The sequence below is a fragment of the Barnesiella sp. An22 genome, from assembly GCF_002159975.1.
GTDB lineage: Bacteria > Bacteroidota > Bacteroidia > Bacteroidales > Barnesiellaceae > Barnesiella > Barnesiella merdigallinarum.
Window position 1 is genome coordinate 171,954 of record NZ_NFJR01000004.1, and the last position, 83,881, is coordinate 255,834.

At 55.6% G+C, this 83,881-nt stretch carries 75 protein-coding genes and 2 tRNA genes (1 of these 77 running past the window's edge); 38 read left to right on the forward strand and 39 right to left on the reverse strand.

Features of this window, described 5'->3' with window-relative positions:
• The 9 genes from B5F38_RS06100 to B5F38_RS06140 all read right to left on the reverse strand — a co-directional run.
• Positions 1-689 carry the 5' portion of an endonuclease/exonuclease/phosphatase family protein gene (locus B5F38_RS06100; protein ID WP_087408414.1) on the reverse strand. Its footprint begins 160 nt before the window's first position, so 689 of the gene's 849 nt are visible here — the first part of the coding sequence; it begins with the start codon at positions 687-689; the stop codon falls past the left edge of the window.
• Positions 690-707: 18 nt separating this feature from the next.
• Complete coding sequence (locus B5F38_RS06105; RefSeq protein WP_087408415.1) at positions 708-1,550, reverse strand: DUF4886 domain-containing protein; 843 nt, start codon at positions 1,548-1,550, stop codon at positions 708-710.
• Between the two features lie 155 nt (positions 1,551-1,705).
• Complete coding sequence (locus tag B5F38_RS06110; protein ID WP_087408416.1) at positions 1,706-2,230, reverse strand: hydrogenase maturation protease; 525 nt, start codon at positions 2,228-2,230, stop codon at positions 1,706-1,708.
• The gene (gene cybH, locus B5F38_RS06115; protein ID WP_087408417.1) at positions 2,211-2,972 is read right to left on the reverse strand and encodes a Ni/Fe-hydrogenase, b-type cytochrome subunit; all 762 of its coding nucleotides are present in this window, start codon (positions 2,970-2,972) and stop codon (positions 2,211-2,213) included. The genes B5F38_RS06110 and cybH overlap by 20 nt, the downstream gene beginning before the upstream one ends.
• Before the next feature lie 27 nt (positions 2,973-2,999).
• Positions 3,000-4,718, reverse strand: coding sequence for a nickel-dependent hydrogenase large subunit (locus B5F38_RS06120; RefSeq protein ID WP_087408418.1), 1,719 nt, complete (start codon positions 4,716-4,718; stop codon positions 3,000-3,002).
• Between the two features lie 19 nt (positions 4,719-4,737).
• Positions 4,738-5,919, reverse strand: coding sequence for a hydrogenase small subunit (locus B5F38_RS06125; RefSeq protein ID WP_087408419.1), 1,182 nt, complete (start codon positions 5,917-5,919; stop codon positions 4,738-4,740).
• Between the two features lie 22 nt (positions 5,920-5,941).
• Positions 5,942-6,982: a hydrogenase expression/formation protein HypE gene (hypE, locus tag B5F38_RS06130; protein ID WP_087408420.1), complete on the reverse strand. Its 1,041-nt coding sequence runs from the start codon at positions 6,980-6,982 to the stop codon at positions 5,942-5,944.
• A 13-nt stretch (positions 6,983-6,995) separates the two neighbouring features.
• Complete coding sequence (gene hypD / locus B5F38_RS06135; RefSeq protein WP_087408421.1) at positions 6,996-8,084, reverse strand: hydrogenase formation protein HypD; 1,089 nt, start codon at positions 8,082-8,084, stop codon at positions 6,996-6,998.
• Positions 8,074-8,322, reverse strand: a complete 249-nt coding sequence (locus tag B5F38_RS06140) for a HypC/HybG/HupF family hydrogenase formation chaperone (RefSeq protein WP_087408422.1) — start codon at positions 8,320-8,322, stop codon at positions 8,074-8,076. The genes hypD and B5F38_RS06140 overlap by 11 nt, the downstream gene beginning before the upstream one ends.
• 84 nt (positions 8,323-8,406) lie before the next feature.
• Here B5F38_RS06140 and hypF point away from each other — a divergent pair, with 84 nt between their 5' ends.
• From hypF to B5F38_RS06160, 4 genes are read left to right on the forward strand one after another with little or no spacing between them, the layout of a single operon-like run.
• Entirely contained in the window at positions 8,407-10,692 is a 2,286-nt protein-coding gene (gene hypF / locus B5F38_RS06145) for a carbamoyltransferase HypF (RefSeq protein ID WP_087408423.1), read from the forward strand.
• Positions 10,693-10,705: 13 nt separating this feature from the next.
• The gene (locus B5F38_RS06150; protein WP_087408424.1) at positions 10,706-11,065 is read left to right on the forward strand and encodes a hydrogenase maturation nickel metallochaperone HypA; all 360 of its coding nucleotides are present in this window, start codon (positions 10,706-10,708) and stop codon (positions 11,063-11,065) included.
• Positions 11,066-11,083: 18 nt separating this feature from the next.
• Complete coding sequence (gene hypB, locus B5F38_RS06155) at positions 11,084-11,833, forward strand: hydrogenase nickel incorporation protein HypB (protein WP_087408425.1); 750 nt, start codon at positions 11,084-11,086, stop codon at positions 11,831-11,833.
• Entirely contained in the window at positions 11,830-12,459 is a 630-nt protein-coding gene (locus B5F38_RS06160; protein ID WP_087408426.1) for a class I SAM-dependent methyltransferase, read from the forward strand. The genes hypB and B5F38_RS06160 overlap by 4 nt, the downstream gene beginning before the upstream one ends.
• Here the strand turns inward: B5F38_RS06160 and mnmD are convergent.
• Positions 12,446-13,132 carry a tRNA (5-methylaminomethyl-2-thiouridine)(34)-methyltransferase MnmD gene (mnmD, locus tag B5F38_RS06165; protein ID WP_241147818.1) on the reverse strand — a complete coding sequence of 229 codons (687 nt, stop codon included), beginning with the start codon at positions 13,130-13,132 and terminating at the stop codon, positions 12,446-12,448. The genes B5F38_RS06160 and mnmD overlap by 14 nt on opposite strands.
• 240 nt (positions 13,133-13,372) lie before the next feature.
• Between mnmD and B5F38_RS06170 the strand changes: the two genes are divergently transcribed.
• The 7 genes from B5F38_RS06170 to B5F38_RS06200 all read left to right on the forward strand — a co-directional run bounded on the left by B5F38_RS06170 (position 13,373) and on the right by B5F38_RS06200 (position 20,302).
• Complete coding sequence (locus B5F38_RS06170; RefSeq protein WP_087408427.1) at positions 13,373-14,020, forward strand: DUF47 family protein; 648 nt, start codon at positions 13,373-13,375, stop codon at positions 14,018-14,020.
• A gap of 12 nt (positions 14,021-14,032) precedes the next feature.
• Positions 14,033-15,049 (forward strand): inorganic phosphate transporter, encoded by a 1,017-nt coding sequence (locus tag B5F38_RS06175; RefSeq protein WP_087408428.1) that lies wholly within the window; start codon positions 14,033-14,035, stop codon positions 15,047-15,049.
• A 266-nt stretch (positions 15,050-15,315) separates the two neighbouring features.
• Entirely contained in the window at positions 15,316-16,167 is an 852-nt protein-coding gene (hisG, locus tag B5F38_RS06180) for an ATP phosphoribosyltransferase (protein WP_087408429.1), read from the forward strand.
• Position 16,168: 1 nt separating this feature from the next.
• Complete coding sequence (gene hisD, locus B5F38_RS06185) at positions 16,169-17,485, forward strand: histidinol dehydrogenase (protein ID WP_087408430.1); 1,317 nt, start codon at positions 16,169-16,171, stop codon at positions 17,483-17,485.
• On the forward strand, positions 17,469-18,530 hold the full coding sequence (gene hisC, locus B5F38_RS06190) for a histidinol-phosphate transaminase (RefSeq protein WP_087408492.1): 1,062 nt from the start codon (positions 17,469-17,471) through the stop codon (positions 18,528-18,530). The genes hisD and hisC overlap by 17 nt, the downstream gene beginning before the upstream one ends.
• Entirely contained in the window at positions 18,527-19,654 is a 1,128-nt protein-coding gene (gene hisB / locus B5F38_RS06195; protein ID WP_087408431.1) for a bifunctional histidinol-phosphatase/imidazoleglycerol-phosphate dehydratase HisB, read from the forward strand. The genes hisC and hisB overlap by 4 nt, the downstream gene beginning before the upstream one ends.
• Before the next feature lie 162 nt (positions 19,655-19,816).
• Entirely contained in the window at positions 19,817-20,302 is a 486-nt protein-coding gene (locus B5F38_RS06200; protein ID WP_087408432.1) for an SPOR domain-containing protein, read from the forward strand.
• A gap of 570 nt (positions 20,303-20,872) precedes the next feature.
• Here B5F38_RS06200 and B5F38_RS06205 read toward each other — a convergent pair.
• Genes B5F38_RS06205 through B5F38_RS06215 form a run of 3 tightly spaced genes read right to left on the reverse strand, consistent with a single transcriptional unit; the run spans position 20,873 to position 24,435 of the window.
• Positions 20,873-21,298, reverse strand: a complete 426-nt coding sequence (locus B5F38_RS06205) for a GtrA family protein (RefSeq protein ID WP_087408433.1) — start codon at positions 21,296-21,298, stop codon at positions 20,873-20,875.
• Positions 21,295-22,872: an NAD(P)/FAD-dependent oxidoreductase gene (locus B5F38_RS06210; RefSeq protein ID WP_087408434.1), complete on the reverse strand. Its 1,578-nt coding sequence runs from the start codon at positions 22,870-22,872 to the stop codon at positions 21,295-21,297. Before B5F38_RS06210 ends, B5F38_RS06205 begins: the two co-directional genes overlap by 4 nt.
• A gap of 3 nt (positions 22,873-22,875) precedes the next feature.
• The gene (locus tag B5F38_RS06215; RefSeq protein ID WP_143240924.1) at positions 22,876-24,435 is read right to left on the reverse strand and encodes a phospholipid carrier-dependent glycosyltransferase; all 1,560 of its coding nucleotides are present in this window, start codon (positions 24,433-24,435) and stop codon (positions 22,876-22,878) included.
• On the opposite strand from B5F38_RS06215, the gene B5F38_RS06220 reads away from it, so the two are divergent.
• From B5F38_RS06220 to B5F38_RS06240, 5 genes are all read left to right on the forward strand, one after another.
• Positions 24,410-25,315: a hypothetical protein gene (locus B5F38_RS06220; protein ID WP_241147819.1), complete on the forward strand. Its 906-nt coding sequence runs from the start codon at positions 24,410-24,412 to the stop codon at positions 25,313-25,315. The genes B5F38_RS06215 and B5F38_RS06220 overlap by 26 nt on opposite strands.
• 350 nt (positions 25,316-25,665) lie before the next feature.
• Positions 25,666-26,346 carry a zinc ribbon domain-containing protein gene (locus tag B5F38_RS06225; protein WP_025278023.1) on the forward strand — a complete coding sequence of 227 codons (681 nt, stop codon included), beginning with the start codon at positions 25,666-25,668 and terminating at the stop codon, positions 26,344-26,346.
• Between the two features lie 2 nt (positions 26,347-26,348).
• Positions 26,349-26,897, forward strand: coding sequence for a GNAT family N-acetyltransferase (locus B5F38_RS06230; protein WP_087408436.1), 549 nt, complete (start codon positions 26,349-26,351; stop codon positions 26,895-26,897).
• Positions 26,898-26,905: 8 nt separating this feature from the next.
• The gene (locus tag B5F38_RS06235) at positions 26,906-27,508 is read left to right on the forward strand and encodes a GNAT family N-acetyltransferase (protein WP_022340752.1); all 603 of its coding nucleotides are present in this window, start codon (positions 26,906-26,908) and stop codon (positions 27,506-27,508) included.
• Positions 27,505-27,888, forward strand: coding sequence for a hypothetical protein (locus tag B5F38_RS06240; protein ID WP_087408437.1), 384 nt, complete (start codon positions 27,505-27,507; stop codon positions 27,886-27,888). The genes B5F38_RS06235 and B5F38_RS06240 overlap by 4 nt, the downstream gene beginning before the upstream one ends.
• A gap of 292 nt (positions 27,889-28,180) precedes the next feature.
• Here B5F38_RS06240 and B5F38_RS06245 read toward each other — a convergent pair.
• A tRNA-Met gene (locus tag B5F38_RS06245) sits at positions 28,181-28,255 on the reverse strand.
• 242 nt (positions 28,256-28,497) lie between these two features.
• Between B5F38_RS06245 and B5F38_RS06250 the strand changes: the two genes are divergently transcribed.
• Positions 28,498-29,076: a TetR family transcriptional regulator gene (locus tag B5F38_RS06250; RefSeq protein WP_087408438.1), complete on the forward strand. Its 579-nt coding sequence runs from the start codon at positions 28,498-28,500 to the stop codon at positions 29,074-29,076.
• A 57-nt stretch (positions 29,077-29,133) separates the two neighbouring features.
• Positions 29,134-29,880, forward strand: a complete 747-nt coding sequence (gene fabG, locus B5F38_RS06255) for a 3-oxoacyl-[acyl-carrier-protein] reductase (protein ID WP_087408439.1) — start codon at positions 29,134-29,136, stop codon at positions 29,878-29,880.
• 128 nt (positions 29,881-30,008) lie between these two features.
• Here fabG and B5F38_RS06260 read toward each other — a convergent pair whose 3' ends face one another.
• On the reverse strand, positions 30,009-32,198 hold the full coding sequence (locus tag B5F38_RS06260; RefSeq protein WP_087408440.1) for a TonB-dependent receptor: 2,190 nt from the start codon (positions 32,196-32,198) through the stop codon (positions 30,009-30,011).
• A 221-nt stretch (positions 32,199-32,419) separates the two neighbouring features.
• Here B5F38_RS06260 and B5F38_RS06265 point away from each other — a divergent pair, with 221 nt between their 5' ends.
• A complete protein-coding gene (locus B5F38_RS06265) occupies positions 32,420-33,106 on the forward strand; it encodes an RNA pseudouridine synthase (protein ID WP_087408441.1) in 687 nt (228 codons plus the stop codon).
• A gap of 306 nt (positions 33,107-33,412) precedes the next feature.
• Here the strand turns inward: B5F38_RS06265 and B5F38_RS06270 are convergent, their stop codons facing one another.
• Both B5F38_RS06270 and B5F38_RS06275 read right to left on the reverse strand, forming a co-directional pair.
• On the reverse strand, positions 33,413-34,747 hold the full coding sequence (locus B5F38_RS06270; protein WP_087408493.1) for a DEAD/DEAH box helicase: 1,335 nt from the start codon (positions 34,745-34,747) through the stop codon (positions 33,413-33,415).
• A gap of 503 nt (positions 34,748-35,250) precedes the next feature.
• A complete protein-coding gene (locus tag B5F38_RS06275) occupies positions 35,251-36,435 on the reverse strand; it encodes a hypothetical protein (RefSeq protein WP_087408442.1) in 1,185 nt (394 codons plus the stop codon).
• A gap of 375 nt (positions 36,436-36,810) precedes the next feature.
• On the opposite strand from B5F38_RS06275, the gene B5F38_RS06280 reads away from it, so the two are divergent.
• The 5 genes from B5F38_RS06280 to B5F38_RS06295 all read left to right on the forward strand — a co-directional run bounded on the left by B5F38_RS06280 (position 36,811) and on the right by B5F38_RS06295 (position 42,335).
• Positions 36,811-39,159 carry a PKD domain-containing protein gene (locus B5F38_RS06280; RefSeq protein ID WP_087408443.1) on the forward strand — a complete coding sequence of 783 codons (2,349 nt, stop codon included), beginning with the start codon at positions 36,811-36,813 and terminating at the stop codon, positions 39,157-39,159.
• A gap of 56 nt (positions 39,160-39,215) precedes the next feature.
• Complete coding sequence (locus B5F38_RS14555; RefSeq protein ID WP_255376495.1) at positions 39,216-39,338, forward strand: hypothetical protein; 123 nt, start codon at positions 39,216-39,218, stop codon at positions 39,336-39,338.
• A 168-nt stretch (positions 39,339-39,506) separates the two neighbouring features.
• Complete coding sequence (locus B5F38_RS06285; RefSeq protein ID WP_087408444.1) at positions 39,507-39,956, forward strand: hypothetical protein; 450 nt, start codon at positions 39,507-39,509, stop codon at positions 39,954-39,956.
• Between the two features lie 5 nt (positions 39,957-39,961).
• Positions 39,962-41,062: a competence protein CoiA family protein gene (locus B5F38_RS06290; RefSeq protein ID WP_087408445.1), complete on the forward strand. Its 1,101-nt coding sequence runs from the start codon at positions 39,962-39,964 to the stop codon at positions 41,060-41,062.
• Between the two features lie 76 nt (positions 41,063-41,138).
• Positions 41,139-42,335, forward strand: a complete 1,197-nt coding sequence (locus B5F38_RS06295) for a transglutaminase domain-containing protein (RefSeq protein ID WP_087408446.1) — start codon at positions 41,139-41,141, stop codon at positions 42,333-42,335.
• A gap of 445 nt (positions 42,336-42,780) precedes the next feature.
• On the opposite strand, the gene B5F38_RS06300 is transcribed toward B5F38_RS06295, so the two are convergent.
• The 4 genes from B5F38_RS06300 to B5F38_RS06315 are packed head-to-tail and all read right to left on the reverse strand — an operon-like array spanning position 42,781 to position 45,233.
• A complete protein-coding gene (locus tag B5F38_RS06300) occupies positions 42,781-43,362 on the reverse strand; it encodes a Maf-like protein (protein ID WP_087408447.1) in 582 nt (193 codons plus the stop codon).
• A gap of 22 nt (positions 43,363-43,384) precedes the next feature.
• Positions 43,385-43,909 carry an HAD-IIIA family hydrolase gene (locus B5F38_RS06305; RefSeq protein ID WP_087408448.1) on the reverse strand — a complete coding sequence of 175 codons (525 nt, stop codon included), beginning with the start codon at positions 43,907-43,909 and terminating at the stop codon, positions 43,385-43,387.
• Positions 43,906-44,691 carry a Rossmann-like and DUF2520 domain-containing protein gene (locus B5F38_RS06310; protein WP_087408494.1) on the reverse strand — a complete coding sequence of 262 codons (786 nt, stop codon included), beginning with the start codon at positions 44,689-44,691 and terminating at the stop codon, positions 43,906-43,908. The genes B5F38_RS06305 and B5F38_RS06310 overlap by 4 nt, the downstream gene beginning before the upstream one ends.
• 11 nt (positions 44,692-44,702) lie before the next feature.
• Positions 44,703-45,233: a nitroreductase family protein gene (locus tag B5F38_RS06315; RefSeq protein WP_087408449.1), complete on the reverse strand. Its 531-nt coding sequence runs from the start codon at positions 45,231-45,233 to the stop codon at positions 44,703-44,705.
• Between the two features lie 256 nt (positions 45,234-45,489).
• Between B5F38_RS06315 and B5F38_RS06320 the strand changes: the two genes are divergently transcribed.
• The gene (locus tag B5F38_RS06320; protein WP_087408450.1) at positions 45,490-47,904 is read left to right on the forward strand and encodes a TonB-dependent receptor; all 2,415 of its coding nucleotides are present in this window, start codon (positions 45,490-45,492) and stop codon (positions 47,902-47,904) included.
• A 13-nt stretch (positions 47,905-47,917) separates the two neighbouring features.
• On the opposite strand, the gene B5F38_RS06325 is transcribed toward B5F38_RS06320, so the two are convergent.
• Complete coding sequence (locus B5F38_RS06325) at positions 47,918-48,433, reverse strand: DUF308 domain-containing protein (protein ID WP_087408451.1); 516 nt, start codon at positions 48,431-48,433, stop codon at positions 47,918-47,920.
• 273 nt (positions 48,434-48,706) lie between these two features.
• On the opposite strand from B5F38_RS06325, the gene B5F38_RS06330 reads away from it, so the two are divergent.
• Positions 48,707-49,675, forward strand: coding sequence for a diacylglycerol kinase family protein (locus B5F38_RS06330; RefSeq protein ID WP_087408452.1), 969 nt, complete (start codon positions 48,707-48,709; stop codon positions 49,673-49,675).
• 52 nt (positions 49,676-49,727) lie between these two features.
• Here B5F38_RS06330 and B5F38_RS06335 read toward each other — a convergent pair whose 3' ends face one another.
• Positions 49,728-50,234: a metallophosphoesterase family protein gene (locus tag B5F38_RS06335; protein ID WP_087408453.1), complete on the reverse strand. Its 507-nt coding sequence runs from the start codon at positions 50,232-50,234 to the stop codon at positions 49,728-49,730.
• A gap of 89 nt (positions 50,235-50,323) precedes the next feature.
• Here B5F38_RS06335 and B5F38_RS06340 point away from each other — a divergent pair.
• A tRNA-Gly gene (locus tag B5F38_RS06340) sits at positions 50,324-50,396 on the forward strand.
• A gap of 364 nt (positions 50,397-50,760) precedes the next feature.
• On the opposite strand, the gene B5F38_RS06345 is transcribed toward B5F38_RS06340, so the two are convergent.
• Complete coding sequence (locus B5F38_RS06345; protein ID WP_087408495.1) at positions 50,761-52,305, reverse strand: bifunctional GNAT family N-acetyltransferase/carbon-nitrogen hydrolase family protein; 1,545 nt, start codon at positions 52,303-52,305, stop codon at positions 50,761-50,763.
• A gap of 254 nt (positions 52,306-52,559) precedes the next feature.
• On the opposite strand from B5F38_RS06345, the gene B5F38_RS06350 reads away from it, so the two are divergent.
• From B5F38_RS06350 to B5F38_RS06360, 3 genes are read left to right on the forward strand one after another with little or no spacing between them, the layout of a single operon-like run.
• The gene (locus tag B5F38_RS06350) at positions 52,560-53,228 is read left to right on the forward strand and encodes a DUF6249 domain-containing protein (RefSeq protein WP_143240925.1); all 669 of its coding nucleotides are present in this window, start codon (positions 52,560-52,562) and stop codon (positions 53,226-53,228) included.
• A 14-nt stretch (positions 53,229-53,242) separates the two neighbouring features.
• Entirely contained in the window at positions 53,243-53,788 is a 546-nt protein-coding gene (locus B5F38_RS06355) for a sigma-70 family RNA polymerase sigma factor (protein ID WP_087408455.1), read from the forward strand.
• A complete protein-coding gene (locus B5F38_RS06360) occupies positions 53,772-54,098 on the forward strand; it encodes a hypothetical protein (RefSeq protein WP_087408456.1) in 327 nt (108 codons plus the stop codon). Before B5F38_RS06355 ends, B5F38_RS06360 begins: the two co-directional genes overlap by 17 nt.
• Before the next feature lie 89 nt (positions 54,099-54,187).
• Here the strand turns inward: B5F38_RS06360 and B5F38_RS06365 are convergent, their stop codons facing one another.
• The 8 genes from B5F38_RS06365 to B5F38_RS06400 all read right to left on the reverse strand — a co-directional run bounded on the left by B5F38_RS06365 (position 54,188) and on the right by B5F38_RS06400 (position 63,554).
• On the reverse strand, positions 54,188-54,940 hold the full coding sequence (locus B5F38_RS06365; protein WP_087408457.1) for a LytTR family DNA-binding domain-containing protein: 753 nt from the start codon (positions 54,938-54,940) through the stop codon (positions 54,188-54,190).
• An 18-nt stretch (positions 54,941-54,958) separates the two neighbouring features.
• Complete coding sequence (locus B5F38_RS06370; protein ID WP_087408458.1) at positions 54,959-56,026, reverse strand: histidine kinase; 1,068 nt, start codon at positions 56,024-56,026, stop codon at positions 54,959-54,961.
• A 37-nt stretch (positions 56,027-56,063) separates the two neighbouring features.
• Positions 56,064-57,284: an ABC transporter permease gene (locus tag B5F38_RS06375; protein ID WP_087408459.1), complete on the reverse strand. Its 1,221-nt coding sequence runs from the start codon at positions 57,282-57,284 to the stop codon at positions 56,064-56,066.
• A gap of 13 nt (positions 57,285-57,297) precedes the next feature.
• Positions 57,298-58,044 (reverse strand): ABC transporter ATP-binding protein, encoded by a 747-nt coding sequence (locus B5F38_RS06380; protein ID WP_087408460.1) that lies wholly within the window; start codon positions 58,042-58,044, stop codon positions 57,298-57,300.
• An 18-nt stretch (positions 58,045-58,062) separates the two neighbouring features.
• A complete protein-coding gene (locus B5F38_RS06385) occupies positions 58,063-59,262 on the reverse strand; it encodes an efflux RND transporter periplasmic adaptor subunit (RefSeq protein WP_087408461.1) in 1,200 nt (399 codons plus the stop codon).
• A gap of 36 nt (positions 59,263-59,298) precedes the next feature.
• Entirely contained in the window at positions 59,299-60,642 is a 1,344-nt protein-coding gene (locus B5F38_RS06390) for a TolC family protein (protein WP_087408462.1), read from the reverse strand.
• A 221-nt stretch (positions 60,643-60,863) separates the two neighbouring features.
• Positions 60,864-62,540 carry a putative transporter gene (locus B5F38_RS06395; protein ID WP_087408463.1) on the reverse strand — a complete coding sequence of 559 codons (1,677 nt, stop codon included), beginning with the start codon at positions 62,538-62,540 and terminating at the stop codon, positions 60,864-60,866.
• 285 nt (positions 62,541-62,825) lie between these two features.
• Positions 62,826-63,554, reverse strand: a complete 729-nt coding sequence (locus B5F38_RS06400; protein ID WP_087408464.1) for an HAD family hydrolase — start codon at positions 63,552-63,554, stop codon at positions 62,826-62,828.
• A gap of 270 nt (positions 63,555-63,824) precedes the next feature.
• Between B5F38_RS06400 and B5F38_RS06405 the strand changes: the two genes are divergently transcribed.
• A complete protein-coding gene (locus tag B5F38_RS06405; protein ID WP_087408465.1) occupies positions 63,825-64,484 on the forward strand; it encodes an HAD family hydrolase in 660 nt (219 codons plus the stop codon).
• Positions 64,485-64,726: 242 nt separating this feature from the next.
• Here the strand turns inward: B5F38_RS06405 and B5F38_RS06410 are convergent, their stop codons facing one another.
• The 7 genes from B5F38_RS06410 to B5F38_RS06440 form a co-directional block, all read right to left on the reverse strand.
• Positions 64,727-65,485: a nitroreductase family protein gene (locus B5F38_RS06410; protein ID WP_087408466.1), complete on the reverse strand. Its 759-nt coding sequence runs from the start codon at positions 65,483-65,485 to the stop codon at positions 64,727-64,729.
• A gap of 12 nt (positions 65,486-65,497) precedes the next feature.
• Positions 65,498-65,908: a 2-amino-4-hydroxy-6-hydroxymethyldihydropteridine diphosphokinase gene (folK, locus tag B5F38_RS06415; protein WP_087408467.1), complete on the reverse strand. Its 411-nt coding sequence runs from the start codon at positions 65,906-65,908 to the stop codon at positions 65,498-65,500.
• Positions 65,905-68,034, reverse strand: a complete 2,130-nt coding sequence (locus B5F38_RS06420) for a Tex family protein (RefSeq protein ID WP_087408468.1) — start codon at positions 68,032-68,034, stop codon at positions 65,905-65,907. Before B5F38_RS06420 ends, folK begins: the two co-directional genes overlap by 4 nt.
• Positions 68,031-69,221 carry a metallophosphoesterase gene (locus B5F38_RS06425; protein WP_158096848.1) on the reverse strand — a complete coding sequence of 397 codons (1,191 nt, stop codon included), beginning with the start codon at positions 69,219-69,221 and terminating at the stop codon, positions 68,031-68,033. The genes B5F38_RS06420 and B5F38_RS06425 overlap by 4 nt, the downstream gene beginning before the upstream one ends.
• A gap of 83 nt (positions 69,222-69,304) precedes the next feature.
• Positions 69,305-70,471, reverse strand: a complete 1,167-nt coding sequence (locus B5F38_RS06430) for an acyltransferase (protein ID WP_087408470.1) — start codon at positions 70,469-70,471, stop codon at positions 69,305-69,307.
• A gap of 73 nt (positions 70,472-70,544) precedes the next feature.
• Positions 70,545-71,606 carry an RluA family pseudouridine synthase gene (locus B5F38_RS06435; protein WP_087408471.1) on the reverse strand — a complete coding sequence of 354 codons (1,062 nt, stop codon included), beginning with the start codon at positions 71,604-71,606 and terminating at the stop codon, positions 70,545-70,547.
• 18 nt (positions 71,607-71,624) lie between these two features.
• Entirely contained in the window at positions 71,625-72,203 is a 579-nt protein-coding gene (locus tag B5F38_RS06440; RefSeq protein WP_158096849.1) for a PASTA domain-containing protein, read from the reverse strand.
• Positions 72,204-72,531: 328 nt separating this feature from the next.
• On the opposite strand from B5F38_RS06440, the gene B5F38_RS06445 reads away from it, so the two are divergent.
• The 7 genes from B5F38_RS06445 to B5F38_RS06475 all read left to right on the forward strand — a co-directional run bounded on the left by B5F38_RS06445 (position 72,532) and on the right by B5F38_RS06475 (position 83,725).
• A complete protein-coding gene (locus B5F38_RS06445; RefSeq protein ID WP_087408473.1) occupies positions 72,532-73,425 on the forward strand; it encodes a hypothetical protein in 894 nt (297 codons plus the stop codon).
• A 218-nt stretch (positions 73,426-73,643) separates the two neighbouring features.
• On the forward strand, positions 73,644-75,098 hold the full coding sequence (locus tag B5F38_RS06450) for a TolC family protein (RefSeq protein WP_087408474.1): 1,455 nt from the start codon (positions 73,644-73,646) through the stop codon (positions 75,096-75,098).
• A 36-nt stretch (positions 75,099-75,134) separates the two neighbouring features.
• Positions 75,135-76,136, forward strand: a complete 1,002-nt coding sequence (locus B5F38_RS06455) for an efflux RND transporter periplasmic adaptor subunit (RefSeq protein WP_087408475.1) — start codon at positions 75,135-75,137, stop codon at positions 76,134-76,136.
• Between the two features lie 40 nt (positions 76,137-76,176).
• Positions 76,177-77,358, forward strand: a complete 1,182-nt coding sequence (locus B5F38_RS06460; protein WP_087408476.1) for an ABC transporter permease — start codon at positions 76,177-76,179, stop codon at positions 77,356-77,358.
• Between the two features lie 18 nt (positions 77,359-77,376).
• On the forward strand, positions 77,377-78,597 hold the full coding sequence (locus B5F38_RS06465; RefSeq protein ID WP_087408477.1) for an ABC transporter permease: 1,221 nt from the start codon (positions 77,377-77,379) through the stop codon (positions 78,595-78,597).
• 164 nt (positions 78,598-78,761) lie between these two features.
• Positions 78,762-80,813: an endonuclease gene (locus B5F38_RS06470; RefSeq protein WP_087408478.1), complete on the forward strand. Its 2,052-nt coding sequence runs from the start codon at positions 78,762-78,764 to the stop codon at positions 80,811-80,813.
• Between the two features lie 65 nt (positions 80,814-80,878).
• The gene (locus tag B5F38_RS06475; RefSeq protein WP_087408479.1) at positions 80,879-83,725 is read left to right on the forward strand and encodes an endonuclease; all 2,847 of its coding nucleotides are present in this window, start codon (positions 80,879-80,881) and stop codon (positions 83,723-83,725) included.
• Positions 83,726-83,881 lie beyond the last annotated feature (156 nt).

Below are 83,881 nucleotides of genomic sequence, written 5' to 3' on the forward strand. Positions count from 1 at the left end.
TCGCGCGACGAGTAAGTATTGCCTTCGACCGAGAGCACAGTCCAGTGCTGCTTGAGGGTCTGCAGGGTCGGTGAGTCGGGCTGTGCGTTCAGGTCGCCCAGCAGGAATACCGGCTTGTTGCTCTCGCCGTATCGTTCGGTAAAGATTCGGTTGATGTATTCGGCTTCACGCACCTGGGTCTCGGCCTGCAGGTCGAGGTGGGTAGAGGCTACAATGCAGTCGTCGAGTTCGACTACCGCCACGGTGCGAGGTTCGCCGCCCGGCGGCAAGGCGATGGTGTAGTGGTGGCCGATGCGGTTGCGGCACACCACCCCGATGCCGTACGATCCACCCCGGTAGGGCATGGCGGGGGCATAGGCATAGTGCCACTTCATGAGGCGGGCCAGACGGTCTATCTGGAAGATGCCGCCCGTGCGGGAGGTGCAGCTGTCGAGCTCTTGCAAGGCCACGGCGTCGGCATCGAGCTCCAGCATCATCCGGGCTATCGAGGCGTAGCTGCCCGAGGTGTATTTGGTGAATGCCCCCACGTTGTAGCTGACGAGCCGGATTGTGTTCGGGGCTTTGGGGTAGAGTGCGGTGGCATGAGGTTTACCGGGGTTCGCTTTGTGCACTTCTTGGGCCTGGCCCTGCAGCGGGAGAACGAGCAGCAGAGCCAGCAGGAAGGCCATCCGTATATCGGTTGTTTTCATGGTTGTACGGGTAGGGGGTTAATAGTTCGACATGTCGGTGACGGCTGTGGGGCAGAGTATGGCGGCGTGGGCGGCGTGCTGGGCAATGGCGGCCTGTTGCTCGGTAACTCCGTCGGGGCGATAGGCGATGCCAATCGACGATTCGCCGAAGAAGGTCTCGAACCAGGCACAGGCAGCCGTGTAGCGGCCATACTTCAGATTCAGGTGGTAGCCGTCGCGGCAGAGGGTGTCGCCCAGGCTGCTGCTGCGGGCATTCTGTATGGCGGTGCCGGTGGGGATAACGATGGTTATGTGCTGACGCTTGGCCACCTGGTCGTAGGAGAATACCACGTCGTCGTACATGGCCTGCTGGTTCTTACCATAGCGGAAGAATCCCGGGTGTGTCGAGTTCTTGGCGTAGGCCCAGGTCTGCTGCAGGGCATATTGTACGTGGGGGTTGGTCGCATGGGCACGAACGTAGTCCATGAGTTCGGCCAGGTCGGGGAAGTAGGTGCTGTACTGCCCGGCCAGGGAGCTCACCTGCTGGAATACGATGTAGTCCCACTCCTCGTCTTTTAGGGCTTCGAGTAGGGTTGTGCCACGTTCTTCGGAGTATTGACCGTCGACATTTTTGCGGTAGCGATAGGCGGGGCGGTCGTGGCGGGCGTTGTCGAGGTGGCGCTCGATGGAGCATCCGCCTATGTAGGTGTTGGCCACGATGATATGTTTCCCGGCCGAGCGGGCTACCTCGTCGAGGTACTCGATGCCGTCATCGGCAAAGCTGTTGCCGATGGCCAGTATCTTTACGGTGTCGTTTTGAGCCTGAAGTGCTGCCGACAGGAGCAGGCACAAGGCGAGCAGAAGGGTGTGTTTGGTTTTCATAAGTGATGAATGTGTTTTATTGGATTTCGGGGAGCCAAATTACACAATTTTTTTGTCACGACGATACAAATGGACCCAATTTTTGAACCGAAAAAAGCGCGGCGTACCGGAGTGAGAGTCGTTGTCTTGCGGGTGCGGGCGAGTGCGATTACGCATTATCCTAGCGTAATCGAATAGCGGCCGTGACGCAGGTCTTTGATAATCTCGAGGACCAGTTGCAGAATCTGGGGAATGGCTCTCCTGATTTCGGGCGAGAGGTGCATGCCCAGACTATGGCAGTTGCGCACGCTCACGGCCAGCAGTTCGATTTGCGGAGCCTCACCCAGGAGCAGCATGGCGTCGATCATCTCTTTCAGTCCTATTTCGTGGGCGCTCAGCAGGGGCGGGTAGTCGCGGGAATATCGGGGAGAGAGTCTTCGTATGGTCCCGACCGGACGGTTGTCGAGGGCTGCATCTACGAGAATGATGCGAGGATAGCTTTGCAACGTCTCCAGCAGGGCCAGTCCCCCGGTCCCCCCGTCGAGGACATCGACGCCGCGAGGCATCTCCATTTGGCTGAGGGTATGTACGATGTGTATGCCTATCCCCTCGTCGTTGAGCACGAGGTTTCCTATCCCCAGCACGAGGATAGGTTCGCTGTCGGGGGCCGTTTGGCGGGGCCTATTTTCGTTTCGTTTCATGGCTTATCTCTTCTTTTTGTCGGTGTATCTGTTGTTGCTGGTTTTGCTCGGTTTCATACTCCTCGGCCAAATCTTCCCGGATGAACTTCCACCCGCCGATAATCGACGAGGCGATGCCGTTGCGCTCGATGTAGTCGTGGTAGAAGACCAGATAGATGTGTGCTATGGAGAAGAGGATAAAGGCCCACATGGCCAGGTGGTGAATCTGCCGCACGACGAAGAATCCGCCGCATAGTTGGAGTATCCACGAGAAGAAGGGCTCCATCACGTTGTTGGTCGATACGCAGAACATGGCCAGACCGGTGACAGTCTGGATGATAAACAGCACGAATACCCCGAAGTAGGTAAAGGCGGCCAGGCTGTTGTGTCCGATGTCGTAGAGGGGTTTGGGCGAGAGTAGCAGCACGTCGACCTTGGTCGTGTCGCGTATGCCCCGCCACTGCTTTCGGGTGAGGGGCAGGTAGTTGTTCCAGCGTGCAAACGAGTTGCCGGCAAAGGCCCAGTAGAGGCGTACGAGAAAGTTGAGGATAAAGACAAAGGCGGCTACGAAATGGATAAACCGTACCCAGCCAAACCAGTAGTTGGCCTCGGGGGGCGTGGCGTGCTGGATGGCCGGTGGATTGCCTATGAGGTAACCGGTCACACACAGTACGACAATGGCGACTGCATTGGCCCAGTGGAAGATACGCACGGGTAACTCCCAGACGTATATCTCGCGTAAGGATTTTCGACGGCTTATCATAACAGTTTCTTTTTTTTGAGGTTATCGTTATATCAGTTCACAGCGGTGTATGTGTTCGCCCCGCTCGTCGTAGAGATGTACGGCGCAGGCCATACAAGGGTCGAACGAGTGTATGGTGCGTATGATTTCGAGCGGAGTTTGCGGGTCGGCGACCGGGGTGCCGATGAGCGAAGCCTCGAAGGCCGACCGTTGGCCGCGAGTATCGCGGGGCGAAGCGTTCCAGGTGGTGGGCACAATCATCTGGTAGTTCGACACTTTGCCATCCTTGATGTTTACATAGTGGGCCAGCGAGCCGCGGGGAGCCTCGGTGAGGCCTACGCCCTGTGCCGTCTCGGGCCAGGTGCGGGGTTCCCACTTGACCCCGTTGAACATGCGGTAGTCGCCGTTCTTGATATTTTGCAGCAGGGCAGTGTAGAAGTCGGTTTGCCAGTCGGCCAGCAGACTGGCTTCGATGGCTCGGGCCAGGGTGCGACCTGCGGTGGAGTACATGGCTTCGTAGCCGACTCCCAGCTGGTCGAGACATCGGGTGGTGATGGCTCGGTAGGTTTCGTCGCCGCAGGCGTGTGCCACGATGTTGCGGGCCAGGGGACCTGTCTCCATGGGCATGCCTTTGTAGCGGGGGGTTTTTATCCAGCTGTAAGGCTGGTCGCGATCGAGGTACTGGTAGGGGGGGGTGGCTCCGGTGTAGTCGAGATGCGTTTCGCCTACCGAGGGGTGCAGGCCCACCTCCTTGCCCTGCGAATAGGAGTACCACGAGTTGTTCACAAACTCGAGCAGACCGTCCATGGCCCAAGGGTCGAACTCGACAACCCGCGACAGGTCACGGTCGACGACGATACCTCGGGGGCTCTTGTAGGTCGACAATTCGCCGTAGTGCCCCATGGGGTAGTCGCCGTAGGCGATGTAGTTGTGCAGGCCTCCACCGATGCGGGTCCACTCGGGATAGTAGGAGAGGATGGCCAGCACGTCGGGCAGGTATACCTGTTGCACGAAGGTCTGAGTGCGTTCGATAATCTGGGCTACGTAGTTGAGCCGCTCCATGTTGAGGGCGTTGGGGTCGTTGATGTTGATGGCACAGGCCATACCTCCCACCAGGAAGTTGGGGTGCGGGTTCTTTCCGCCGAAGATAGTCTGTATCTTCACCATCTCCTTTTGCACGTCGAGAGCCTCGAGATAGTGAGCCAGAGCCACGAGGTTGACCTCGGGCGGCAGTTTGTAGGCGGGGTGTCCCCAGTAGCCGTTGGAGAAGATGCTGAAGCGGCTTGTCTCGATGAACCGCTCGATGCGTTCCTGTATCTCGACAAAGTAACCTATCGAGTTCTTGGGCCAGGGCGAGAGGCTTTGGGCCACCTCGGCCGCTTTGCGGGGATCGGCTTTCAAGGCCGACATCACATCGACCCAGTCGAGAGCCTGTAACTGGTAGAAGTGGGTCACATGGTCCTGTATGGTTACGGCCGACTGCATGAGGTTGCGCACCTGCTCGGCATTGGGGGGCACGACGATGCCGAGGGCATTCTCGACCGCTCGTACCGAACAGAGCGAGTGTATCGAGGTGCATACGCCGCACACGCGCCCTACATAGGCCCACACGTCGCGGGGGTCGCGGTCTTTGACAATAATCTCGATGCCGCGTATCATGGTGCCCGAGCTGAAGGCGTCGGTGATGACGCCCCCTTCGATGTCGGCCTCGATGCGCAGGTGGCCTTCGATTCGGGTGATGGGATCTACAACAATTCGTTTGGTCATGGTTCGGTGTTTTTAGCGGTTAGTCTTTCTCCTGTTCCAGGTGGTGCGCCTTCCGTTCGAGAGTTCTCTCCTGTTGCTCGATTTGCCGTTCGTCGGCGGCGAAAGCCTCGCGGTTGGGTTCGTCGTTGTCCATCTGGTTTTTAATGAGTTTACGTTTCTGTATATTGGTTACAACGGCATGAGCCGCCACACCGGCCGCAGCTACGGCGGTGAGCCCCAGTCCTATCTGGTCGGCTGTGGCTTCGATGCCGAATCCGTTGACATCGGGCAGGTGGTGATACAGGGGTTCGGCATCCCAGAATCCGGGTTCGGCACAACCGATGCAGCCGTGTCCCGACTGGATGGGATAGCTTACCCCCTCGTTCCATTTGATGACGGCACACGAGTTGAAGGTGTTGGGGCCCTTGCACCCCATCTTGTAGAGGCAATACCCCTTCTTGGCATTCTCGTCGTCGAAGGCTTCGACAAAGAGTCCGGCATCGAAGGCCGGCCGGCGGTAACAGGTGTCGTGTATGCGGCGTCCGTAGAAGGTGACGGGTCGCCCCATGGCATCGAGTTCGGGCAGTCGGTCGAAGGTGAGGATGTAGGTGATGACCCCGGCCATGACATCGGCGATGGGCGGACAGCCCTGCACGTTGATGACCGGTTTGCCCGATATGATTTTATGCACGGGTTTCGTATCGGTGGGATTGGGATAGGCACCCTGCACGCAGCCCGACGAGGCACAGTTGCCCCAGGCGATGATGGCGCTCGCTCCTTGGGCGGCCTCGTCGAAAATCTCTTTGGCCGAACGGCCGGCAATGGTGCAGTAGCCGGGATTGCCCAAGGGTATGGAACCTTCGACAATCATAATGTATTTGCCCCAGTTGGCTTTCATGGAGCGGTCGCGCACGGCTTCGGCCTGGAAGCCGCTGGCCGCCATGAGGGTGTCGGAGTAGTCGAGCGAAATCATCTCGAGCAGAATTTGCCCCACGAGCGGATGCGACGAGCGCAGAAACGACTCGCTGCAGCAGGTGCACTCCTGAAAGTGAAACCAGAGTACCGGTTTGCGGGGCTTGGACTGCAGGGCATCGACCACCTGGGCCAGACCGCTTTGCTGCAGTCCCAGCATGGCTCCCATGATGCCGCAGAATTTGAGAAACTGGCGGCGGGTATAACCCTTCGCCTTCAGCTCTTGGTAGAATGTTTTTTCTTTTCCCATGACAGATAGGTGTTTGGTCGTTTCAGCAAATGCGCGGCAGTTGCTCACCGCTCAGCATATCGAGAACCCGGGTTTGCCCCAGGGCAAGTTGCAGTAGTACTTCGGGCCGACGGTCGTCGGTCACGTGGCCGATGAGGCGGGCCTCCTTCCCGTGCGGGTCGTTGTGGATGAGGCGCAGGGCCTGTTCGCTATACTCGTCGGGCAGGAATACGAGCAGAATGCCTTCGTTGGCCACATAAAGGGGATCGAGCCCCAGCAGGTCGCAGGCCGCCCGTACCGACGGGGCAATGGGCAGAGCCTCTTCGTCGAGGGTGATGGTTACGCCGGCCCCCTCGGCTATCTCGTTGAGGGTGCTCGACAGGCCTCCCCGGGTGGGGTCGCGCAGCATGTGCACGTCGGGGACTCCGGCCAGCAGGTTCGACACGATGTGGGTGAGGGCGGCCGTGTCGCTCTCGATGGTCGTCTCGAATCCCAGATTTTCGCGCGTGGAGAGAATCGACACCCCGTGATTGCCTATCGGGCCGGTCACGATTATGGCATCGTCTTTCTTCACTCGGTGAAGGCCTATTTCGATATTGCCGGGTACGACGCCTATGCCCGAGGTGTTGATGTAGAGTCCGTCGCATTTGCCATGCTCCACCACTTTGGTGTCGCCGGTGACAATCGACACTCCGGCTCGTAAGGCAGCCTGGTGCATGGCTTCCACGACTTTCCGCAGAGTGTCGAGGGGCAATCCCTCTTCCAGGATGAAGGCGGCCGAGAGGTAGAGCGGCGTCGCTCCACAGCAGAGCAGGTCGTTTACCGTGCCGTTTACGGCCAGGTCGCCAATGTTACCTCCGGGGAAAAAGAGGGGCGACACCACAAACGAGTCGGTGGTGAACGCTATGCGAGGTGAGGCGATGGTGAGGGTGGCTCCGTCGTGAGCCTGCTCGAGCCAGCGGTTGGCAAAGGCCGGATAGAAGAGGGTCTCGATGAGCCGGCCGGTCATGCGTCCGCCCCCGCCGTGAGCCAGGGTAATGCAGTCGTTGGGCTGCGTGGGTAGAGGGCAATCGGGTATATTCATATTCTTCTTTTTTTTAAGCGGTTCGGTAGCGGTAAAATGCGGCGCAGGCACCTTCGCTCGATACCATCGAGGGGCCCAGCGGGGAGTCGGGGGTGCAGCCTCGACCGAAGAGCGGACATTCGCAGGGCGAAATCTGTCCCTTCATGATTTCTCCGGCCCGGCAGGGCGAGGTGTCGGCAGAGTTTTGTATCGCACAGTGAAAACGGTTTCGTGCCTCATATTGTTCATAGGCTGGGCGCAGTTTCAACCCGCTGCCGGCAATGGTTCCCAACCCTCGCCAACGGGCATCGCAAGGGGTAAAATAGCGGGTTGTCTCGCGGCGGGCACGCACGTTGCCCTGAGGGGCGACAGCCCGAGGGTAGGCGTTGACGACCCGGGTCTCTCTCCGGGCCCGGAGTTGTACGGCCCGGTAGATGCCGTAGAGCAGATCGGCCGGTTCGAAGCCGGTAACGACGATGGGACGTCCCGTCTGCCGGGCCAGTTGCCGGTACTCTTCGAGGCCGGTAATCGAGCAGACGTGTCCGGCCGCGAGCAGGGCGTCGATACGGCATTCGGGATCGCGGGCCAGCTGTTCGATTGCAGCGGGCAGGGTGAAGAGCGAAGTGAGCAGCGAGAGGTTATCACGTCTGTCGGCGATGGTTTCACTCAGCAGCAGGGTGTAGAGCGGGGTAGTGGTCTCGAAGCCGACAGCCAGAAATACCACTTGTCGGTGCCGGTTCTCGCGGGCAATCTTCAGAGCGTCGAGCGGTGAGTAGACGATGCGGATGTCGTGCCCTTCGGTACGCAGATGTTGCAGGCTGATGCCCTCGGTATCGGGCACACGCATCATGTCGCCGAAGGTGCAGAGTATCGTGTCGGGCATGCGGGCTATGGCCAGCGCCTGAGCTACAGTCTCGGCCGGGGTGACACATACGGGGCAGCCCGGGCCGTGAATCATCCGTACGGTATCGGGCAACAGCTCTTCGATGCGGTAGCGCGACAGGGCATAGGTCTGTCCGCCGCACACCTCCATGATGCGGATCGGCTGTACGGCCTCCTGCCGGATGGCCCGAAGCAGGGCAGTGAGGTTGCGGGGATCCCGGAAGGGGCTGTCATACCACATGGCTCTCGGGGTTCAGGTGACGGGCCAGTGTTTCGAAGTCGGCCAAGGTGGCTTCGGCCTCCTCCCGGTCGAGCCGGGCAATGGCCATACCGGCGTGGGCCAGGATGTAGTCGCCTGTCGAGACGTCGGTATATTGAATGCAAATCTCTTTGTACACGCCGCCGAAATCGACGGTTGCCATACGCAGGGTGGGTGAGTTGTCGATGGCGACAATCTTCCCGGGAATAGCCAGACACATGTTCGTTCGTTTTTTCGAGTATGCCCCATGAACAACTTACCGGCCTCGATTGTTTAAGGAGGAGTCTGAAAAAAACATTTGCAGATGAATCAGTATCACATACATGTCAGGGGGCTTGTACAGGGTGTGGGATTCCGCCCCTGCGTCTATCGCCTGGCTACCGAAATGGGTTTACACGGCTATGTAGATAACAGCAACGACGGTGTACTCGTTGTATTGCAGGCGACCGAGGAGCAGAAAGATTGTTTCGTGAGGGCGTTGCCCGAAGCGGCTCCGGCAGTCGCTACCATCGAGCGAATCGATGTCGAGACTCTTCCGGCTACTACGACGTACGATTGCTTCGAGATTGCTCCCAGTCGCAGCGACGGCAACGAGATTACCCGCATTAGCCCCGATATAGCCATCTGTCCCGAGTGTTTGCAAGACCGTCGTCGACAGCCCCACCGTATCGATTACCCCTTTATCAACTGTACTCACTGCGGACCCCGCTTTACTATCATCAAGGCTCTGCCCTACGACCGTGGGGTGACCACCATGAGCGACTTCGAACTGTGCGACACCTGTCGCCGCGAATATGCCGATGTGAGCGACCGCCGGTTTCACGCCCAGCCTATTGCCTGCAATCGTTGTGGCCCCGTGTATACGCTGCGCGACTCGAGCGGAGAGCTGGAGCGCGACTACCGTCGTCTGGTAGAGCGTGTGGCATCGACCCTGTCGGGCGGTGGACTGGTTGCCCTGAAGAGCATGGGCGGGTACAACTTGTTGTGCGATGCCGACAATGCGCAGGCGGTGGCCCGCCTGCGCAAGTTGAAGGGGAGGTACGCCAAACCGTTGGCCGTGATGTATCGCGACGAGGCTACCGCCACCGACGACCTGGCCCTCACCGACGAGGAGCGTCGGGCCCTGACTTCGTGGCGCCGTCCCATCGTCGTGTCGCACGAACGGGCTCACCATGCCTCCTGGCTCAACGAGGGGTATCGCTCATTGGGAGCACTTTTGCCCTATATGGCCATTCATTACGACCTGTTCGAGGCGGCCCCCCGGTTGCGGCGTATGGTTGTTACCAGTGCCAACCTGAGCGGAAATCCTATTGTCATTGCCGATGGTGAGGCTCATGACCAGTTCGACTCGCAAGTAGAACTGGTGGTGTCGTACAATCGCGAGATTTACAACCGGATAGACGATTCGGTGGTGTGCGAGTATGACGGCTTGTGCCGTCCCGTGCGTCGGGCCCGGGGGTATACGCCCGAACCGTTGCACAACCTGCAACCCACCGAAGGCATTCTGGCCGTGGGGGCCGAGCAGGTTTCGAGTTTTGCCGTGGGCAAACACGACGATATTCTGCTGGGGCAGTACATTGGCGAGTTGTCTTGTCGCGAGAATCTTGCCTTTTTCGAAGAGTCGTTTTCGCATTTTGCCACGCTGTTTCGTTTCACACCCCACTGTGTGGTGTGCGACCTGCACCCCGACTATGCGGCTACGATGTGGGGCGAACGGTATGCCGCCGAGCAGCATATACCCCTCTATCGGGTACAACACCACCACGCTCATGCCGTGGCCGTGATGGTCGAGTATGACCTCGAGGGCGAGGTGTTGGCCTTGTGTCTCGACGGCACGGGTTATGGCGACGACTGTACGATTTGGGGCGGGGAGCTGTTGCGCTGCTCGCGTACCCGATACCGCCGTCTTTCGCATCAGCCCTATTTGCCTATGCCGGGAGGCGATGTGGCTGCCCGTGAACCGTGGCGCATGGCCGTGTCGCTGCTCTATTCGCTCTACGGCGAGGCGATGCCTTTGCCTCCCGATTTCGTGGAACGGGTAGGAGCCGACCGTATCAAACTGATAAGTCGCCTGATAGCCCGCCGTATCAACACCCCGCTGAGTTCGGGTGCGGGCCGGCTCTTCGATGCCGTGGCTTCGCTTCTGGGGGTAGCCGATTACAACCGCTATCAGGCCGAGGCTCCGCAGAAGCTGGAGCAGTTGGCCGACGAGTCGGTGACGAAGGTCTATCCCTTCGACCATAATAATCCTCTCGATATCTCGTGGCTGGTGGTGGCTATGGTGAACGACCTGCGTAACGGCGTATCCCGGGGTGAGATAGCCATGGCCTTTCACAACACCTACGCCGCCATGTGGTGTGCCGAGGTGGCCCGGCAGGCTGCCCGGCAGAAACTGTCGCGGGTGGTTCTCTCGGGAGGTGTTTTACAAAACAGGCTCTTGACCAATCGGCTGATGGCCCTGTTGCGTCAAGTAGGGTTGCAGCCCTATTTGCCGGCTCTCGTGCCATGCAACGATGCCGGTATTGCCGTGGGGCAGATGGCTGTCGCTGCGGCGTGGCTGGAGCGGAGTGCGATTTTGAAAACCGATTGAAGAGGGTGACGTTATGCACGAATTGTCGTTGGCTTGCAGTGTGGTCGAGTTGGTCGGTAGCGAGTTGTGCCGGCATGGCGGCGGTACGCTACGAACCGTCGAGGTGACGGTGGGCGAGCTGTCGGGGGTCGATAGTGAGGCTTTTGCCTATGCCCTGCAGATGGTACTCGATCGCAGTGACTATGCCGGTGCCCGGGTGGCACTCACCCGGGTGTCGCCCCGTTCGCGATGCCGGGCTTGCGGTGCTGTTTTCGCTCCCGCATCGCTCTATGCGCCTTGTCCGCAATGCGGTGGCTACGATACCCGGTTGGAGGCCGGGCAAGAGTTTCGCCTCACGTCGTTGACGGTCGAGTCTGATGAAGATAAACCTTAAAAACAAAACAATAAAACTATGTGTACCACTTGTGGTTGTGGCCATCGGGAGATGAGCCACGAAGAGATGCACCGTCGGGGGTTGCCTCATGGGCACGACACGGCGGTCGATATTGCCGTAGAGCAGGATATATTGAGTGACAACAATCGGGTGGCCCGGCAAAATCGGGCTCGCTGGAGTTCGATGGGGTGTGTGGCCATCAATCTGGTCAGTTCGCCGGGATCGGGCAAGACCGCATTGCTGGAACAGACCCTCGTCCGTCTGGACGAGCGGGGATTCCGGCGAGTGGCTGTTATCGAGGGCGACCAACATACCGACAACGATGCCGGCCGTATCCGTCGATTGGGTGTTCCCGCCGTCCAAATCAATACCCACAACGGTTGTCACCTCGATGCCCGCATGGTGGCCGAGGCGTTCGACGAGCTGCAAGTCTCCGACTCGCTGCTCTTTATCGAGAATGTAGGTAATCTGGTCTGCCCCGCCATGTTCGATTTGGGTGAGCATCTGCGGGTTGTCTTGCTGAGTGTAACCGAGGGCGACGACAAGCCGCTGAAGTATCCCTATATGTTTGCTGGGGCCGACATCTGTGTAATCAACAAGATCGATTTGTTGCCCTATGTCGATAGTCGTATAGACCGGCTGAAAGAGAATGCCTTGAAAATCAACGCAGATATTCGGTTTTTTGAAACATCGGCCACTCGAGGAACGGGGCTCGACGCGTGGTGCGACTACCTTGGCTCGTGTCTCGAGAGAAAGGAGGCAATATGAATTTCTTCGACGAGATGGCCGGCGTGTGGGACCGCACCAGTCGCCCCGATGCCGCAAAAATAGCGTCGTTGCTGTCGCTCTTGAGGCTTTCGCAGGGCGAGACGGTGCTCGATGTAGGTACGGGTACAGGTGTGATGATACCCTATATTCGTGAACGGGTAGGCTCCTATGTGCCGATTGTGGCCGTAGACAGTTCGGCCAAGATGTTGCATGAGGCTTCGTTGCGCTATGCCGGCGAAGGTGTACATTTTATTCAGGCCGATGTGGAGCGTGACCGGTTGGCCGGTCGCTTCGATGCCATTCTGCTCTATTCGGTTTTTCCACATTTTCGTTATCCGGTCGACACGATAGCCCGGTTGGTAACCGACAATCTGCGTTGCGGCGGGCGTCTGCTCATTGCTCATGCGCAAGGGCGTCGACATCTCAACCAGATACACGAGCGACTCGTCTCGCAGGTCTTTTCGCGCAAGCTACTCCCCGTAGCCGAGCAGGTCGAGCAGTTTACCCGGGTGGGACTCACGGTCACCTCGTTCGATGAGACCGACGAGAGCTATCATATCCTGTTGCAACGGGTGGGAGTAGGAGATGAGTTGAGTGTCTCGGTGGCCGAGGCTATTTATGAGTAGGTCCGTTAGGTTTGCTGGCTCGCAATATCTCCCGCTTGCCGTGGGGTGGGCCCGGCAGTCGCTCGACGGTGAAGCCGATGGACTGCAACCGTCGCCTGATTTCGCCCTTGGCGCAGTAGGTGGTGAGTATGCCGCCGGGAGCCAGATGGTCGTAGAGGGTGCGGAATATCGACTCGCTCCACATCTCGGGCTGTTTCTCGGGGGCGAAGGCGTCGAAGTAGACCACGTCGTAGAGCCCATCGACCGGGGTGCGGGTGAGGTCGGCGTGACGTTTGAGCAGGGTGAAGTTCGGAGCAATTTCGACCGGGCGGTCCCACTCGCAGCGGTGCAGCCGGGCAAAGGCCGGGCTCTGTTGCGGGGCGATGCGGGCGGGATAGTCGAGTCGGTCGGCAACCTCGGGGTCGAGCGGATAGAGCTCAAATGCGGTGTAGCGGATGTGCAATCCTCGCTCCTGGGCCTCGAGCAGGGTGAGCCAGGCATTCAGGCCGGTGCCGAATCCCACCTCGAGCAGGTCGATATTGCGTTTGTCCCGGGCCCGCAGAGCCATGTCGATGTAGACGTGGCGCGCCTCGGTCAGGGCCCCTTTGGTCGAGTGGTAGTGCTCGTCCAGCCCGGGCAGGTAGAGGGTAGGCACCCCGTCGTCGGTCGTTTGTATGACTATCGTGTCGCTCATCGGTCGGTTGTGTACAGATGTGGAACAAAAGTAAGACAATCTTTCCGATAAAGCGAGCCGGAGAAAAAAAAATTAGGTAGTGTAAAAATTTAAAACAAATGTAATATCCTGTCTATCTTCGACCAGCTATCTTTGTAGCTGACAATCATACAGCGAGTTTTCGCCCTCGCTTTGTCTCGAAGGGTATCGACCGATGCTCTCTTGAACATAGACAGTGTTAAATATCTATACAATACGACGATGAAAAATTCCTTTTTTAGCCGATTCACCCCCAAAGAACCCAAGTTTTTCCCTTTGTTGAAACAGTTGTCCGAGGTGCTGGTTGCCTCGTCGGCCGTACTGGTGGAGAGTATGGACCACGACAAATCCGACGAGCGCGATGCCTACTACAAACGTATCAAAGACCTGGAGCGTGAGGGCGACCGCCTGGCGCATCGTATCTTCGACGAACTGGGTACCACCTTCATTACCCCCTTCGACCGGGAGGACATACAGGCGTTGGCTTCGCACATGGACGATGTAATCGACGGCATAAACAGTTGCGCCAAACGTATCTCGATTTACAATCCGCATGCCATTGGGGCAACCGGCAAGGAGTTGAGCCTGCTGGTACAGCAGGAGGCCGATTGCATCTGCAAGGCGATGGACGAGCTCGAGCGTTTCCGCAAGAACCCCACCCGGTTGCGCGAGTACTGCTCCCGGTTGCACGACATCGAGAACCAGGCCGACGATGTGTATGAACTCTTCATCAAACGGTTGTTCGAGGAGGAGAAAGATTGCATCGAACTGATCAAGGTGAAAGAGATCATGCAGATACTCGAGAAGACTACCGACTCGGCCGAGCATGTGGGCAAGGTGTTGCGGACGTTGATTGTGAAATATGCCTAACGACCGGGTGCCATGGAGTTGCTGATTATTATCATAGTTCTGGCGCTGTTGTTCGACTTTATCAACGGCTTTCACGATGCCGCCAACTCGATAGCGACCATCGTATCGACCAAGGTGCTCACCCCCTTTCAGGCGGTGTTGTGGGCGGCCTTCTTCAACTTTGTTGCCTTCTTCATAGCCAAGTACATCATCGGCGGATTCGGTATTGCCAACACCGTGTCCAAGACGGTAGTCGAGGAGTTTATCACCCTGCCTATCATTCTGTCGGGTGTCATTGCCGCCATCATCTGGAACCTCTTCACCTGGTGGAAAGGCATCCCCTCCTCGTCGTCGCATACCCTTATCGGCGGCTTTGCCGGGGCGGCCATCATGGCCAGCGGCTTCGGGGCCATACAGCTCAACATCATTCTCAAGATAGCTGCCTTCATCTTTCTGGCTCCCTTTATCGGTATGGTGGTAGCTTTCGGCTTCACGATACTGGTGTTGCATATTTGCCGCCGGGCCAATCCGCACAAGGCCGAGGTGTGGTTCAAGCGGTTGCAGCTGGTCTCGTCGGCCATGTTCAGCATAGGCCACGGCCTGAACGACTCGCAGAAGGTGATGGGTATTATCGCCGCCGCCCTCATTGCGGCTCACTCGCTGGGGCTGGGTGCGGGTATCGACAGCATAGCCGACCTGCCCAACTGGGTAGCCTTCTCGTGCTTCACGGCCATCTCGCTGGGTACCATGTCGGGCGGTTGGAAGATTGTCAAGACCATGGGTACCAAGATTACCAAGGTGACCCCGCTCGAAGGGGTGGTAGCCGAAACGGCCGGAGCCTTTACCCTCTACCTGACCGAGTTCCTGAAGATTCCGGTGAGCACGACCCATACCATCACGGGTGCCATCATCGGCGTGGGTGCCACCAAGCGGCTCTCGGCCGTGCGTTGGGGTGTGACCAAGGACCTGTGGGTGGCCTGGATTCTCACCATCCCGGTGAGCGCCCTGCTGGCCGCCGGCATCTATTGGGTGGTCTCTCTCTTTGTGTAGTGGCAAATATTGCAGATATTCGAATATAAATTTACAATTTGAATAAAAAGTTGGAAAATAATTTGCATTTTGTTTTTAAAGCGCTATATTTGTCGTGAATTATAATTGAGCATTATGTTGTTTCTATCGTTGCATCATCACCATCATTTGCATATTCCTCGCAGAGGGGTACGGTGAGTCGTGCATGTAGAAATGGCATGGAGAATATTTATATAGGCTTACCGTAGTTGCGGTAAGCCTTTTTTCTTTTAAAAAAGAGTTGAAGCATGTTGCGAATTGCCATTCAGTCGAAGGGGCGCCTCTATGAAGAGTCGATGGCCCTGTTGGAAGAGGCCGGCATCAAGTTGCCGGGCGGAAAGCGAACCCTGTTGGTCTCGGCGCGGAACTTCCCGGTCGAGGTGTTGTTTTTGCGAGACGACGATATACCCGAGTCGGTCGCCTCGGGGGTAGCCGATGTAGGTATCGTGGGTTTGAACGAGGTGTTGGAGAAACGCTGTCCCGTAGGGGTGCTCAAGAAGTTGGGCTTTGGACGATGCCGCCTTTCGCTGGCTATCCCGCAGGACGTGGACTACCCGGGCCTCGGTTGGTTTTCGGGGCGCAAGATAGCCACCTCGTATCCCGGTATCCTCTCCGATTTTCTGCACCGCAACGGCATCGAGGCCGATATTCACGTGATAGCCGGGTCGGTCGAGATTGCCCCCGGCATTCGCCTGGCCGATGCTATTTTCGATATAGTGAGCTCGGGCAGTACGCTGGTGAGCAACCGGCTGAAGGAGGTAGAGCAGGTGGTCGAGTCGGAGGCGGTGCTTATCGGTACCGATTCGCTGTCGGACGAAAAACAGGAGATTCTCGACGAGCTCCTCTTCCGTTTCGAGTCGGTGCAGGCGGCCGATGGCAAGAAGTATATCCTGATGAATGTGCCGCAAACGCGGCTGGCCGACGTGCTTGCCGTGTTGCCGGGCATCAAGAGCCCCACGGTCATGCCTTTGGCCGATCCGGCTTGGTGCTCGGTGCATACGGTACTCGACGAGAAGCGCTTTTGGGAGATAATCAACCGTTTGAAGGGCGCCGGTGCCGAAGGTATCGTGGTGCTCGATATTGAAAAGATGATTTTGTAGTATGGCAGTAAAGATATATGACAACCCGCCCCGCGAGCAGTGGGCGGAGATTGTGGCCCGGCCGAAGATTGACCTGGCCGACTTGTCGCGTACCGTGGCCGAGGTGTTGGAGGCGGTGCGGGTCGAAGGCGACGAAGCGTTGCGGCGTTACGAGCGCCGGTTCGACGGGGTGGAGTTAGCCGGTTTTCAGGTAACTCCCGATGAAATCGAGGCGGCGTCGGCCGCCGTGTCGCCCGAGTTGAAAGCGGCCATCGGGCAGGCTATCGACAACATTACGAAGTTTCACGCCTCGCAGGCCGTGGCCGTGCACAAGGTCGAGACTACACCCGGGGTATGGTGCTGGCAGAAGGCCGAAGGCATCGAACGGGTGGGCATCTATGTGCCGGGGGGTACGGCGCCCCTCTTCTCGACGGTGCTGATGCTGGCCATTCCCGCCCGGTTGGCCGGTTGCCGCGAGGTGGTGATGTGTACGCCGCCGGGACGCGATGGACGCGTTGCCCCGGCTATCCTCTATGCCGCTCGTGCTACGGGGGTAGACCGCATTTTCAAACTGGGGGGTGTGCAGGCCATCGGGGCCCTGGCTTTCGGTACGGCCAGCGTGCCTGCGGTGAGCAAGATTTTCGGGCCGGGCAACCGCTATGTGATGGCGGCCAAGCAACAGGTGCAGATGCAAGGCGTGGCTATCGACATGCCGGCCGGACCGTCGGAGGTGATGGTGGTGGCCGATGCCGGGGCCGACCTCCGTTTCGTGGCGGCCGATTTTCTGTCGCAGGCCGAGCACGGGGCCGACAGCCAGTCGGTACTGGTGACGTCGTGTCGCGACCTGGCCGACCGTTTGCCGGACGAAATCGAGCGCCAGGCTTCCCGGCTTCCCCGGTACGAATGGATAGCCAAGTCGCTTGCCCACAGCTCGATTGTGTTGCTCGACGACGACCGGGAGCAGCTCGACCTGGTCAATGCCTATGCCCCCGAGCACCTGATTGTGCACCGGGCCGATGCCGAGGCGTGGGCCGCGGGTGTGGTCAATACCGGCTCGGTATTTCTGGGCTATTACTCTCCCGAGAGTGCGGGCGATTACGCCTCGGGTACCAACCACACGCTGCCCACGAGCGGATATGCCCGGGCTTACAGCGGGGTCAATCTCGACAGCTTCACCCGCAAGATAACCTTTCAACACATCTCGCCCGAGGGGCTGAAGAATCTCGGCCCCGTCATCGAGACCATGGCTGCCGCCGAAGAGCTGGAGGCTCACCGTCGGGCGGTGACCATACGTTTGCAAAACCTGAATAAAGCGAATGACCATGACAACCTCGAGTAAATCCATAGAGCAGTGGGTGCGCCCCAACATCCGTCGGTTGCAGCCCTACTCGTCGGCCCGAAACGAATTTTCGGGCGAGGCTTCGGTGTGGCTCGATGCCAACGAAAGCCCTTTCAACACTCCCTACAACCGCTATCCCGACCCCTTGCAGTGGGCCGTGAAGCAGCGCCTGGCCCGGCAACGCGGCGTAACGCCTCAGCAGATTTTCCTCGGGGTGGGGAGCGACGAGGCCATCGACCTGCTCTACCGCATCTTCTGCACGCCGGGCAGGCACAATGCCTTGTCGATAGCTCCCACCTACGGCATGTATCGGGTGTGTGCCGACATTAACGACGTGGCCTATCGCGAAGTGCCCTTGAATGCCGATTTTTCGCTCCCGGTCGAGGCCCTTCTGGCTGCGGCCGATGCCGACAGCCGGCTGCTCTTCGTCTGTTCGCCCAACAACCCCACGGGCAATGCCTTCCCCGAAGAGGAGATTGAAAGGCTCCTGACCGGTTTCGAGGGTATCGTGGTGGTCGACGAGGCGTATATCGACTTCTCGTCGCGCCCTTCGTGGCTCGGCCGGTTGGCCGAGTTTCCCAATCTGGTGGTGCTGCAAACCCTCTCGAAGGCGTGGGGCAGTGCCGGGGTGCGGTTGGGCATGGCCTTTGCCGCGCCGGCGATTATCGACTATTTCAACCGGGTGAAGTATCCCTACAACATCAGCGCGCCGGTGCAGCGCTATGCCCTCGACATGCTCGACCGGGCCGACGAGGTGAGCCGCTGGGTGGCCGATACGCTGGCGGTGCGCGACCGCTTTGTCGGGCGGTTGGCCGAGTTGCCTCTGGTGCAGCGGGTCTATCCCAGCGATGCCAACTTTGTGCTGGTGCGGGTCGACGAGGCCACGGCCGTGTACCGTTGGCTGCTCGACGAGGGCATCGTGGTGCGCAACCGCTCGTCGGTGCGATTGTGCGACGATTGTCTGCGCATCACCATCGGCACGGCCGACGAGATGAATTTGTTGTTTCAGGCACTAAGCCGTTATCCTAAAAGAATGAGTCTATGAAACGAGTGCTTTTTATCGATCGCGACGGCACGCTGGTAGTCGAGCCGCCTGTCGACTTTCAAATCGATTCGCTGGAGAAGCTGGAGTTCTGTCCCCGGGTGTTCCAGAGCCTGGCCTATGTGGCGGCCCGTCTTGATTTCGAGTGGGTGATGGTGACCAATCAGGACGGTATGGGTACCCCTTCGTTCCCGGCCGAGACCTTCTGGCCGGCGCAGCAGAAAATCGTGCAGGCCCTGGCCAACGAGGGTATCCGTTTCGACCGGATCTGTATCGACACCTCGCTGCCCGAGGAGAACCGCCCCACCCGCAAACCGGGCACGGCCATGCTCACCCGCTATACCACGGGCGAATATGACCTGGCCCACTCCTACGTCATTGGCGACCGTCTGACCGATGTGCAACTGGCGGCCAACCTGGGTTGCCGGGCCATCTATTACGCTCCGTCCGAACGGGGCGTGGCCGAGGTCGAGGCAGCCGGTCTGGCCGGGGTGTGCGAGGCGGTGACCGACGACTGGTGGCAGGTGGCTCAAGTGGTGTGTGCCGCTACCCGACGGGTGTCGCTCGAACGCCGTACGGCCGAGACCGAGGTGCGGGTCGAGCTCAACCTCGACGGGACGGGCCGCACCGATATTCACACCGGCCTCGGATTCTTCGACCACATGCTCGACCAGTTGGGTCGCCATGCCGGGGTCGACCTCACGGTACACACCCGGGGCGATTTGCAGGTCGACGAGCACCACACCATCGAAGATACGGCCATCGTGCTGGGCGACGCCTTTGCCCGGGCGTTGGGCGACAAGCGGGGGATTGCCCGCTATGGTTTTTCGCTGCCCATGGACGACGCCTTGTGCCGCGTGGCCCTCGACCTGGGCGGGCGTCCGTGGCTGGTGTGGAAGGCCGATTTCCATCGCGAGAAGATAGGCGACATGCCCACCGAGATGTTCCTCCACTTTTTCAAATCGTTCAGCGATGCCGCCCGCATGAATCTGCACATCGAGGCCGAGGGGGTGAACGAGCATCACAAGATCGAAGGCATCTTCAAGGCCTTTGCCCGGGCATTGAAGATGGCCATCCGGCGAGACCCCACCGACGACCGGCTGCCCTCGACCAAGGGCATGCTGTGATGGAGCCTTTGCGTTGCCGGGCGGAAGTGAGGGAAAATATCTTTTTTAACAGGTAAGATTGAGACAGTCAATGTGGTTTATTTGTTACTTTTGCATTATCTTCGCAGCGTGAAGTAAAATCGAAAAAATAGAACAAATCTTTAAAACAACTTATAAAGTCCTATGAGAAAGAATTGGATTTGGGCTTTGTCCCTTTTGTTGATTGGCGGTATGGCTTCGTGTAAGTCGAGCCAAAGCGCCTATCGGGCTGCCTATGAAAAGGCCCAGGAGAAGAAAATCGAAGAGGCTGCACCCGCACCGGCCGAGACCGTGGTAACGACTCCCTCGACAACCACTACGACTACTCCCTCTTATTCCGCACCCGTGCGCGAGCAGAGCGAGCGCATCAGCGCCGTCGACGGCAACGATGCTCTGCTCAAAGAGTACAATGTAATCGTGGGCAGTTTCCGTCAACGTCTCAATGCACAGAGCCTTTGCGAGCGTCTGCGCGCAGATGGTTATCCCGCTGTGTTGGCACAGAATGCCGCCGGTTGGTATCGTGTGGTAGCTTGCTCGTTCGACAATCGTCCGGCAGCCGTTCAGGCTCGTGAGGCTTTGCAGGCTCGCTATCCGCAGTTTACCGATGCCTGGTTCCTGATTAACAAGTAAAAAACGTATTGAATCGACTGTTGCAGGGGTGCTGCCCGTTGGGGCGGCTCCCCTGTTTTGTTTTCGGGTCACTCTGCCGTTCTGTCACCCCACACAACGATGCGGGGTCCAGTGAGGGGAAGGCGTTGTAAACTGTTGCGGGTGCTCCTGCCCGGGTATTCCTGGATACCGCGTCGTAGCGCGGTATGACGTACGTGTCACCCCGCACAACGATGCGGGGTCCAGTGAAGGGGAAGGCGTTGTAAACTGTTGCGGGTACTCCTGCCCGGGTATTTCTGGATACCGCGTCGTGGCGCGGTATGACGTGAGCGTGTCACCCCGCACACCGATGCGGGGTCCAGTGAGGGGGAAAAAGCGTTGTAAACTGTTGCGGGTACTCCTGCCCGGGTCTTTCTGGATACCGCGTCGTAGCGCGGTATGACGTACATGTCACCCCGCACAACGATGCGGGGTCCAGTGAGGGGAAGGCGTTGTAAACTGTTGCGGGTACTCCTGCTCGGGTATTTTCTGGATACCGCGTCGTAGCGCGGTATGATTGCCTCTTCGTGTCGTGGCGCGGAATGACGTGTGTTACCGAAATACCAGATATTTGCGGGCGAAGAAGTTCCACAGGTAGACCATGGCGGCGGCTACGATTTTGGAGAACATGTAGTGGGTGCCGATGCAGTCGGTAAAGAGCCAGATGAGGGTGTCGTTGAGAGCCAGCCCCACCACGCCGATGGCGGCGAAGAAGAGAAACTCGACCAGCCGGTTCTTGAATTTCGAGCCGTTGAATACCCACAGGCAACTGATGATGTAGTTGACCAGCAGACCCGCAATGAACGAGAGGGTGGCCGAGAGCAGGTAGTGCAGCCCGGCATACTCGGTGAGGATATAGAGCAGCCCGAAGTCGACGACAAAGGCAAACCCGCCGACAAAGAAGTAGCGCACGAACTGAACGAGCAGCTTGTCGGTAGAGCCGTAGAAGAGCTTGTGGAACAGGTCGGTTACTTTCATTTGCTTTCGTGATATTCTTCTTCGGTGTTGACCGACCACACGGCACTCTTGTCGGGGTTACCGGCGGCAATGTGGTCGACGGCTACCATGGCGGTCATCATCGAGTGGTCCATGTTGTTGTAGCGGTGCTGTCCGTTACGGCCGATGCACCACAGGTTTTCGATGCCGTCGAGGAACGCCTTCACCCGGTCCAGTTCGTAGTAGCTGCCGAAGTAGGAGGGGTAGGCCTTTTTCACCTTGATACGTACCGAGTCGAGCACGTCGGCCGGGTCGATGATGCCAATTTTGGCCAGTTCGCCCACCGCCATGTCGATAAACTCCTTGTCGCTCATCTGCCAGAAGGCATCGCCTTCGGTACAGAAGTATTCGAGCCCTATCCACACGGTGTTCTCGTAGTCCTTGACCAGGTAGGGCGACCAGTTGTTGAAGACCTGCAGGCGGCCAATGCGCACGTCGCGCTCCTGTATGTAGATCCAGGTATCGGGTATGCGGTTGGCAAAGGTCTTGATTTTGGTCTGGTTGTCGATGGCGAGTTTTTTCATCAGCAGCCCCACGGTGATGAAGTCGCGGTAGGGCAGCCCCTCGGCGATACGTTTCACCTCGTCGGGCACCTCGATGCCGCGAATCGACCGGACGAGGTCTTTGAGGGGAAGCGATGAGAGCAGGTAGTCGCAGGGCACGTCGCGACGGCCCCGGGCATCCTCGACGGTCACGTGGGTCACGCGGTTGTCGGCGATATGAATCTCTTTCACCGGGGTTTCGGTAATCACCTCACCCCCGTGCCGGCGCACCTCGTCGGCCACCGTCTCCCACAGTTGGCCCGGTCCCAGTTTGGGGTAGACAAACTGCTCGATGAGCGAGGTCTCCACCTCTTTGATATTCTCTTTCTTGGAGAAACTCTTCTTGAGCATGTCCTTGAGAATGGCAAATACCGACAGCCCCTTTACCCGCTGGGCACCCCAGTCGGCCCCAAGTTTCGAGGGGTGAACGCCCCACACCTTTTCGGTGTAGTCTTCGAAAAACATGCGGTAGAGCGGTTTGCCGAAACGGTTGATATAGAAATTCTCGAGCGAGGTCTCGGGCTTTTTGAAGAATACCGACCACAGGTATCCGCAGCCCGCTTCGATGGTACGCACCAGCCCCATGTTGGTGAAGGTTTGCAGCTTGAGCGAGATGGGATAGTCGAAAAACTTGTGCAGGTAGAAGATGCGCGAGATGCGGTTGCGCACCAGCATCACGCGGTCGGTCGTCTCGGGGTCGGGACCGCCGGGGGCGAAAGGTTTGTCGGTGGTGTGCAGCAGCCGGTCGTCGAGCGAGGGCGAGCCCTGCAGGGGCATAATCTCGTTCCACCAGTCGGTCACCCGCTGGCTCTTGGAGAAGAAGCGATGCCCCCCGATGTCCATGCGGTTGCCGTGGTAGCGCACGGTGCGCGAGATACCCCCGATTTCGTTCGACTCCTCGAATACGACGGGGTGAATATCGGTATGTTTCAGCAGTTCGTATGCGCCGGTAAGTCCCGCAGGACCGGCTCCGGCAATGACTGCCTGTTTGGATTTCTTGTCGGTTGCACTCATGATTTAGGGGTTGGTTTGTGACAGTTTCTTACGGGCCGCCTCTCGGTCGAACTTCAACAGATAGGTGTCGGGGTTGGGTATGTGAGAGGCGACGAAAAAGAGGTCGTCGTTCTTCTGAATAGCCGGGTAGAGGTAACGGTAGGTCGAGCTGTATCCCAGTTGGTCGAGGATGACATACTCCACCCCGTCGTCGAGCATCTTTTGTATCACGGCCCGGTCGTCCTGCGAGAAGGCGTAGCCGGTAACCCGTGTTCCCGAGAACATGTAGAGCAGTTCGCCCTTGCGCGAGGCTACCACCGTCTCGGGCGATACATGCTCCTTCAGTACGGCTCCCATTCTGAAAAAGTTCTGATAGGCCGGCGGGAAAGGCATCCGGTTCATGGCATGTAGCTCCTTGATGTTGCCCACGCTCGTGAGCAGCAGCAGGGCGAGAATCCACGGCGAGAAGGCCAGTTTCGAGCCCATGCGGCGCAGAGCCCAGACGACAACCTCGTAGAGCCCCACGAGCAGACCCATGTTCAGGAAGGGGATAATGGAGGTGAGGTAACGGTTTTCGCTGGGGGTGCTGAAGATGGAGATGAGGCCGAAGGTGAAGACCGTATAGCCGATGAGCACCCAGCGGTATTTACCGAACGACCAGAAGCCGCGCACGATGAGGGCCACGAGCACGATGGCGGCAACCCACAGCAGGAATCCGGCCGAGACCTCGGGCGTGTAGTCGACCTTGAAGTAGGGAATCACCGAGTTGGGCAATGCCTTGGATACCAGCATGGCCAGCGTGTCGAAGAAGCGGCCGACGATACCTCCCAGGTCGAGCGAACCGTCTTCGGGTCGCCACGGGTTCACCTGAGCAATGGACTCGAAATAGCGGCTCTGTCCCAGGCCCAGCGCCTTGTTGCGCAACACCCACGGCAGGCAGCCCACAACGAATCCCGCCACCGTACCCGCTGCCTCCTTCCACTTTTTGGAGCAGAGGAAGAAGAGCACCACGGCGGCAAACAGGGCAACTCCCTGGGTACGTATGTGGTAGCAGAGCAGCACCATCACCAGCATGCCGTAGAAGGCCCAATCTTTATAAAAAGGTTTCTCCTCCTTCATCAGCGTCAGCAGATAGATGGCCGCCGCCGAGACAAAGAAGCACGACATCTCGCTCATCATCATGGTCGAGAAGTGGAGCACCCGGTCGCTCAGGATAGCGGCACAGGCCCCCACCAGGGCCAGACTGTCGGGCAACTTGCGTTTGATCATCAGGAAGAAGAGCAGCAGCGCACCCCCCAGCAGGAACAACCCGTTGAGCACCTTTTGGGCCACTACACTGTCGGTGAAGAAGCGCAGCGGCATCATCAGCAGCGGGTATCCCGGCGGAAATGCGTTGGTGGGGTGGGGCGTAGGAGCCGAGATGTCGGTATACCCTTGACCCGTGGCCAGAGCCGTCGCATAGGTGTAGTAGCGGCAGTTGTCGCCGTTGACGTCGATTTTGGCATTGAAGATGTAGAAGTAGGCAAAGGCCCACACCAAAGCCACCACTCCTATATATATGGCGCGATTTTTAGGCATTTTCATAATTGTCGTAAATAATATTAAAAACAAAAATAAGCTATTTTTCTTACTGTATGAAATTTTTCGATGGAATTATGGGAATGCCTGTTGTAATAGATTGATAAATAGGAGTTTAAATTGTTTTAAATCAATTGTTGTCGTCGTTGTCATTCGGGATAACCGAATCCTTCGGGTCGTTTGTATTCTCTTTGTTCATCCAGATACGGATGGCCGACATGCGCGGCAACAGACGTTTTCCCGGCAGACGGTAGTGCTTGAAGCCAACGTGCGGCAGTTGCAGACCGAGCGGCAACAGGCGGAACGGCAGCTTGACGAAGTACGGAAGGAAATCAAGTCAGAGAAGCTGGAAGCCGCCAAGACCGAGGCAAAAGCGGCACTTGTGGCAAAGGTCGGTTCTCTTTTGGGCAGCAATAAGTTGAAAGCGGAAAGGGAAGAATTGCAGCAACGCATATCCGCACTTGAAAGGCAGAACGAAATGTTGGTACAGCATATTGAAACAATGGAACAGGAACATAAGGAAGAACGCACCAAGTTCAACGAGTATATAGACAAGATACAGCGGTATTTCCCTTATGTGGAAAAGCTGTTACCACTGATTGACTTCTGCCGAAATACCTTGAAGTTCTCTGAAAGAGTAGTACAAGAGTTGTGCAAGTTGAAGAAAGTTAGGCTGAAAGGTGATTTCTATTCTCCCGAGTTCAACCGAAAGTTCCATGACGAGAGTGCGGCTTTCTCATTTGAGGAGGACAAGAACAGGAAAGGACATTATCACATATGCGTAAATGACATTCCGCTTGTGCAATGGTTCAGACAGAAAGCGAATGAATGGAGAGATGGGTTAGGGATTGCTTCTGCAAGGCAGGACAAAGGGCTGAAAATATAGAACGTACTCTAAAATCCACTCCAAAAGCAAATAAAAACATTAGAAGATAGGGGATTATCACAAAAAAAAAACTATCTTTGTAATCGGATTGAGGCAACTCTTTCCACGGCATACGAGAAAAAAAGAAGAAGCGGTATGCTTATCTTGTAAGTTGGAAACGTAGGAAATTTCGGACTTAGTACAAGAGATGGCATAGTGGTTCTCACGCCATAGCGTGGGCTGCTATTATCATATCTGTACTAAAGGTTTCCTACGACCTCCAACTTAGACGTGGTAGCATTGCAGTTCCACGCTTTCGCATTTTATAACCGCCTGTAAAGGGACTGACAGGCATTGAATAGAAAACATATATGGAACAACAGTTTTGCCAAAGTTGCGGTATGCCCTTGACAGATGAGAACAGAGGGACAAATGCCGATGGAAGCCGTCGTGAAGATTATTGCGTCTATTGCTACAAAAATGGTGAGTTTACTCAAGAGTTTACAATGACTCAAATGATAGAGTTCTGCCTGCAATTCTTTGACCAATGGAATGTGCAGGCTGAATGTAAGCTGACTCCCATACAAGCAAAAGAACAAATGCTCCAATACTTTCCACACCTGAAACGGTGGAAGGAAAAGGATGAACGGACACTGGCGGAAAAAGCAACGCATTTGCTTTCCCAATGCGAGAACGTTACCGTAGTTTCCATTGACGCCAACGGTTATCCTCGTCCTGTGCAGATGTCTAAGATAGGAGCAAGAGGGTTCCATGAGGTTTGGATGGCAACCTGTGCAGATTCCGTGAAAGTGAATGATTTTAAGGCGAACAACAAGGCAGGGCTTTGCTACGATTACTATGGGGATGGCGTTGCCATGCGTGGCACGGTAGAAGTGGTTACTGATGATGCTATCCGCAAGGAAATGTGGAAAGACTGGTTCATTCATCATTTCCCCGGTGGAGCGAGCGACCCCAATTATGTGCTTTTGCATTTCACCGGTACAGAAGCTACCTTTTGGATTAACGGCGAATATTCTCACTCTAACATCTAACAATGATTAAAGAAATAAATACAGAACGGCTTATACTGCGACCTTGGCAAGAATCCGATGCCGAGGCTTTATATAAATACGCTCAAGACCCTGCAATCGGGCCTATTGCTGGATGGCCACCGCATACTTCCGTGGAAGACAGTTTGAACATCATCCGTACCGTTTTTGCTGCTCCGGAAATCTACGCTGTTGAGTTAAAACAAACCGGTGAACCGGTCGGGAGCATAGGTATTATGTTCGGGGATGGTCTGCATAGTGCCGAAATGCAAGAGAATGAGGCGGAGATAGGTTATTGGATAGGCAAGCCGTATTGGGGACAAGGATTGATACCGGAAGCCGTGCGCCGTCTGATGCAACGATGTTTCGAGGATTTGGGAATAAATGCCATTTGGTGTGGCTACTATGACGGTAACACGAAATCCCGCCGGGTGATGGAGAAGTGTGGTTTCCGTTTCCATCATACGGAAGAGGGCAAGACTTCTCCGCTTGGGGATATTCGCACAGAACATTTTATGAAGATGACAAAAGAAGAATGGGAAGAGCTTAAATAAGGAAAAACATGAATATCACTGTCCGATTAGCACGAGAAGATGAACGAAGTGAAATAGCCTTGTGTATCGCAGAAGGCTTTGAACGTGATTTTTCTTTTTTCCGTAAGGATATGAATATTGTAGCAAAGGCGCTTGAATCAGGTATCCGTTCGGAAAGATTTTATGTTGCATTATATAACGACAATATAGTCGGTGTTGCAGGTATTTCGGATTGCACAGGCAGAGCTGTTTATACAGATTGGTTATCATATAGGAAATGTTTTGGTTTGATTATGGGAACTATTGCCAAACTTGTCCTGAAGAAAGAATTTGAGATGCCTCTGCCCTATCCTATGACGACCGGATTTATTGAATTTGTTGCAACACGCAAATCTATCAGACGGAGTGGAGTTGCATCTAATTTACTGAAAGAAAGTATGCGGCAAGCAGGATATAAAGAATATATTCTGGATGTAATAGAAGAAAATCGTCCCGCCGTAAACTGTTATACAAAATTAGGCTTCACCGGTTTTAAGAAGACAAAGAAAAAGAATGGATATACGAAATTATTTATGAAACTCACTATGCAAGCACCTTCTGTCAATAGAACATATAGTGGAAAGATAGTATGAACATTCTGAAATCGCTCATAGTTTGGCTATGCTTTATTCCTGTAGCAATTCTCAATGGAGGATTGAGGGAATATGTATTGACGAAGATTCTCGGAGAGAAATGGGCATTACCTGTTAGCGGGATTATATTAAGCGTATGTATTTTTCTGATAACATGGTTGCTGTTGCCTCGGATTATAAAAGCCCTTACTTTCAAAGATTGCTGGCTGATAGGAATATGCTGGGGCGTTCTAACTATCGCTTTTGAATTTGGAGTAGGACTGGCGGGAGGCAATACTGCTTCGGAACTTTTAGCAGCATATAATCCATTGACCGGCAATCTGTGGCTGCTGATTTTGGCAACAACATTATTGTCTCCAGTTTTGATAAAAACAATGTAAGCAGGCAAAAAGGAAATGGCTTTATTTTTTTGCCTGCTATATTTCACTATATTTGCATCCGTAAGAGTTACCCGAACAAGCAAAGCGATGCAGACCACAGTAAATTGAACGGTTGCCAACCCATTACCCAAAAACGAAGTAAATTCTCTAACCATCTTAATTTCAAGCAGGTATATTCCTTTTGCAGAATTACGGAATAATTTTGTATCCTCTGAATATTTTCGGGAGGCCGACATAAGAGAAGGGGGAGGGGTAGATACGAAAAAAGGGTCGCTGTTGCGACCCTTTGTCTTGGTTGCGGGAGCCGGACTCGAACCGACGACCTTTGGGTTATGAGCCCAACGAGCTACCACTGCTCCACCCCGCGGTGTTTGTGAGTGCAAAGGTACGGAGAATAATTGAAAAAGCAAATGTTTGGATATATTTTTTTTGTCTGATTCGATGATTTTGAATTAAAATATTGTGTGTCAGATTGTTATTGTTATGTTAAAGTTTTTAGCACTTCGTGCGGTTTGAAAAACGAAGTGCATACTTTGGTTTTTAATAATAAAAATATGTAATTTCGCACACGTTTTGCACGATTGTGCAACTGAAAAAAGAGACAGGTTTATGGTTCGTACGCGTGAATTGCTTATCGATGTGGCTCGCCAGTTGTTTGCCCGCAAAGGGGTGGCAGCTACGACGATGAACGATATAGCCGAAGCGTCGGGGAAAGGGCGTCGCACGATCTATACCTATTTCAAAAACAAGAACGAAATCTATTGGGCCGTGGTCGAGGCCGAGTCGGAGCACCTGTATGCTCGGCTCGAGGGGCTTGCCAACCGCGACTTGCCGCCCGAGGAGAAGTTGCTCCACTACATCAACACCCGGCTGGAGGCGGTCAAGGAGGCGGTGGTGCGCAACGGTACGCTGCGGGCCGAGTTCTTCCGCGACATCTGGAAGGTGGAGAAGGCCCGGCGCAGCATCGACATCCGCGAGGAGGCGCTCTTGCGGAGCATCCTCACCGAAGGGGTAGAGCAGGGGGTGTTTCATATCCCCAATGTGACGGCTACCGCCTCGGTGCTGCACTATGCGTTGCGGGGGCTCGATGTGCCCTACATTCGCGACAACTTTGCCGAGTCGGGCATCGAGCGGTCGCGGCTGAAGGATTACATCCTGGATTTCATCTTGTACGGGATAAAACGATAATTTTATTAACCGAGGGCGGCGAGGCGACTTGCGGCCCTGCATATAAACAAGAAAATTATGAAATTACTGGAAGGAAAAGTTGCTGTCATTACTGGTGCAGCACGGGGTATAGGAAAAGCTATCGCCCTGAAATTCGCTTCGGAAGGAGCTGATATTGCATTTACCGACCTCGCCATCGACGAGAACGGAAAAGCTACCGAGCAAGAGATTGCCGCTCTGGGTGTACGTGCCAAAGGGTATGCTTCGAATGCCGCCAACTTCGAGGAGGCTCACAGCGTGGTTGCCGAAATCGTGAAGGACTTCGGCCGTATCGACATCCTGGTAAACAATGCCGGTATCACTCGCGACGGTCTGATGATGCGTATGACCGAGCAACAATGGGATATGGTTATCAACGTAAACCTCAAGTCGGCTTTCAACTTCATCCACGCCGTTACGCCCATCATGATGAAACAGAAGGGCGGAAGCATCATCAACATGGCTTCGGTGGTAGGTGTATCGGGTAACGCCGGACAGTGCAACTACTCGGCATCGAAGGCCGGTATGATTGGTTTGGCCAAGTCGATTGCCAAAGAGCTGGGCTCGCGTGGTGTACGTGCCAACGCTATCGCTCCGGGCTTCATCATCACCGACATGACGGCCGCTCTCTCCGACGAGGTGAAAGCCGAATGGGCCAAACAGATTCCTCTGCGTCGTGGCGGAACGCCCGAAGATGTGGCCAACGTGGCTACGTTCCTCGCATCTGACCTGTCGTCGTATGTAACGGGTCAGGTTATCCACTGCTGCGGTGGTATGAACATGTAATTCAGAAACCTGCATAAAGAACGGGGCTGTATCGCGCAAACGATACGGCCCCGTTTTGTTTCTGTTGGATGCCAGGCCGGGAACCTGTTGGCCGCGGGGGGGGGAGGGGCCGGCCCGACGGACAGGGGTTATTTGCCGGCGGCATTGACACCACCGCCGCCTATCGCGTTGTTGATGCGCTGCTCGCCAGCCTCGTATCGGCGGCCCCAGTTGAGGTTCCAGCTCACGCTGACGACAACCATCTGTTTGACCATGTTCGAGGTCATTGTCTGTTGGTATCCGGCATATCGGTTCCAGTTTTCGTTTTTCACTTTGTAGTCGTTGACGAAGGGGTCGAATACCATCACCCCGAAATTCCAGTCCTTGTAGTTGTAGGTGAGCTTGAGGGTGTGCACGTTCTCTCCGCCATTGAGCGTCTCTCCCCAGAACCGGTTGAAGTTGGTCTGGAGCATACCCTCGAGCGAAAATCCCCAGTGCGACAGTTCGAAGGTGGCGTAGCAATAGAAGTTGTTGTAGACGTGGGTGTAGTTGTTGCCCCGCATCCAGTAGCGGTGCCAGGCGGGCCCGACACTGAGGGTGAGCCAGTTGGGGATGGCCGTTACCCGGGTATCGAGGTAGAAACGCAGCTCTTTGGCATTTCGCTGGTTGTTGTAGCGGGTGAGAATTTTGTCGCCCACCCACACTTTTTCGGGCATGATGGCTCCCGGGGCATGGGTATAGAAGGCTCCCAGTTTGCCATAGAAGATGCTGCGGTTGTACTGGTATTGCAGGTCGTACTTGTAGGTGGCGTAGGGCTTGACGTCGGGGTTGCCGGTCGATTGCTGTATGCCGTCGACATCCTGCACCACGGGGCTGAGCATATCGAGGCTGATGACGCTGCCCATACGCACAAAGTTGAACCGCAGCGACGAGTGGTCGTCGATGGTGTATCGGGCCGAGATGCGGGGCCGCCAGATGGAGTAGAGGTGCGACTCCCGGTCGCGTGGTACATAGGAGTAGAGGCTGTAACCGACGCCGGCCGAGAAGTCGAAATGTTTTCCCAGCCGCATCCAGTATTCACCGAAGATGTAGCTGTTGCCCTGGTTCATGTGGTCGTCGACGCCCTGCGCCACGTAGTCGTTGGTAATCCACGACTGCGTGTGGCGGATACCGGCCGTCACGCGGCTGTTTTTCCACCTCTTTTCATAGTCGACTTCGCCCAGTATCGAGTAGGTGCGGCTCTTGATGAGGTTGTCGATGTCGACCAGCGACGAGCCGGTGGTAAAGCCGTTGTCGGTATAGATGAGTTCATCCTCGGTATAGATGCGGTGGCTGTTGGGTCGCTCGTAGCTGGCCACGACGTTGGCCATGAGCAGCTGGTCTTTGTCGAAGTTGTATTGATAGTAGAGGTTAAGCGAGGGCCTGATACGATGCGTTTTCGAGTCGTCGAGCATGAGGCTGGTCGTGCCGCCGGGCGAATGGTCGGTGAGGATCCCTCGGTAAAGGTTCTCTTGGTGACCATAATAGAAGTTGAGCGAGGCGTTGAACATCTGCTTTTGAGGGTCGAGGTAGTTGTAGTTGAGCGAATGGCCGTTGGTCCACTGTTCGAATTTGTTCCCGTCGAGACTCTCCTCGGTGCGGGTATAGCGGGTGCCGTCGGGCAGTTCGTAGTGTTCGGTATTGTCGCGCAGCATCTCTATATTCCAACGGGGCGAGCACCAACCCGAGTAGGAGAACTCAGACTTGCCGCTGTTCACCTTGGCTGCGAGCCAGTATTCGCCGAATCCCCGGTTGACGCTTTGGCTGATGTCGCCCATGAAGCTGCCGCCCGAGGTGGGGTTCTTGACGATGAAATCGATTACGGCACCCACCTCGCCGTAGCGCACGCCGGGATTGTCGATGTACTCGACGCGTACAATCTGCTCGGGCGAGAGGGCCTGAATCTCCTTGTTGTCGGCGGGGCGGCCGTTGATGCGCAGGCTCACCTCACTCTTGTCGGCCAGGGCAATGCTTTGGTCCGAAGGGTTTATGATGACGCCGGGAATCTGCAACTTCTGGAGCAACTGCAAGCCGTTGCGCGATTGCTTTATCTGCTGGGCGTTGGGAAATAACAGGTTGCGGTCGGCCTTCTGCACCCACGACGAAGCCTCGACAGTCACCTCGTCGAGGTCGACCTGCTTGAGCGAACTTTCGATAGAGTCGACATTCAGGCCGGTGGTATCGGCATAGACTACGGCGATGGAATCGTCTGCATGGGTCGAAGTTTCGGGGGTGGCACCATGTGCGCACAAGGTAGAGAGAGCCACCGCAAGCAGGGTGGCCGGGATCGTCTGTTTCATTCGGTATCGTCTTTTCTCATATAGACGTAAAAACTTCGAGTTTCGTTACAAAAAACGGCTTGGAAACGAAACTTTTTTTAGGAGGAATATGGCAACGTGTTGTAAATCTTTATGTTGTAATAGCTTTGTTTCGTTCTCTCCGGGCGGGCTTCTCGGAAGCAATTTCTTGCCGGTCCGCCCGGTTTGCACTATCTTTGTGCCGAAAACAAATCGGGATAACTATGGAGGTACTCTACGAAGACAATCATGTGATTATCGTCAACAAGACCTGCTCCGAAATCGTGCAGGGCGACAAGACGGGTGACACGCCGTTGAGCGAGATGCTGAAGGCTTGGCTCAAGGAGAAGTACAACAAGCCGGGTAATGTCTTCGTGGGGGTAACCCATCGCCTCGACCGCCCCGTGAGCGGTGTGGTGGTTTTTGCTAAAACGAGCAAGGCACTGGCCCGGTTGAACGAGATGTTCCGCAACGGCGAGGTGAAAAAGCAGTATTGGGCCATCGTGAAGCAGGCCCCCGAGCAGGAGAGCGGCGAACTGGTGCACTACCTGGTGCGCAACGAGAAGAGCAACAAGTCGGTGGCCTATGACCGGGAGCGGCCGGGGGCCAAACGGGCGGTGCTCGACTATCGTGTGTTGGCTCACAGCGACCGCTATACGTTGCTCGAGGTGAATTTAAAAACGGGGCGTCACCACCAGATACGCTGCCAGCTGGCCAAGATGGGGTCGCCTATCAAGGGCGATTTGAAGTATGGGGCCGAACGCTCCAATCCCGACGGCGGCATCTCGCTCCATGCCCGCCATGTCGAGTTTGTCCATCCCGTGTCGAAACAGCTCATCAGCGTGACGGCTCCCGTACCCGACGACAAGTTGTGGAAGGCTTTCGAGCAGATGGTCGAGGCCGGTAAATAAAGGGGAAATACCTGCAAGACTTATTGCTGAAGATTGTCTCTGGACCCCGCATCGGGGTGCGGGGTGACACGCACGTCATACCGCGCTGCGACGCGGTATTCAGGAATACGTGCAAAGGAGAATACCCTCAAGAGGCACTTTGCCGGACCCCGCATCGGAGTGCGGGGTGACACGCACGTCATACCGCGCTGCGACGCGGAATCCAAGAATACTGGCTGGGGTAAATATCTGCAAAATACATTCCCTTTTGCTTGTACTCGACTGGACTCCTTATCGGGGAGTGGGGGCAGAGAGGCTCGGAGCCAATCAGTAGCTGAACGAAATCTTTACCTTTTTGCCTTTTATCTTTTCGTCGCGAAGGCGGCGCAGCGTTTCGTGTGCCTTGTTGCGCGCCACGGCGGCGTAGCTGTAATGGTCTTTTACCTCGATGAGTCCTATCTCGTCGGCCGTCAGTCCGCCCTTCTGGGTAAGGAATCCCACGATGTCGCCCTTGCTAATCTTCTCCTTTTTACCGGCGGCAAAGTGCAGGGTGGCCATCGGCGGCGTTTGCAGCCAGTTGGCCTTGGGGTCCAGCCTGAAGTCGGTCGCTTGATTGGCATACTCGGGCAGTTGCTCGGTGGGGCCCACAATCAGGAAGGCCTCGCCCTCGGCGTGCATGCGGGCGGTGCGGCCGTTGCGGTGGGTGAAGCTCTCGAGGTCGACAGGCAGGTGATAATGGATGATATATTTCACCTCGGGGATGTCGAGGCCGCGGGCGGCCAGGTCGGTCGAGATGCAGATGTAGCTGCTGTGGTTGCGGAATTTACAGAGGGCCCGTTCGCGGTCGGCCTGCTCCATGCCGCCGTGAAACGATTCGGCAATGATACCCCGGTCGGTGAGGAATTGCTGCACCCGCTCCACGCTCTCGCGCTGGTTGCAGAAGACGAGCGTAAGCCCCGGCTTCAGGTTGCGTAGCAGGAGCAGCAGGGTGTCGAGTTTGTCCTTCACGGGCGAGTCGATGCGGTAGAGTGTCAGCCGCTCGTTCGTGCTCTCCTCGCTCCGTTTCGAGCCCAGAAAGTCGAGCTTCACCGGGCGGCGCAGGGCGGTGAATGCCGGTAGCGATTCGCTGTCGGTAGCCGAGGTGAGAATCTTTTTCTTCACTCCCTCGAGCGGAGCGATAATCTCTTTCATCTCGTCGTGGAAACCCAGGGCGAGGCATTTGTCAAACTCGTCGAGTACCAGCGTATCGAGGGTGTCGAGCGACAGGCGTCCGCGGCGCAGGTGGTCGGCAATGCGGCCCGGAGTCCCCACCACGAGGGCCGGAGCCACCTCGAGCGACTTGCTCTCCTCGCGCACCGAGTGACCGCCGTAGCAACATACGATTTTGATACCTGCGGCAATTTTGCGCAGCACGCTCTCGATTTGTAGCGCCAGTTCGCGCGACGGTACCAGCACCAGCGCCTGCACACCGGCAGCCCGTGGGTCGATGCGCAGCAGCACCGGCAGCAGGAAGGCCAGCGTCTTTCCCGACCCGGTGGGCGATAGCAGGATGATGTCGTTGGGGCGTTGCGCCGTCTCGAGCATTTGTTTCTGCATGCCGTTCAGCGAATCGATGTTCAGGTTGCGGCACGCCTTTTCGATGAGTGACTGTGATTCTTTCATGGCTGCAAAGATACGACATATCGTCACACCGTGCAAACCGCCTGACGTTTGCCTCTTACTGCAAGGAGTAAAAATGGTTTGCCGCATCGTTGGTTGGTTTGTCGATACTTAAATAATATTAAATCGGTATGAAATATGCTTGAAAATTATGTTGTATAACAGAAAGTGCCTATATTTGCACTGTGTTTTTCATAGTATTAGATTAAGATTAAGGTTAACAAAGATTGGTTGTCGTGAGACAATCAATTTTTTTTTTGTACCTGTTCGAACCCTTTCCTCGATATGTAATCAGTTTATATACAATTATTTACTCCTCTGACTTGCGTAGCTGGGTCTCGTGATGTGTAGCCCGGTAGATTGTCTATCGTCGGTAGTTTTGTGGGTATTCCTGGATACCGCGTCGTGGCGCGGTATGACGAGGGTGTCACCCCGCACTGTGATGCGGGGTCCAGAGATGTGTAGCTGGGTAAAATCCTTTTTGCCGGTAGTTTTGCGGGTATTATTCATCGGGCATCAAATTCGATGCAGGCGCGGTATTGGCTGTCGGGTAGAACCGGGGTAAGGGCAAAGTATCCGCCGGCGAAGCGGCCGTCGACAATCCGGGCGGGGTGTTGGTGGAGGCGCTCCAGGTGGTCGCGATAGAGGGTGCCGGGCCGGGGGAAATAGTCGATGCGGTAGTGCCCCTCGCAGCCCGGAGCCACGAAGCGGTCGGCGATGCGGCGGGCCACCACGCCCATGTTCATGCGCAGGTTTATTTCGACGAAGGGGTGCAGTCGGGTTGTGCCGTCGGGGGCGAGGTAGGTCATCATGTCGACCCCGAGGTAGCCGGTATAGACCGGGGCAATGCGTTCGGTGAAGAAGCTGGCAAGGGCCTCGCGCACGGCCGTGACGACGTGGGTGCCGACGGCCGCACTGAGCTCCTTGTGCAGGCGGTGATCGGTGGTGAGCCGGTTCTCCTTATAAGCTCCGTGGTTGTCGGTAAGGAACGACGAGTATCCGGCAAAGGTCACGCGGGTGCCGTCGCTGTAAAACTCCATGGCCCAGTCACGCTCTTTCTCGTAAAAGGGTTCGCCCATCAGTACTCCCTGCTTTTGCAACACGCCGTTGCTCCATTGTGCCAGCGAGGTATCGTAGCCGTAGAGGTTCCAGTAGAGGCCGCGTCCGCTGCCCGACCAGGGCGCCTTGAGTACCTTGCGGTCGCTCTGCTCGGTAAAGGCCTGCACCTCGTCGGGTGTATGCAGCTCGACCGGCAGCGGGGGCATGGGGTAGTCGATGTGCGAGGCGAGGTATCGGCCCGCCTCGGTAGCCAGGCGGCGATGGGCCAGGCGGCGCAAGTGGTTGCACTGTTCGGGCGAGGGGAGCAGCCGATTGTCCACGCCGGCCTGATGCAGGCGGTGAGCCAGGGCGAGGTTCCACCCCCACACCTCGATGCGGTCGAAGGGCAGTTCGCCGATTTGCTTGAACGCGACGGTCGAGACCGCGAGCCCCAGCGGCTCGAGGCTGCGGCGGAAGTCGTCGGGCGCCGGCTCGGCAGAGCATATCGTCGTCTCCTCCCCCTCGCGGGCATACCACAGCGGCAGCAGGGCCAGCTCGCGCGCGATGCGTTGGGCGGCAGGGGGCGGCGTGTAGTTGATGCCGCCGAAGGCCAGGGCCAGGTCGTTCTCGGGGTTGAAGATATAGAGGTTCACAGTGGGCGATATTTTCGAGCGACAAAGGTAGTAAATGTATGCACCCGGTGCAAGCGGGTAGAGTATGGAGTGCAGGAGCTTATGGAGCGAGTTGCAGGGCAGAGAACAAATTGCCAGAATAAGATGTAAAATCTATTATATTTTTTAGAGTGTAATCCTATTTTATTTTCTAATTAAAAAATTATTGTCAATAATATTTTCAAATTGTAAATTTTTACTACCTTTGAGTTTTGTAGTCCTGCCGATATTAGAAATATATAGAATAGCTATGAAAAAACTTCATCTACATATTATGCCATACGGCCTGCTGGATAGCGGGTGGGAGATTTTGCAACGAATCAAATTCATCCAATAATTTTTTAATCGTGTAAGTGTATGAAAAGCGTTATTGTAAACCTGATCTTGACTACTGCGCTCTGGGCCGTTTGCCCGGTGGGAGCGCAGCAATGGGCCAACGAACGGGTGCACGATCGGGTAGCCCCGACCGAAGAGGCACCGCACATTTCGTTTGCCGGGAAACAATCGATGAAGAAACAGCTGTTCCGTTCGACCTCGGCCAGTGTGACGGCCGACTTCAGTTGCCAGAGTACAGGTAGCGCCGTGACCGTGTGGGAAGAAGACTTTGACGACGGAGCAGAGGGCTGGACTCTGACCGATGCCGAAGACATTGTCTGGGAGTTGAAAAGCACGACCGGCGACAAGGCCTTCTCGGCCATCGACCCCGACGACACGCAGTCGCTCTTTATCAAGGGCCCGGATCAAATATTTAAACGAGGCATTGCCACGGCTACCAGTCCGCAACTCGATGTGCCGGCCAACGCCATGCTGAAGGGTTATGTGGGCTTCAGCCAGAATATGGATAACTATTGCCGCTTGCATATCTCGGTATCGACCGATGCCTTTGCCACCTCGGAACTGCTGTGGAACAGTGGCGACGAGAACGGCGAGAAACCCTGGCGCTGGCACGAGTTTGCCGTATCGCTCGAGAAGTATGCCGGCCAACAGGTGCAGATACGCTTCACCTACACCGCAGGCTCTGACGACGATATGAACGTGGGCGGCTATGTGGGCGATTTCACCATCGACGGGTTGCAGATAACGGGTGTAGAAGCCGTTGACCAGGTAGAGGTGGCTACCGGCGAGGAGATTGCCTTTGCCGACATGTCGACCGGCGACCCCACGGCCTGGCAGTGGTCGTTCCCCGGTGGCACGCCGGAGACCTCGACCGAGCAGAATCCCCGGGTATACTATACCCGCGACGGCGTGTATGACGTGACCTTGACGGTGAGCAATGCCGACGGCAGCGATACCAAGACCCGCACCGCCTTTGTCAAGGTGACTGGTGTGGCTCCTGTAGCTCACATTCTGCCGCCTGCCACCTTCCGGTACAGCGAGACGCGTCTGCCCATGGTGGCCCCGCTGGTGGGTGTGCAGTATCACGACAACTCGACGGGGTATCCCACTTCGTGGCAGTGGACCTTCGGCGGTGTGAGCCCCGAGTCGTATGCCCAGGTAACCTCGAACGAAGAGAATCCCGTGGTGGCCTATAACTTCCTGCACCAGCAATCGGTGAATCTGCAGGTGGCCAACGAGCACGGTGAGTCGGAAGATGCCACCGATGTATCGGTCGAGTACAGCGGACTCATTACCAACTTCGAGCCGGGCGACCAGCCGACCACCTTCGACATGGAAGACTGGGGTACCTTCCCCGGTACCAACACCATAGGCATTACGGCCTACGCCGAGAAGTTCTCCAAACCCTCGCGTCCCATTTTGGTATTTGGGGCCTATGTCTATTTTGTTACCGCTTCGGCTACGAGCCTCACCGACCAGATTGCCGACGTGGGCGTGCACCTCTATACCAGCGAAAACGGTCTGCCGGGCAAGAAACTCGACTCCACCTGGTGGCGTGTGTTCGAGCTCGATACCCCTTCGGGCAGTACGATGGTAGGCACTGCCTTTGAGTTCAACCCCAAGGTCATCGACGACGAGTTCTTTATCGTGGTCGATGGTATCCCCGAGAAGAACGACAGTGTAGACGTGTCGTTTGCCATGGCCGATTTCCGCGACCACGGCAACACGGCCTATATGTATAAAGATGACCAGTGGGTCGATGTGAGCACCTATTTCCCCGCCGGGGCCAACCACACCTCTTATCTGATTATGCCCTCGATCGTGCACTCGGTGATGTCGCCCATCCCGACCGACCGCGGTCCGCTGGTGGTAGGCAAAGAGGCCGGTACGAGTAAGTACCCCTTCTTCTCGATTTACGGCTATGAGACCCCTATCGAGAGCAGTGCCGACTGGTGCCGCGTGGTAGGTCAGCCCAACGGGCTTACCCTCGACACGCTGCTTGTCTCGTACGACCGTCTGCCCGACGGCATCGACGAGCGGGTGGCTACCCTTACCATCAACGACAGCATATCGACCTACGACATCAAGGTGACGCAAAGCGTGAATGGCGTGAGCGCCGTCGAGGCTGTAGCTCAAGCTCCGGCCACGCTCTGTCCCTCGGTTTTCGACCAGGAGGTAACGGTGCAGTTGCCCGAAGATTCCCGCCGGTTGATGGTAGTCGACGAGAAGGGTCGCGAATGGTATAGCCGCGAGTTGAGCGACGTAGAGCGGCAAGTGACAGTCGACGCTTCGGGCTGGGCCCCGGGAACTTACTTCTTCCGGGTGTTGGGCAATCGCGAGGTGATTGTCGTCAAAGGTGTGAAACGATAACGACCGGGCAGTTGTTTGAGAACAGGAACAAGGTGTATCATCTAATCTATTAAGCTATGTCTTGGGAATTTATCATATTGTATATCGTCATTCCGGCTCTGCTGGGAGGCATCTTTGCCCCCAAGTTGGCCGAGGTGTGCCGAAATCTCTACGCCAGGTGGCGTAACCGGAATAGATAGATTGTGTACATAAGTGGATATCTGCATCGTTCGGGGTAGCGGAGGCTGTCCCGAGCGATGCTTTTTTTGAGAGAGGCAAATATAAATTGAGAATTATAGTTGTATTTTTATAAAGTATTTGTATTTTTGGAAAAAGTAAGAGGTGGAATCTGCATAAAGCTCTTGTATATGAAGACTCTCAAATTTTTAGTGTTGCTTGCTATTGCGATTGTAATGCAAGCTTGTTCGACAAGTAAAGCTGTAATCTCTCATGGTGTTGATATGTCGAAATATACATATGTTGTATTTGGAACAGAATCGACAGGTGATAGAGAACTTGATGATATCATCATGGCCGTTGAAAATGAAATAGCAACAACCAACCTAACGGTTATTTCTAACCATGAAGCTTGGTTAAAAATCTCCCAAGGAATGTCTGTGCTTACCCCCAATATTCATGTTTTAACAGAAAAATGGGACGGTGGACATACATATATAACGATTACTTTTTACGATTTTGAGACAAATCAGAGTATAGCTGTTTTGAAAAGTAGTGGTATAGGATTATCTATATCTCAAGATCAAGATATTGCTATTGAGGCTATTGGAGAAAAATTGAAAGATGTGTTCGGGGAGTAGGAGATATGGATAATAAAAGTTTATTCCAAAATTCACCGGACAATCGTCTTACGTATGCTATTGATAGTGAGGGGAAAATCGTTAGTGTTGATGATGTGCTTCCTGGAAATGAATGTGGATGCTTTTGTCCTGCCTGTAAAGCTCCTTTAATAGCAAAAAATCAAGGATTAAAGCGGGTACATCATTTTGCTCATTACAAAGGAACGGAATGTAAGCATGCATTTGAGTCTATGCTTCATATTCTTGCCAAGGAAAAAGTGCGAGAAGCCTTTCTTTCTAAGTCTGAATTTTGGATAAAATTCAAATATAGGTCATTTTGCCCAGATAGTGATACATGTAAATTCCTTAAAGACAGAAATTGTTATAGTGATCAAGAACGTGAGTTTGATATAAAGCAGTATTATGACTCTTGTGAGCAAGAAATAGCATATGATGGTATAAATAGGCGTTCAGATTTGAAAATTTTTTCTTCGAAAAATCCTCAAACGCCTCCGATTTATTTGGAATTTTGTGTAACCCATGAAAGCGATTCTGAAAAATTGCATAGTGGTAATAAGATTATTGAGATAAAACTAACATCAGAACGTGATGTTTTGCAGTTGGCTGATTATGGAATTATAGAGTCGGGTTGTTACAATAGTGGCAAAAATATACTGGATATATCTTTTTATGGATTTAAAAATCAAGATTATAGCAATAACCTCATAAGTAATAACATAGAGTTTGTTAGATTTATTTTGTATGAGTCTGGAAAAATGAGATGTTTTCAAGATTCTTGTGATTGTAGGTGTTTAGTGAAATCTGCAAACTCATTATTTGAGGTATGTATTCATACCAGTGTGTCATTTGGAATATATGACAAAGCTAAGTATATAGCCTTTCAAAAGTTTGGGATACCCAATTGTACCTTATGTAAGAATTTGGTAAATCTATATAATAGAGAAAATAAGATATGTCGATTATATAAAATCTTACAAATACCTAAAAATGAAAGTCTTGATACATCGAGGGCAAAGAAGTGCTCTTATTTTAAGATAGACAAAGAGGAACAGAATTTAATATTGGGAGAGGGATTGAATGTAGAATATACGACATTGACACCATAGGAACCTTTTTTATTTTTAATTGTAACAAATTCGATATATTTGCGTCTCATTATATACGAACAAAACATACGAGACTATGAAACGATTTTTGTGGCTGTTGCTTTTGCCCCTCTGTTTCGGGAGTTGGGCTGCCGAGAGAGAATGGAATGCCGATAGCGTGCAGGTGTATTACGAGAGCCAGGTGCAGCCGGTGATACAGAAAAGTTGGAAGAACTACAATCTGATCGAGAAGACCTACCGGCAGTTTTTCGACCGTTGCAAGTCGTTGCCCGACTCGGTGGTCGATCAGTGTTCGTGGTGTTTCTCCGACTCCTATTACAACCTGGCCTGCTGCTATTCGCTTAAAGGTCGCAAGCGGGCGGCGGTCGATGCCTTCGAGCAGGCTATCCGGCATGGTTACTACGACTATGCCCATGCCCAGCAGGATACCGACCTGGACAATATCCGGGGCGACAAGCGTTTTCAGCGGCTCCTGGCCCAGTTGCGCGAGGTGGGCGATTTCAACTACATACTCCGCAAGTCGCCCGGCTATGACAACACCGCCTCTACCGACTCGCTGCCGGCCTTTACCTATATGGCGCCCAACGACAGCAACCTGGTGCGGGTGCGCCGCTACTTCAACCTCGACAGCATTGCGGGTGCGGGCGACGAAATCTCGAAAATCAAGAACTTGCTGTTGTGGGTACACAACACCATCCGTCACGACGGGTCGTCATACAATCCCAAGGTGAAGAATGCCATTGCCATCTACGAAATCTGCAAGCGCGAAGACCGGGGTGTCAACTGCCGCATGATGGCGCAGATGCTCAATGAGTGCTATCTGGCCATGGGCTTCAAGTCGCGCTATGTCACCTGCCTGCCCAAGAGCTATATCAACGACTGCCACGTCATCAACGCCGTCTACTCCTGCACCCTCGACAAGTGGGTGTGGGTAGACCCCACCTGGGGCGCCTATGTGATGGACGAGGAGGGCAATCTGCTCGGCCTCTCGGAGGTGCGCGACCGGTTGAAAACGGGCCAGTTTGTCACGGTGAACGACGATGCCAACTGGAATCATCAAGTGGACTGCACGACCGATTACTACCTGAACTACTACATGAGCAAGAACCTCTATTATCTGCAATGTTCCGATATTAGCGGTTTCGACAACGAGACCCGTATCGAGGGAAAAGTGATGCCGCGCTACGTCACCCTCGCGCCCGAGGGCGAACCCTATGACAACTCGTTCAGCACCTCGAACGAGGCTTGGTTCTGGGCATCGCCTTATAAATGATGCGGCTAGTTGCCCCACATCGAAATACGGGGGCCAGCTTTTGGAATATGGAGAGGGCGCACGACTTGTGCGCCCTCTCTTTTTGGGATGAGGTGAGTATCTCTTGCCGGTATTCCTGCCCGGGTATTTTTTGGATTCTGCATCGGGGCGCGGAATGACGTGTGTGTCACCCCGCACCGTGATGCGGGGTCCAGGGAGGTGAAGTCGAGGGAATAGGCTTTTGCCGGTAATTTTCGGTTATTCCTGAATACCGCGTCGTAGCGCGGTATGACGTGCGTGTCCCCCGCACCACGATGTGGGGTCCAGAAGGTGAAGTCGAGGGTATAGCCTTTTGCGGGTATTTTCTGGATTCCGCGTCGGGGCGCGGAATGACGTGTGTGTCACCCCGCACCTCGATGCGGGGTCCAGTCGAGAGCCGTTTGTAGGTATTTCTGTGGAATAACTCTTAGAATCTCTTCAACTCGGTGTAGAGCCGCTGGATAGGCAGCCCCATTACGTTGTAGTAGCTGCCGTGCAACCCGGTCACACCGATGTAGCCAATCCACTCCTGCACGCCGTAGGCGCCAGCCTTGTCGAGCGGGCGGTAGCGGTCTACGTAGTAGTCTATTTCGTCGTCGGTGAGGGGGGCGAAGTCGACCTCGGTCGATACGGCAAAGGAGATTTGCTTCTGCATCGAGGTGAGCGTAACCCCGGTGATGACGGTGTGCGTCTTACCCGAGAGGGCCCGCAGCATGGCTTTGGCATCGGCCAGGTCGTGCGGCTTGCCATAGACCCGGCCGTCGAGCCAGACGATGGTATCGGCCGTGATGAGCAGCGTGTTTTCTTTCATCTGGCTGCGATAGGCGGCTGCCTTCTCCTGCGAGATGTAGAGCGGAATCTCTTCGCCCGAGAGGGTAGCGGGGTACGACTCGTCCACCTCGGGCAGAGCCGTTACGCGGTATTCGATGTCGAGCCCGGCCAGGAGCTCGCGGCGACGTGGCGAGTTGCTCGCCAGCAGTATTTCGTATTTCTGGAGATTCGATAACATAGTCAATCGTTTTTTCTGAGGTTTACCAGCCGAACGCCTTTTCGTCGGCCATCCATTTGCCTTGGGCGCGCAGCACCTGTTCGATGATGTCGCGGCCACAACCCATCCCGCCGCAGAAGGGCGAAACGTAGCGGGCAATCTGTTTGATTTCGGGTGCCGCATCGGCCGGGCAGGCGGGCAGACCGGCCACACGCATCACCTCGTAGTCGGGAATATCGTCGCCCATGTACATCACTTCACTCGCTTGCAGGCCGCACTCGGCGAGCCACTGTTCGAATATCTTGATTTTCACGGCCACGCCCATGTAGACGTGCGAGAGGCCCAGCCCCTCGAAGCGTTTGCGCACCGCCTCGGTGCGTCCGCCGGTGATGATGGCCACGGGGTATCCCAGTTTGGCCGCCAGTTGCAAGGCATATCCGTCTTTGATGTTGATGACCCGCATGGGTTCGCCCGAGGGGTGCAGGGGTATGGAGTCGGACGACAGCACGCCGTCCACGTCGAAGGCAAAGGCTTTTATTTTCGTCAGGTCGAAATCGGTTCGGCTCATGGTTGTTGGGTTTTATCGGGGTTATGTATTTCGTGAATGCTGCGGCTCATCAGACTGTAAATCTCGCGCATCGTGGGGTCGGAGAGCAGCGCCTCCTGTTTGGCGATGATGTTGCGGTCGTATCGGATGGCTGGGCCCGTCTGGGCATCGAAGGGCGACATGTCGGCCACCTTGTCGGCCGTTTCTCGGATAAGGGGCAGCATCGCCTCGAAAGGCAGTCCGTGTTCCTGCAGGATGCGGTCGCATAGCACATAGAGGTGGTTGGTGAAGTTGCAGGCAAAGACGGCAGCCAGGTGCAGATACTTGCGTTGCTCCGAGTCGGCCCGGTAGACGCGGCCCGAGAGCCGGGCGGCCAGGTGGTACAGCAGGTCGGCATCGGCTTCGCTGTTGGCCTCGATGAAGAGGGGAATGTTGTCGAATGCCACCTCGCGCTCCTTGCTGAAGGTCTGCATGGGGTAGAAGACTCCGTAGCGGGTCGAGTAGGGGCGGAATATTTCGCAGTCTACACTGCCGGCCGTGTGTACCCACAGCCCGTTGTTGGCCGGCATACGGGCAAGCAGGTCGGGCAGAACCGAGTCCTTCACGGCGAAAATATAGAGGTCGCCGTCGGCAGGCAGACTGTTGAGGTCGGTCGTGTAGCGGCAGCGGGGCAACTGTTCGCCCAACCGCCGGGCCGACTCTTCGGTGCGGCTATATACCCACGCCGGGGCGAGACCCTTCTCCCGCAACACCAGTGCCAGCCTCGTAGCCAGGTTGCCGGCACCGATCAGGACTATCTTCATCGTTGCGTCGTTCATTCCCATTTGCCTATATGCACCTTTTCCCACATCATCTTCTCTTCGTCGAAGGGCTTGCGCTCCTCGTCCTTGTGGCCGATGGAGAGGATGCAGAGCACGCCCATCGTTTCGGGTATGCCCAGTATGCTGCGTACGATGTCTTCGGCCGGTTCGTCGTCGGCCCCGAATCGGTTGCGCACCTGAATCCAGCAGCTGCCCAGCCCCAGGTCGGCCGCTTGCAGTTGCATGAGTATGGCGGCAATCGAGGCATCCTCGACCCAGGTATCGGTAAGGGTCATGTCGGCCGTCACGACGATAGCCAGGGCAGCCCCTTCGACAGGCTTGGCTCCGGCCGTCTTGCAGGCAGCCAGGCGGGCCAGCACCTCTTTATCTTCGACGGCGATAAACTCCCAAGGGGTACAGCGTTTCGACGAGGGGGCGAGCAGCCCGGCCTCGAGAATCAGCTTCACCGAGTCGGGCGACAGCGGTTGGTCGGTATACTTGCGGATGCTGCGGCGGTGCATCAACAGATCGTGCAGATTATTCATAAGGGTAATGTTTTTACGGTTTGTATTTCATGAATTGGAGGAGGTGACGTTCGGCCCCGGCTGTGTGGCGTACAGACGAGCGGGGACACGAGCCTGCATCTCTTCCAGTAGCAAAGATACAAAACCTAATGCTTACGCGGGGAATCTGCGAAAACTTTTTTCGCTACTTTTCGGCGGGCCGCATACTGAACGACGCTTTTTTGCGTTTATTAAATGTGCCTCTCGACAAACGGGGCACGTTGTGTATAGAATCCCGATGAAATACAAGATATTACTCCTTTTTGTCGCGATAGGTGCGGTGCTCGAGCTGGCGGCGCAAGGGCGTGTGAAACTCACGGGCCGGGTCTACGACAGCGACAACCAGCCTATCGAACTGGCTACGGTGCGTGTGGCGGGGACGACCATGGGCACGATGACCGACCTCAAGGGCGAGTATCAGCTCTCCATACCGGCGGGCGACTCGATTGTGGTCATCTATTCCTGCTTGGGTTACCGCGAGGAGCAGCGGCAGCTGCTCAACCTTACGAAAGATGTCTCGCTGTCGGTGCGGCTGAACAAAAACTCGAAGATGCTGAGCGAGGTGGTGGTGGCGACTCACCGCCGGCAGACCAGCACGTTGCAGACCATCGACACGAAGGACCTCAAGCTGATGCCCGATGCTTCGGGCGGCAGTATCGAGGCGATGCTCACCACCTTTGCCGGGGTCAACTCGAGCAACGAGTTGAGTTCGCAATACTCGGTGCGGGGCGGTAACTTCGACGAGAATATCGTCTACATCAACGGTATCGAGGTGTATCGTCCGCTCACGGTGCGGTCGGGACAGCAGGAGGGGTTGAGTATCATCAACCCCGATATGGTGGGGGCCGTAGGCTTTTCGTCGGGCGGTTTCTCGGCCGAGTATGGCGACAAGATGTCGTCGGTGCTCGACATCATCTACAAGCATCCCGAGGCTTTCGAGGGGTCGGTGTCGGCCAGCTTTCTGGGAGCCACCGCCTCGATTGGGCAGAGTACCAAGAAGTTCTCGCAACTGCACGGCATCCGCTACAAGACCAACTCCACCCTGTTGAGCTCGCTCGATACCAAGGGCGAGTATGAACCGTCGTTCTTCGATTATCAAACCTATCTCACCTATAAGTTCGCCCCCAAGTGGGAGGCTTCGTTTCTGGGCAACATTGCCATCAACGACTACAAGTTCACCCCCCACGAGCGCAACACCTCGTTTGGTACGGCCACGAATGCCAAGCAGTTCAAGGTCTATTTCGACGGCGGGGAGCGCGACAAGTTCGAGACCTATTTCGGGGCTCTGTCGCTGAACTTCTTCCCCGACAAATATACCCAGTGGGCCTTGATGACCTCGGCCTTTGTCACCAACGAACTGGTGACCTACGACATTTCGGGTCAATACTGGCTCGACGAGCTGGCCGATACGGGCGACGGCGAGGGCAGCGAGAATACCGGCGCGCTGGGCGTGGGCACCTATCACGAGCATGCCCGCAACCGCCTCAAGGCCTCGGTGATTGCCACCTCGATCAAGGGGGCTACCAAGTTGGGACAGAACGAGCTGAAGTGGGGATTCACCCACCAGTACGAACAGATTTACGACCGCGTGCGCGAGTGGGAGATGCGCGACTCGGCCGGCTATTCGCTGCCGCATACCGGGCAGTCGGTCGAGATGATTTACAACCTCTTTTCGAAGCAGGACATGGAGAGCCACCGCCTCTCGGCCTATCTGCAGGATACCTATCGGATGCGCACCTTGTGGGGGCGGCTCATCTTCACCGGTGGTGTGCGGGCCTCGTACTGGGGCTTCAACAAGGAGACGCTGGTGAGTCCGCGGGCCTCGATTACCTTCATCCCGGCCGCCAACGAGCAGATTACGGCCCGCCTGGCCGGCGGTCTCTATTACCAGGCCCCCTTCTACAAGGAGTTGCGCGACACGGTGTGCGATGCCTCCAACAATTACGTGGTGCAGTTGAACCGCAACATCAAGTCGCAACGCTCGATACACGTGGTGCTCGGCGGCGACTATTCGTTCCGGGCGTTGGACCGTCCGTTCAAATTCACGGCCGAACTCTACTACAAGAAACTCGATAACCTCATTCCCTACGAAATCGACAACCTGCGGGTGTGGTACAGCGGGCAGAACGAGGCCAAGGGCTACGCCGCCGGTATCGACCTGAAGCTCTTCGGGCAGTTTGTGCCCGGGGTCGACTCGTGGCTCACCTTCTCGCTGATGAAGACGCAGGAGGAAATCGGCGGCATCAAACTGCCCCGACCTACCGACCAGCGGTACAGCGTGGGGCTCTACTTCCAGGACTATGTGCCCCGCTTCCCCAAATACAAATTCAGCCTGCGGGCTATCCTGGCCGACGGTCTGCCGGTGGGTTCGCCCCGCAAGGGACGTCAGGCGGGCTACTTCAGGGCCCCGGCCTACAAGCGTATCGACATCGGAGCTTCGCGTCTGCTGGTGGGGGGCGAAGACAAACTCCTGCAACGGGGTATCTTCCGCAACCTGAAAAGCGTGTGGATTGGTATCGACGTGTTCAACCTCTTCGACATCAGCAACGTGAACTCCTACTATTGGGTCACCGACATCACCAATGCCCAGTATGCCGTGCCCAACTACCTTACCCGCAGGCAGATAAACCTGCGTCTCTCCATCGACTTTTAATCGACCGGCCCGATTACCGCAGGCGAATGTAGTACATCAGGTCGGTGATGCCGTAGAGCAGTGTGGCCGCACCGAAGGTGGCGACAATGATGCGCTCGGTCGCCGAGAAGGGATTGACCAGAATCTCGATGCCGATAAGCAGAACAATCACCGGCAGCAGATAGGAGAGCCACCCCGCCTTGCGCTTGATGGTCTTCTTCAGTGTGAGCAGATAGAGCAACTGGTAAACTCCGATTAAGATGAGTGCACCCCCCAGCACGTAGATGGTCACCCCGATGTACCAACTGGGCACCAGGATGAGCGAACACCCGAACAGCAGCAGGATGGCCGACATCACGGGGAACGGCAGATCCTTCTTGTGGTTGCCGCTCAGCAGATAGGAGAGGATGGTGTAGAGACTGGGTATCCCCACCAGGATACCGATAATGAAGAGTATGGTGGGCAGGGCGGCGTTGGGATAGAATATCAACAGCAACCCCACGGCGATAGAGGCGATGATACGGACCAGCGGATTTTGAAAAGCATTCATAAAACAGTATTCGAGATTAGTTGTTTGTATGTGATGTAACAACAGCAAAGGTAGCAAGATGTTTGTGAATAGCCTCGATAGTGAAACGCTATTTAACAGCCTTGCCTGCAGAAGCCGCGGCCGGAGTGTGTGAATTTGGGAATATTTATTACCTTTGTCCCCGCTGCGGTAAATCGCGGTCGAGCCGGGTCGCTTGGATGCGGCTGTGTCGACATCGATGCAAGAGGCTCCACACGAGAGGTTTACCTCTATTTTCGAAACAAAAAAGATGCTATGCCTGCACCGAAAAAAATCTTAGCCATCATAAATCCCATTTCGGGAACCAAAGATAAAGAGGAACTGCCTGCCTTGATCGACGAGGTGATAGACCCGTCGAAATACAGCGTGGAGTGCCGCTTCACCCAATATGCCGGCCATGCGGCCGAGATGACCCGCCAGGCTGTTGCCGACGGGGTAGATGTGGTGCTCTCGGTCGGGGGCGACGGTACCTGCAACGAGATTGCCCGCGAATTGATAAACACCTCCACGGCGCTGGCCATCGTGCCGGTGGGCTCGGGCAACGGGTTGGCCCGCCACCTGGGTATCTCGATGGATGCCCGCAAGGCGCTCGAGATTGTCAACGATGGGGTAATCGCCGACCTCGACTACTGCACGGCCAACGGCCGCCCCTTCTTCTGTACTTGCGGGGTGGGGTTCGACGCGCTGGTGAGCCTCAAGTTTGCGCAGGGAAAACGTCGCGGCAAGCTGGCCTATGTGGCCAAGGCGCTCACCGAGTACCTCAAGTACAAGTCGGAGACCTATCAGATTGAGATGCCCGACGGTACTGTCACCGAGAAGGCCTTCCTCATTGCCTGCGGCAACGCCTCGCAATATGGCAACAACGCCTATATCGCCCCCCATGCCAGCATGCAGGACGGCAAAATAGACGTCACGGTGCTCATGCCCTTTACCCCCTTCGACACGGCGGGGTTGGCCCTGTTGCTCTTCACCAAGCATATCGATCAGGATGCCAACATCAAGAGCTTTACCACCGAGTCGCTCGTCATCAAGCGCGAGAAACCGGGGGCCATGCACCTCGATGGTGAGCCTGTCGAGATGGGTACCCGCATCGACATCCGCTGCTTCAAAGGCGGCCTGCGCGCCCTCATTCCGGCCGAGGATCCCAAGCGCTCCATCATCGAGCCCTTCGCCTCGGTATTCTGGGAGTTTATCGAGACCGTGCGTCAGGAGTTGAATATCTGATAGTTAGTTGTTATTCCATGAAGATGTGATTGTCGAGCGGCCGCAGACCGTGTTAGCCACCCTGCCTACGGTCGGCCAGTTCGATGACTTCGAGGTCTTTGATTTCGGCCCCGTCGATGACGAAGCGCACGAGGGTGCGTTTCTTGTGGAATCCGTACAGACCGGCGGCTCCGGGGTTGATGTGGAGGCATTTCAAGGTTTTGTCGTAGAGTACCTTCAGGATGTGCGAGTGGCCCGAGATGAAGAGTTTGGGCGGATGAATGTAAATCTGGGGTATCACCTCGCGGGCATATTTGCCGGGGTATCCGCCGATGTGGGTCATCCACACGTCCACCCCCTCGATGGTAAACCGCTGGTGTTGCGGGTAGCGCAGGCGCAATTCGTGACCGTCGATGTTGCCATAGACGGCCCGGAAGGGCTTCAGCGCCTCGAAGCGGTCGGCCAGCTCGACCGAGCCGATGTCGCCCGCGTGCCAAATCTCGTCGCACTCGGCAAAATATTTCGCGTAACGGTCGTCCCACCAGGCGTGGGTATCGGATAACAGACCAATCTTTACCATGACTTCTTTTCTCAATTTAAGGGTAAAAGTACGGCAATAATTTGTAAAGTCGAAAAAAAACAGCTACATTTGTCCCCACAGAAACAGATGCGGTAGTAGCTCAGTTGGTAGAGCATCAGCTTCCCAAGCTGAGGGTCGCGAGTTCGAGCCTCGTTTGCCGCTCTTTGAGAAGCCGGTTTGCATGCAGCAAGCCGGCTTTTTTTATATATTCATTCCGCCTGTCAATTCATAATTTTATGAATTGAGACGAGATATTGCCAATCTGGGAATTCATTTTTATATTTGTTGTGATTTTTCTTACGTTTAGTTAATATAATTAACAGTATAGTCACAATCTAAATATGACGTTGAACGGAGTTTCGCAGACTTCTGTCCTCAATTATATGATACGGGACAATAAGTTGTATCTCTCGCAAGGCGACGAGACTGTCGTGTATGTAAGGCGATAAACTTTGATCCGGAATATAGCAGCAGGGGATAGAATCGACGTTCTATCCCCTGCGTGCATATATTGGAAACACCGTGGTTATTCCTGACTTACCTTTTTCATCTTCACCTCGTAGAGGTCGCTGCGGCGGTCCTTGAGGTTGCGCACGCTGCCGTAGGTGTGGAGCTCGTTGAGCAGGTCGAGGTCGACGTCGGAGATGAGAATCATCTCGGTGTTGGGGGTAGCCTCGGCGCGGCGTCCATCGGTGGGGAAGGCGAAGTCGCAGGGGGTGAAGACTCCCGACTGGGCATACTGGATGTCCATGTTGTGCACCTTGGGCAAGTTGCCTACACTACCGGCAATGACCACGAAGCACTCGTTTTCGATGGCCCGGGCCTGAGCGCAGACGCGCACGCGCGAGTAGGCATTCTGCGTGTCGGTGAGGAAGGGGACGAAGAGTATCTGCATGCCCTCGCCGGCCATGATGCGCGACAGTTCGGGGAACTCGACATCGTAGCAGATGAGCACGCCTATCTTGGCGCAGTCGGTCTCGAAGGTGCGGATGGCTTTGCCGCCGTTCAAGCCCCAGCACTTCATCTCGTCGGGGGTGACGTGCAGTTTCTCGTACATCTCGTAGGTACCGTCGCGACGACACAGGTAGCCGATGTTGTAGAGCAGTCCGTCCTCTTTGATGAGGGGCATGCTGCCGGTGATGATGTTGATGTTGTAGCGGATGGCCAGGTTGATGAACCGCTCGCGTATCTCATCGGTGTATTGGGCCAGACCACGGATGGCTTCCGATTCGCTCTCGTCGTTGAAGCGGGCCATGAGGGGGGCGTTGAAGTACTCGGGGAAGAGAACGAAGTCGCTTTGGTAGCTGCTCACCGAATCGACGAAGAACTCGACCTGTTCGAAGAGGTCGTCGAGCGTCTTGTAGCTGCGCATCTGCCACTGCACGAGTCCCACCCGCACGGTCGTCTTGGGCGAGATATACTCTTCGGTAGGCTCCTGGTAGTAGATGTTGTCCCACTGGAGCAGGCAGGCGAAATGTTTCGACTCCTCGTCGTTGGGCAGGTAGTTGCGCATCACCTTGCGCACGTGGAAGTCGTTGGAGAGCTGGAAGAGCAGTACCGGGTCGAATATTTCGCGCTTGCGCACCTTGTCGATATACTCTTTGGGGCGCATGTGGTCGGCATACTTGTGGTAGTTGGGCAGCCGGCCGCCGAACATGATGGCCTTGAGGTTGAGTTTCTCGCACAGCTCCTTGCGGTATTCATACATACGGCGGGCGAGCCGCAGGCCGCGGTAGTCGGGGTGCACGAATACCTCGATGCCGTAGAGGATGTTACCCTTGCGGGTGTGGGTGTTGAAGGTCTCGTTGCCGGTCACCTGAGCATAGGTGTGGTCGTTTTTCACATCGTTGTAGTTGACGATGATCGAGAGGGCGCATCCCACGATTTTGCCATCGACCACGGTCACGATCTGCCCTTCGGGGAAGATGCGGATGAGTTTGTCTATCTGTTCGGGGGTCCAGAACACGTCGCTGCCGTCGGCATAGACCCGGGTGAACGAGCTGGCCAACTGGTCGTAGTCTTCGCGTTGCAGATTACGAATCTCTACTTTATTGATCTCTTTGGGTTTCATAGCTTCGTTATTTGTTTCGCGGTGCAAAATTACCGCTTTTTTGCGGGCATTGGTTGCTTGTGGCCCTATTTTCTTGGATTATGAGTAAATTTGTTGTGCCTCGGGCGGGGGGGCTGATGCCCTGTCGAGAAATTTTTTTGAAAAAAATCGGGGGTGTCTGCAACCTGCCGGGGGGTGACTTGCGTCTAATGGTTGAATTTCCGGAAAGAGAGATGAACAAAAAAATGATACATAAATTAAAAACAGATAGCAAGATGAAACGATTTGTAATGACAGCGCTCCTTTCACTCGTGTTGTGGACGGGCGCAACTGTAATGGCACAGACCGGGAATGTGAACCCGACTTCAAAACCGACAGCAGCCGTGGCTGCGGCGACGACCGAAAGCGATACTCTTGGCGACATGAACGAGACCGAAGCCTACAAGGTGCGTATGGCCGAGATTGAGCTGGAAAAACAACGGTCTTTGATGCATTATGAGGCCGATGCCGAGGATATTCTCGATGCGATTGTCCCAGTGTTGGGCATAACCGTTCCCTTCCTGTTTGCCTTCCTGGTTATCTTCTTCTTTATCTACTACCGCAACAAGAAGCAGAAGGCCCACTATCAGGTTATCGAGAAGGCCATCGAGGCCGGGCGTGAGTTGCCCGACGGATTTTTCGAGTCGCCCCGGTCGCGACAGGCTCGCCCCGACAAGCTGGTGACCCTCAACCAGGGCTTGGTATTCCTGGGTATCGGTTTGGGCTTTGCCATCTGGAGCATTGTGTTGTGGAGTATCAACGGTACCGAAGAGTTTGGCGATGGCGTGGGAATCTTCCTGTTGGGTCTGGCCGCTATCTTTATTCTGGTGGGTGCGGGCAAACTGATACTCTATCGGGTATCGTCGCGCCCCGATAACGATCACACCGATAATCAACCCGAATAACCGGCCTCGACACGATGGAGAAGACCGAGGATATGATGTGGGTGGCACGTTGCGCCCTGCTGGACGACCGCAAGGCTTTTGCCTCGCTGGTCGATAAATACCAGGGGCGGGTGAAGCGCTTCTTTCTGAGCCTCACCGGTGGCGACGAATCGCTCAGCGATGACCTGGCGCAGGAGACCTTCATTAAGGTCTACTACCACCTGCGCAGCTACAAGGGTCTCTCCTCGTTCTCGACCTGGCTCTTCAGGGTGGCCTACAACCTCTACTACGACGAGTTGCGCAAGCGGGGCGACCGCTACTTCGAGCCTTTGGACGAGGCGGCGACGATACCCCAGTCGCCCGAGCCGGTAGACCGCCGGCTCGACATGACCCAGGCTCTGTCGATACTGCGTCCCGAGGAACGTACGGTCGTTACCCTCTACTTCGTCGAGGATATGGCCATCGCCCGTATTGCCGCGGTGACGGGTATGCCCGAGGGGACCGTCAAGTCGTACCTCTCGCGCGCCAAACAAAAATTAGGAGAATATTTAAAGAAAAACGGATATGAAAGAGTGGAATGACGACCAGTGGCGGGAGCTTTTCGACCGACACACTCCCCAACCCCGGCGCGACCGGTGGTTTACCCGCCGGGTGATGAACCGACTGCCGCGCAAGCGGTGGAGCCTCGAGACGAAAATTTCGCTGGTGGTTCTGGTACTGATATTGCTCATCTGCACGGCCTTGTGTGTAGCTTTTGCCCGCGAGCTGACAGCGAACCCCTGCTGGAACTGTGCCGGTACCTGGGTGATGTATGGAGCCTTGACCGTGGCCTGTATCCTGTTGGGCGCACAGGCGAACTCTTTCTTCCGGTCGATTTACGACGCTTCCTGAAACTGAAATAAATTTAAGTAAACATGCCAAGGAGCAGACGTCCCGTTGCTGGGGTGCCTGCTCCTTGTGTGGTTTATGGCGAGCATCGTTCAACCCTGCGGCTTGCCGGCGATGGGCGAGTGGCGGGCGATGAACTCGGCAAACGACTCCTTGTAGGTGTCGGAGATGGGGATATACTCCTTGCCGAAGACGATGCGGTTGCGGTCGATCATCTTGATTTTACACCCCTGCACGATGAACGAGCGGTGCACCCGGATGAACTGCCCCTCGGGCAGCATCTCTTCGAGCGACTTGAGGCTCAGCAGCGAGAGGATGGGGTGCGGCTCGCCCTCGAGATAAATCTTTACATAGTCCTTCAGGCCCTCGATGTATAGAATCTTGTCGAGGGGTATCTGCTTGAGCTTGTAGTCGCTCTTGACAAAGATATAGGGGCTTTGTGCCGGTGTGGGTGCAGGGGTGCCGGCGGTACTGTTCCCCTCGGACAACTCGAACCATTGCAGTGTCTTTTGTGCCGCCTTGAGGAAATCGGCATAGGCGATGGGCTTGAGCAGGTAGTCGATGGCGTTGACCTTGTAGCTGTCTACGGCATACTGTCCGAAGGCGGTGGTAAAGACAATGCGGCTGCGCCCCTCGATCATGCGCGAGAACTCCATGCCGTCGAGCTCGGGCATCTGTATGTCGAGGAAGATGAGGTCGATGTCGCCCCGCGAAACCCGTTCGACCGCCTGCACGGCCGAGTTGAACGAAGCTTCCAGTTGCAGGAAGGGGGTACGCTTGACATAACTCTCCAGCAGTTCGATGGCCAGGGGTTCGTCGTCGATAATGCAGCATTTCAGGATCATAGTCTCCACGTATTTGGGTTAGTTCAAGTCGATGGTGAGCGACGAGCGGTAGACCCGTGCATCGCTCTCGGCATGCAGCGTGTACTTGCCGGGATAGAGCAGTTCGAGCTGTCGCGAGAGGTTTTTGAGCCCGATGCCCGAGCCGCTTTTGTCGTTCTCGTCTTTGGGGAAGCAGCTGTTCTCGATGCGGCACTCGATGACACCGGGCGAGGGTTCGCTCATGACGATGGTCACAAACGAGGGTTCGGTGGCGCTGGTGCCGTGCTTGAAGGCATTCTCGATGAGGGTGATGAAGAGCAGCGGAGCAATCTGGTATCCCCGGCACAACCCTTGGGGCATATCGACCTCGACCTTCACGTGGCGGGCGAGCCGAAGCCGCATCAGTTCGATGTAGTTGTGGTTAAACTCCAGCTCTTTCTCCATGGGAACATAGGCCTGAGCATTTTCATAGAGTACATAGCGCAGCATCTTGCTCAACTCGAGCACGGCACTCTGCGCCCGGTCGGGGCTGATGGCGATGAGCGAGTAGATGTTGTTGAGGGTATTGAAGAGGAAGTGCGGGTTGAGCTGGTTCTTCAGGTTCTTCAACTCGGCCTCGGTGCGCTCCTGCTCCAGTTGCTTGCGCTCCTTCTCGGTGACAATCCACTTCTGCGTTATCTTGATGGCTACGCTCAATCCCACCATCAGAGCCAGGGTGATGGAATCCTGCCACTGCATGAGCCCCGGCCGTGGAGGACGAGGACCGCCCGGCCGCCTGAACAGGAACTCGTCGGGGATAATCATGCGGTGTACCAGATAGATGGCCACATTGGCTACCACGATGAGCAGCACGTTGTAGAGGATAAACTGTACCGGCTTTTTACGGAACAGCACCCGGTCGATGAGCCACAGATAGTTGATGTAGAAGATGACCGCGATGCAGATGGGCTGGATATAGAACTTCATGAGGCTGAAGTTGCGTATGCGCCCCATACTCTCGAACCGCTCGATGAAGAGGAGCGGGAAGAGAAAGACAATCGTCCATGCAATGGCATGGATGAAGAGGGGATTCCATCGGAGGCGTATATGTTGCCGGTTGGGTGTCATGGTACAAAGATAAAGATTTTGAGTATAAGAATGTCGATTATTCATAACGAATAGCTTCAATGGGGTCGAGGTTGGCGGCTTTGCGGGCCGGGTACCAGCCGAAGAATATGCCGGTAATCGTGCAGACGAAGAACGAGAGTATCACCGAATAGGCCTGTATGTAAACCGGCCAGTTGAATACGAGGTTGACCACCATCGATGCTCCCACACCCAGCAGCACCCCGATGATACCACCCGTTACGCTGATGAGCACCGCCTCGATGAGAAACTGGGCCAGAATGTCGATACCTCGGGCTCCGATCGACATGCGCAGCCCGATTTCGCGGGTGCGCTCCGTTACCGATACATACATGATGTTCATGATGCCGATACCGCCCACCAGCAGCGAGATACCGGCGATACAGGCGAGCAGGATGGTCATCATGTCGGTAGTCGAGCTCATCATCGAACTCATCTCCTCTTGCGACCGTATTTCGAAGTCGTCGTCTTCGCCCTCCTTGATTTTGTGATTCTTGCGCAGAATCTGGGTAATCTCGTTGATAGCCTGCGGGGTGAGTTCCTCGGTCAGGGCCGAGCAGAAGATGCCTTGCAGGTAGGTGATGGCCAGTACCCGCTTCTGCACCGTGGTGTAGGGGGCCAGCACCATGTCGTCCTGGTCCATGCCCATGCTGTTGTAGCCCTTGGGGGTGAGTGTGCCCACAATCTTGAGCGGTATCTTGTTGAATCGTATCACCTTGCCGATAGGGTTCTCGCCGTTGGGGAAGAGGTTGTCGATGATGGTTTGTCCCACCAGGCAGACTTTGGCCGAGGTGAGCACGTCTTGCGGGGTGAACATGCTGCCCTCGTCGATGGAGAATTTGCGTATCTCGAGGTAGTCTTCGGTCACGCCGTAGATGGTGCTGGGGTAGTTGTTGGCCCCGTAGATGAACTGCCCGCTGCTGCTGACCGAGGGCGAGCAGGCCGACACATATTCGGTGCCGTCGAGAATGTCCTGGTAGTCGTTGAGCTTGAGGGTCTGCATCGACGAGGCATCCTGCCGCACGCCGCCCCGCTCCATGTTGCCGGGGTGAATCATAATCATGTTCGACCCCATTTCGGCAATCTGGGCCCGGATGCTCCGCTTCGAACCTTGCCCGATAGCCAGCATGGTAATCACCGACGCTACGCCGATGATGATGCCCAGCATCGTGAGGAAGCACCGCATCTTGTTATTGTTGAGCGCCTTGAGCGCTATCTTGGTGAGATTGGTCAGATTCATAATCGTTTGTTCCTTAATCGCTTTCTACCGGTAGTTTTTTCAGCATCTCCAGGGCCGAGGCCGGATGGTCGTTGGGGGTGTCGCTGATGATTTTCCCGTCGCGCAGCACGATGTTGCGGCTGCTGTAGGCCGAGAGTTCGGGGTTGTGCGTGACGAAAATGATGGTGCGTCCCCGGTCGTGCAGCTCCTGGAAGAGTACCAGTATCTCGAACGAGGTGCGGGTGTCGAGGTTACCGGTAGCCTCGTCGGCCAGAATGATGACCGGGTCGTTGACCAGCGCCCGGGCAATGGCCACACGTTGCTGCTGTCCGCCCGACATCTGGTTCGACTTGTGGTTTTTCCGTTCGGCCAGTCCCACGGCATCGAGTGCCCGCGAGGCCAGTTCGTGCCGCTCGCGGGCCGAGATGGCCGAGTTGTACATGAGGGGCAGCTCCACGTTTTCGAGGGCGGTCGTCTTGGGCAGCAGGTTGTAAGACTGGAATACGAAACCAATCTTGCGGTTGCGCAGTACCGACCGCTCGTTTTTGCCCATGCTCCGTACCGGGATGCCGTCGAGGTAGTATTCGCCCGAGGTGGGGGTGTCGAGGCAGCCCAGAATGTTGAGCAGGGTCGACTTGCCCGAGCCGCTGGTGCCCATGATGGTCACGAACTCGCCGGCGTTGATGGTGAAACTCACCCCCCGCAGGGCGTGTACCGTCTCGTTACCCACGATAAAGTTGCGCCGTATGTTCTCCAGACGTATGATCTCTTTTGTTGCCATGCTGTCGGTTTCCTTTCTTTATTTCTTCTTTCCCGGCGGTTTGGGCATGAAGGGGCTCTCCTCCTTGTTTCCCGAGAGCTGAGCGGCCGGCAGGCCGCCGTTGCTCTTGCGGTCGATGGCTACGGTTTCGCCTTCGTTCAGCCCCTCGCAAATCTCTACATTCACGCCGTTGTTCATACCCACTTTTACCTGCCGGGGAGTCCAGGTATTGTTCTCTTGTACCCAAATAGTCTTGAGGCTGTCGTTGCCCGGCTTCTGGGGCTGCGGTTGCGACTCGGCTGCCGGAGCTTGTCCCGAAGGCATATCGGGGACGAAGCGGAGTGCCTTGAGTGGAATGTTGATGACGTTGCGCCGCTCGGCGATGTAGATGGTGACGTTGGCCGTGAGGCCCGGTTTCAGTTTCAAATCGGGGTTGTGGGCCGAGATGACCACCTCGTAGGTAACCACGTTGCTCTCTTCGGTAGCCTCGAGACGCACCTGTGTCACGGTGCCCTCGAAGGTGTCGTTGGGGTAGGCGTCGACGCTAAATTCGACCCGTTGTCCCTCTTTCACACCGCCTATATCGGCCTCGTCGACATCGGCAATCACCTGCATCTGGGTGAGGTCGGCGGCAATGGTGAAGAGGGTAGGCGTTTCGAATCCGGCGGCAACGGTCTGTCCCTCCTCGACGGCGCGGCTGATGACTACCCCGTCGATGGGCGAGGTAATGGTAGCGTAGGCCAGGTTACGCTTGGCCTTGGCCAGATTGGCCTCGCTGCTCTCGTAGGCACTCTTGGCCTTGGCATAGTTGTAGGTCGACTCCTCGAACTCGGTGTCGCTGATGAGCTGTTTCTCGTGCAACGCCTTGTTGCGCAGGTAGTTCTTCTCTTGATACTCGTACTCGGCCTTGGCACCGTCGTAGGTGGCCTGTTGCGAGGTGAGTTCGCTTTGCAGGGTCACCTTATCCATCTCGGCGATGAGCTGTCCCTTGGTGACAATCGAGTTGTAGTCGGCATACAGTTTGTCGATGATACCCGATACCTGGGTACCCACCTCGACCTTGGTCACCGGCTCGATGGTACCGGTAGCCGTGACGGCCTCCGATACGTCGCTTCGGGTGGCCGTGGCCGTCTCGACGATGTAGCTTGTGCTGTTCGATTTCCGTCCGAAGATAAACCACAGGATTATAATCACTGCGACTATCGACACGGCGAGAATGATGATTTTTTTTCGTTTCATATCGTGATGATCAGTTTATTATTCGAGATTGTCAAATCAATCGAGCGTAAGCGGCTTGTTTTCGTAGTAGTCGAGCAGCTTGAGGTTGAGCAGCGCCATGAAGCGCGATTGCAGCTCCTCTTGCTGGGCCGAGAGCCAGTTGTTTTTGGCGGTGAGCATCTCGACGGTATTTTTCATGCCCAAGTAGAATTGCTCTTCGGTGAGCTCGAACGATGTCTGTGTGGCATTGAGCTGCTCGCGGGCGGCCAGGTATTGCGACTGGGCCGACGAGGCGTCGAGCCAGGCGCTCTCGATTTGGTTGAGCAGATTTTTCTCCTGATTCTTGAGGTCGAGCTCGCTGATTTTCTGCTGTATACGAGCCCGCTCTACGGCCGACTTGTTGGCCCGGCGGCTGTAGATGGGTATCGACAGGGTGAGCCCGATCGACTCGTTGAGACTCTGTTTCAGTTGAGTACCTATACCGCCGTTGTTGTCGGTGTTGTGTCCGGTGCCTATGCCGGCATTGAGCGAGAGGTTGGGGTAGTAGCCGGCCTTGGCGTTGGCTATGTTGAGTTCGGCTACCTCGAGTTCGAGCTTGCCGCTCTGTATCGAGGGGATAAATCCCAGCGCCGTGGCATAGACCGTGCTCTTGTCGGGCAGCGGCACGAGCACCTTGCTCTCGTCGATGGGCGGCAGAGCCAGGTTCATCTCTACGTCGATGTCGAGTTCGAGCAGTTGCTTGAGGTTGAGCCGCAGTTGGTCGCGGTTGGCTTCGGCCGATACCAGTTGGTACTTGTCGTTGCTGTATTGGGCCTCGAGTTGGGCCAGGTCGCTCTTCGAGATAGAGCCGGCGGCCAGCAGTTCGCGCGACCGCTCGACTTGCCTCAGCGATACCTCGACAGTCTGCTTGCAGATATTCACGGCCTCCTCGGCATAGAGAATTTGCAGATAGTCGGTGAGAATCTCGATTTGCAGGTTGTCGAGGCTCTCTTGAAAGGCATATTGCTGTTGCTGCTCTTGCAGCTGGTTGCTCTTGATGGTATTGCGGCGCTTCCCGTCGAAGAGGGTCCACGAGGCATTGAGTCCGTAGGTGCCGGTGTAGACGTTTTTGCCGGCCTGGCTGCCGTCGGCCAAGGGGTAGTTGCCGTAGTTGTGCGACGTGGAGAAGTCGAACGAGGGGAAAAGCTGGGCTTTGGCCTCCTTGGTATTGACCGAGCTCTCCTCGATCGACAGTCGGTTCTGTTGCAGCGTGATGCTGTGGTCGTGGGCGTAGTCGAAGCAATCCTGTAATGTCCACACTTCGGGCATCGACTCTTCCTGGCTCACCTGAAGTTCCTGAGCATGCAGCGGCGAGTAGCAGAGAAGCGTTAAAATGCCGGTGGATATTATTAAATTTTTCATAACCGATACGTTAAATTCGAACTCAAATTTAACACTTGGCGAGCCATTAAGAAAAATGTAATAGAGAGAGTTCCCTTTTTTGTGGATAAAGCGGTCTCTTTTATCGATAAAACAGGGGTGTATGGTTATGCGTTTTCCCTTATGGAGAGAGGCTGGTGAAAAAACGAGGGGAACCCGTGTGGATTCCCCTCGTGAAGATAGTTTCGAAAAGGTATGCTTCGTTAATAGAAGAGCAGGATGAGCAACTGCGCCGACAGAACTCGCAGGAACATGGTGAGCGGGTAGACGGTCGAGTAGGCTACCGACGGTGCATCGTTACCCGAAACCTTGTTGGCATAAGCCAAGGCGGGGGGATCGGTGCAGGCTCCCGAGAGCAGACCCATGATTGAGCAGTAGTTGATTTTGTAGTGAGCCCGGGCGATAACGGCAATGACGAGCAGGGGAATGACGGTGATGAGGAATCCCCACCATACCCACACGAGGCCGCCCGACATGATGGTATTGACAAACTCGCCGCCGGCCGAGATGCCCACACTGGCCAGGAAGAGGCAGATGCCTACCTCGCGCAGCATGAGGCTGGCGCCTGTCGAGGTGTAGGTAACCAGGTGTACCTTGTGACCGAAGCGGCCCAGCAGAATGGCAACGACCAGAGGACCACCGGCCAGACCCAGTTTCATCGGCACGCTCATGCCCGGTATGGCGATAGGAATACTACCCAGAATGATACCGAGGAAGATACCCACGAAGAGGGTTACCATGTTGGGCTCGTGCAGACGTTTGGTCGAGTTGCCCAACTTTTCGGCCAGACGGTTGATGTCTTCGATACGGCCTACTACGGTGAGGCGGTCGCCGATTTGCAGCTCCAGATTGGGGTTGGCCAACAGGTCTAAACCGGCACGGTTCACGCGGGTAGCGTTCAGGCGGTATCCCATGCGCAGCCGCAAGCTACCGATTTTGCGCCCGTTGATTTCGGGGCGGGTAACCAGAATACGGCGCGAAACCACCGGTGCCTGAATGGCTTCCCAGTTCATCTCGACGGGGCGTCCGATGAAGGCTTCGAGGGCGCTTTCGTCCTGCAGCGAGAGAACCACCAGCAACAGGTCGCCCTCTTGCAGCAGCGTGTCGGAGTTGGGAATCATCACCTCGTCGTTGTGCTTGATACGCGACACCACGAAGTTGCGGTCGATGAGCTTGGCGAGGTCGTCGAGCGTTTTACCTACGATGAGTTTGTTTTCTACCTGGTAGGTAACCACGTGGGGCACGAGTTGGCTCGACTGGTTTTCCTCCTCGATTTGCTTATTTTCCTTGTCGAGCTTCACTTTGAAGATGGCCCGAATCACCAGCATCGAGGCGATGATGCCGATTACACCCAGCGGATAGGCGGCGGCATAGCCCAGGGCAATCTCGGGGACTTCGGTGATAGAACCGTCGAACCGCAGCTGCGACAGGGTTTGTTGTGCGGCACCCAGTCCCGGGGTGTTGGTAACGGCACCCGAGAGAATACCCACCATCATGGGCATGCTCACCTGGTCTTCGTTGAGGAAGTAGATGCCGAGCGCCACAGCAATGTTGAGAACTACAATACCCACGGCCAGCATATTGAGGGTGAGCCCGCCTCGCTTGAACGAGGAGAAGAAACTGGGTCCCACTTGCAGACCGATGGAGTAAATAAAGAGAATTAAACCGAACTCCTGTACGAAGTGGAGTATGTTTTTCTCGGCCGAGAAGCCGAAGTGCCCGGCTATCAGCCCGACGAAGAGAACAAACGTAACTCCCAAAGATACTCCGAAGAACTTCAGTTTGCCCAATGCTACTCCCACCGCAATGACAAAGGCGTATAGGATTACGGTATGGGCTACCGATGCGTCATTAAATAGCAGACTTTGTATCCAATCCATTTTAGATAAACAATACTTTTTACTTTTTGTGCAAAGTTAGCAATATTCTCTATAAACAACTCTTGTCGGTATAGTTTTTCTTGTTGCCGAAAAAGGATATGGCGAAAAAAAAGGTCCTGGACATCGCGCCCTGGACCTTCCATCAAGTCAATACACTTTTTATGCTAAGAGCCTTCCTCGGCTATACTCGCGCACAGCGTTCGGAATATTTAGTTAGATTTGTTTTTCACAACACAGTATTCAATTCAATAGTAAGCAGTTGTTTCCTTTTTTCGTATTCCTACATTATGTATTGCTTTTTGAATATAATAGTGCATTAAGGTCTGTTAAGGAGGTTATATGATAGTTCGATACCCGTTTGGCCGGAGGTACCGGGCGCAGATTCAGCCAAGCCGTTTGGCAGCCGATGCCTTGTGCGGGCAACAGGTCGTTGTTGAGCGAATTGCTCACGCACAGTGTCTCTTCGGGGGCAATGTGCAGGGCATCGACCGAGAGTTTGAAAATGGCTTGGTCGGGCTTGTTGAGGTTGACGGCACTCGATTCGATCACGTCGGTAAAGTAGGGGGTGAGCCCGAAGTCTACCAGCATGGCCGGTAGGTTGCCGTACGACTGTGCTACGATACCCAGTCGATATTGCTTGACCAGTTGTTCGAGAATCAATTCGTTTTGTCTCACGTGCATGATGGCCCGATTGTAGCAGAGGGTAGCCAACTGCTGCGGATACTTGCGGGTGCATACGTTGTCGGATAGCAGTCCTTTGTCGATGAGATATTTGATTTGCAGCGAGAGTTTGATGTAGAGCATCTGATATAGATTGAACCCGGGCTCGATGAGATTACATTCCGAAATCTGGGCTTCGGCATATTCGTGGGCACACAGGTAGTCGCTCTTCGATACCGGAATACCGGTCTCCCGATATTTCCGCCAAATGAGGTCGAACCACTCGCATCCCTCGGTGTCGATTGTACCCGAAAAGTTAAACAGAATGCCCTTTATGTCGTGTGTTTGTTCCATATCCTTTTGTTAGAAAACAGTGCAAAGTTACCTTGTGACAGGCCTCTCCACAAGGTCGTTATGTATATATATTTGTTCTAAAAGTCGTATCTGTGAAAATGTCGGCCGGCCCCGTCTGTTTGCTTGTCGAGGGGCGGCAGTCGGGTATTTGTGCACAAAAAATAGGGCCATGGATTCACGAAGGCTGGGGATGTTGCGACATAAAAATCAAGCGGGCTTGTTTTTCTGCCTTCGACTTTCACTATCTTTGCACGGATAAAAGGAAAAAAGATGAAACAACTGGTTATTTTTGATTTGGATGGGACGTTGTTGAACACGATAGCCGACTTGGCTGCGAGTACCAACTATGCTTTGCGGGGTTGTGGCTACCCCGAACATCGGGTAGAGGAGTATCTCTATTTCGTGGGCAACGGCATCACCAAACTGTTCGAACGTGCCTTGCCCGAAGCGGCTCGCACGGCCGAGAATGTGGCTCACATGCGCACTCTCTTTCTCGAATATTATACCGAACACAATACCGACCACACTCGCCCCTACGACGGTATAGTGCGTCTGCTCGATGAGTTGTCGGGCCAAGGTGTAAAGCTGGCGGTGGCTTCGAACAAATATCAGGCGGGTACCGAGAAGCTGGTTGCCCACTACTTTCCCCGTGTGCCGTTTGTAGCCGTACTGGGACAGCGCGAAGGGGTGCCGACGAAACCGGCTCCCGATATTGTCTACGACATCATGCAGCGTGCCGGGGTGGAGAAGGTCGATACGTTGTATGTAGGCGACTCGGACGTAGACATGTGTACCGCCCGTGCAGCCGGGGTAGAGTCGGCCGGGGTAATCTGGGGATTCCGGGGGCGCGACGAGTTGAGCCGGGCCGGTGCTACCCATCTGGTCGATACGCCCGACGATATTCTGCATCTGTGCGGCATCGGGGTGTGAGCCGTAGAAAAAAAAGTAGCAACCTCGCTTCTCAGCGAAATTGCTACATAACCAAAATATATAGAATAGTTAATCGAAAAAAATAGTCTGTAACATTTACATAGGGCGATTAATTAATTGTGATACAAATGTATGTCCGCAGCTGGGCATATCAAAACCATATCGACAAAAGGCTGAAAAATATCGCCTAACCGCCCCTTTTTCCGTTGGAACATTACCTTGTCGATAACCGAAAATTGTCTCTATTTTTTCGGTACGAAGGGTAATTTGCATCCTTGTTTGTTGAGGTAACCCTCCATGTCGTAGTCGAGAGCGATGCGGTAGTAGTCGAGTATGTGGCCGCACCAGTCGTTTTCGGTGGTAGTGCCGCTGCGGTGGCGGTTATACTCCGATATGGTTTGGTCGTATTGCTCGAGGTCGGCGCTCATGTCGTCGGTGCGATAGTGGTTGTGATGTACCACGAGCGAGAGGGGTTGCTTGGGTTTCAGGTCGGGCGATTCGCGGGGAATACCCAGCGTGAGGGCGCAGATGACAAAGGTGCCCTGAGGCAGTTTCAGAATTTCGGCAATCTTCTCGGGATTGGCGGTGCGGGCATATCCCACGCAGCAGCTGCCCAGACCGGCGGCCTGTGCGGCCACTACGGCATTCTGCATGGCCAGGGCGGCGTCGATGATACCCACCATCACCCCGTCGAGCGTGTTTTCGAAGTGGGGGTTGTCTATTCCCTTCTTTTGGGCCAGCACGTCGATTTTGTGGAAATCGGCGCAGAACATCAGCAGCGTGGCGCAGGTTTTGATCTGCTTTTGGTTGGTGATGGCATAGAGCTCCTCCTTGATGGCCTGGTCGTCGATGGCGATGACCGAGAATTGCTGACCGTTGTAACTGGTGGGGGTGTTGGCAATGGCCCGGTAGATAAAGTCGAGAGTCTCGGCCGGTATCTTGTCGTATTCGTAACGGCGTACCGAAGTACGTTTGAGTAAGGTTTCTTCTACTGTTTTCATATCGAATCGTATTTAATGTGAAACAATCGGGTGGGGTTGTTGGTTCTCAACAGGTTGTATCTCGTGCAGTCCGGTCTTGAAGTAGTCGCGCTCGTAGTCTTGCGGGCGCAGGGTCTCGCCGTTCCACACGACGATGTCGATGTCGAGCGGAATCTCGCCGCTCAGTTTCGACTGGGGGGTGCGGCCGTGGGCTCGCTCCATCTCCTTGAGGGTATCGTAGAGCACCGGGTATTCGGCCGCAGTGCGGATGCAGGCCACGGCGTTGAGGTAGTTGGGGTGTCGGGGATTTCCGTAAGGGGCCGTCTCGTAAATCGACGACGACCGGGCCACGATGCCCATGGCCCGCAACTCGGCAAAGGCCTGTTCCATCTGTTCCCGTTTATCGGGCGAATTGGAAGCCAAACTGATTAAAGCGGTATTCATGATACATCTTTTAATGAGAGTTGTATGCGTTTGCGTTCGCGGTCTATCCCGATGACCCGTACCCGCACGGGCTGGTGCATCGATACCACCTCGGCGGGGTTGGCGATGTAGCGGTCGGCCATCTGCGAGATGTGTACCAGGCCGTTCTCCTTGATGCCGATGTCGACAAAGCAGCCGAACTGCGTAATGTTGGTGACGATGCCGTTGAGCACCATGCCCTCTTGCAGGTCATCGATGCTCTTGACTTTGGCGTCGAACTCCATCATCTCGATATAGCGGCGGGGGTCCCGCCCGGGTTTGTCGAGCTCGGCCATGATGTCGGTGAGGGTGGGCATGCCCACGTCGCCCGCGATGTATCGCTTCAGGTCGAGCTGCTTTTTCAGCTCTTTGTTCTCGATGAGTTCGCCTATGGTGCAGCCCAGGTCGGCGGCCATCTGTTCGACGATGGCGTAGCGCTCGGGGTGAACGGCCGAGTTGTCGAGCGGGTTGGCGGCATGAGGTATGCGCAGGAATCCGGCCGACTGCTCAAAGGCCTTGGCTCCCATGCGGGGCACCCGGAGCAGGTCGCTGCGGCTCATAAAGTCGCCGTTGGCTTGGCGGTACTCCACGATATTCTGGGCCAGCTGAGGGCCCAGTCCCGAGATGTAGGTGAGCAGGTGCTTGCTGGCGGTGTTGACGTTGACGCCTACCGAGTTGACGCAATACTCCACCACACGGTCGAGCGACCGCTTCAGCTTCGTCTGGTCCACGTCGTGCTGGTATTGCCCCACGCCTATCGACTTGGGGTCGATCTTCACCAGTTCGGCCAGGGGGTCGATGAGCCGCCGGCCTATCGACACGGCACCTCGCACCGTCACGTCCTGGTCGGGGAACTCCTCGCGGGCCACCTTCGAAGCCGAGTAGATGGAGGCCCCGCTTTCGCTCACGACAAAGACCTGTATCTTGCGGTCGTAGCGCAGGTTGGTGACAAACTCTTCGGTCTCGCGTCCGGCGGTACCGTTGCCTATGGCGATGGCTTCAATCTTGTAGCTCTCGACCAGTTGGGTGAGTTTGCGGGCCGCCCCTGCGCGGTCCTGCCGGGGCGGGTGGGGATAGATGGTTTCGTTGTGCAGCAGGTTGCCCTGGGCATCGAGGCAGACCACCTTGCAGCCGGTACGGAATCCGGGGTCGATGGCCAATACCCGTTTCTGCCCCAGCGGAGGGGCCAGCAGCAACTGCTTCACGTTCTCGGCAAAGACGGCGATGGCCGCATCGTCGGCCTTCTCTTTGGACGAGGCGGCAAATTCGCTCTCAATCGAGGGTCGCAACAGTCGTTTGTAGCTGTCGGTCACCGCCTCCCCTACGAGGGTAGAGGCTTCGCCTTCGCCCTTGACAAAGAGGCGTTGCAGGCGAGTGAGAGCCTGTTCGTCGTCGGGGGCAATCGATACCCGCAGGATACCCTCCTTTTCGCCGCGGCGCACGGCCAGAATCTTGTGCGAGGCACATCGCCGCAGCGATTCGCTCCAGGCAAAGTAGTCGCGGTATTTATCGCCCTCTGTCTCTTTGCCCTTGACCACTTTGGCCGCGATGACACCGCTCTGCTCGAAGCTGCGGCGCACGGTGTTGCGGGCCCGTTCGTTTTCGGCCACCCATTCGGCCATGATGTCGCAGGCTCCCTTGATGGCGCTTTCGGCGTCGGTCACCTCGGCCGTAATGAATCGCGAGGCGCTGGCCTCGATGCGGTCGTTGCGTTGCGACATGATGATTTTGGCCAGCGGTTCGAGACCGCGTTCGCGGGCAATCTCGGCGCGAGTCCGTCGGCGAGGCTTGTAGGGCAGATATATGTCTTCGAGTTCGGTGGCGTTCCAGCACGAGTCGATGCGCTGGCGCAGCTCGTCGGTGAGTTTGCCCTGCTCGTCGATGGTCGATAGTATCGATTCTTTGCGTTTGGCCAGTTCGCACAGTCGGTCATAATCCTCCTTGATGCGGCCTATCTGCACCTCGTCGAGCGAGCCGGTGGCCTCCTTGCGGTATCGGCTGATGAAGGGGATGGTGGCCCCGCCCTCGAGCAGTTCGATGGTTTTGGCTACCTGGGGTTCGGCGATACCCAGCGACTGGGCCAGGATTTTTGGGAACGTCGTATTCATGGTTCTTTCTTTAGCGTGATGACGGTAATCTCGGGGCGGGCGCCTATGCGCATGGGCAGGAAGACGCACCCCATGCCCTCGTTGACGTAGAGTTTGTGTCGTCCGTCGGGAGCGGTGTAGAGACCGCTCCATTCGGGGTACATGGGTTCGGCCAGCGAGTATTCAAACCCTTTCCACCCCAACTTCAACTGCATGGCGTGGGTATGGCCCGAGAGGGTGAGGTCGATGTTGCTCTGCGGAATCACCTCGTGGCGCCAGTGCAGCGGGTTGTGCGAGAGCAGTATCTTGAAGGTCGAGTCGTTCAGCGCGGGGTAGGCTTCGGCCAGCCGTCCGTATTGGGGGAAGGGGGGCATGCCCCAGTTTTCGACCCCGATGAGGGCGATGCTGTCGTTGCCGCGGTGCAGCCATACCGACCGGTTGTTGAGCATGTGCCACCCCATGCGGCCCTCGTCGGCGATGAGCTGTTGCAGGGTTTTCTCCTGTTCGGCAGGCGAGCTCCAGTGATAGTAGTCGCCATAGTCGTGGTTGCCCAGCACCGAGTAGACTCCGTCGGTAGCCGAGAGCCGCGAGAGCTCAGGCATGTAGCGGGGCAGTTCGCCGCCCTGCCGGTTCACCAGGTCGCCGGTGAAGACGATGAGGTCGGGGTGCAGGCTGTCGATGTCGGCCACCCATCGGGGCAGGTATCGCCCGGCCGAGCCGAGGGTCTCGATGTGGAGGTCGGAGAATTGTACGATGCGGTATCCGTCGAAGGCTTCGGGCAATCGGTCGAACGTAATGGTACGGTAGTTATATACCGGATGCTGGCGGGCATAGAATGCACCGTAGAGCATGCTGCCCATGACGTAGAACGACAGCGCGAGACCCACGAAGTGGCCCCAGCGTCCCCGCCGTTTGTGCCACAGACGGGGCAGGTAATCGAACAGCGAACAGATGGAGTAGAACCATTTGGGCATGTAGACGAGGAAAAAACCATAGAATATCCACATGGCCACATTGATGTCGATTGTCCCCCTGAATTTGAATTGGAAAAGCACGGCCACGAATACGGCTACGAGCACGACGGCCGTGACAGACCACCAGAGTATCTTGACCCATCGCGATCGGTTTCGCAGGTTCCGCCCGTAGATATAGGCGTCGGTCGTGAGGGCCAGGAGCGGCAGCAGAATGAGAAGAAGAGGTAACCGCATAGATTTTGTTTTGAGTTTGAGAAGAAAAACGATGAGCCGTTTTGTACGGAAACCACTCATCGTTTTGTCTTATACGTTTTTTGTCAGGCTTCTTGCCCGGTTGCCACCAGTTTGTTTTTCAGCGGGTTGGCATACATCAGCAGAATGCACCGCTCGAGGAACTCCCGATTCTTTTCGTCGTCCGAGTCGGGTATCTTGGCCAGTTGCGAGTGCAGGTAGTTGGTAAAGGTGAGCGACTCTTTGCGAGTGTAGCGGTCGGCAAACCGGTTGGTGCCGTTGAGCATGTCGTAGGCGACGTAGTTGCCGGGGTAAATCTTGTAGCCCGAGTGGATGCCCTTGTCGATGATTTTGAGTATCCGGGCCAGAATTTCCGATTTTTCCTCGAGATGCGAGAGCTTGTCGAGCTCGTCGTTGATGCAGGGCGATATTTCGAAATGAACGCGGCCTTTGTAGCCGAGCAGCCCGATTTCCATGCTGTGCAGGTCGTCCTCTTGCGACTTCTTGAAGTCGGGGTTGTCGCGTTTGAGCAGGAACTCTTGGGCCTTGAGGTAGTCGCACGGGTCGTATTCGTAAGAGATGGATACGGGCACGAGGTTTATCTCCTTCAGGTTGTCGATGAGGTTGCCGTTGCCGGCCAATCCCAACATCTTGATGAGCGACTCCTGCGTGCGGTCGTCCGAGTCTTTAGACCGGCCTTCGCGTTGGGCAATCCAGACCGACTCCTTCTTCTGGGTGATGGCAAAGTGGATATACCCCGAGAGTTGCCGGGCCGCTTCGAGCATCTGTCGTACCCCCACGTCGCGTTTCACGATAAAGCTTTTGTTGAGCCGCACCAGGTCGGATATCCAGTCGAAGATGAGCAGATTGTTTCCGATGGCGATTTCGCTGGTGTTGAAGCCATGGCGAATGAGCAGCAGGTTGAGCAACGAGGCATCGAGAATGATGTCGCGGTGGTTCGACATGTAGGTATAGTTCTTGGTCTTTTCGAGCAGGTCGAAGTTCTTCTCGGAGAGACTTTTGGTCGTCTTCTTGGTGAGTACTTCGAGAAAGGCGCGCATGACGAGCAGTTGAAAATCTTTCTTGTTGTCGAGCGAGAGCAGTTGCTGGCACAATACGTCGTAGTTGACATCGCGCAGCACGTAGCGCACGGCGTGTTCGAATTTTGGTTCTTTGACCAAGACTTTCATCTTGTCGTGGAATTCGCGGTCGTAAAACGGCCTGATATCGTCAAATTCTTTTGGGCATTCCATAACTCTTGTTTTTAAGGTATAGAACCGTCTTTTATTGATTGGTAGTTCTTTTTCTCTGGGTTTATAATATCTCCTATATATCTCGATTGGCGGTGTAGTTGCGCCATTTGTCAAACAGCTGAGTCATATCCTGAGGAATAGGCGAGTCGAAAAACATCTCTTCTCCTGTGACGGGATGTTTGAAGCCGAGTGTCTTGGCGTGCAGTGCCTGTCGGGGGCAGATGTCGAAACAGTTCTGAACAAACTGTTTGTATTTGGAGAAGGTTGTCCCCTTGAGTATCTGGTCTCCGCCATAGCGCTCGTCGTTGAAAAGCGTGTGGCCTATGTATTTCATGTGTACTCTGATTTGGTGTGTGCGCCCGGTCTCGAGTCGGCATTCGACAATCGAGACATACCCCAGACGCTCCAGGGTTCGGTAATGGGTGACGGCGTGTTTGCCCTGATCGCCGTCGGGGAATACGGTCATTTGCAGCCGGTCCTTGAGGCTGCGGCCTATGTTGCCCTCGATGGTACCCTCGTCTTGTTCCATCAATCCCCACACCAGCGCCACATATTTGCGCTGGGTGGTTTTGTGGAAGAACTGCAGTCCCAGGTTGGTCTTGGCCTCGGGAGTCTTGGCGATGACCAGCAGACCCGAGGTGTCTTTGTCGATGCGGTGTACCAGTCCCAGCCGGGGGTCGTTTACGTCGTAGTTGGGGGTGTTGCGGAAGTAGTAGGCCAGGGCATTTACCAGCGTACCGCTGTAATTGCCATGCCCGGGATGCACCACCAGTCCGGCCGGCTTGTTCACCACCAGCACGGCATCGTCTTCGTAGACGACGTCGAGGGGAATATCCTGAGGTATGATTTCAAATTCGTAGCGGGGGCGGTCCATGACGACCGAAACGACGTCGAGCGGCTTCACCCGGTAGTTCGACTTGACGGGCTTGCCGTTGACCAGTATGCAGCCGGCCTCGGCAGCCTGTTGCACCCGGTTGCGCGACGAGTTTTCGAGGCGGGCCACCAGAAATTTGTCTACCCGCAGCAGGCTCTGTCCCTTGTCGGCAACAAACCGAAAGTGCTCGTAAAGCTCCCGTTCACCCTCTTCGGCAACGATTTTATCGTCGGCTTCTATGTCTTCGTCGCAAAAGTTCATTCTTGTCGCATCGTCTGTTTAGTTAAACCAACTTTCATCGGTCAGCGATTCGGTATCCATGGCTTGTGGAGCCTCTTCGTCGGTGGTCGAGTCGGTGTAGACTTCGGGTACACCGTTACCCACGAGCAGTGTCAATGAGCTGCCGGCGGGTACTTTGTCGCCGGCTTGCAAGGTTTCGCCTTGATATTGTAGCCCCATGACCAAATCGGGGTACTCCGATGGAACCTCCTGGATGCGTACGTCGTTCAGGCCCCGGCTCTCCAGCAGCGAAAGCGCCTGGCGCATCGACATGTCGACCACTTTGGGGCAGGTAATCATGCGCGGGGAGTAGGCGTTTATCGAGATGTAGACGATACGTCCCTCCTTCACTTTGCTGCCGCCGGCCGGAGTCTGCTCTACGACCGTGCCGGGCACGGCTTCGTCGATAAACAGCGAGTCGATGATGTCGTATCTGAAGCCTTCCCGGTCGAGTATGCGCAGGGCATCGGGCAAGGCCATGGCCTTTACGTCGGGCACGAGCACGGCTTTCCCGTGTCGTGTATATAGTTTCAGCCCGTAGAGGGTGATTCCGATTAACAGAAAAAAGACGATAACCATCTGTACTAATGTTTTGATTATCGGGTGCTTTTTGAAAAATTCGATCAATTTTCCCATCATTGCTTAGGCGTATAACTGTTCTAAGGTTTCACAAAGATAGGGAAAATCGTTTGCAATAGGTGTTAACTTAATTATTTTTATGAGAAAAAGATTTTGTGAGCCGGGCTTACTTTCTTTTTGCCGACAGGGTCGCCGCCGTTGCTTATCTACCTGTGGACGCCGCATGAATAGACTATTTTAACATTTATAACTTAAATAATCTGTTACACCTTGGCTGGTTGGCGAGAATGCGTTACTTTTGCAGAAAAATAATAGCTTCTGATAAACTATGAAAAGAAGTAATCTGGTAGTGATTATTATTGCCGTGTTGGCTGTCGCTCTGATAGGGACAGGTATTTTCATCTATATACAGCACAAACAGATGTCCGACTTCAAGGAGCAGGTCGAGATTGACAAGCAGCGTAGCGAACTCGAGAAGGAGTATAGCGACCTGGCTGCCCAATACGACCAGTTCGAGGGGCAAAAGATGATGTTCAACAACGACTCGCTCATCGAGAAACTCGATGCCGAGAAGGTGAAGGTACAGCGCCTGCTCGAAGAGTTGCGCACGGTGAAGAATACCAGTTCGGCCCGTATCGAGGAGCTGAAGAAAGAGCTGGCTACCCTGCGCGGTATCATGCGCCACTATGTGATGCAGATCGACTCGCTCAACGTCGCCAACAAGCAGCTGCGCGAAGAGAATGCCCAGGTGACCCGCCGCTATCGCGAGGTATCGGCTACGGCCGACCAGCTGAAACAGGAGCGTGAGGAACTCACCGAGAAGGTGACGCTGGCCTCGAAGCTCGATGCCGTGGGCGTGGTGGTTACCCCCATCGACTCGCGGGGCAAGGTGGCCAAGCGCATCAAAAAGACCGACAAGATAAAGATTACCTTCTCCATAGCCAAGAACGTGACGGCCGAGGTGGGCGAGAAGTATATCTATGCCCGCATCGTGAAACCCGACGGCGACGTGCTGGTCAAGGACCGGGCCGACGTCTTCCCCTTCGAAGATCGCGAAATCAACTATTCGTGCCGCAAGCTCATCGAGTTTACCGGCGATGAATTGAACGATGTGACCATGTACTGGGCGGTCGAGGAGTTCCTCTATCCGGGTGAGTATCGGGTCGACATCTTTGCCGACAACTACAAGATAGGCACCCGCTCGTTTACCCTGAAAGAGTGAGTCGGGCACCTTCGTGGCCTGCTGTCGACGGGGTGGGGTGAGACTCTTAAAAAAAAGTAAAAATAGAAAACAAACTCATCAAATATTTGTTTAATGCTAAACTCGGCGTATTTTTGCGGGGTAATGCCGAGGGCATTATTTTTTTAAGATATAAAATTGTTTAGGCAACTATAAGCATGGCAAGTATTAACCCTGCAACGTGTAAAAGGTAAAAAGATATGAGAATCAACCGAACTTTAGGGGCGGGAAGAGTGCTGGTCGCCCTCTTTCTACTCTCTTTCCTGGCCGCTTCGGCGCAACAGCCCGTGTCGCTCGACTCGTGCCGCCGCATGGCTTTGAAGAACAACAAGCAACTGCGCATTGCCGAGGAGAAGGTCAAGGGTGCAGGCTATACCAAGAAGTCGGCTCGGGGAGCCTATTTCCCGGGAATCGATTTCAGCGGTACCTATATGTATAACCAGAAATCCATCTCGCTGCTCGAGGAGGATCAGTATCTGCCCACCAAGAGCTTCGACCTGGCTACTCAGGAGTATAAATATAATGTGGTGACCAACCCGATGACGGGTGAGCCCATCTTGAACAACGGGCAGCCCATTCCCCAGACCGTAGCGCTCATCCCGAAAGAGGCTTTCGAGTTCGATGTGCACAATGTCTACGTCGGTCTGGTTACCCTCACGCAGCCCATCTTCATGGGCGGTAAAATCAAGGCGTTGAACGACATCGCCAGCTATGCCGAAAAACTGGCCGTCACGCAGCGCAACACGGCCGAGAAGGAGATTGTCTATCAAACCGACGAGGCCTACTGGCAGGTGGTATCGCTCGTGCATAAAAAGCGGTTGGCCGAGAGCTACACCGCCCTGCTCGACACCCTCAACCGCCACGTGCAGGATATGATCGAGGAGGGGGTAGCTACCCAGTCCGACGGCCTCACGGTAGCCGTGCGGCTCAATGCCGCGCAGATTACGCTGGCCAAAGTCGACAACGGCCTGGCCCTGTCGCGCATGGCGCTGGCCCAGATTTGCGGGTTGCCGGTAAACTCGGTATTTACGCTCGAGGACGAGTCGCTCGAGCGGGTAGAGCCGCAGGAGCAACCGCTCGCCTACGATATGGACGAGGTGTTCAGGAACCGCAACGAGGTTCTCAGTCTCGACTATGCCGCCAAGATTTACGAGAAGAAGAAAAACCTGGCTCTCTCCGACATGTTGCCCAAGCTGGCGCTGGTCGGCACCTACTCATTCTCCAATCCCAACGCCTTCAATGGCTTCAAGAACGAGTTCAACGGCATGTTCAGCGTGGGGGTTATGCTCAACATTCCCATCTTGCACTGGGGGCAGAACTACAACAAGATACGGGCGGCCAAGAGCGAGGCTGTCGTAGCCAAGCTGCAACTGGCCGACACGAAAGAGAAAATCGAGTTGCAGGTCAACCAGGCCGCCTTCAAGGCTTCGGAGGCTTACCGCACCTACCGCATGGCGGTGAAGAACCTCGAGAAAGCCGACGAAAACCTGCGCAATGCCCAGGTGGGTTTTGAAGAGGGAGTGCTTACCACGACCAACGTGCTCGAGGCCCAGACCGCCTGGCTCGAAGCCCAGTCGGAGAAAATCGATGCCGAAATCGACACCCGCTTGTGCGAGGTCTACCTGGCCAAGGCTTTGGGAACCATGAGATATTGAAAAAGAAAATAAAAAAATAGCAAAACAAGATTTACGATGGAAAATCTAAAAGAAAAGAAAGAACGCAGTTTGGTCGTTGGACTCATTGCTTTGATTGTCATTATCGTTGTTTTGGCCTTGATCGGATTGTTCCTGCTCAAACCCGAACCCCAGATTATCCAGGGGCAGGCCGAAGCTACCCAGGTGCGGGTATCGGGCAAACTGCCCGGGCGCGTGGTCGAGTTTATGGTCGAGGAGGGACAGCATGTGAAGGCCGGCGATACGCTGGTGCACATACACTCGTCGCTCGTCGAGGCCAAGCTCTCGCAAGCCGAGGCCATGGAGTCGGTGGCTCAAGCCCAGAACAAGAAGGTCGACAAGGGTACCCGCATCGAGTTGCTCAACTCGGCCTACGACATGTGGCAGCAGGCTCAAGCCGGTCTTACGATAGCCAAGAAGACCTATGACCGCATGGAGTCGCTGTATAAAAAAGGTGTAGTTTCGGCTCAGAAACGCGACGAGGCCGAAGCCTCGTACAAGGCGATGGTCGCTACCGAGAGTGCCGCCCGCTCGCAATACGAGATGGCCAAGGCCGGAGCACAGGTCGAAGACAAGGCTGCTGCCGCTGCCATGGTTGCTGCCGCCCGGGGCAGTGTGGCCGAAGTGGAGTCGATACTTGACGACTCTTACCTGACGGCTCCCACCGATGGCGAAATCTCCGACATATTCCCCAACGTGGGCGAGCTGGTGAGCCTGGGAGCTCCTATTATGAATGTGTTGAAACTCGACGACATGTGGGTTTCGTTCAACGTGCGCGAAGACCTGCTGAAGGACCTCACGATGGGGGCCGAGGTGCGTGCCGTCATTCCCGCACTCGGCAACAAGGAGGTTACCCTCAAGGTATTCTACATTCGCGACATGGGCTCCTATGCCGTATGGCGGGCCACCAAGGTGACGGGGCAGTACGATGCCAAGACCTTCGAGGTGAAGGCTCGTCCCGTGGAGCCGGTCGAGAACCTGCGTCCGGGCATGTCGGTACTGTTGAAACGCAATAAGTAAGCCGGATTCCGGCACACGTTTAACGTCGGGAGATTGTTATATGACAGAACAAACGGAAAATAGAACAGGCTTGTGGGCAAGCATCGTCAGGGAGATGCGGCAGCTCGTGTCGCGCCCCATCTATGTGCTGTGCATGGTGGTGGCTCCGCTGTTTTGCTGCCTCTTCATGTTCTCCCTGATGCACGAAGGGCTGCCCCACAAGATACCGGTGGCCATTGTCGACCAGGACCACTCCAACTCGTCGCAAGACTTCACCCAGCAGTTGGGTGCTCTGGAGTCGGTCGACGTGCTCTACAAGCTCAACAGCTTTACCGAGGCCCGCGAGTTGATGCAGTCGGGCGACATCTTCGGCTTCCTCATGATTCCCGAGGGGTTCGAGGCCAAGGCTACGGCCGGACGTCAGCCCGAGATTTCGTTCTACACCAACAACGCCTATTACATACCCGCTTCGCTGCTCTACAAGAGTTTCAAGACCATGTCGGTGTTGGCCTCGGGGGCGGTCGTGCGGCAGGTGCTGCTCGCTACCGGGGTAGAGGAGTCGCAGATTATGGCCAAGTTGCAGCCCATTGCCACCGATATGCACGCACTGGGCAACCCGTGGATCAGCTATTCGGTCTACCTCAACAACTCGTTCCTTCCCGGTCTGCTGCAGTTGATGATTCTGCTGGTGACGGTCTTCAGCATCGGGTCCGAAATCAAACGCTCCACCGCTCGCGAGTGGCTGCGCACGGCCGACGACTCGATTATCGTCGCCATTACCGGCAAGCTGGTGCCCCAGACCATCATCTTCTTTGCCATGGGGCTCCTCTATCTGGCCCTGCTGTACGGCTACCTGCACTTCCCCATGCAGGGGAATATCTGGCACATGATTGCAGCCATGTTGCTGCTGGTGGTATCGACCCAGAGCTTTGCCGTCATCATCATGAGCATAGCCCCCTCGTTGCGCATCGGGTTGAGTGCCGCCGGTCTGGTGGGGGTCTTGTCGCTCTCCATTGCCGGCTTCTCGTTCCCGGTACCGGCCATGTATCTGCCTTTCCAGGCCATGTCGTATGTGTTGCCCGTGCGCCATTACTTCTTGATTTATGTCGACCAGGCACTCAACGGCATACCGCTCTACTATTCGCGTTGGCACTATGTGGCGCTCATTCTCTTTGCCGTAGCGTCGACCCCGTTGTTGCCCCGGCTCAAAAAGGCCCTCATGCGGCAGGTATATGTACCGTGATGTAAAAAACAGATTGCTATGAAATTTTTCCACTCCATAAGAATAGGATTGGCCGACATCTACTACATCTGGCGGCGGGAGTACCGTGCCGTCTTCCAGGATTTCGGGGTTATCCTCTTTTTCTTTGCCTTGCCCTTTGTCTATCCCATCGTCTATGCTGCGGTTTATAATCCCGAGGTGGTACGCGATGTACCTATGGTGGTGGTCGACAATGCCCGCACCCCGTTGAGTCGGAAGTTGGCTCGCGAGATGGATGCCACGCCGAACGCCCGTATCGTCTCCTACTGTGCCAACATGGATGAGGCCAAGCGCATGATGCACGAGAAGAACTGCTACGGTATCTTGTTTATCCCGAGCGACTTCAGCCAGAAGATCGAACGGGGCGAGCAGAGTGTCGTATCGTTCTATTCCGATATGAGTATCCTGCTCAATTACAAAGGATTCCTCATTGCACTCACCGATGTGACCATGAATCTGGGCGGCCGGTTGCAAACCCAGTCGTTGGGCGGTGCCACGCAAGAGCAGATCAACGTAGCCACTCAGCCCATTCCCTACGTCTCGGTCAACCTCTACAACCCCGAGTCGGGTCTGGCCTCTTTCCTGCTGCCCGCCATCCTGATACTCATCCTGCAGCAGAGTCTTATTTTGGGTATCGGCATGCTGGCCGGGGGAATCTACGAGCACCATCAGCTGCACCTCTTTTACAGCGGACGCGAGCACATGCACAACAACGTGCTGCATCTGGTCATAGGCAAAGCCTTGTGCTACTTCAGCCTCTATGTGTTGTGTACGGCCTACATCCTGCACTTCATACCGTGGCTGTTCAAGTTCCCGCAGATAGGCAGTCAGGTCGAAATCTATTCGTTTGCCGTGCCCTTCCTGCTCTCGTCGATATTCTTCGGCATGACCCTCTCGGTCTTTGTGCGTGAGCGCGAGAGCTCGTTCCTGCTCTTTGTCTTCACCTCAGTCATCTTCCTCTTCATTTCGGGTATCACCTGGCCGCGCTACGCCATGCCCGAGTATTGGCAATGGCTGGGAGCCATCATCCCATCGACGTGGGGTATCGAAGGCTTTGTGCGCATGAATACGGCCGGGGCCGGTATCTATGACGTGCGCCATGCCTACACGATGTTGTGGATACTCACAGGAGTCTATTTCGTTACTACCTGTCTGGTCTATCGGTACCAGATATGGAAAGACAAGAAGCGGGGCCATTCGGGTGTACTCGAATCGGAATAACTCGCTTTACGAAAGTAACTCCATCACGGCGGGCTGGCTTCTCTGGTAGAAGTCGGCCCGCTGATTTTTTTATAAAAATGGACGGTTCTTAAGCAGATTTTGATAAATTATCATTACCTTTATCGCCCTTTTCCAAAAACAAGAAAACTTAAATAAAACAATTTATGAATCGTATTTCACACAATCGTTTCGGGCTTGCCATGGCTGCTTGCCTATTTTCGCTCTCGTTGTGGGCCGAGATTCCTGCCGGATATTACGACGATGCCATCGGAAAGAGCGGAGAAGCTTTGCAGAAAAGTTTGTCGGTCATCTTAAATAATGCAGATAATGTTGGTTACGATGGCTTGTGGGAGGTTTACAAAACGACCGACCGCCGGCCCGACGGAAAGGTGTGGGATATGTATTCCGATGTAACCGATTTTACTTTTGGAACTGATAAGTGTGGAAATTATAAAAATGAAGGCGACTGCTACAACCGGGAGCATTCGGTGCCCAAAAGTTGGTTCAACGATGCGTCGCCCATGTATTCCGATGCCTGGCATATCTATCCTACCGACGGTAAGATAAACAGCTATCGCAGCAATAACCCCTTTGGCGAGGTTGGCTCGGGTGCTTCGAGTTCGAAAAACGGTTTCTCCAAGTGGGGCAAGTGTGTAACGCCCGGATATTCCGGTACGGTGTTTGAACCCAACGACGAGTATAAAGGCGACTTTGCCCGTACCTATTTCTATTTTGCTACGCGCTATCAAAACCGTATCAACAACTGGGGCGGTATCTTCGTGTCGTCCTATCCGCATATCGTACAGTGGCAGCTCGACATGCTGCTCCGTTGGAACGAGATGGACCCCGTGAGCCAGAAGGAGATTGACCGCAACGAGGCCGTGTATGCATCGAAGCAGGGCAACCGCAACCCCTTCATCGACTATCCCGAACTGGTCGATCTGATTTTCGGCGACCGTCGTAACGAGCCTTTCTCGCCTGCGGGTGAGGAGACTCCCTATATCGAGGCTCCTCAGGGAGGCTCTACCATCGACCTGGGTGTTGCCTCGGTCAATGTATCCGACCCCGTCACCATGCAGATTCAGGTGAAGGGCCGCAATATCGAGGGTGAAGTGTCGCTCGAGATTGGCGGAACCGACAGCGAGTGCTTCTCGGTCAATCCCCGTACCCTCACGGCCGATGCCGTCAACAACGGAGCTACGGTCGAACTCTCTTACCACTCTACGGTAGTAGGCTCGCATCGGGCTACGCTCGACATCACGGGTGGAGGCATCTCGTCGGCTGTGGTAGTCAACCTCACCGGTCAGGCCATCGACGACTTTGTGGCTCTGCCGGCCAAGGAGATAGGCAAGACCTCGTTTGTGGCCGCCTGGACTCCCAAGTCCGAGGCTACCGACTATGAACTGAATGTGTGGTACGACGACTATTCGTCGAGTTCGCCCGAGAAAGAGATATTGAATACCGTATTCTCGTCGAAACCCGATACCTGGACATACGAAGGGTATACGGCTGTCGAGAATGGAATGCTTCGTTTGGGTTCGGGTAGCAAAGATGGCAGTGCCACCTCGCCTGCCATGGATCTCTCGGCTGGTGATGCCTCGATAACGGTAGTAGCCGAGCCTTATCACAACGACCAGTCGGTAATCTATGTTTCGGTCGATGGGCAGGAGATCGGCCAGATTACCCTCGACGGGACTACCACCACGACTATTCCCGTGAAGGAAGGCACTGCCGCTTCGACCATCACCCTGATGGCCGAGAGCGACCACCGGGCCTACCTGCACAGTGTGGTGGTGAAGAGCGGTGGCGGATTTACACCGGTTACTCTCGACGGCTATCCCCGTCGCGTGGGTAATGTGACCGAATACGAGGTGACCGACCTCACCCCGGCCGTACAGTATCACTACACCGTTACCCCCTATGTGGGCGACGAGGCACAGACAGTCTCCAACACCGTATCGGTAGCCACGTGGTCGGCTGCCGTCGACGAGGTAGCCAGCGATCATATCCTTATCTATACCTCGGGTACGACGCTGTATATCCTCAATGCCCCCATGAATGCGGTAGCCCAATGGTACACGATGGACGGCCGTCTGTGTGGCTCGCGCGTGCTGCACGGCGAGGAGTCCGAATGGGAGTTGCCCGAGGGTCTCTTCATCGTGCGGGTGGTATCGCGTACCATGCAGAGCACGGTGCGGGTACGTAGCGCTCAATAAAAACGAATTGAAACAGGGGAGAGCTTCAAGCTCTCCCGCTTTCCTTAATTTTAATCTTGACAGCCATGAAAAATAGAAAATTTATCCAGATAATTTTAGTGGCAATGGCAATCTTCTCCCTTGGGTCTTACCTGAGGGCCGAGGTGCCTGCCGGCTATTATTATGCCGCCGACGGCAAGAGTGGAGCCGAGTTGAAAACCGCCTTGCACCAGATAGTGAGTGCCATGCACACCCTCGACTATGGCAGTGGCGAGGGGGCTACCTGGGAGGGCTTCTCGCGCACCGACCGCCTCGACGACGGCCGTGTGTGGGACCGTTACTCCTCCGAGGTGCGCTATTTCGATGGCTACAAGGCGGTCGACGGCATGCACATCGAGCACTCATTCCCCAAGAGCTGGTGGGGTGCCTACGAGAACAACGCCTACCGCGACCTGCATCACCTCTATCCGGCCGACGGCTCGGCCAACTCGTCGAAGAATAACTTGCCGCTGGGCGAGGTTACGGGTACTCCGGGCTTCGACAACGGCGTTTCCAAAATCGGGTATAACGGTTTCGGTACCGACTATACCGACCGCTGTTTCGAACCGGCCGACGAGTACAAGGGCGACTTTGCCCGGGCCTACCTCTATGTGGTCACGGCCTACGAAAATCTGTATGACTATTGGCAATCGCCCATGGTCGACAACAATACCTATCCGGTGTGGAAGAATTGGGCCCGCGACCTCTTGCTCGAGTGGCACCGGCAGGACCCGCCGAGCGAACGTGAGATGGCTCGCAACGACTCGGTCTATACCATACAGGGCAATCGCAACCCTTATATCGATTACCCCGACCTGGTCGAATATGTGTGGGGCGACCACGTGGGCCAGGCTTACGCTTTCCCCGAAGAGACGGCCCCCTTCCTGGCGATGCCCCGCTACGGCGAGTCGGTCGACATGGGGGTGATTCTGGCGGGCGACAGCCGCTCGGCACAGCTCGAGATTCTGGGCGACAACCTCACCTCTGCCTTAAGTATCGCTTGGACTCAAGGCCATATATTCTCCTTGTCGGCCACGACACTTTCGCCGCAACAGGTGAGCGACGGGTATAGCCTCGAAATCGCCTGCGACCGTCCGGTACAGGGCGAATATCGCGACACCTTGACCATCGTGGGTGGAGGTCTCGAGCGGCAATATCGCATCCCCGTGCAACTGATTGTGGTACCCTCGTTCATCGTTACTGGTGCTACCGACATCACGGCATCCGAAGCTACGGTGCAATGGGTCAACTACCCCTCGGCTACCGACTACCGGGTATCGCTCTGGCGGGGCAATACGTCTGCCGGCGATCTCATCATCTCGGCCTATGTCGAGGGCTCGAGCTACAACAAGGCCATCGAACTCTACAACGGCACGGGCGCTCCCGTTGACCTCTCGGCATACAGCCTGCGCATCGAGTCGAACGGCGGCGGCAGTTTCTACAACGATACCCCGCTGGGCAATGCCGTATTGCAGAATGGCGAGACCTGGTTGCTGCTGAACGAGCAGTCGACCGACGCCACGCTCCGCGCCAAGGCTTCGCAGATGATTCCCGGCGGAGAAGATTCGCCGCTCAATTTCAACGGCAACGACGCTGTGGCACTCTGCCGCAACGGCATCATCATCGACGTGGTAGGTTTTGCTGGCGAAATAGCCTATTGGGGACAGGACAAGACCCTCTATCGCCAATCCCGCGTTACGCACCCCTCGGCCGTATACGACCCGAGCGAATGGACCGAAGCACCCAAAGACGACTTTTCGCAACTGGGCAGCTTTGCGATGCAGTTCGATGCAGAGCGCGAATACATCTGTGACGGAGAGTCGGCCGGCCTCGGTCTGGAATATCGTTTCACCGGACTCCGACCGTTGACGCGCTACACCTATCGGGTCGATGCCGTCACCCCCTCCGCTACCGTTGCTGCGGCATATAGCATGCAGTTTGTTACCGATTCTCTCGAGACGCCCCAACTGCTCGATGCCTCCGAAGTGACCGATACCTCCTTCCGCATCAACTGGGAAGAGGTGCAGGCCGCCGACGACTACGAGGTGCTTTGCTTTACGCAGAGTGGCGAGCAGCACACCGTGACCGAAGGTTTCGACAACGTGGGCTCCAAGGGCGAACCTTTGCCCGACGGCTGGAGCGGCAATGCGAGCGGCAACTACACCTCGGCGGCCAGCAGTGGCCAGTCGGCACCCTCGGTAGCCCTGAAGGCAACGGGCGAATACCTGTGTACCCCCACCTATCCTCAGGGCATCGTCTCCTTCTCGTTCATGTACCGCTTCGCCTCGTCGGGTTCCGGCTCCTATGTGGTGGTCGAGAAACAGGTGGGCGGCAACTGGGCGTCGGTCGATACCCTGCGCTACGTCAATACGTCGAAATATTATCCGAGCTACACCTTCTCGATTGACGAGGGGGTAACGGCCATGAAGATAACCTATGCCCACAAGGCAACCGGCAACGTGGCTATCGACGATGCCACGATTGTCTATGGCGACTATCTCAATACCGTCCACACGCAGGAGCGGATAGGGCAGGTCACCTCGTATGTGGTTCACGATCTCGAGCCGTTGAGCGAGTATCACTATCAGGTGCGGGCTCTTTGCGACGATGTGGTTTCGCCCTGGTCGCCGGTGCAGAGGGTGACGACGGCCGAGTTCTCGGGCATGGCCCGACCTCAGGCCGATACCCCGCGAGTCTATGCCGCCGACGGTCGGGTGGTTGTCTCCGGTCTATCGGGCCGTGGGCAGGTTGCCGTATATAATCTGTCGGGGCAGCTTCTCTATTCCGGTTCCGTAGATGACCGTGACGAGATAGTTGTCGGATTGAATCGAGGCATCTATTTGGTGCGCGTGGTCGACTGCAATCAAATATACAATTATAAGGTCGGTTTGTAAAATGCAGACCAATAGGTGATTGATGGCATCCTCGAAAATTTTTTAGAAAAAAAGTCCTCAAAAAATTTGGAGGGAATATATAAAAACGCCTACCTTTGCATCGCTTTTCGAAAGAACACCGGGTCAACCGGAGCGAAAACGGAGGGCACAGTTCAT

What these genes read in the sequence shown, in the direction of transcription:
- B5F38_RS06105 (WP_087408415.1), bottom strand. Translation starts at nt 1,550, where the DNA reads ATGAAAACCAAACACACCCTTCTGCTCGCCTTGTGCCTGCTCCTGTCG.
- B5F38_RS06110 (WP_087408416.1), bottom strand. Translation starts at nt 2,230, where the DNA reads ATGAAACGAAACGAAAATAGGCCCCGCCAAACGGCCCCCGACAGCGAA.
- cybH (WP_087408417.1), bottom strand. Translation starts at nt 2,972, where the DNA reads ATGATAAGCCGTCGAAAATCCTTACGCGAGATATACGTCTGGGAGTTA.
- B5F38_RS06120 (WP_087408418.1), bottom strand. Translation starts at nt 4,718, where the DNA reads ATGACCAAACGAATTGTTGTAGATCCCATCACCCGAATCGAAGGCCAC.
- B5F38_RS06125 (WP_087408419.1), bottom strand. Translation starts at nt 5,919, where the DNA reads ATGGGAAAAGAAAAAACATTCTACCAAGAGCTGAAGGCGAAGGGTTAT.
- hypE (WP_087408420.1), bottom strand. Translation starts at nt 6,982, where the DNA reads ATGAATATACCCGATTGCCCTCTACCCACGCAGCCCAACGACTGCATT.
- hypD (WP_087408421.1), bottom strand. Translation starts at nt 8,084, where the DNA reads ATGTGGTATGACAGCCCCTTCCGGGATCCCCGCAACCTCACTGCCCTG.
- B5F38_RS06140 (WP_087408422.1), bottom strand. Translation starts at nt 8,322, where the DNA reads ATGTGTCTGGCTATTCCCGGGAAGATTGTCGCCATCGACAACTCACCC.
- hypF (WP_087408423.1), top strand. Translation starts at nt 8,407, where the DNA reads ATGAATCAGTATCACATACATGTCAGGGGGCTTGTACAGGGTGTGGGA.
- B5F38_RS06150 (WP_087408424.1), top strand. Translation starts at nt 10,706, where the DNA reads ATGCACGAATTGTCGTTGGCTTGCAGTGTGGTCGAGTTGGTCGGTAGC.
- hypB (WP_087408425.1), top strand. Translation starts at nt 11,084, where the DNA reads ATGTGTACCACTTGTGGTTGTGGCCATCGGGAGATGAGCCACGAAGAG.
- B5F38_RS06160 (WP_087408426.1), top strand. Translation starts at nt 11,830, where the DNA reads ATGAATTTCTTCGACGAGATGGCCGGCGTGTGGGACCGCACCAGTCGC.
- mnmD (WP_241147818.1), bottom strand. Translation starts at nt 13,132, where the DNA reads ATGAGCGACACGATAGTCATACAAACGACCGACGACGGGGTGCCTACC.
- B5F38_RS06170 (WP_087408427.1), top strand. Translation starts at nt 13,373, where the DNA reads ATGAAAAATTCCTTTTTTAGCCGATTCACCCCCAAAGAACCCAAGTTT.
- B5F38_RS06175 (WP_087408428.1), top strand. Translation starts at nt 14,033, where the DNA reads ATGGAGTTGCTGATTATTATCATAGTTCTGGCGCTGTTGTTCGACTTT.
- hisG (WP_087408429.1), top strand. Translation starts at nt 15,316, where the DNA reads ATGTTGCGAATTGCCATTCAGTCGAAGGGGCGCCTCTATGAAGAGTCG.
- hisD (WP_087408430.1), top strand. Translation starts at nt 16,169, where the DNA reads ATGGCAGTAAAGATATATGACAACCCGCCCCGCGAGCAGTGGGCGGAG.
- hisC (WP_087408492.1), top strand. Translation starts at nt 17,469, where the DNA reads ATGACAACCTCGAGTAAATCCATAGAGCAGTGGGTGCGCCCCAACATC.
- hisB (WP_087408431.1), top strand. Translation starts at nt 18,527, where the DNA reads ATGAAACGAGTGCTTTTTATCGATCGCGACGGCACGCTGGTAGTCGAG.
- B5F38_RS06200 (WP_087408432.1), top strand. Translation starts at nt 19,817, where the DNA reads ATGAGAAAGAATTGGATTTGGGCTTTGTCCCTTTTGTTGATTGGCGGT.
- B5F38_RS06205 (WP_087408433.1), bottom strand. Translation starts at nt 21,298, where the DNA reads ATGAAAGTAACCGACCTGTTCCACAAGCTCTTCTACGGCTCTACCGAC.
- B5F38_RS06210 (WP_087408434.1), bottom strand. Translation starts at nt 22,872, where the DNA reads ATGAGTGCAACCGACAAGAAATCCAAACAGGCAGTCATTGCCGGAGCC.
- B5F38_RS06220 (WP_241147819.1), top strand. Translation starts at nt 24,410, where the DNA reads ATGGCGCGATTTTTAGGCATTTTCATAATTGTCGTAAATAATATTAAA.
- B5F38_RS06215 (WP_143240924.1), bottom strand. Translation starts at nt 24,435, where the DNA reads ATGAAAATGCCTAAAAATCGCGCCATATATATAGGAGTGGTGGCTTTG.
- B5F38_RS06225 (WP_025278023.1), top strand. Translation starts at nt 25,666, where the DNA reads ATGGAACAACAGTTTTGCCAAAGTTGCGGTATGCCCTTGACAGATGAG.
- B5F38_RS06230 (WP_087408436.1), top strand. Translation starts at nt 26,349, where the DNA reads ATGATTAAAGAAATAAATACAGAACGGCTTATACTGCGACCTTGGCAA.
- B5F38_RS06235 (WP_022340752.1), top strand. Translation starts at nt 26,906, where the DNA reads ATGAATATCACTGTCCGATTAGCACGAGAAGATGAACGAAGTGAAATA.
- B5F38_RS06240 (WP_087408437.1), top strand. Translation starts at nt 27,505, where the DNA reads ATGAACATTCTGAAATCGCTCATAGTTTGGCTATGCTTTATTCCTGTA.
- B5F38_RS06250 (WP_087408438.1), top strand. Translation starts at nt 28,498, where the DNA reads ATGGTTCGTACGCGTGAATTGCTTATCGATGTGGCTCGCCAGTTGTTT.
- fabG (WP_087408439.1), top strand. Translation starts at nt 29,134, where the DNA reads ATGAAATTACTGGAAGGAAAAGTTGCTGTCATTACTGGTGCAGCACGG.
- B5F38_RS06260 (WP_087408440.1), bottom strand. Translation starts at nt 32,198, where the DNA reads ATGAAACAGACGATCCCGGCCACCCTGCTTGCGGTGGCTCTCTCTACC.
- B5F38_RS06265 (WP_087408441.1), top strand. Translation starts at nt 32,420, where the DNA reads ATGGAGGTACTCTACGAAGACAATCATGTGATTATCGTCAACAAGACC.
- B5F38_RS06270 (WP_087408493.1), bottom strand. Translation starts at nt 34,747, where the DNA reads ATGAAAGAATCACAGTCACTCATCGAAAAGGCGTGCCGCAACCTGAAC.
- B5F38_RS06280 (WP_087408443.1), top strand. Translation starts at nt 36,811, where the DNA reads ATGAAAAGCGTTATTGTAAACCTGATCTTGACTACTGCGCTCTGGGCC.
- B5F38_RS14555 (WP_255376495.1), top strand. Translation starts at nt 39,216, where the DNA reads ATGTCTTGGGAATTTATCATATTGTATATCGTCATTCCGGCTCTGCTG.
- B5F38_RS06285 (WP_087408444.1), top strand. Translation starts at nt 39,507, where the DNA reads ATGAAGACTCTCAAATTTTTAGTGTTGCTTGCTATTGCGATTGTAATG.
- B5F38_RS06290 (WP_087408445.1), top strand. Translation starts at nt 39,962, where the DNA reads ATGGATAATAAAAGTTTATTCCAAAATTCACCGGACAATCGTCTTACG.
- B5F38_RS06295 (WP_087408446.1), top strand. Translation starts at nt 41,139, where the DNA reads ATGAAACGATTTTTGTGGCTGTTGCTTTTGCCCCTCTGTTTCGGGAGT.
- B5F38_RS06300 (WP_087408447.1), bottom strand. Translation starts at nt 43,362, where the DNA reads ATGTTATCGAATCTCCAGAAATACGAAATACTGCTGGCGAGCAACTCG.
- B5F38_RS06305 (WP_087408448.1), bottom strand. Translation starts at nt 43,909, where the DNA reads ATGAGCCGAACCGATTTCGACCTGACGAAAATAAAAGCCTTTGCCTTC.
- B5F38_RS06310 (WP_087408494.1), bottom strand. Translation starts at nt 44,691, where the DNA reads ATGAAGATAGTCCTGATCGGTGCCGGCAACCTGGCTACGAGGCTGGCA.
- B5F38_RS06315 (WP_087408449.1), bottom strand. Translation starts at nt 45,233, where the DNA reads ATGAATAATCTGCACGATCTGTTGATGCACCGCCGCAGCATCCGCAAG.
- B5F38_RS06320 (WP_087408450.1), top strand. Translation starts at nt 45,490, where the DNA reads ATGAAATACAAGATATTACTCCTTTTTGTCGCGATAGGTGCGGTGCTC.
- B5F38_RS06325 (WP_087408451.1), bottom strand. Translation starts at nt 48,433, where the DNA reads ATGAATGCTTTTCAAAATCCGCTGGTCCGTATCATCGCCTCTATCGCC.
- B5F38_RS06330 (WP_087408452.1), top strand. Translation starts at nt 48,707, where the DNA reads ATGCCTGCACCGAAAAAAATCTTAGCCATCATAAATCCCATTTCGGGA.
- B5F38_RS06335 (WP_087408453.1), bottom strand. Translation starts at nt 50,234, where the DNA reads ATGGTAAAGATTGGTCTGTTATCCGATACCCACGCCTGGTGGGACGAC.
- B5F38_RS06345 (WP_087408495.1), bottom strand. Translation starts at nt 52,305, where the DNA reads ATGAAACCCAAAGAGATCAATAAAGTAGAGATTCGTAATCTGCAACGC.
- B5F38_RS06350 (WP_143240925.1), top strand. Translation starts at nt 52,560, where the DNA reads ATGAAACGATTTGTAATGACAGCGCTCCTTTCACTCGTGTTGTGGACG.
- B5F38_RS06355 (WP_087408455.1), top strand. Translation starts at nt 53,243, where the DNA reads ATGGAGAAGACCGAGGATATGATGTGGGTGGCACGTTGCGCCCTGCTG.
- B5F38_RS06360 (WP_087408456.1), top strand. Translation starts at nt 53,772, where the DNA reads ATGAAAGAGTGGAATGACGACCAGTGGCGGGAGCTTTTCGACCGACAC.
- B5F38_RS06365 (WP_087408457.1), bottom strand. Translation starts at nt 54,940, where the DNA reads ATGATCCTGAAATGCTGCATTATCGACGACGAACCCCTGGCCATCGAA.
- B5F38_RS06370 (WP_087408458.1), bottom strand. Translation starts at nt 56,026, where the DNA reads ATGACACCCAACCGGCAACATATACGCCTCCGATGGAATCCCCTCTTC.
- B5F38_RS06375 (WP_087408459.1), bottom strand. Translation starts at nt 57,284, where the DNA reads ATGAATCTGACCAATCTCACCAAGATAGCGCTCAAGGCGCTCAACAAT.
- B5F38_RS06380 (WP_087408460.1), bottom strand. Translation starts at nt 58,044, where the DNA reads ATGGCAACAAAAGAGATCATACGTCTGGAGAACATACGGCGCAACTTT.
- B5F38_RS06385 (WP_087408461.1), bottom strand. Translation starts at nt 59,262, where the DNA reads ATGAAACGAAAAAAAATCATCATTCTCGCCGTGTCGATAGTCGCAGTG.
- B5F38_RS06390 (WP_087408462.1), bottom strand. Translation starts at nt 60,642, where the DNA reads ATGAAAAATTTAATAATATCCACCGGCATTTTAACGCTTCTCTGCTAC.
- B5F38_RS06395 (WP_087408463.1), bottom strand. Translation starts at nt 62,540, where the DNA reads ATGGATTGGATACAAAGTCTGCTATTTAATGACGCATCGGTAGCCCAT.
- B5F38_RS06400 (WP_087408464.1), bottom strand. Translation starts at nt 63,554, where the DNA reads ATGGAACAAACACACGACATAAAGGGCATTCTGTTTAACTTTTCGGGT.
- B5F38_RS06405 (WP_087408465.1), top strand. Translation starts at nt 63,825, where the DNA reads ATGAAACAACTGGTTATTTTTGATTTGGATGGGACGTTGTTGAACACG.
- B5F38_RS06410 (WP_087408466.1), bottom strand. Translation starts at nt 65,485, where the DNA reads ATGAAAACAGTAGAAGAAACCTTACTCAAACGTACTTCGGTACGCCGT.
- folK (WP_087408467.1), bottom strand. Translation starts at nt 65,908, where the DNA reads ATGAATACCGCTTTAATCAGTTTGGCTTCCAATTCGCCCGATAAACGG.
- B5F38_RS06420 (WP_087408468.1), bottom strand. Translation starts at nt 68,034, where the DNA reads ATGAATACGACGTTCCCAAAAATCCTGGCCCAGTCGCTGGGTATCGCC.
- B5F38_RS06425 (WP_158096848.1), bottom strand. Translation starts at nt 69,221, where the DNA reads ATGCGGTTACCTCTTCTTCTCATTCTGCTGCCGCTCCTGGCCCTCACG.
- B5F38_RS06430 (WP_087408470.1), bottom strand. Translation starts at nt 70,471, where the DNA reads ATGGAATGCCCAAAAGAATTTGACGATATCAGGCCGTTTTACGACCGC.
- B5F38_RS06435 (WP_087408471.1), bottom strand. Translation starts at nt 71,606, where the DNA reads ATGAACTTTTGCGACGAAGACATAGAAGCCGACGATAAAATCGTTGCC.
- B5F38_RS06440 (WP_158096849.1), bottom strand. Translation starts at nt 72,203, where the DNA reads ATGGTTATCGTCTTTTTTCTGTTAATCGGAATCACCCTCTACGGGCTG.
- B5F38_RS06445 (WP_087408473.1), top strand. Translation starts at nt 72,532, where the DNA reads ATGAAAAGAAGTAATCTGGTAGTGATTATTATTGCCGTGTTGGCTGTC.
- B5F38_RS06450 (WP_087408474.1), top strand. Translation starts at nt 73,644, where the DNA reads ATGAGAATCAACCGAACTTTAGGGGCGGGAAGAGTGCTGGTCGCCCTC.
- B5F38_RS06455 (WP_087408475.1), top strand. Translation starts at nt 75,135, where the DNA reads ATGGAAAATCTAAAAGAAAAGAAAGAACGCAGTTTGGTCGTTGGACTC.
- B5F38_RS06460 (WP_087408476.1), top strand. Translation starts at nt 76,177, where the DNA reads ATGACAGAACAAACGGAAAATAGAACAGGCTTGTGGGCAAGCATCGTC.
- B5F38_RS06465 (WP_087408477.1), top strand. Translation starts at nt 77,377, where the DNA reads ATGAAATTTTTCCACTCCATAAGAATAGGATTGGCCGACATCTACTAC.
- B5F38_RS06470 (WP_087408478.1), top strand. Translation starts at nt 78,762, where the DNA reads ATGAATCGTATTTCACACAATCGTTTCGGGCTTGCCATGGCTGCTTGC.
- B5F38_RS06475 (WP_087408479.1), top strand. Translation starts at nt 80,879, where the DNA reads ATGAAAAATAGAAAATTTATCCAGATAATTTTAGTGGCAATGGCAATC.